The sequence below is a fragment of the Teredinibacter purpureus genome (assembly GCF_014217335.1).
GTDB classification, from domain to species: Bacteria; Pseudomonadota; Gammaproteobacteria; order Pseudomonadales; family Cellvibrionaceae; genus Teredinibacter; species Teredinibacter purpureus.
Window position 1 is genome coordinate 421,199 of the sequence record NZ_CP060092.1, and the last position, 115,343, is coordinate 536,541.

105 protein-coding genes and 1 other RNA gene (1 of these 106 cut by a window edge) are annotated in these 115,343 nt (G+C 46.7%); 50 read left to right on the plus strand and 56 right to left on the minus strand.

Annotated features, from left to right (window positions below; genetic code table 11):
- Window positions 1–567: 567 nt before the first annotated feature.
- The 4 genes from H5647_RS01640 to H5647_RS01655 are packed head-to-tail and all read left to right on the plus strand — an operon-like array spanning window position 568 to window position 4,368.
- Window positions 568–1,314, plus strand: a complete 747-nt coding sequence (locus tag H5647_RS01640) for an SDR family NAD(P)-dependent oxidoreductase (protein ID WP_045860970.1) — start codon at window positions 568–570, stop codon at window positions 1,312–1,314.
- A gap of 5 nt (window positions 1,315–1,319) precedes the next feature.
- Window positions 1,320–2,528 carry a hypothetical protein gene (locus tag H5647_RS01645; RefSeq protein ID WP_045855794.1) on the plus strand — a complete coding sequence of 403 codons (1,209 nt, stop codon included), beginning with the start codon at window positions 1,320–1,322 and terminating at the stop codon, window positions 2,526–2,528.
- A gap of 2 nt (window positions 2,529–2,530) precedes the next feature.
- The gene (locus tag H5647_RS01650; RefSeq protein ID WP_045855796.1) at window positions 2,531–3,739 is read left to right on the plus strand and encodes a hypothetical protein; all 1,209 of its coding nucleotides are present in this window, start codon (window positions 2,531–2,533) and stop codon (window positions 3,737–3,739) included.
- On the plus strand, window positions 3,736–4,368 hold the full coding sequence (locus H5647_RS01655; protein WP_045855798.1) for a 2OG-Fe(II) oxygenase: 633 nt from the start codon (window positions 3,736–3,738) through the stop codon (window positions 4,366–4,368). Before H5647_RS01650 ends, H5647_RS01655 begins: the two co-directional genes overlap by 4 nt.
- Before the next feature lie 157 nt (window positions 4,369–4,525).
- On the opposite strand, the gene H5647_RS01660 is transcribed toward H5647_RS01655, so the two are convergent.
- On the minus strand, window positions 4,526–5,734 hold the full coding sequence (locus H5647_RS01660; protein WP_045855801.1) for a pyridoxal-phosphate-dependent aminotransferase family protein: 1,209 nt from the start codon (window positions 5,732–5,734) through the stop codon (window positions 4,526–4,528).
- Window positions 5,735–6,020: 286 nt separating this feature from the next.
- Between H5647_RS01660 and H5647_RS01665 the strand changes: the two genes are divergently transcribed.
- Window positions 6,021–6,998: a beta-ketoacyl-[acyl-carrier-protein] synthase family protein gene (locus H5647_RS01665; RefSeq protein ID WP_045855803.1), complete on the plus strand. Its 978-nt coding sequence runs from the start codon at window positions 6,021–6,023 to the stop codon at window positions 6,996–6,998.
- Here the strand turns inward: H5647_RS01665 and H5647_RS01670 are convergent.
- The 9 genes from H5647_RS01670 to H5647_RS01710 form a co-directional block, all read right to left on the minus strand.
- Window positions 6,995–7,987: a CapA family protein gene (locus H5647_RS01670; protein ID WP_045855806.1), complete on the minus strand. Its 993-nt coding sequence runs from the start codon at window positions 7,985–7,987 to the stop codon at window positions 6,995–6,997. The genes H5647_RS01665 and H5647_RS01670 overlap by 4 nt on opposite strands.
- Window positions 7,987–9,078, minus strand: coding sequence for an MGDG synthase family glycosyltransferase (locus tag H5647_RS01675; protein WP_045855808.1), 1,092 nt, complete (start codon window positions 9,076–9,078; stop codon window positions 7,987–7,989). The genes H5647_RS01670 and H5647_RS01675 overlap by 1 nt, the downstream gene beginning before the upstream one ends.
- A gap of 23 nt (window positions 9,079–9,101) precedes the next feature.
- Window positions 9,102–10,217 carry a radical SAM protein gene (locus H5647_RS01680; RefSeq protein WP_045855810.1) on the minus strand — a complete coding sequence of 372 codons (1,116 nt, stop codon included), beginning with the start codon at window positions 10,215–10,217 and terminating at the stop codon, window positions 9,102–9,104.
- A 36-nt stretch (window positions 10,218–10,253) separates the two neighbouring features.
- Window positions 10,254–11,210, minus strand: a complete 957-nt coding sequence (locus H5647_RS01685) for an amidohydrolase family protein (RefSeq protein WP_052691811.1) — start codon at window positions 11,208–11,210, stop codon at window positions 10,254–10,256.
- Complete coding sequence (locus tag H5647_RS01690; protein ID WP_045855812.1) at window positions 11,207–11,794, minus strand: N-acyl amino acid synthase FeeM domain-containing protein; 588 nt, start codon at window positions 11,792–11,794, stop codon at window positions 11,207–11,209. Before H5647_RS01690 ends, H5647_RS01685 begins: the two co-directional genes overlap by 4 nt.
- A gap of 1 nt (window position 11,795) precedes the next feature.
- Complete coding sequence (locus tag H5647_RS01695) at window positions 11,796–12,083, minus strand: hypothetical protein (protein WP_045855814.1); 288 nt, start codon at window positions 12,081–12,083, stop codon at window positions 11,796–11,798.
- 63 nt (window positions 12,084–12,146) lie between these two features.
- Window positions 12,147–13,697, minus strand: a complete 1,551-nt coding sequence (locus tag H5647_RS01700; RefSeq protein WP_045855815.1) for an AMP-binding protein — start codon at window positions 13,695–13,697, stop codon at window positions 12,147–12,149.
- A gap of 70 nt (window positions 13,698–13,767) precedes the next feature.
- Window positions 13,768–14,793 carry a sulfite exporter TauE/SafE family protein gene (locus H5647_RS01705; RefSeq protein ID WP_052691812.1) on the minus strand — a complete coding sequence of 342 codons (1,026 nt, stop codon included), beginning with the start codon at window positions 14,791–14,793 and terminating at the stop codon, window positions 13,768–13,770.
- Between the two features lie 651 nt (window positions 14,794–15,444).
- Entirely contained in the window at window positions 15,445–15,891 is a 447-nt protein-coding gene (locus H5647_RS01710) for a MarR family winged helix-turn-helix transcriptional regulator (RefSeq protein WP_052691813.1), read from the minus strand.
- A 70-nt stretch (window positions 15,892–15,961) separates the two neighbouring features.
- Between H5647_RS01710 and H5647_RS01715 the strand changes: the two genes are divergently transcribed.
- Window positions 15,962–16,591 carry a hypothetical protein gene (locus tag H5647_RS01715; RefSeq protein ID WP_045855818.1) on the plus strand — a complete coding sequence of 210 codons (630 nt, stop codon included), beginning with the start codon at window positions 15,962–15,964 and terminating at the stop codon, window positions 16,589–16,591.
- Window positions 16,588–17,739: an endo-1,4-beta-xylanase gene (locus tag H5647_RS01720; protein ID WP_045855820.1), complete on the plus strand. Its 1,152-nt coding sequence runs from the start codon at window positions 16,588–16,590 to the stop codon at window positions 17,737–17,739. The genes H5647_RS01715 and H5647_RS01720 overlap by 4 nt, the downstream gene beginning before the upstream one ends.
- A gap of 149 nt (window positions 17,740–17,888) precedes the next feature.
- On the opposite strand, the gene H5647_RS01725 is transcribed toward H5647_RS01720, so the two are convergent.
- Window positions 17,889–18,194: an isoamylase early set domain-containing protein gene (locus tag H5647_RS01725; protein WP_045855822.1), complete on the minus strand. Its 306-nt coding sequence runs from the start codon at window positions 18,192–18,194 to the stop codon at window positions 17,889–17,891.
- Window positions 18,195–18,532: 338 nt separating this feature from the next.
- Here H5647_RS01725 and H5647_RS01730 point away from each other — a divergent pair, with 338 nt between their 5' ends.
- The 4 genes from H5647_RS01730 to H5647_RS01745 are packed head-to-tail and all read left to right on the plus strand — an operon-like array spanning window position 18,533 to window position 23,267.
- Entirely contained in the window at window positions 18,533–19,450 is a 918-nt protein-coding gene (locus tag H5647_RS01730) for an aldo/keto reductase (protein ID WP_045855824.1), read from the plus strand.
- The gene (gene recQ / locus H5647_RS01735) at window positions 19,450–21,255 is read left to right on the plus strand and encodes a DNA helicase RecQ (RefSeq protein WP_045855826.1); all 1,806 of its coding nucleotides are present in this window, start codon (window positions 19,450–19,452) and stop codon (window positions 21,253–21,255) included. Before H5647_RS01730 ends, recQ begins: the two co-directional genes overlap by 1 nt.
- 9 nt (window positions 21,256–21,264) lie before the next feature.
- Window positions 21,265–22,644, plus strand: a complete 1,380-nt coding sequence (locus tag H5647_RS01740) for an alpha/beta hydrolase family protein (RefSeq protein WP_082086926.1) — start codon at window positions 21,265–21,267, stop codon at window positions 22,642–22,644.
- Window positions 22,645–22,697: 53 nt separating this feature from the next.
- A complete protein-coding gene (locus H5647_RS01745; protein ID WP_045855828.1) occupies window positions 22,698–23,267 on the plus strand; it encodes a hypothetical protein in 570 nt (189 codons plus the stop codon).
- On the opposite strand, the gene H5647_RS01750 is transcribed toward H5647_RS01745, so the two are convergent.
- From H5647_RS01750 to cysK, 4 genes are all read right to left on the minus strand, one after another.
- Window positions 23,264–23,953, minus strand: coding sequence for a L,D-transpeptidase family protein (locus tag H5647_RS01750; protein ID WP_236249150.1), 690 nt, complete (start codon window positions 23,951–23,953; stop codon window positions 23,264–23,266). The two genes, H5647_RS01745 and H5647_RS01750, sit on opposite strands and share 4 nt — an antisense overlap.
- A 94-nt stretch (window positions 23,954–24,047) precedes the next feature.
- Complete coding sequence (locus H5647_RS01755; RefSeq protein WP_162926261.1) at window positions 24,048–25,130, minus strand: hypothetical protein; 1,083 nt, start codon at window positions 25,128–25,130, stop codon at window positions 24,048–24,050.
- A gap of 116 nt (window positions 25,131–25,246) precedes the next feature.
- On the minus strand, window positions 25,247–26,260 hold the full coding sequence (locus tag H5647_RS01760) for a hypothetical protein (RefSeq protein ID WP_045855835.1): 1,014 nt from the start codon (window positions 26,258–26,260) through the stop codon (window positions 25,247–25,249).
- A gap of 158 nt (window positions 26,261–26,418) precedes the next feature.
- Window positions 26,419–27,465, minus strand: coding sequence for a cysteine synthase A (gene cysK / locus H5647_RS01765; protein WP_045855837.1), 1,047 nt, complete (start codon window positions 27,463–27,465; stop codon window positions 26,419–26,421).
- A gap of 239 nt (window positions 27,466–27,704) precedes the next feature.
- On the opposite strand from cysK, the gene typA reads away from it, so the two are divergent.
- Window positions 27,705–29,522, plus strand: coding sequence for a translational GTPase TypA (gene typA, locus H5647_RS01770; protein ID WP_045855839.1), 1,818 nt, complete (start codon window positions 27,705–27,707; stop codon window positions 29,520–29,522).
- 83 nt (window positions 29,523–29,605) lie between these two features.
- Here typA and H5647_RS01775 read toward each other — a convergent pair whose 3' ends face one another.
- From H5647_RS01775 to H5647_RS01785, 3 genes are all read right to left on the minus strand, one after another.
- On the minus strand, window positions 29,606–30,118 hold the full coding sequence (locus H5647_RS01775) for a DUF1993 domain-containing protein (RefSeq protein ID WP_045855841.1): 513 nt from the start codon (window positions 30,116–30,118) through the stop codon (window positions 29,606–29,608).
- 4 nt (window positions 30,119–30,122) lie between these two features.
- On the minus strand, window positions 30,123–30,308 hold the full coding sequence (locus tag H5647_RS01780; RefSeq protein ID WP_045855843.1) for a hypothetical protein: 186 nt from the start codon (window positions 30,306–30,308) through the stop codon (window positions 30,123–30,125).
- A 105-nt stretch (window positions 30,309–30,413) separates the two neighbouring features.
- Complete coding sequence (locus H5647_RS01785) at window positions 30,414–30,947, minus strand: hypothetical protein (RefSeq protein ID WP_045855845.1); 534 nt, start codon at window positions 30,945–30,947, stop codon at window positions 30,414–30,416.
- A gap of 564 nt (window positions 30,948–31,511) precedes the next feature.
- Between H5647_RS01785 and H5647_RS01790 the strand changes: the two genes are divergently transcribed.
- Genes H5647_RS01790 through H5647_RS01800 form a run of 3 tightly spaced genes read left to right on the plus strand, consistent with a single transcriptional unit; the run spans window position 31,512 to window position 38,482 of the window.
- The gene (locus H5647_RS01790) at window positions 31,512–33,215 is read left to right on the plus strand and encodes a diguanylate cyclase domain-containing protein (RefSeq protein WP_052691814.1); all 1,704 of its coding nucleotides are present in this window, start codon (window positions 31,512–31,514) and stop codon (window positions 33,213–33,215) included.
- 6 nt (window positions 33,216–33,221) lie between these two features.
- Complete coding sequence (locus H5647_RS01795) at window positions 33,222–34,514, plus strand: GGDEF domain-containing protein (RefSeq protein WP_045855846.1); 1,293 nt, start codon at window positions 33,222–33,224, stop codon at window positions 34,512–34,514.
- On the plus strand, window positions 34,511–38,482 hold the full coding sequence (locus H5647_RS01800) for an EAL domain-containing protein (RefSeq protein WP_052691815.1): 3,972 nt from the start codon (window positions 34,511–34,513) through the stop codon (window positions 38,480–38,482). The genes H5647_RS01795 and H5647_RS01800 overlap by 4 nt, the downstream gene beginning before the upstream one ends.
- Before the next feature lie 2 nt (window positions 38,483–38,484).
- Here the strand turns inward: H5647_RS01800 and H5647_RS01805 are convergent, their stop codons facing one another.
- The 5 genes from H5647_RS01805 to H5647_RS01825 all read right to left on the minus strand — a co-directional run bounded on the left by H5647_RS01805 (window position 38,485) and on the right by H5647_RS01825 (window position 46,737).
- Window positions 38,485–41,607, minus strand: coding sequence for an efflux RND transporter permease subunit (locus H5647_RS01805; RefSeq protein WP_045855848.1), 3,123 nt, complete (start codon window positions 41,605–41,607; stop codon window positions 38,485–38,487).
- Window positions 41,608–41,663: 56 nt separating this feature from the next.
- Window positions 41,664–42,791 (minus strand): efflux RND transporter periplasmic adaptor subunit, encoded by a 1,128-nt coding sequence (locus H5647_RS01810; RefSeq protein WP_045855850.1) that lies wholly within the window; start codon window positions 42,789–42,791, stop codon window positions 41,664–41,666.
- Window positions 42,792–42,937: 146 nt separating this feature from the next.
- Window positions 42,938–44,314, minus strand: coding sequence for a glycoside hydrolase 5 family protein (locus H5647_RS01815; RefSeq protein WP_052691816.1), 1,377 nt, complete (start codon window positions 44,312–44,314; stop codon window positions 42,938–42,940).
- A gap of 40 nt (window positions 44,315–44,354) precedes the next feature.
- The gene (locus tag H5647_RS01820; RefSeq protein ID WP_045855852.1) at window positions 44,355–45,548 is read right to left on the minus strand and encodes an AGE family epimerase/isomerase; all 1,194 of its coding nucleotides are present in this window, start codon (window positions 45,546–45,548) and stop codon (window positions 44,355–44,357) included.
- A 7-nt stretch (window positions 45,549–45,555) separates the two neighbouring features.
- Complete coding sequence (locus H5647_RS01825) at window positions 45,556–46,737, minus strand: glycoside hydrolase family 130 protein (RefSeq protein WP_045855855.1); 1,182 nt, start codon at window positions 46,735–46,737, stop codon at window positions 45,556–45,558.
- A 585-nt stretch (window positions 46,738–47,322) separates the two neighbouring features.
- On the opposite strand from H5647_RS01825, the gene H5647_RS01830 reads away from it, so the two are divergent.
- A complete protein-coding gene (locus H5647_RS01830) occupies window positions 47,323–48,324 on the plus strand; it encodes a LacI family DNA-binding transcriptional regulator (protein WP_045855857.1) in 1,002 nt (333 codons plus the stop codon).
- Window positions 48,325–48,333: 9 nt separating this feature from the next.
- On the opposite strand, the gene H5647_RS01835 is transcribed toward H5647_RS01830, so the two are convergent.
- Window positions 48,334–49,497, minus strand: coding sequence for an AGE family epimerase/isomerase (locus H5647_RS01835; RefSeq protein ID WP_045855859.1), 1,164 nt, complete (start codon window positions 49,495–49,497; stop codon window positions 48,334–48,336).
- 142 nt (window positions 49,498–49,639) lie between these two features.
- Between H5647_RS01835 and H5647_RS01840 the strand changes: the two genes are divergently transcribed.
- The gene (locus H5647_RS01840) at window positions 49,640–50,182 is read left to right on the plus strand and encodes a porin family protein (protein ID WP_045855860.1); all 543 of its coding nucleotides are present in this window, start codon (window positions 49,640–49,642) and stop codon (window positions 50,180–50,182) included.
- 87 nt (window positions 50,183–50,269) lie between these two features.
- Here the strand turns inward: H5647_RS01840 and H5647_RS01845 are convergent, their stop codons facing one another.
- Both H5647_RS01845 and thiI read right to left on the minus strand, forming a co-directional pair.
- Window positions 50,270–50,725, minus strand: coding sequence for a hypothetical protein (locus tag H5647_RS01845; protein ID WP_045855862.1), 456 nt, complete (start codon window positions 50,723–50,725; stop codon window positions 50,270–50,272).
- 54 nt (window positions 50,726–50,779) lie between these two features.
- A complete protein-coding gene (thiI, locus tag H5647_RS01850) occupies window positions 50,780–52,249 on the minus strand; it encodes a tRNA uracil 4-sulfurtransferase ThiI (RefSeq protein ID WP_045855863.1) in 1,470 nt (489 codons plus the stop codon).
- Window positions 52,250–52,604: 355 nt separating this feature from the next.
- On the opposite strand from thiI, the gene glnA reads away from it, so the two are divergent.
- The 4 genes from glnA (at window position 52,605) to glnG (ending at window position 57,593) form a co-directional block, all read left to right on the plus strand.
- On the plus strand, window positions 52,605–54,011 hold the full coding sequence (gene glnA, locus H5647_RS01855; protein WP_045855864.1) for a glutamate--ammonia ligase: 1,407 nt from the start codon (window positions 52,605–52,607) through the stop codon (window positions 54,009–54,011).
- A 163-nt stretch (window positions 54,012–54,174) separates the two neighbouring features.
- The gene (locus H5647_RS01860) at window positions 54,175–54,768 is read left to right on the plus strand and encodes a DUF4124 domain-containing protein (protein ID WP_236074739.1); all 594 of its coding nucleotides are present in this window, start codon (window positions 54,175–54,177) and stop codon (window positions 54,766–54,768) included.
- Window positions 54,769–55,111: 343 nt separating this feature from the next.
- Complete coding sequence (gene glnL / locus H5647_RS01865) at window positions 55,112–56,185, plus strand: nitrogen regulation protein NR(II) (protein WP_121495344.1); 1,074 nt, start codon at window positions 55,112–55,114, stop codon at window positions 56,183–56,185.
- Entirely contained in the window at window positions 56,178–57,593 is a 1,416-nt protein-coding gene (glnG, locus tag H5647_RS01870; protein WP_045855871.1) for a nitrogen regulation protein NR(I), read from the plus strand. The genes glnL and glnG overlap by 8 nt, the downstream gene beginning before the upstream one ends.
- 47 nt (window positions 57,594–57,640) lie before the next feature.
- Here the strand turns inward: glnG and H5647_RS22285 are convergent, their stop codons facing one another.
- The 5 genes from H5647_RS22285 to gpmA form a co-directional block, all read right to left on the minus strand.
- Window positions 57,641–57,775, minus strand: a complete 135-nt coding sequence (locus H5647_RS22285) for a hypothetical protein (protein ID WP_268871335.1) — start codon at window positions 57,773–57,775, stop codon at window positions 57,641–57,643.
- A 77-nt stretch (window positions 57,776–57,852) separates the two neighbouring features.
- A complete protein-coding gene (locus tag H5647_RS01875) occupies window positions 57,853–59,208 on the minus strand; it encodes a sensor histidine kinase (RefSeq protein ID WP_045855873.1) in 1,356 nt (451 codons plus the stop codon).
- Window positions 59,209–59,369: 161 nt separating this feature from the next.
- Window positions 59,370–59,876 carry a protein-export chaperone SecB gene (gene secB, locus H5647_RS01880; protein WP_045855875.1) on the minus strand — a complete coding sequence of 169 codons (507 nt, stop codon included), beginning with the start codon at window positions 59,874–59,876 and terminating at the stop codon, window positions 59,370–59,372.
- 62 nt (window positions 59,877–59,938) lie between these two features.
- Window positions 59,939–60,340, minus strand: a complete 402-nt coding sequence (locus H5647_RS01885) for a rhodanese-like domain-containing protein (protein ID WP_045855877.1) — start codon at window positions 60,338–60,340, stop codon at window positions 59,939–59,941.
- A 142-nt stretch (window positions 60,341–60,482) separates the two neighbouring features.
- Window positions 60,483–61,229 carry a 2,3-diphosphoglycerate-dependent phosphoglycerate mutase gene (gpmA, locus tag H5647_RS01890; RefSeq protein WP_045860979.1) on the minus strand — a complete coding sequence of 249 codons (747 nt, stop codon included), beginning with the start codon at window positions 61,227–61,229 and terminating at the stop codon, window positions 60,483–60,485.
- 213 nt (window positions 61,230–61,442) lie between these two features.
- On the opposite strand from gpmA, the gene H5647_RS01895 reads away from it, so the two are divergent.
- From H5647_RS01895 to H5647_RS01910, 4 genes are all read left to right on the plus strand, one after another.
- Window positions 61,443–62,555, plus strand: coding sequence for a murein hydrolase activator EnvC family protein (locus tag H5647_RS01895; protein WP_121495345.1), 1,113 nt, complete (start codon window positions 61,443–61,445; stop codon window positions 62,553–62,555).
- A gap of 65 nt (window positions 62,556–62,620) precedes the next feature.
- Complete coding sequence (locus H5647_RS01900) at window positions 62,621–63,943, plus strand: S41 family peptidase (protein ID WP_045855881.1); 1,323 nt, start codon at window positions 62,621–62,623, stop codon at window positions 63,941–63,943.
- 12 nt (window positions 63,944–63,955) lie between these two features.
- The gene (locus H5647_RS01905) at window positions 63,956–64,849 is read left to right on the plus strand and encodes a divergent polysaccharide deacetylase family protein (RefSeq protein WP_052691817.1); all 894 of its coding nucleotides are present in this window, start codon (window positions 63,956–63,958) and stop codon (window positions 64,847–64,849) included.
- A 308-nt stretch (window positions 64,850–65,157) separates the two neighbouring features.
- On the plus strand, window positions 65,158–65,379 hold the full coding sequence (locus tag H5647_RS01910) for a DUF6316 family protein (RefSeq protein WP_045855883.1): 222 nt from the start codon (window positions 65,158–65,160) through the stop codon (window positions 65,377–65,379).
- Window positions 65,380–65,444: 65 nt separating this feature from the next.
- Here H5647_RS01910 and H5647_RS01915 read toward each other — a convergent pair whose 3' ends face one another.
- Complete coding sequence (locus H5647_RS01915; RefSeq protein ID WP_045855885.1) at window positions 65,445–65,894, minus strand: Spy/CpxP family protein refolding chaperone; 450 nt, start codon at window positions 65,892–65,894, stop codon at window positions 65,445–65,447.
- A gap of 122 nt (window positions 65,895–66,016) precedes the next feature.
- On the opposite strand from H5647_RS01915, the gene H5647_RS01920 reads away from it, so the two are divergent.
- Both H5647_RS01920 and H5647_RS01925 read left to right on the plus strand, forming a co-directional pair.
- The gene (locus tag H5647_RS01920) at window positions 66,017–66,715 is read left to right on the plus strand and encodes a response regulator transcription factor (RefSeq protein ID WP_045855888.1); all 699 of its coding nucleotides are present in this window, start codon (window positions 66,017–66,019) and stop codon (window positions 66,713–66,715) included.
- 6 nt (window positions 66,716–66,721) lie between these two features.
- Complete coding sequence (locus H5647_RS01925) at window positions 66,722–68,077, plus strand: sensor histidine kinase (RefSeq protein ID WP_052691818.1); 1,356 nt, start codon at window positions 66,722–66,724, stop codon at window positions 68,075–68,077.
- A 3-nt stretch (window positions 68,078–68,080) separates the two neighbouring features.
- On the opposite strand, the gene hisF is transcribed toward H5647_RS01925, so the two are convergent.
- From hisF to hisB, 4 genes are all read right to left on the minus strand, one after another.
- On the minus strand, window positions 68,081–68,854 hold the full coding sequence (gene hisF / locus H5647_RS01930) for an imidazole glycerol phosphate synthase subunit HisF (protein WP_045855890.1): 774 nt from the start codon (window positions 68,852–68,854) through the stop codon (window positions 68,081–68,083).
- Window positions 68,855–68,954: 100 nt separating this feature from the next.
- Window positions 68,955–69,683, minus strand: coding sequence for a 1-(5-phosphoribosyl)-5-[(5-phosphoribosylamino)methylideneamino]imidazole-4-carboxamide isomerase (hisA, locus tag H5647_RS01935; RefSeq protein ID WP_045855892.1), 729 nt, complete (start codon window positions 69,681–69,683; stop codon window positions 68,955–68,957).
- Window positions 69,677–70,354 carry an imidazole glycerol phosphate synthase subunit HisH gene (gene hisH, locus H5647_RS01940; RefSeq protein ID WP_045855894.1) on the minus strand — a complete coding sequence of 226 codons (678 nt, stop codon included), beginning with the start codon at window positions 70,352–70,354 and terminating at the stop codon, window positions 69,677–69,679. Before hisH ends, hisA begins: the two co-directional genes overlap by 7 nt.
- Window positions 70,355–70,433: 79 nt before the next feature.
- Window positions 70,434–71,027 (minus strand): imidazoleglycerol-phosphate dehydratase HisB, encoded by a 594-nt coding sequence (gene hisB, locus H5647_RS01945; RefSeq protein WP_045855896.1) that lies wholly within the window; start codon window positions 71,025–71,027, stop codon window positions 70,434–70,436.
- 208 nt (window positions 71,028–71,235) lie between these two features.
- Here hisB and H5647_RS22290 point away from each other — a divergent pair, with 208 nt between their 5' ends.
- The 5 genes from H5647_RS22290 to H5647_RS01965 all read left to right on the plus strand — a co-directional run bounded on the left by H5647_RS22290 (window position 71,236) and on the right by H5647_RS01965 (window position 75,114).
- Window positions 71,236–71,367: a hypothetical protein gene (locus tag H5647_RS22290; RefSeq protein WP_268871336.1), complete on the plus strand. Its 132-nt coding sequence runs from the start codon at window positions 71,236–71,238 to the stop codon at window positions 71,365–71,367.
- Between the two features lie 82 nt (window positions 71,368–71,449).
- Window positions 71,450–71,962 carry a thioredoxin family protein gene (locus H5647_RS01950; protein ID WP_082086927.1) on the plus strand — a complete coding sequence of 171 codons (513 nt, stop codon included), beginning with the start codon at window positions 71,450–71,452 and terminating at the stop codon, window positions 71,960–71,962.
- Window positions 71,963–72,080: 118 nt separating this feature from the next.
- Window positions 72,081–73,361: a glycosyltransferase family 4 protein gene (locus H5647_RS01955; RefSeq protein WP_045855898.1), complete on the plus strand. Its 1,281-nt coding sequence runs from the start codon at window positions 72,081–72,083 to the stop codon at window positions 73,359–73,361.
- Window positions 73,361–74,089, plus strand: a complete 729-nt coding sequence (locus H5647_RS01960) for a class I SAM-dependent methyltransferase (protein WP_045855900.1) — start codon at window positions 73,361–73,363, stop codon at window positions 74,087–74,089. The genes H5647_RS01955 and H5647_RS01960 overlap by 1 nt, the downstream gene beginning before the upstream one ends.
- A complete protein-coding gene (locus H5647_RS01965) occupies window positions 74,086–75,114 on the plus strand; it encodes a prenyltransferase/squalene oxidase repeat-containing protein (RefSeq protein ID WP_045855902.1) in 1,029 nt (342 codons plus the stop codon). The genes H5647_RS01960 and H5647_RS01965 overlap by 4 nt, the downstream gene beginning before the upstream one ends.
- A 26-nt stretch (window positions 75,115–75,140) precedes the next feature.
- Here H5647_RS01965 and H5647_RS01970 read toward each other — a convergent pair whose 3' ends face one another.
- On the minus strand, window positions 75,141–75,776 hold the full coding sequence (locus H5647_RS01970) for a class I SAM-dependent methyltransferase (protein ID WP_045860983.1): 636 nt from the start codon (window positions 75,774–75,776) through the stop codon (window positions 75,141–75,143).
- Between the two features lie 28 nt (window positions 75,777–75,804).
- On the opposite strand from H5647_RS01970, the gene H5647_RS01975 reads away from it, so the two are divergent.
- Complete coding sequence (locus H5647_RS01975) at window positions 75,805–76,527, plus strand: acyltransferase (protein ID WP_045855904.1); 723 nt, start codon at window positions 75,805–75,807, stop codon at window positions 76,525–76,527.
- Between the two features lie 3 nt (window positions 76,528–76,530).
- Here the strand turns inward: H5647_RS01975 and H5647_RS01980 are convergent, their stop codons facing one another.
- From H5647_RS01980 to H5647_RS02010, 7 genes are read right to left on the minus strand one after another with little or no spacing between them, the layout of a single operon-like run.
- Window positions 76,531–77,166: a PqiC family protein gene (locus H5647_RS01980; RefSeq protein WP_045855906.1), complete on the minus strand. Its 636-nt coding sequence runs from the start codon at window positions 77,164–77,166 to the stop codon at window positions 76,531–76,533.
- Window positions 77,159–78,748 (minus strand): PqiB family protein, encoded by a 1,590-nt coding sequence (locus H5647_RS01985; protein ID WP_045855907.1) that lies wholly within the window; start codon window positions 78,746–78,748, stop codon window positions 77,159–77,161. The genes H5647_RS01980 and H5647_RS01985 overlap by 8 nt, the downstream gene beginning before the upstream one ends.
- Window positions 78,749–78,766: 18 nt before the next feature.
- Window positions 78,767–80,053 (minus strand): paraquat-inducible protein A, encoded by a 1,287-nt coding sequence (locus H5647_RS01990; protein ID WP_045855909.1) that lies wholly within the window; start codon window positions 80,051–80,053, stop codon window positions 78,767–78,769.
- Window positions 80,054–80,069: 16 nt separating this feature from the next.
- A complete protein-coding gene (locus H5647_RS01995; RefSeq protein WP_045855911.1) occupies window positions 80,070–81,290 on the minus strand; it encodes a UbiH/UbiF/VisC/COQ6 family ubiquinone biosynthesis hydroxylase in 1,221 nt (406 codons plus the stop codon).
- Window positions 81,287–82,594, minus strand: a complete 1,308-nt coding sequence (gene ubiH / locus H5647_RS02000; RefSeq protein ID WP_045855913.1) for a 2-octaprenyl-6-methoxyphenyl hydroxylase — start codon at window positions 82,592–82,594, stop codon at window positions 81,287–81,289. The genes H5647_RS01995 and ubiH overlap by 4 nt, the downstream gene beginning before the upstream one ends.
- Before the next feature lie 22 nt (window positions 82,595–82,616).
- The gene (gene pepP / locus H5647_RS02005; protein ID WP_045855915.1) at window positions 82,617–83,930 is read right to left on the minus strand and encodes a Xaa-Pro aminopeptidase; all 1,314 of its coding nucleotides are present in this window, start codon (window positions 83,928–83,930) and stop codon (window positions 82,617–82,619) included.
- Between the two features lie 24 nt (window positions 83,931–83,954).
- Window positions 83,955–84,560 (minus strand): UPF0149 family protein, encoded by a 606-nt coding sequence (locus tag H5647_RS02010; protein ID WP_045855917.1) that lies wholly within the window; start codon window positions 84,558–84,560, stop codon window positions 83,955–83,957.
- A gap of 158 nt (window positions 84,561–84,718) precedes the next feature.
- Here H5647_RS02010 and H5647_RS02015 point away from each other — a divergent pair, with 158 nt between their 5' ends.
- The 4 genes from H5647_RS02015 to H5647_RS02030 all read left to right on the plus strand — a co-directional run bounded on the left by H5647_RS02015 (window position 84,719) and on the right by H5647_RS02030 (window position 86,199).
- A complete protein-coding gene (locus tag H5647_RS02015) occupies window positions 84,719–84,928 on the plus strand; it encodes a TIGR02449 family protein (RefSeq protein WP_045855919.1) in 210 nt (69 codons plus the stop codon).
- A gap of 26 nt (window positions 84,929–84,954) precedes the next feature.
- Window positions 84,955–85,242, plus strand: coding sequence for a cell division protein ZapA (locus H5647_RS02020; RefSeq protein WP_045860984.1), 288 nt, complete (start codon window positions 84,955–84,957; stop codon window positions 85,240–85,242).
- 72 nt (window positions 85,243–85,314) lie between these two features.
- Window positions 85,315–85,493: non-coding RNA, 6S RNA (gene ssrS / locus H5647_RS02025), on the plus strand.
- Window positions 85,494–85,560: 67 nt separating this feature from the next.
- Window positions 85,561–86,199, plus strand: coding sequence for a 5-formyltetrahydrofolate cyclo-ligase (locus H5647_RS02030; RefSeq protein ID WP_082086928.1), 639 nt, complete (start codon window positions 85,561–85,563; stop codon window positions 86,197–86,199).
- Window positions 86,200–86,352: 153 nt separating this feature from the next.
- On the opposite strand, the gene H5647_RS02035 is transcribed toward H5647_RS02030, so the two are convergent.
- Window positions 86,353–86,499 carry a hypothetical protein gene (locus H5647_RS02035; protein ID WP_162926262.1) on the minus strand — a complete coding sequence of 49 codons (147 nt, stop codon included), beginning with the start codon at window positions 86,497–86,499 and terminating at the stop codon, window positions 86,353–86,355.
- Window positions 86,500–86,913: 414 nt separating this feature from the next.
- Here H5647_RS02035 and H5647_RS02040 point away from each other — a divergent pair, with 414 nt between their 5' ends.
- On the plus strand, window positions 86,914–87,228 hold the full coding sequence (locus H5647_RS02040; RefSeq protein ID WP_236074740.1) for a FeoA family protein: 315 nt from the start codon (window positions 86,914–86,916) through the stop codon (window positions 87,226–87,228).
- A gap of 31 nt (window positions 87,229–87,259) precedes the next feature.
- Window positions 87,260–89,317, plus strand: coding sequence for a ferrous iron transport protein B (gene feoB, locus H5647_RS02045; protein WP_045855921.1), 2,058 nt, complete (start codon window positions 87,260–87,262; stop codon window positions 89,315–89,317).
- Between the two features lie 111 nt (window positions 89,318–89,428).
- Here the strand turns inward: feoB and serA are convergent, their stop codons facing one another.
- Window positions 89,429–90,664, minus strand: a complete 1,236-nt coding sequence (gene serA, locus H5647_RS02050) for a phosphoglycerate dehydrogenase (protein ID WP_045855923.1) — start codon at window positions 90,662–90,664, stop codon at window positions 89,429–89,431.
- 58 nt (window positions 90,665–90,722) lie between these two features.
- Entirely contained in the window at window positions 90,723–91,400 is a 678-nt protein-coding gene (gene rpiA / locus H5647_RS02055; protein WP_045855926.1) for a ribose-5-phosphate isomerase RpiA, read from the minus strand.
- Window positions 91,401–91,631: 231 nt separating this feature from the next.
- Here rpiA and ilvA point away from each other — a divergent pair, with 231 nt between their 5' ends.
- The gene (gene ilvA / locus H5647_RS02060; protein ID WP_045855927.1) at window positions 91,632–93,146 is read left to right on the plus strand and encodes a threonine ammonia-lyase, biosynthetic; all 1,515 of its coding nucleotides are present in this window, start codon (window positions 91,632–91,634) and stop codon (window positions 93,144–93,146) included.
- A gap of 142 nt (window positions 93,147–93,288) precedes the next feature.
- Here the strand turns inward: ilvA and H5647_RS02065 are convergent, their stop codons facing one another.
- From H5647_RS02065 to tkt, 4 genes are all read right to left on the minus strand, one after another.
- Window positions 93,289–93,624 (minus strand): hypothetical protein, encoded by a 336-nt coding sequence (locus tag H5647_RS02065; RefSeq protein ID WP_045855929.1) that lies wholly within the window; start codon window positions 93,622–93,624, stop codon window positions 93,289–93,291.
- A gap of 28 nt (window positions 93,625–93,652) precedes the next feature.
- On the minus strand, window positions 93,653–94,651 hold the full coding sequence (locus H5647_RS02070; RefSeq protein ID WP_045855930.1) for an alpha/beta fold hydrolase: 999 nt from the start codon (window positions 94,649–94,651) through the stop codon (window positions 93,653–93,655).
- Between the two features lie 105 nt (window positions 94,652–94,756).
- A complete protein-coding gene (locus H5647_RS02075; protein ID WP_045855933.1) occupies window positions 94,757–95,932 on the minus strand; it encodes a phosphoglycerate kinase in 1,176 nt (391 codons plus the stop codon).
- Between the two features lie 204 nt (window positions 95,933–96,136).
- Complete coding sequence (gene tkt / locus H5647_RS02080) at window positions 96,137–98,140, minus strand: transketolase (protein ID WP_045855935.1); 2,004 nt, start codon at window positions 98,138–98,140, stop codon at window positions 96,137–96,139.
- Window positions 98,141–98,434: 294 nt separating this feature from the next.
- On the opposite strand from tkt, the gene H5647_RS02085 reads away from it, so the two are divergent.
- The 6 genes from H5647_RS02085 to H5647_RS02110 all read left to right on the plus strand — a co-directional run bounded on the left by H5647_RS02085 (window position 98,435) and on the right by H5647_RS02110 (window position 105,228).
- Window positions 98,435–99,433, plus strand: coding sequence for an ArsR/SmtB family transcription factor (locus H5647_RS02085; RefSeq protein WP_045855936.1), 999 nt, complete (start codon window positions 98,435–98,437; stop codon window positions 99,431–99,433).
- Window positions 99,433–100,587, plus strand: a complete 1,155-nt coding sequence (gene metK, locus H5647_RS02090) for a methionine adenosyltransferase (protein WP_045855937.1) — start codon at window positions 99,433–99,435, stop codon at window positions 100,585–100,587. The genes H5647_RS02085 and metK overlap by 1 nt, the downstream gene beginning before the upstream one ends.
- A gap of 130 nt (window positions 100,588–100,717) precedes the next feature.
- The gene (ahcY, locus tag H5647_RS02095; RefSeq protein ID WP_045855940.1) at window positions 100,718–102,097 is read left to right on the plus strand and encodes an adenosylhomocysteinase; all 1,380 of its coding nucleotides are present in this window, start codon (window positions 100,718–100,720) and stop codon (window positions 102,095–102,097) included.
- A 93-nt stretch (window positions 102,098–102,190) separates the two neighbouring features.
- Entirely contained in the window at window positions 102,191–103,036 is an 846-nt protein-coding gene (gene metF / locus H5647_RS02100; RefSeq protein WP_045855941.1) for a methylenetetrahydrofolate reductase [NAD(P)H], read from the plus strand.
- Window positions 103,037–103,040: 4 nt separating this feature from the next.
- The gene (locus tag H5647_RS02105; protein ID WP_045855943.1) at window positions 103,041–103,766 is read left to right on the plus strand and encodes a 16S rRNA (uracil(1498)-N(3))-methyltransferase; all 726 of its coding nucleotides are present in this window, start codon (window positions 103,041–103,043) and stop codon (window positions 103,764–103,766) included.
- A 109-nt stretch (window positions 103,767–103,875) separates the two neighbouring features.
- A complete protein-coding gene (locus H5647_RS02110; protein ID WP_052691819.1) occupies window positions 103,876–105,228 on the plus strand; it encodes a hypothetical protein in 1,353 nt (450 codons plus the stop codon).
- A gap of 68 nt (window positions 105,229–105,296) precedes the next feature.
- On the opposite strand, the gene pflA is transcribed toward H5647_RS02110, so the two are convergent.
- The 4 genes from pflA to pflB all read right to left on the minus strand — a co-directional run bounded on the left by pflA (window position 105,297) and on the right by pflB (window position 109,923).
- A complete protein-coding gene (pflA, locus tag H5647_RS02115) occupies window positions 105,297–106,091 on the minus strand; it encodes a pyruvate formate-lyase-activating protein (protein WP_082086929.1) in 795 nt (264 codons plus the stop codon).
- A gap of 195 nt (window positions 106,092–106,286) precedes the next feature.
- A complete protein-coding gene (locus H5647_RS02120; RefSeq protein WP_045855945.1) occupies window positions 106,287–106,709 on the minus strand; it encodes a hypothetical protein in 423 nt (140 codons plus the stop codon).
- A 195-nt stretch (window positions 106,710–106,904) separates the two neighbouring features.
- Entirely contained in the window at window positions 106,905–107,147 is a 243-nt protein-coding gene (locus tag H5647_RS02125) for a hypothetical protein (RefSeq protein ID WP_045855946.1), read from the minus strand.
- 487 nt (window positions 107,148–107,634) lie between these two features.
- Window positions 107,635–109,923 (minus strand): formate C-acetyltransferase, encoded by a 2,289-nt coding sequence (gene pflB, locus H5647_RS02130; protein WP_045855948.1) that lies wholly within the window; start codon window positions 109,921–109,923, stop codon window positions 107,635–107,637.
- Window positions 109,924–110,479: 556 nt separating this feature from the next.
- On the opposite strand from pflB, the gene arsH reads away from it, so the two are divergent.
- The gene (arsH, locus tag H5647_RS02135) at window positions 110,480–111,163 is read left to right on the plus strand and encodes an arsenical resistance protein ArsH (RefSeq protein ID WP_045855951.1); all 684 of its coding nucleotides are present in this window, start codon (window positions 110,480–110,482) and stop codon (window positions 111,161–111,163) included.
- 30 nt (window positions 111,164–111,193) lie between these two features.
- Here the strand turns inward: arsH and H5647_RS02140 are convergent, their stop codons facing one another.
- Window positions 111,194–112,969, minus strand: coding sequence for a GspE/PulE family protein (locus H5647_RS02140; protein WP_045855952.1), 1,776 nt, complete (start codon window positions 112,967–112,969; stop codon window positions 111,194–111,196).
- Between the two features lie 98 nt (window positions 112,970–113,067).
- Here H5647_RS02140 and H5647_RS02145 point away from each other — a divergent pair, with 98 nt between their 5' ends.
- The 3 genes from H5647_RS02145 to argA form a co-directional block, all read left to right on the plus strand.
- A complete protein-coding gene (locus tag H5647_RS02145) occupies window positions 113,068–113,874 on the plus strand; it encodes a PhzF family phenazine biosynthesis protein (RefSeq protein WP_045855954.1) in 807 nt (268 codons plus the stop codon).
- Window positions 113,871–115,034: an acetylornithine deacetylase gene (argE, locus tag H5647_RS02150; protein ID WP_045855955.1), complete on the plus strand. Its 1,164-nt coding sequence runs from the start codon at window positions 113,871–113,873 to the stop codon at window positions 115,032–115,034. The genes H5647_RS02145 and argE overlap by 4 nt, the downstream gene beginning before the upstream one ends.
- A 97-nt stretch (window positions 115,035–115,131) precedes the next feature.
- On the plus strand, window positions 115,132–115,343 hold the beginning of the coding sequence (argA, locus tag H5647_RS02155) for an amino-acid N-acetyltransferase (RefSeq protein ID WP_045855957.1). Its footprint extends 1,114 nt past the window's final position; the window shows 212 of its 1,326 coding nt (coding positions 1–212); its start codon is at window positions 115,132–115,134; its stop codon lies off the right edge, out of view.

Consider the following 115,343-nt stretch of genomic DNA (forward strand, 5'->3'; position numbering starts at 1 on the left):
CTCCCCATAGATTAAGGATCTAGAAAAGCAGCCGTTTACTCTCTCTTAGTATTTCAATTGAGTGCTTGATCAGGCTAACTTTTAGCAATTTACTGCGGATATTCCATAAATCACATCTAGCCTTTTACGCGGCTAAATGCGTTTTTAAATATCGCCACACTAAACACGGCGGATCATATAGACCTAAACTTTAAATGTAAACACTGTATACACCACACATTTCGCCAATAAAACACTCACGATTTTAAATACCCAAAAGCTAATTCTTTTGTACTAAACAATTCTTTTTGCGAAAAATTTTTAGAAAAACAAAGTTCTAACCAATAAGCATTAATATACTTGCTAATTAACATTTTTTTACAGTTTTAAGCGTAATTAACGAAAAAATGTTTGCTCAAAAAGCCTACAAAGCAATATCATGCGGCCGCTTTTAATTCACAAGTGAAACACATCCCCTAAAATACTAGGTGGCAAATGTTAAGCGGGGTTTTTACCCGTAAAACATAGTGTGCTATGCAAGGTATTTGCTGCTTTGGGCTAACCAACACCAAGACACCGGAACTAGATATGCTGACCAATGAATGCGTTGTAGCGATCACGGGGGCCACTGCAGGAATTGGCCGAGCTTGCGTAGATTTATTAATGTCGCGGGGAATTAAAGTTATAGCGCTCGGTAGACGAACCGACCGACTAAACGCACTAACAGACCTGTATGGTAGCGATAAGTTGTTGGCCGTTACCTGCGATGTTCGAGATGAACAATCCATTCAAACGGCTATAGATAATATTCCGAGCGCGTTTAGACCCGTTAGCACGCTCATCAATAATGCCGGTTTAATACAGGGATCCGGCTCTCTTGACGAACTCGATAGCAAAGATATAGAAGCCATGCTTCTGACCAATATATTTGGTGTCGTCAATATGACGCGGCTTTTTTTACCCGACCTATACAAAGCTAAATCGGCACATGTTGTTAATGTCAGCTCAATAGGCGCGTTCTACCACTATAAAAACGGCCATATTTACGCCGCTTCTAAAGCGTTTGTTCAGCACTTTGGCCGCTGCCTTAGTGTTGATCTTGCAGAAAAAAACGTGCGCGTGACTAACATAGCGCCAGGGAAAACGGTTAGCGAGTTTTCGTTAGTACACAAAAAAGGGGACACCGAGCTAGCCGATAAAGTGTACGAAAACCTTACACCTCTTACTGCGGATGATGTTGCCAAATCCATTATTTGGGCAATGGATCAACCAAATCACGTGCAGATTTCGACGATCGAACTATCACCAGCAAATCAGGTGCTGTCATACCGGTGACCACCATGATCAACAAAGAGATTGAATACCTCTACGTACGAAACAAGCTGTCAAACAGTATGATCAGCTCTTATATTTTATCTCCCATTTCAGGTGGAGATGCGCCTCCCGAGGCGCTCGTACGCACACTGGGTATTGAGAGTGAAGTTTCAAAAATATTTCAAATATACGATCACTATGCATCAAAAATAGCCGACGCCAGCATCGATACTCGACCACGTTTTCTACCTTTCTATCAGTACATTCAAGAAAACTTTGCAGATTTCCGATGGCGAGAGGAACTTAAAGACGGGCAGGTAATTACGTTGATTGAAAAACCTTACATACACAATAAAAAACCGACACTACTTGAATTAATTATTGCTTGCTTACGCGGTCAGTCTGCGACAATGCCAAAGATAAAAGTGAAGTACCCCTGCTTAAATGAGCTACCTAATGAATTCTGCTCCGAGCTTGAGAATCTCATACAGCATTTCTCGATTTCGTCCATATCGACTCCGCATATGGAGAGCTTCGTTAAGGCCATCGAGGCTTCAAATACAGGCAAACCATTAGACATCATTTCCCCCGTTTGCCCTGACTATAGCTATATCACCATCGGCGATAAGTATCAGTATACGTTTAATAGCCTAGGTGATGGTATTGGCCTCGTTGCCAGTAGAATCGTTCGGGTATTACCTAGTTTTTCGGATGTTTTTAGCCGCTTCGATATTAATCATAGAACCGTCATTGCCGCCGGAGATTTTGAAGCACTTGATAAGACAACAATAGATAGTGTTGGCGAGAGTTATAGCAGTTTTGTAGAGAAGGTCGATATAAGCCAAGGCAAAATCGTTAACGCCATAGACCGTAGCACGTCGTCTCTTTCGATCACATCACTCGCTGGCGGGCCGAGTCATTGGCTTGCACTTGTCGAAGAAAGTGCTGCAATGCTTAAACTCGGTGATTTTGGGGGAATTGTACAAAGCCAGGTGGATTTCGAAGCAATTTTTCAATCCCGACTAGCGCTATACCGTGCATGGCACAAGGGTAAAGGCGATAGCGAGCTGCGAGACATTTTATACAATCAAGCCGCCGAGTATGCCGTAATGGGGAAACTTTTTATGGAGCACTATGACAACCCAATGGTTATAGGTGCTGACCACAATAAAATGATGCCGTTCTATTGGCTTCACGGACAGTTTCCCGTTATGTATTTAAAACGAGTATATTAAGTATGGATGATCTTAATAAATTCGATACGCTTTACGGGCGTCACGGCTTTCAATTCAACGTTAGAGAGACCTATGCGCACCTGCCCTTTCAGGCTTTCTGGACGTGGGTTACAGGGAAAGGTTTACCCCAACCTAAAAAGAAAGCGCTCAAATTACTGAAGCGCCCAGGACCTACGTTTTTATTTTTGCATCTTCTGTTTACGTGGTCTCTCCTTATAGCGTGCTTTGTAGTCGGCTATTTCGCCCTAAACGTTATCGAAAATCGCTTCGCCCAGGTTTCGCTCATAGCGCTTTGCTGGCTCATTACCGTTAATCGTTTCCGCAGTTTACAGGCGACTTTTCATTATCTCTCTCACCGGTCCATAGTAGAAAATATTAGCCTAGCCAAAATTGCGTCTTGCGTATTTATCACTACGCCGTTGCTTTATATTTCGTGGCACTCCTACTGCGAATCTCACGTCCGCATTCATCATAACCTTAAAGTACTTTGTGGCCCAGACGACCCCGATCAAAAATTTATTTTACGGCATCGTTTTCGGTTGGGAATGCCTGAATGGGAATTTTGGTTGAGAACGTGGCTAACACCTTTTCATCCACGCTACCTCTCTGACATGGTTCGCGATCTATTCAGCAATAATTTCGTCGGCCCGCAGCTAGGGGAAATAATTTATCGCACTCTATTTATAACAGGTGTTGTATCGTTAACCCTGTATTTTAACGTGCTCACCGAGTTTCTAATGTTGTTCGTTTTCCCTCGGTTAGTACTATTTGAACACTCTATGTGGTTACAAGTGCTCACCGAACACCTTTGGTTATACGAGCGGAATACCGCGCTTACCGATAAGCAAAACTATGGTCGAGTAACGTGGGGACGATTTCAAGGCCGCCCCCCTGAGTTTACGTCTTTTTCGCGCAGCCTATCTTGGCTGCTCAAGATAATACTGTATGACATACCCGTAAGACTTTACGTATACCCTCAAGATTTACCTAATCACGATTTTCATCATCGCCTCCCTCGCGCGCCTTATCGAGCAATTGGTGATACGCGCGCCTCGATGGAAGGAAAAGAAAGTCTTTATGGTCCTATGTACGAAGTGTGGGGATTCTATTCAACCCTACTGCTACTGAGAGATCACTTTTGTAACGGTGTGCGCGACAGTTTTATTAAAAAACTAACCCTATCCAAGCCTATTAAGGAGACCACTCAATGAGTATCGTGGAGAATCTCTGCAATTTTGCAGAAACGAGTTTAGCCAACGGCCCCTACGCCACATTTGCTGCCGAAAATCTATTTGATCAAGCCGACCTTTCGTATATGGAGACGTCGTGCAATGCTCTCCCGAAGGAGCGTATTGAAATTGGTGATGTAGGTGAACTGAATTATTTGGATGTTGGTCGCTTTATGGAAGATAAAAAGGGCGAGCTGCCGGTTTACCGTAACGATCCCATAGGCCAAAACGTAGTTAAGATACTCACAAGTGGAAAGTGTAAGGAATTATTCGAGCATTTAATGGGTGGCGAATATTTTATACGCCGTTGCCAGTCCAATATATTAATTGAAGGCTCACATATCGGCCGTCATATCGATACTTACAGTAATTTTAAGTATAAATACTCGGTAGTCATTCAGTTTGGCGAAGACTATGACGGTGGATCGTTTTTCGTAGAACACGAAGGAAAAGACCTGGAAATAAAAACCGGCTACCACGATATTCTTATCAATAAATGTGAAATTCCACATGGCGTTAATACCGTTACCGGTGGCCGCAGGTCTTCGCTCGTCTTTTTTGTAAGTCAGTCACCGTTAGATGAACGTAACTTAGAAAACAACCAGATATAACTATAAGTACCAGAGCAACACTTTAACCACTCCTTTAACCTATGCCGGTAAATAGACTAAAGGAGTGGGGTCTGTGATTGCTGTTAGCACCAACTCAGCGCTCATACAGGCTTTCGCCTAATAGAAATACGGCCCCTCAGCAACTCAAAAAATATCGTTAAAACGCCGTATGATTTGATAGTTCAGAAAAGCTACGCTCTAACTCTGCCATACCCATGGGTAAATCCACTTTCATGCCTTGAGCCGAAAAGGAGTTCCCTAGCGCGTGAAGTGTTCTAAATAAATTATGGCCTCGACACTGTTCGCCCATTTGCCCAATACGGACTATTGGCGCCCCAAAAGTGCCCGATATTTCAACCTTGTGCATGGTCGACATTTCATTGAGTAACATCTTACTATCTATGCCCTCCGGTACACGAATACCAACGACCGCGTTAAGACGGAATGCAGAAGGTACATACAATTCGACACCCATCGCCGCTATTCCGCTCTGCAATGAAAGTGAGCACACCCGGTGACGTTTATAGCGTAACTCTATCGTTTCTTCACACACCAGTTTAAGTGCTTCGTGCACCGCCAATATACCTGAGACAGGGGCCGTATAATGGTAGCCATCGTTATGCCAAAAATTATTGGCCAGTATCGCGTCGTAACACCATTGTGCTGGGCTCGCTTTGCGGGCAAGAATTTTTTCCCAGCTGCGCACAGAAAACGCAATTAAAGAAACACCGGGTATAGACGAAAGACCTTTTTGGCCACCGGTAATCAACACGTCGATATGCCATTCATCCATTGGCAACGGCATGGTACTCAGTGTACAAACACCGTCGACCACGGTAATAGTATTGCTCTCGTGAGCGAGCTTGCAGATAGCTTCTAGCTCGATATTACATACCGTAGAAGACGTTTCACCATGTACGATGGTTAACACATCGTAGTGTTTTTTTGCGAGCGCCTCTTTTACACGTTCAGCACTCACCGGTAACACGCCATCCTCCTCTAGAACAGTAACATCGCCACCGCAACGTCGGGCCATTTCGGCCATACGCTGGCTAAAGAAGCCGTTACATAAACATAGAACGCTGTCCCCCTTCTCGACAACATTACAAATGCCCATTTCCATTGTTGCAGAGCCTGGGCCCGACACACCAAAAACATGGGAAGAGCGGGTCTGAAAGACGTACTTGGACATCTCCTTAACCTGAGAAATAATTTTCGACATTGGCTCGCCAAGATGGTTTACCACTACGCTGTTCGCAGCAGCTACTCGGCTCGAGATGGGTACAGGGCCAGCCCCCATCATTAAGAGTGGTTCGCTCGGTAAAATGTCGCTAAGAGGGGTGGTAACGGGAGGAGGTATTGGCATTGTTCGATCCTAAATCGCCTATTAAATGGCTGTGTAATCCGGCGATTCTACCATATAATGCTAACGTTATAGCGAGCGCGAAAATCATCGAAAACTATTACGCTAGTTCGGCACAGCACAAAACAGACTACAATGCGTTCTCTAGAAGTCACACCCCTAGATTTTTCCCTCTGCGATGCTTTAAAAGGCTGTGCTTGGCCGCTATCCAGCACTCACCGCTCTTACCCTATCGCCTCGCAAACACACAATAATAAAAGCCCATTGTTCCAATATTCGAGACAGTAATATGACCACCCACCGCACACGATTTCTGGATATCGCCAAGCTCCCCTTCGATATCGATTTGGTTTCTCCGGCCTATAGCCTGGGGGAACGCAGCCTTAGTTTTAAGGATATTGAGAACTATCAAGCTACTGGCGATCAACTCAATATTGACTTCGATCGAGTCGCTCCAATTTTTGGCTGCTCTCAATTCTGGGCAACATCCCAAACCCCATTCGAGCTCGCTTTCGACAGCGCGAAGAAAACCCTATCCAGTGGTGACGTGGCTGCCGAAGAAATCGACATGGTAATGTTGTGTGGGAACGCATTCGTAGAGAAAGATGAAGAGCGTCTATTACGTAAAACTGGGCATTTCATCGCTTCTTTAGGCTGCGAAAAGGCAATGCCTGTAGGTGCGTCTTTACAAGCCTGTGCAACATTGATATCGGGCATAGAAACCGCAACGCTAATGCTAAACACCTACCCAGACGTTAACCATATTTTACTCGTGGGCGTTGATATCTCGGCCAGCGATCAAGAAAGATTAACCGGTTTTGGCTTGTTCAGTGATGCCGCATCCAGCTTTGTTTTATCCCGCACAACCAAAGGAATGGCCCAACGCCCACTAAAGGCAACAAACTTTATAGCCGCAGGTGAAGTAATGGCCGAACCAGACGCCGATAAAGCGGCGAAACAAGATGTAGTTACGCAACTACACACAACGCTATTTAATCAATTCAAACAAGATGCGAGCATTATTGAACGCGTATTTTCGGTCAATATTTTTAGGCCTTTTTTCGGGTTTTTAATGATGAAAACGGGCTTTAACAAACCGCAGTTTTATACCAAAAATTTAACCACAAAGGGACATAGCTGGAACTCTGACATCATCATCAACATGTGCGACTATTTTGACGATGACGTGCAGCCTAGAAAAGGCTATTTTCTACTTAGCTCGTTTACCTTTGGTCTAGGCGGGGCGGTAATTTTCGAAGTACGCTAGGGCATGGTGGAAAAGGGGAGATGGTCAACCACATCAATTAGAATTTCTCGTGATCCTATTTGTTTTGACTTTAAGCAGCCCAGCTCGGTCGAATAGAGCTTCATCTCTCCCACACTATTCGCACGTAGCTCAACGATAAGATAATGCCCATAGTGAAAAGTGGGCTTAATATCGCCACTCACCAAGTTACCTAAACTAAAGAAGCACGGCTTTTGTTCCCCTTGTACTTGAAAAATGGCATTTGCCTGAGGGTAATGGGAGTGGTGGCCGACAATCATATCAAACCGCTCACTGTATTGACGCGCACGGCGAATTGAATCCAGCCGTGGAAAAAGCTCCAGCTCATAGCCCCAATGCGGGTACATAATATTGAAGCCCTCTACTACCGCTTGGCTAGCAACATCATCACAGTTCGCTATAAAATCGCACGGCTGATTACTCCACTGAGTACCCGTTAGAATGTTAACCCCGTTATCAAGCTCAACACTAAAATTATCTTTTGTACCGAATATTCTAAAACCCAATTCCTGGTAGCGTGAACAGGCGTCTTTGAAAACAGCTTCGCCAAAATCTGCGGCATGATTATTAGCAACCGATAAATACGTTTTATTTAGCGGAAAACTTTTCGCAATAGCCTGTAACGTGTCGTACTCTATTCGCTGTTCACGCCCCAACCAAACACCCTTCGGCCTCGGCTCGTTGGTCGTCAATCCTTCAACATTAATGAAGTAAGCATCCGCATCACGTATAGCGGAGAGCAGCGAATCACCAAAACTTACCGCCTTATCAAAAGATGTCATACAGTCGCCAAGAAAAACCAACCGCTGGCACTTAATCAAAGACGTTAGAGAACGATCAAATAGTTTGCTACCAGAAAAATACCGCAAATTCCGGTCCGCAACCTTCGTTGATACGCCTCTTTCCGTTCTGAGTACCGTCGCAATTGTCTCCGACAATGAGTACGGCGTTGCAATTTTTCTGAATGCCACTATAGGCGCTCCTGTAGAAGCTCGAGAACCAGTGACGCAACACGGTAATTTGGCTGCGCGAGAGTGCGGAGCCGGTTGCGATTGCCTTGGTAATCGATATCTGTTCGTTGCACCGCACTCAAAAGTACGTGAATTTTATCGATCGATAGCCCTACGCCTTCTCTTTCTATATAGGTGACAATATCGCGTTCCTGCGGCATAACCTCGCGCGAGGTATCAACGAGCAGGGTCACATCCAAAGCCAAACACTCATACAGGGTCGCGGCCCCAACCTTGCCAAAGCTATACTGCGCTCGGCTATACAACGCTGCCATTTCTTTAGCCGATAACAACCCATAAACCTCAACGGAGCGATTGCCTGCATAACGTTGCTCTAGCGACTGATAGAGCGTGATGTTCCCACCACACACAATCCCGATTAAGCATTCCCTTGAAAGCGCATCAATCACACCCGTATCGGCGTAGCGAGCAACACCAGAAAAACCACAATTGATTACGAGTAACCGTTCTTTTACGCTGTTTTTCGAGCGCTGCGTGAACTCCCGCCGAATAGGATACTGAACGACACGCGTACTCGATTTTATTGCGCCTAATCGTAGAGATTCATCTACGTTATCCGAACTGGGACAAAGCTGGAGCGTAACATCGGGGTTTATCCAAGCATGCAAGAACTGTTTGAAAGGATCGGTATTGAAAACTAAAAAAGGCACGTTCTTAACCGTAAAAATATCATCGCATACTTGCTTTGGAATATGGTTAGTCATTGGGTAGACAGAGATAATAATATCTGGCGAGACACGCCGATAGAGTTCCGCTAGGTAGCCATATGTTTTCGTCTTAAACCCTTCAGCAATATGAGGCTTCGACCAATTGAGATAGCGTACATAGTACTTGTACGACCACGGACAGTATTTAACCATCGTATTGTAAAGCCAAACCATTGCTCGAGATAAACGATTCGATGCCACCACTGGGTCGTCCAAAGTAACCATAATATTCGCTTCAGCGCTAGCCAACAGCTCTTGCTCTATTGCGGCCGCGGCGGAGTAATGCCCACGGCCTGCAGAGGAGTATAAAATCAGAACGTTCATATAGAATAGAGAGGCCTTGGCATTTAAGCCGTTTCTAAATGTGGCTGGAACCGGCTAAATATTTCAAACAGCTCGCTCTCACGGTGCTCAGGCAGGGAGAATGGAATAGACGGCCCCAAGTATTCTGTTTCATGGGTACACGGAAAATGTTCGCATACTTCTACCGCCTTTCGCTCTGTATCCATGGCCTCTGAGTAGAATATTTTCTTAAAGTCATAGTCGTTGTCCCGCAGTTTTGCCACTTCTTTTCGCACTTCACACGAGTAGATACCGCCCATATTATCGAACAACACAGAAGCCTTACCTGCAACACAAGGCATATAGACTTCACCACTTTTCAATGTATCGTAGATTATGCGATACATTAATAGCTGTGACGACTTAAATAATGCGGATAGGTAATCTTTTGGCTTGGCCGTTTTGTATACCCAATCTTCAATGCGCTGTGTGTAGTGCCGATAGTTCTCAAGACTAATATCGCTCTTAATATCTTTGTCCCACTGCTCTTGCCGAACATACAGAACCCCTATATGCGAGGCCTCCATTGTATTCGTAAATAGGTCATACATATCATCGAGCTGTTCATGATTATATTTATTGACCACAGACGACAGCTCAACCGATAAATTTGGGTATTGGCTTTCTAGCTTCTTGGCCTTTTCCCACGTTACCATTAATTTATCGAAAGATTTACGTTTTTCGTGATCGCGAATAAAGTCATGCGTATCCTTAACGCCATCTACAGAAAATACCAAGGAGTAATTAATATCCGTTTCCGCAACTAGCTGCTCTACCTTAGGTATTGTTTGCCGCCATGCGTAGCCATTTGTCGATAGTCCAATTTTAGAAACGTTGTTATTCTTAATGAATAGCTTAACTATGTCTGTTAGATCTTTTTTTAGAAAGGGTTCGCCACCACACACCATCATCATGCCGATGCGGCCCATAGAGTCCGATATTTTCTTATACTCATCGAAGCTAAGATCTACATTTTCCTTAATATTGTTTGTACTATCGGCAGCAAAACAATGACGACAATTAAGGTTACAGGTATTCGTCACCAGAAGATGGATAAGCGGCGGATCAAAAAGCTCACCTTTCTTAAACTTTTCTTTCAGGCCAAGATAGTATTCAATCATTTTACGCTCCACTTTTTATATTTATATTTATATTTTTCATCTAAAGGAAACTAATCTTCTTATATTGCCAGACAAAATCATTTCTCTTTCGTTAAACGGAAGAGAGGAAAACGCACAGCCATGCGTCTGCAACGTGTTATAGAAACACCCCTGTGTTTTAGTAGCACTAAAAACGGGCCAATCTGTTCCATAGATTATTTTATGGTTAATCCCCATCATGAATATTTCCTGGTACGACGCTATAACCTGTTCGTTATATATCACAGATTGCATACCGCTAAGATCTAAGTAAACATTCGGTAGATTTCTGGCATACATCACACAATCACGAACATGATGAATTGCTCCGTGGGCCAATATAAAATTTACTGACGGAAATTTTATTGCAGCATTTGCGACTAAATCCGGCGTTGCAAAACAATGGCCAAGCGTAGGCGAGGTTGACCCAATATGAATCAATACAGGCAGGCCATTTGAATGACAACACTCGTAGAAGGGATTAAAACGTTCGTCGTCAGGCGCGACCCCACAAGGCGGGTAGATCTTTAACCCTTTACACATTTTATTTTCAACGGCATCTAAGAAAATGTCGAATGCATGTTTCCCGTGCCGAGGATCCACTCCCGCAAAATACTCAAATCGGGTATCCATAAGAACCAATTCATGATGGCGGTCAATCATACTCTCGATTGTCGTCGATGCATCATCAAGGCAATAGGTAAAATCTGGCAAAAGAATCAGTGCGTTTTTAATTCGCGAAGTAGACAAATACCGTTCTAGACGCACATATTCTGCATCATCAAAAGTTTTGCACAGCTGCTTACTTAACAGTTTTTTAGGTACCGTGTAGTTGTCTGCTTTTAGACGTTCCGAGACGTTTCGCCCAATACCGTCAACAAATGACTTAGGTGTAAACTCTAAAGATGACAAATGTAGGTGTCCATCAACCACCTCTATTTTCTTAGTGCCTTTACTATCAGGCTGGCTATTCATAACTGCATTATGCCCATTTTATGAACCAATCCGCCGAATGGGCCAGAATGATTTTCATAGACAAACTCATTCGTACCTACCTGAAACCCCATTTTCCTGAAATAGACTTGTTTACTATCAAGCGCATGAAAAAATATTACAATATATTGAATATTTTCTTTTTTTCCGTACTGTTTTGCATAGTTAAATAGCCTAGCCGTTACCGTAGGAGAAATATTACCTGTTTTTACAATGAGCTTTGAAACTTCGGCAATTCGATAATTATCCGTTAACAACGACAAGTCTATATAGGAAGACGCCTCTAATTGGACATTCGTCGAGAATCTCGCTCGCAAAGTACCAACAATATTGCCTTCTTTTCGTGCAATAAAGTGAACGGCTTTCTCGTCATATTCGTCAACAATTTTTCTGGTGGGAAATAGCGTACTCTTATCTTCGCAAGAATAGGTTTCATAACGAAACACCGATATCTCGTCAATAATATGTGCATCACCCTTGGAACATTCGAAAGTGTAGGTCGCGCCATCTTTTTGCCCACGACTATGCGTCGACACTCCCTCAACGGTACAGTCTTCAGCTATCACGTTAAGCGTTCTCCGCAGCTAGAATCTCTATTATTTCACTTAACTGACAGTCTGGGCTCAACTCATATATCTCATCAGGAAGATCGTCTTCGAACGTTGCCTCTAATCGAGATAACATTAAAATGACCATCAATGAATTTGCCTCTAGGTCAGATCCTAATCGCGACGCCACTGTTACGTCTCGGTCAATATTATACGAAGCCAAAATCGCAGAGACCTCGACCAAAACCAACTGGGTTAACTCATTTTTATTCATACGCACACTCATCATACGATCCATTAATTGCATTAATAGATTGCCTTACACTATGTTTTACCGATCAGCATTTTCTATAGACTCTTGAAGGGCGCTCTATTCACTTTTTACTGTATAGCGGTCTATGTCCGCTGATGAAAAATATCCTCTGTTGATCTTCATATTTCTCGTAAACATATCATCCGATATATCGGGCTCCCGCAGTACTGCGAATTGCCTAACCATAAATCCGTGCGACCTCTTTCTATTTTCACGCATGACGATTAAGTTTAATTCGCTATCACTTAACGCTTTATCGTATAAGCCGACGTAGAGCATTAATGAATCGTCTTTCATTTCAATGACGCACCACCGGCAACCAATCGCTTCAACAAATTCGGCTTCTATCACTTCAGGAGAAACTTTTCGGCCGTCAGGGGCAACAATTAAAAAATCTTTCCGCCCTATAAAATCAATGTTTCCAGAAGAGTTTCGCCTACCAAGATCACCGGTATGCAATACCCCTCCTTTATACACGGGGTATTCACTCATATCCGCGAGGTTGATATAGGCGACGGCTAAGGGATAGTCCTGCGTAATGAGTATTTCGCTAGTGTCATTATCTAGATATATTTCGCAAGATTTAGGTATTACGTGCCCAAGCGATAACGGATCCCTCGCTCCCCTCACGTTTGCCGTTATAGGCCCTGTTTCGATTAGACCGTACGCATTAATCAAGGGAAACCCCAGCGCTTGAAAAAACTGCACAGTTGATTCTTTTGTTGGCGCCATTCCCGTCCATAAATATGCGCAACACGGCTTGAATATCTTGTATAACTCGGAAAAAAATAGTTTTTTAACGAAGGGCAGTCGAATGAGGCCCGTATTTTTAGAAAAATTAAAGAGCTTTTTCGCCAAGGGCCTGGCCGATATACCTTGATTAAACAAGTTTTCAAAATTCTCCCACATCAATGGGGGCGCCATAAGACCCGTAAACGGGTATTCGCTCAGCGCTTTAAAAGTGTGCCGCTCGTCGACAACCAACATATTGATATTATTCACGAGGCAGTAGTACATCAAGATCTTCTGTTGGAAGAAGGAAAAATGCATGAAGAGTATCGTGCTATTATGGTTTCCCGAGGGAAATACAGATGACATGCATTTTATTATCTCTATTAATCCTTTAGCGCTAACTTTTATGCCTTTTAAACTTCCTGTACTGCCACTCGAAAATATGACAGAAAATACATCTTCGCTATCGATATTTTTCTCTACAGGAAAAACCTCACCGACAAACTCCAACGACGTTATATTGAGTATTGGCGCATTCTTACTCAATACTTTTTTGAATTCTGAACGACCACAAAGAACAACCGAGCATTTGAACTTATCGCATAGTTCAGCCACATTATTGTTGTAGTATTCACGCGGAAACCCTACCGTAATACACTGAAGCTGAGTAATTGCACATTCGGCCACAATACTCTCGATACCGTTTTTGCACATTACGCCAATTCGCGCTTTATCTTTCACCCCAAGGCTGAGCAACTTTAGCTTTAATCGATCAACTTTATTTTGTAACTCTTCTTTGCTGACTGATTTTATTTCGCCTTTTTGTACAAAGGAAAAAACACTTGATGAGTGCTGCAAGAAATTGTTTCTTTCCATTATCTATACAACCTATAACTGCCCACTTTGTGACATAGAACGTAACGGCCTATTGATACTGCCTTACTGCTCAAGAAATGATACTGTGTTTGCCAACGAGATATTTTTTATCTGAGAATAACGCGTAAAAAATCGATATATTTAATGCCAGTGCAATAAAGCCGATTATCACTAAATTTACAGTAAAAGGTATAATAAGCACTGTTGTCACAAATTCTATTGCTATTAGCGCCAGCAAAAACATCACTATTCGGTCTCGATCTAGTCGGCTACAAAGATAAGCACCAAGAGGCGCGCCTATCACAACAATTGGCACTGCCGATAACCAGTAGTTGTAGACGGTTTCACCAACACCATCCCCAAATAAATGTATAAAAACTACGCCAATAAGTGCGTTTATTGCCATCAAAATCACCGACGTGGGTGTGGCTATTTTTTCATCTAACTTTAAGTACAAAACAATAAAGGAGAAGGATATTATATCTATCCCATTGCCGACTAACCCGCTAACTATGCCGCCCAGAAAACCTACGAAGTAAAGCGACAACAGTGATTTTCGGTCAATAAAATTTACGGTCGAGTGCCTGCCATAGGGTTTTGAATTGAGAATATAAAGCGTTACAGCGAAACTAGTAACAAGCACTGTAAACAGGATTTTGATAACGACAGGAGAAAAAATATGAGCAACATAGAACAAGCCGAACGCAATACCAACTGCACCACCCACGCTAACTCTAACAATTATATTCCACTGAACTTTTGTTCCGAGTAGTACAATCAAAATGCTTGCCGCTGTCATCCCTACACTTTGAATGGCTAAGGAAAATAGTTTTGCATCGGAAGGCGATACATTCAGTATCTTGGTAAATACGGGAAACGCGATGGCTCCCCCACCCTCGCTAGTTGCTCCAGCGATAAATGATCCGAAAACCATGGTGAGTGACACTTGCCAATACTCCTGCACAATAGATAGTGCACGCTCCACACCCAACGAATGCATCCACAGAAACCAGACTACAATAATTAGTGCGCCTTGCACCCAATAGGCTCGTCGATTACCGCCCGCAACAACTTCCTTAAAGATTGAGAATGACATATCAACTCTTTTTATTATTATTCTATACAGAGAAAAAGTTAACACAGACATAAAACTATTTTCCGTTGAGATACTAGAGCCATGGAAAACCCTTGTAAATAGAGACTTATGTAAACCACTCGATTTTATCAGACAATTTACGCAGCACTTAATCAGATCTTATTACTACGCATCCGCCCAAAAAATACATTGCACCCATTAATGCCTACCCACCCGTATAGACATAAAACTGTTCTGTAAATTACAACCATAAAACGTTACAAGAATTAAAGGCGAAGGTACCCAGAGTTAAAATTAGCTGGACGCTATTATTAATAATTGCTCGACCCGATAATGCCGACACTAACGTCGACGATGCCGCATTCATCAATACGGCGTAAGCGGAAGTATTGTAGATAATTTATTTTATGAAGGGGTTAACACGGAGATATTGCGGGTAACGATCTATAGTTCACTGTCAGTATTGCGACTAAAGGTTTCGTTAAAGAAGTTGTGCTCATGACGCACATTATTCGCAGCAACAGCGTATGCATCGGCTAGATGCTATTCGTCATAGCGTTGCGCAAATACACGCTCGATAAAAATGCAGCTTAATGGACCCTTATGCTTTTCGTACGGCAGCGCTCTATTAGCATTGCCTTGACGGCACGATCACTCACTCGCCACCAGCGCCGCCACAGGTACTTCGAGCAGTGTATTTAATAGCGCTAGCTCCTCGGGTTCCAGCCCTTTAAATGCTTGATGCAATATCGGCAAGCAGCGAACCCGAGCTTCCATTAATCGCGCTAGGCCTTGCTCGGTTATATACAGGTGGGTCACACGCGCATCGCTCTCGTCTTTTTCTCGACGAAGCAGCGCCGCCATAACCATCGCTTTCACCGCTTTGGTTACCGCAGGCTGGTTCATTTTCATAGACTCGGCTAAATGGCTGATGGTTTCTGCTGTTTCAGGCTGCCATGAAAAATGCGTCAACAAGGACATTTGCGTCATGTTCAGGCCGAGTGGTTCAAGCACTCGGTTAAAACGGCCAGAGAGCTGCTGATAACAGATGGCTAACCGGTGGATAGTGCTGCCTAGAAGTTCATTATGGCTTTTCATGGCAACATCTTGACATACATTCCTAGGAATGCAAATATACATTCCACGGAATATAACTAAAGGAACTCTCATGACGTCGTTATTTACGCGCTATAAAGCTAGCCTACAAAACTTTGCGCTCCAGCGCTTTTCGATTACCGGCTGGTGGCTACTCGCTGCCCTCGCTTATGCCATTGCACGTCTACTGCAATTCTGGCTAGACGGCTCTTATGCGGCCAGTCGGTTTCCCGTGCCATTTTTTGTTGGTCAAACAACCTTTGATGCCATCGAGCTTAAGGGGTACTTTGCTGTACTTGTCCAGCAAGGAACACTCGGTATTTTTGCCCGTACACAGATAATCGATTACGCCTTTATGGCGGGAACCTTTGTATCGTTTTATTGCCTTGCCAGCGCGTTAATGCGCACAGTTAAAAGGGTGTTTAGCGGCCGGGTGATGCGCTCCATTGCACTGGTATTTGTTTGGCTCTCCCCACTGGCCGCCGTAATGGATGCTTTAGAAAATGCCGTTTCATTTGTAATGCTAGCCAATCCGCTGGGCTTCTATGACTGGCTGGTTTACCCTTACTCCAGTTTTGCAGTCATTAAATTTGCGTTATTCGCCCTCACTTATTGTTGGGCAATCGTGGCCTTGGCTAGCTGCCTGCTTGCGGGCTTTGCGTCTCTATTTTTTCGTTCTACCGAACAGGGTGTTGCTAAATGAATACGACCGCTATCACGATAAAGAAATGGGGCCTACGCGTCGTTGTAACGCTAACCGTGCTGGCGGTTCTCACCGCCATTACCTACGGAATACTAATGCGACCGCTGATGTTCGAGCGTCATTACCTTAGCCAAGCGTCAGAACTGCTCGATGTGCGGGCTCAGGCAGAGCGCAATAACATTTTTATAGGAGCGAGTACGGATGACCTTTCGAGCCTTACTAGCAGCCACTTTACGCACAGTTTTAATTCAACAACGCCTACCAACCTGCTGAAACTTGGCCACCTTTTGGACGATGCCGATACGCTACACTACGATTTCTCCGCCGCCGATACTTTCGTTAATCAGGCTATTAACGGCCATCACCGGGTACGCGGTCATACACTTGTGTGGGGAAGGCTTTCCGATACTTATCAATCGCCGAACCTGCAACGCTGGCTCGATCAGTTTTCGACCACTGAACAACAGAAAGAAAAACTACAGAACTTGTTGGACAATCATCTCGTGCAAGTTCTCACGCAATTTAAAGGCCGCATCCATCAGTGGGATGTGGTAAATGAGCCTTTAAAGTTATTAGGCAACGGAGAATTCGAGGACGACGTATTTTACCGTTATTTTGGCGAGCACTATATTGAATGGGCGTTTAACCGAGCCCATGAGTTAGACCCATCACTAAAACTGTTTATCAACGAGCAGTTACACAATTACACGAGTAAAAAAGCACAAGCGTTCTACACACTGGTGGCGCGGCTAGTAAAGCAAGGCGTTCCCATTCATGGCGTGGGGCTACAACATCACATGTTATTTTTTCTCGAATCACCCGAAGCAACCCGCGCCTATTTAGCGAAGTTCGCAACGCTTGGCATTAAGGTAGAAATAACAGAGCTGGATGCACGGCTACGATTATTTAAAAATGAAAACGACCCCTATAAAGCACAGGGTGAATACTATCGCGATATTGTCGGCGCGTGTCTCGACGTTAGCGCCTGTAGCGGCGTAACATTTTGGGGGGTTAACGATAAAGATAGCTGGCATGATGAGCTCGGCTACATGTTCGCCAAACCGAATGAACCCTATTTGTTTGATGAGAACAATATTGCTAAGCCCGGCGTAGCGTTACTTTATGATTTGCTCAACCAACAACTTTAGGTGTGTGTCGATCAAAATTCCTGCACTAAACTGCGCTAAAGCGCGTTACGCGGCTAGGGTTGCTTTTCTACCCTAGCCGTTTACCTTGACTCGTCCGCCCCGCAATAGAGGGGCGGAGCTCTCAAGCAAAGTGCAACACAAACTCTTTGCTACACCACCACAACAGAATTATCAGCGCCACAAACATTGGGCACGTATTTATCCGCGTCGTAATCGTTCTCCCAACGCTCACCATCCAGCACATACCGGTACTCATATTCCTGACCTGTCGCCAAATCGATAGTCGTGGCATAGGAACCGTCTTTTTGTTTTTTCAGCAGCGCACTCGAAAAATCCCAGCCATTAAATTCTCCGGCGAGATAAATCTTTTTAGCAGATTCCGTAAGAGGATCTGGCGCAATAAATTTTACTTTGCAAACAGGCTTGGATTTCAAATAACGTTTATCTAGGCTCATACCAAAACTCCATGGTCAAAAAAGAGGGCAACGCGAACAGTATTTCTATATCCAATACGATAATACAGAGTGTTAGACAGGTTTCCCCAAAAATCAAAATAGCGGCGCATAAAAGAGGGAAACTGTCACTTATAGCGCCCTCACAACGTACGAGCAATTTTTTTGCCAACTCTTGATTTTAAACCAATGTGCCACCTGTACATGCAACGCTGCCCGTAGTCACACGGCTACCATCGAACCTTCAGGTAGCCACACACAACTTACACGTATGATTTGCGTGCACCTCACGCGTTCACTGTTACAATAATGCCCCACTTTTAAACACCTAAGGCTTCCCCATGTCTGTATCTCGTATTGCTATGTGCCCTGAAGGGCCAGAAGTCTCTCGCTTTATCGCCGGTTTCTGGCGGCTAAACCACTGGAACATGAGTGACCAGGCGGTATTGACCTTTATTGAGCAATATCTTGAACGCGGGGTCACCACCGTCGATCACGCAATGGTCTACCGCAGTGAAGAACCCTTCGGCCGCGCCTTAAAACTACAACCCGCCCTCCGGCAATCGCTAGAGATTATTTCTAAATGCGGTATCCGGCCTTGCGGATTTGGCCCTCTCGGTGCGCAAGCGGTAAACCATTACGACAGCAGCAAGGCCCACATCATTGCATCAGCAGAGGCGTCCCTGCGAGATCTCGGCACAGACTACCTCGACGTCCTCCTCATTCATCGCCCCGATTATTTGATGAACGCCGATGAAGTAGCCGAGGCTTTTCTTGCGCTAAAAAAAGCCGGCAAAGTAAAGCACTTCGGTGTATCCAATTTCACCACTGCACAATTTGAACTGCTACAGCAATCAGTAAAAAGTTTTGCCCCCGAGGGCCTCGTAACCAATCAAATTGAATTTTCGCCCTATCATTTAGAGGCTCTCGACAGCGGCATATTTGAGCAATGCGGTCGCCACAAAATAGCGCCCATGCTTTGGTCTTGCTTGGCTGGCGGGCAATTACTGCAACCCGACACCGAAAAAGGTAAGCGCCTGATACAAGCACTTACAAACGTTGCGGGCGAACTCGGGCTCACACAGTTAGAACCCGTTATTTATGCCTGGGTATTAACACTCCCTTACAACTGCTTACCACTATTAGGTACCAGTAAAATCGAACGGGTCGACAGTGCACTGCAAGCCAACGAACTCACGCTTAATAGAGAGCAGTGGTATCGTATATGGGAAGCCTCAAAAGGACACGCCGTACCCTAATGTCTGATACCCCCTTACATATTCTGCAACATACCTTCGGTTACGATAATTTCCGGGCACCGCAAGACCGTATTATCGACTGCTTATGTGAGGGCGGTGATGCCCTCGTCATTATGCCGACCGGCGGTGGTAAATCGCTATGCTATCAAATTCCCGCACTAGCACGTGACGGTGTTGGTGTGGTTATTTCACCGCTAATCGCCTTAATGCAAGATCAAGTTAGCGCCCTACGCGAACTCGGCGTTAATGCAGGGTTTTTAAACTCTACGCAAGATTGGGAAACCGTTCGCGAAACCGAAAACGCGATACGGCGCGGGGAATTAGACTTGGTCTATATCGCGCCCGAAAGGTTGAAGCAAGACCGTACACTCGAACTACTACAACAATCCCCTATTGCTTTATTTGCTATCGACGAAGCCCACTGTGTCGCTCAATGGGGGCACGATTTTCGCTCCGATTATTTAAAGCTTAATATTTTGCACGAAATGTTCCCCACCGTGCCGCGTGTGGCACTCACCGCAACCGCCGACGAGCGCACCCGCGCCGAAATAATTGAACGACTAAATCTTCACACCGCTGAGCAATTTCTGAGCGGTTTCGACAGACCTAATATTCAGTATCGCATTCAGCAAAAAAACAAACCGCGCAATCAACTGTTACATTTTTTGCGGAACGAACAGCAAGGTAACGTTGGCGTTATTTATTGTCTCTCGCGTAAAAAAGTGGAAGATACTGCCGAATGGCTTGCCCAACAGGGGTTTAATGCCCTTCCCTATCATGCAGGCTTGAGCGCCAGCCTTCGCGAAAAAAATCAAACACGTTTTTTACGGGAAGATAATATTATTATCGTCGCCACGATTGCCTTCGGCATGGGGATTGATAAGCCCGACGTGCGCTTTGTGGTGCATTTAGACTTACCTAAAAGTATAGAAGCCTATTACCAAGAAACCGGCCGCGCGGGTCGCGATGGCGATGCGTCGACGGCATTACTACTCTACGGCCTAGAAGATATCGTAAAACTACGGCAGATGATGGAAGGCTCCGACGGTAACGAACAATTTAAACGTCACGAGCAACAACGCTTAAACGCCATGCTAGGCCTATGTGAAATAACCACCTGCCGCCGCCAGGTGCTGCTGCGCTATTTTGGCGACGACCTTCCTGAACCTTGCGGTAATTGCGACAACTGCATAGATGCGCCCGACACATGGAATGCCAGTGAGGCCGTGCAAATGGCATTAAGTGCCGTGTACCGAAGCGATCAACGTTTTGGCGCAGGACAAATTATTGATATTTTGCGCGGTGCGGATACCGAAAAAATCCGTCAGTTTAGTCACAATCAACTCTCTACATACGGCATTGGCAGCAAATTGTCCGTCAACGAATGGCGCTCTATTTTTAGGCAATTAATTGCCCGCGGCCTATTAGGGGTCGACCACGAAGGCTACGGCGCCCTCAAACTTACGGAAGCCTGCCGCCCTATCTTACGAGGTGAAGACACTATTCAATTGCGGCGCGATACCGCACCGCTCAAAACGGCCTCTATTCGCAAAAAAGTATTGGACGTTGCAGAAGAAGATATGGGCTTATGGAATGCACTACGACAATGCCGGAAAGAACTTGCAGAAGAACACGGCGTGCCTCCCTACGTTATCTTTCACGATGCAACGCTAAAAGAGATGGTAGAAAAGCGACCGCTCAATGATCACGAATTACTGTGCGTTTCAGGCATTGGCGATCGAAAACTCGAACAGTTTGGTGAGGCATTTATAGAGGTGATTCACGAATTCGAATATCAACAATAAAGAGCCACAATGCCTATAAATAGATGCATTACATTAACCCCGCTCCTCATCGTTTTGTGCACAGGTATTCTTATTAGCGCTAACGCAACCGCCGAAAATACCCTAACAGCCGAGCAAGATCACACCTACATGCTGGAACAACTAGGCATTAAACATCTTCGCCGGGGCGCCGACGGTGATCCACGTTCAGAACACGCTGCGAATTACGACGAAGCCAATGCTAACGGCAATATGGGGTCTTTACCCGAACTGCTTAAGTTACAAAACGGCACACCCGTTACAACCCCAGAGCACTGGTGGAGCACTCGTCGCCCAGAAATAATGGCGTTATTCGATCAAGAGATATACGGCTACACGCCCCATACGCTGCCAGCGGTTTCGTGGGAAATCAAAAACAAAATCGCCACGACCAAGGCCAATATTGCAGTGATAACCCACGAACTTATGGGTACTATTGACAACAGCACACACCCCGCTATTTCTGTCAGTATTCGGCTTAACCTCACCCTACCCGCCCAACAAAAACAGCCTGTACCTGTAGTACTGCAACACAGTTTTGATCCAGAAGTATTGGCCCGATTGCTTAGCCGCTTTAGCCCTGAACAAATAAAAAGTTTTAACGGCAATGCCATTCCTTGGGATGAACAAATTATTGCCAAAGGCTGGGGCTATGCCGAATTAATAAGCACCAGCGTGCAAGCCGACAGTGGTTCTGGCTTACGCGAAGGAATTATTGGCTTGGCCAATAAAGGCCAACCACGCTCACCCGAAGAATGGGGAACCCTTAAAGCGTGGAGCTGGGCGGCAAGTGAAGCCTTGAATTATTTTGAAAAAACGCCCTCAGTAGACGCCAGTAAAGTCGCCATCGCAGGTCACTCTCGTTTTGGTAAAACCGCATTAGTAACTATGGCCTACGACCAACGCTTTGCCGCCGCCTATATCAGTTCATCAGGCGAAGGTGGCGCGAAGTTATGGCGGCGCAATTTTGGCGAGCAAATAGGCAATATTGCCGGTAGTGGTGAATACCATTGGGTTGCGGGCAACTTTATTCGCTATGCGGGCCTTTTAACGGCAAATGATTTACCCGTAGATGCGCATCAATTAATTGCGCTATGCGCGCCGCGACCGGTTTTCATTAGCTCCGGTAATAATGGCGACCAATGGGTAGACCCAAAAGGCATGTTTTTAGCCGCCCTCCATGCTAGCCCCGCTTACGTTTTACTCGGAAAAAACCCTTTAAGCGGCGATGTTTTCCCCCCAGTAGGAACCGGCTTATTGGACGGCGATATAGCGTTTAAACAACACAGTGGCGGGCACACAGCGGGGCCTAATTGGGCTTTATTCTTAGCCTTTTTCGACAAGCACATTCAAACGCAGGCTAACCAATAAGATCCAATTCAAATACACTGCATATTCAATGCAACTCACCAAGGACAGGTAGAATGCACCCATTTCAACTATGCTGGGCATTGACGATTATTTTTCTATTGTTCAGCTGCGATAATAATTCAACGAACGAAAAAATTATCGACACTCGAACACTCGAAGAAAATCGACTGTACTATTACACATGGTTTGATAGTACATATGTGGTTTTTAAACCCAGCCCAGCCTTTCTATTAAATACCGATAACTCAATGGCTAAAAATGCAAATATTGTTGACCCACCCGAGACCATCGCTCGCGACCGTTACCCCGTGAAGATATTTTTACTGGAAAAGGTTGCAGGTCACGTTGTATTTCCTTATCAAAAATGGCATCGATACCAACTGCCTTGCGCTAACCTTTTACTTTTTCTAGAACCGTTTACCCATAAAGGCACCACCACTTCCGCTGGGTTTCGGTGTAACTTATCTGTAGACGAATTTTGGAACGACCATTTAGTATTTGATATGAATGGCCGTAGTCAATCCTCCCAAATGCCCGATTTGTATGTGCCGCTACACTACCAAACGGACAGTTCGCTTGTCATTGGCGTCAACCAGCCCGCGCATACTGTTCTGTCGCGCTAATCAAACACATAACGACTCGCCTCCACTGTGACATTTGGCGGCACTTTATGGCTTTCGAAAAAATCGTAACCCTCTTTCAGGTTTTTCCAAAACTCGTACCATTGATGGTGTTGATAAGGCTTTAGCTTTTCATCGGTTAAATGAAACGGAAAAATGTGGACACGCACAAAAGGCTGGCCACCACGTAAGGCCGCGGCTAACAATGTGTATATTTCATTAATGTAAGCATTTGTCATGGCATAACACCCTATGGAAACACAGCGACCATGAACCATCAAGGCGCTGCCCGTTCGCCCATGAGAGCGATCGTAAGCATTAGGGTAGCCAAGATTAAATGAAAGGTGATAGCGGCTCCAAGGATTAAGGCTTGCAGGTGGAACGAAGTAGAAGCCTTCTGGGCTCTGCAAATCGCCCTGTCGTGTTTTAGGGCCTAGCGCACCAGAGAAATAGCACGTGTTATAGCGTTTAAACAATTCAAATTTGCCCAAGGCATTTTCTTTCCACACCTCTAACACACCCGGCTGCTTGAAAATACGTATAAACAACGGTGTTTCTAAGGCTAGATTTTTTGATTGTAACTGCTCTCTGAGCGAGGGTGATACTCCCTCAAAAACCTGCCGAGAACGATCGCTTTCAGGGATCTCCGCGAAAGCGACTACGCTGTATAGCGGCACCCAAAAAAACAAAATAAACGCTATTTTTACCATTATCGTTGGGTGTCAAATACCTGCAACATAAAAAACACGCCATTACGATTTTATTTAACGTGCCTGGAATTGGTTACTCAAAAAAACCCGGTATTAATTTTTCAAAATCAGAATTCATTTTATACCTCACACCTTCACCGAGGAACCTATCAGAAAAGCCCGATATCCTTAAAAACAGTGTCTCCATTGCTTCATCCAAGGTGATGTCTACCGGCGTTTTCTCTACAATAGGAAATTCAACTGCACCCGGCCCAACCGGAAACGTTCTTCCAAGCATATATTTCCCACGAATATACTCGTCAACCAGCGCGTCGAATTCAGCGTATGTCATCTTAAATGCGTATTCAAATGCCGCATCGTAGGCATGTTCTTTATCGCGCAAGTGTAAATAGAGGTACATTTGCTTTCGTCGATCTACATCGGCATTCAAGTAATGTACAACCGCCACGGAGCGAGCGTAGAATTTATCAAGAAAATCATTATGTTTGCGACTGTTACCTGCGCCCACTTTTAAATCTGCTTGACGAACTTTAAACAAGGACGCCGTGTCGACACTTTCATAGCGTCGACCGTTACCTTCAATGAGGCCATAGAATCGATTACCTAAGATTGACATATCGCCCAACACCACAGAATCTTTAGTTTGTTTATAGGTGCTAAAATATTCTGCCACGCCCTCGTTAAACCACGGCGGTGTTGAAAGCTCAAAGATGGAGCCAGATATAAGCAAATGCACCAATTCATGCAAGACAATAGACCGCCCCCAATTACTACCTTTTGTAGCCGCTCTAAACTTATCAGCGCGCGCAAAAATTACGTCGCCATCTGATCTCTTAGAAAAAACACCTGCATACTCTTTCGCAATACCCATAGCCACAAAACTAGATTTGTTTTTCGCCAAAATAACCGGTATTTTCTTCTCAAGATTATTCTGTTTAAAGCCTAGTACGTCGGTCATGAAATAGTTGAAGTTTTCGAGTTCATCCAACATCTCGCCGGCTTTTTTAGGGCTAGCATTAGACATAACGGAAAAACGTTCGCTTTCCACGCCAATCCATTTTTGCTTCATTAATTTCTTAACCTGCACATCAGCCATTGCTGTTGGCGAAAAAGACCAAACCAGCAACATTACACACGCAAATACCATCCTGTACATAACATTCTTCCCCTATAACTCATTTAAAGTTTCACTTTTATTTTTTACGTTAGGTTAAACGCTAAAGCAACCACAACTTACGTTTTTACTCCAAACACTATCATTAGGGCTAACCGCTATAAATCGTCAGCCGCCAATTCGGAAAATAAACGTTCGAAGTTTGCATCCATTTTTTCTCTTACCCCAGCGCCCAAAAAAGTATCAGAGAACAACGATATTTTCGCATGTAATAACACCATGGTTTGCCACTGGCTCAATTCCACGACGGTTATAGTTTTTTCCTTTTTTGCCATTGCCTCTACGTCTAAGGGGAATGTTCGAACGCCCATTTTCCGTTTACGTACGTAATGGTTAACCCGCTGATCAAATGCCCTATACGTACCGCCAAAAGCTTGTTCAAACGCATTATCGATACTTACACCCTCATGAATGAGGCTCAAATAGCGGTGCATTGCTTTCCGCCGTTCGGGCGTAGCATCTAAGTAATGCACTACAGCGGCTGAACGCGCGTAAATGCCGTCGACAAACGCCGTATGGCTCGGGCTAACTTTCGCACCTATGGTAAGTTCTTGCTGTGTTAATTTAAACAGCGATTCGCTATCCACGCCTTTATAACGCTGACCACCACGCGGGGACTGGCTGTAAAACCCGTCTCTTAATGCTGCAATATCACCAATAATAACGGCACCATTTTTTTGCTGATAAGTACCGAGATACTCCGCTATTCCTTCGTTATACCATACTGGCGAAGGCTTGCTTTGTTGATTTAAGCGCATAAGCACGTGAACTAACTCATGAAACACAATAAGCCGACCTGAACTTCGCCCGTTATCGACAGAACGAAATTTATCAACGCGGGCAAATACCACACCACCCTCGCGCTCAATAAAGATACCCACATAATTTTTAGGCATGCCAAGCGCCCGAAACAGTTTATCGTCGGTCACTAGTACCAAGGTTATTTTTCGCTTGAGCCTAACAGGGGAAAGGTTAAGAGTGGTGATTACAAACTGACTAAAATAGTCTAGATCGTTAATGATCGTGGTCGTTTGAGCCAGATCAGCATTCGACAACACCGAGAATTTTTCACTCTCCAGCAACACCCAGTGTTCAGCCGCAAGCTTTTTCACGTTGACGCTCGCCGCCCAGCCTATTGGGGGCAGACAACATAGCAGGTATAAACTGCACATGAATAACACGATAACCGAAGCTTTCGGGCTAGACAATCCTCTCTCCTTTTCGGTGAACACTCAAAAAAATAGCCGCACTAGGCGGCTATTTTTACCTGTTAATCTAACTGAAAACCCGGTGTTGAGAGCGATATTGCTATTTCTTCTTCGCTCATCTCAACCCCTACATCTTCAAATAATGGCGTGGACAAATAACGTTCTCCTGTATCGGGCAACATACATAAAATATTACTCCCATCCGGCGCAGTTTTAGCCACCTCTATGGCTGCCGCAAAAGTACCCCCAGCAGAAATTCCAACGAAAATACCTTCTTCACGTGCCAACGCCTTAGAGGCGGCAATAGCTTGCGGGCCAGTAACAGCAATATTCTCATCAAAGTATTGCGCTACTATCGTGTCCTCCACCAATTGAGGAATAAAATTGGGGGTCCAACCTTGAATAGGATGCGGCGCAAAGGAGGGGTGAGCCGCTGCAGGCGAGCCATCGGCGTTACGTTCTTGCTTGATACCACTGCCAATTTCAGCGGCATTTGCGGGCTCAGTGACTACAATTTTGGTATTTGGGCTTTCCTCGCGTAGAACCCGCGCCACACCTTTTAGCGTGCCTCCAGTCCCTGTACCGGTTACCCAATAATCCAAAGCGATATCGTCAAAGGCTTCTATTATCTCGCGCGCAGTTGTGCGGGAGTGCATGTCTGGGTTCGCTTCATTTTCAAATTGTCGTGCCAAAAACCAGCCATTTTTTTCGGCTAGCTCTTTCGCCTTATCGACCATACCCGTGCCACTTTTAGGGGCCGGTGTTAAGACCACTTTGGCCCCCAGAAAGCGCATCAATTTACGTCGTTCAACGCTGAAGGACTCTGCCATCACAATGACCAAAGGGTAGCCTTTTTGCGCACACACCATGGCCAATCCTATACCGGTATTGCCACTTGTCGCTTCAACTACGGTTTGACCCGGCTTTAACTCACCTGACGTCTCCGCAGCTTCAATAATACCAAGTGCTAAGCGATCTTTAACGGAGCTCATGGGATTGAAACACTCAGCCTTTACATAAAGGTTAACATTGGCGGGTGCGAGTTTATTGATACGAATAACGGGTGTATTACCGATTGTCGATAAAATATTATTATGACGCTTAATCATTTTCTCTCTCTCCATTGATCGTTATACGTTGGAATCGGGCGAACACAGGGCCTCTACGGGCAGCAAGGCGTGCGTTAGCGGATCCGGCCAAGCATTGTATCCCAAGATTCATGGCTTTATCTTCTGCGAAGAATAGGAAAACGCTATCTAAGGGCACCGGCTACCGCTATAATGCGCGCCTTTTGTACAGCTAGGCTCATAAGGCCGCTGTAGACACCCCGATTTTAGAGGCCTCTCCTGTGATAGAAAATCTGCGCAATATCGCCATTATTGCCCACGTTGACCATGGTAAAACCACGCTCGTCGACAAACTCCTGCAGCAATCCGGTACCTTAGACCGCAAAGACGCAAGCGCCGAGCGCGTGATGGATTCCAACGATCAGGAGCGTGAGCGCGGCATCACCATTCTGGCCAAGAACACCGCTATAACGTGGAACGGCTACCGCATTAATATTGTGGACACGCCAGGACACGCCGACTTCGGTGGTGAGGTTGAGCGCGTATTGTCCATGGTCGATTCGGTATTACTACTCGTTGATGCTGTTGATGGCCCTATGCCTCAAACACGCTTCGTAACAAGCAAAGCCTTCGAAAAAGGCTTGAAACCTATTGTTGTTATTAACAAAATCGATCGACCAAGTGCCCGCCCGGATTGGGTAATGGACCAAGTATTCGATCTTTTCGATCGCCTTGGCGCCACAGAAGAGCAGCTCGACTTCCCCATTATTTATGCATCAGCCCTAAACGGCTATGCAGGCTTAGAAGAAGACAACCTTGCCGATGACATGACGCCGCTGCTACAAATGATCGTCGATAAAGTAGAGCCGCCTAAAGTCGAAATGGACAAGCCTTTCCAAATGCAAATTTCAGCATTGGATTACAACAGTTATGTAGGTGTTATTGGTATTGGCCGTATTTCACGCGGTAGCCTAAAGCCCAACCAACAGGTTGTGGTTATCAATAAAGATGGCGATACACGGAAAGCCAAAGTATTGCAGGTTATGGGCTACAAAGGCCTAGAGCGCGTGGATACCGCCGAATCGAATGCGGGCGACATTGTGTGTATTACCGGCGTCGATAAGCTCAGTATTTCCGATACGCTTTGTAGTGCAGAAGCCGTTGAAGCACTGCCACCGCTTAGTGTAGACGAACCAACCGTAAGCATGACCTTCCAGGTAAACGACTCACCTTTTGCGGGTAAAGAAGGTAAATACATTACCACGCGCAATATCAAAGAACGTCTCGATCAAGAGTTGATCCACAACGTAGCGCTGCGCGTTGCGCAAGGCGAAACGCCGGATAAGTTTATCGTTTCCGGTCGTGGTGAACTTCACCTTTCAGTGCTTATCGAAAATATGCGCCGAGAAGGTTTCGAGCTAGGCGTATCGCGCCCCGAGGTCATTCAAAGAGACGTTGACGGCGAAATACACGAGCCTTTCGAGCATGTGGTTATCGATGTTGAAGACGCTCACCAAGGTTCCATTATGGAAGAGCTTGGCTTGCGTAAAGGTGAACTCACCAATATGGAACCCGATGGCCAAGGTCGCGTCAAACTGGAATTCACCATTCCGTCACGCGGATTGATTGGTTTCCGTGGTTTGTTCCTTACACTGACCTCTGGCTCCGGCATTATGACCAGCATTTTTGATCACTATGGCCCCGTAAAAGCCGGTGAAGTTTCCAGCCGCCAGAATGGTGTATTGGTCAGCATGGTGAAAGGTAAGACTTTGGCCTACGGCTTGTTTAACTTACAAGACCGCGGTCGTTTGTTTTTAGGCCACGGCGCTGAAGTTTATGAAGGCCAGGTAGTAGGTATTCATTCCCGCGATAATGACCTAGTGGTTAACCCCACCAAAGCCAAGCAGTTGAATAACATTCGTGCGGCGGGTACAGACGAAGCGCTAACCTTAGTTCCACCGATTACTCACACGCTTGAGCAAGCACTGGAATTTATTGAAGACGACGAGCTGGTAGAAGTTACGCCAGAAAGTATTCGTATTCGTAAAAAATTGCTTACCGAAAACCTGCGTAAACGTTCAAAGAATGCGAGTAAATAAATAGCTTTCTCCGTTTAACGCTAACGCCCGCTTTCGCGGGCGTTTTTGTATCCGTAAATTTTAATTACGCTCTAAACCCACGTTTATTCAAATGAAAAACCTGGGTCGTAATGATGAAAACCATCAAAATCGCCTTTCGTTAAAGGCGCACCGTCCTTTCGTGCAATTGCATACACCATACTAAGGTGAAAGAAAAAATTGGGTAAACAATATTGATGGAGAAAGCTTTCGGCCGGCAAACGCACTGTCGCAAACCCAGCCTCTTCTTGAATGAACTTGCTTGCACTGTCACCAACATGCTCATCCGCTACGGTTTCGAGATAGGCAATCGTTTCAACGAGCTGACGACGCAAACCCTTTAGGCTCGCATCGTCATTGCTAAAAGAAACGATTTCTTTATTGTGCAACGGGCAACAGCCTCGCAACGAAAAACTAGCCGCCGCTCTCACCTGCTGAGCCAGCGGTAGCATATCGGCAATAAGACGGCTCTGCAGTAAGGTCTCTGGCGCCGGCGAGTGCTGCTCAATACGCTCCAACATACGCGCTAAGTTAGATAGGTAATAAATAAAGACGGTGTGAATTAAAGATGTGTTCATAGCGTTACACTAGAAAGCTTTTAACTTGTGAGAGAGTTATCTGGTGATATTTTTGATTTTTTTCATCTCCGCCAAGTATTTTCGACGGCACTGCTAAACCCGCTTTTACGCTGCGACCAAGCTTTAATGCGTCTAATACGAGAGAGGCTTTATGCCCGTTGGGCGTTCCAGCGGTTAACCATTCAATCATAATAATTGCTTTTCAATACTTTTAGACAACACGCTTAACCGCCACTTAAAATCACATAACATATTAATTTCTTCATAAATACATAAGCGGCAGGCCAAACCGTATCTAGTTCGCGACTATTGCGCCCACACTGCTTCCATGACAACTATTACACGAACCATTAGTGACCAAGCCCGGCATCGTACGAATGCCATCACGGCCTTCCACTTCAACATCAACGCCGGTGACTAAATCGCCGCCCGTAAACAAACCATCGACCGCCATTGACGTAAAAAAATTGCCATTGCCGTCCGTTTGCAGTTCAGCCGATAACGTATTGGTATTGTGTATGTATAACCGCACAACCGCATTTACCAAGGCAACACCACCCGATTGATAGACTGTGCCCGCCGCGCGAAACTCAGGCCCTGCGCTATTTGCGGCATGGCAACCACTTTGCATGCAATCTTGGCCGGCGTTATGGCTTCCCGCTAGCGCCGGTTCACTGGAGGAGCTTGAAGACGAACTCATTGTATTCTCGTTATCATTACCGCTCGGCGACCCGCCCCCACAGGCCGACAATACAACACTCAACGACAGGGTGCACACCCACCAAAAAAAATCCCTCGCTGTAAGCTGACCGCCCAATACCTTTAACATCTTTGTATCTCCTCTAATTCACGCGAAGTACGCGTCACAAATTAAACAATCGCATCACATTAAAGGATCCGTAGAGGAGGAAACGGAACGAAACAAATTTTTTACAGGTTTTTACATAACGAGAACCAAGAATCCCTTTCCATTAAGCGGATCACTGTCACTTAAGTGCACAGCATTACAACGACATTTTGGCGGTATATGTGACAAACCGCCGTCACATCGCCTTTCTCTTACAGACATTTTTTCCTCGGCGTCGTTTTCGAACATAATCGTTATATCAAAGGCTAAATCTATAATTTTATACGTAGACGCATACCTGCAAAAAAACGAAAAATACCGATATCAATCCACTGATTCCGTGAATTCTACCGATTTCATTCGGTTCGCAATAACACGCTCACCTTTCGAGTTGGACTTATTTCTCGTCACCTGTATTATCCAGTGAAGGGCGAATTAAGACGACCTCGCGGCAATAATTCCGTTCTATACTTTGTTGGTCCGTCGACGGTCAGCAATCACCTGTAGACGCATGGATAAAACACAGCCCACGGTATACAAAGGTCAATGAAATCAAATTTATTTATTCTCCTTCGATTTGCAATTGCAATTTTAACCATTGTTGTCATCGTCGGCTCACCGTATATCCCACCAAAAACATTGGCGATACACCCTCTGTCGTCCACAAGTACGTCAATCAACGGCTACTACGATCCAGAGTACGGCGCGTCTAGCCAATGGATAGACGAGTCACAACATTACTGGCGCTGCGATTACAAACCCGAGTTTGGCCGCAGCAATACCTGTGGTTTCTCGATTAGCTGGGGCTCCACCTTCGAAAACACGGCGAGTAACGCTAACAATATTCCTTCGTGTACCACCGCTGATTCTGATGATGATGGCGACGGCTGGGGATGGGAGAACAACCAAAGCTGTATTGTAGGCGAGCTTAGCAAGCTACCTAGACGCACACTATCCCCTCCCCCTTCAGTGGCTGCAGGAGAGCCCCCCATTTGCGACAGCCTGGACTCCGACGAGGATGGCGATGGCTGGGGCTGGGAGAACGAGCAAAGCTGTATCGTCGTCGATGGGCATCAACCAAAAGAAACGCCCTCTATTGCAGGTAAAACTCACAGTAAAGACGACGCGCCGCCTTGTGAAGACCCAAAAACCGATTTAGACGGCGACGGCTGGGGATGGGAGAACGAACACAGCTGTATTGTTAAGAACGATTCCGCTCGTCATCAAATCATCAGAAGCGCGGATTTCTCGGCATTTGATGCGCTGAACCTCAATATCCATTACGAAGGGCGAGCCAACAGCATTCGTGTGTACTTACGCAATTTCAACCCCGCCTATGCAACTGCAGGTGACTCCGACTCGGCTAAATTTATGGCGGTAACCTTGCGCACTGAAGATCTTCGTGGTGGGCCAATCTATATTCCCTTATCTGAATTTAAAGTCACTGAGTGGTGGGTAACCGAACGGGATGCTCCACGAGAGTGGGCCGGTCGCGAGCTTGATCGCATTATAGTACTGGGGCTCGATATCGCCGAATTTGGCGTTCATAAAGTGCGCGTAGACAACATCAGCTTAACTGGCGACTGGATTAGTCGTGAAAATTTATTATTGGCTATTATTGTTTTTTGGGTATTTTATCTATTACTCGAAGCCTTCGCCCGCTATGTAGTTTTACGTAATGAGTCGCGTTTAAGTGAAAAGAAAATTGATCAACTCACAGGCTTAACCCAACAACTCGAAGACGAGAAAGACACGCTTAAAGAACTATCATCGCTTGACACTCTCACGGGTATATATAATCGCATCGGCGCCACGCCCGAAATTGAGGCGTTATTTAACCATCATTCGGCGAGCCATCCCGCTTGCTTGCTTATCTTTGATATTGACCATTTCAAACGCATTAACGATATCTACGGCCACGATACCGGCGACAAAATTTTGGCCTGTTTTGCCGATACAATCAAAACACATATTTCCGACACATCCATTTTTGCTCGCTGGGGAGGAGAAGAGTTTCTGCTTATAGAAAAAGACAGCACGCCACAAGAAGCAAGGCATTTAGCTGAGAAATTAAGAGTCCTTATTGCAAAAACGAGCCTCGAACCAATACATAATATCGATGTCACCGTCAGTATCGGCATCACATCAATTACAAGTACCGATAAATTCGAGAGTGCTTTCAAACGAGCCGACATAGCGTTATACGAGGCTAAAAAAATTCGGAACACTGTTGAATTTAAGAGCTTGTAATTCAGCATGAAAATCAAAACATATGACTCACTAAAACTTATAGCCTTATTGCTCACAATTACAGTAATCGCAGGGCATTACTACCTGCCAGCCAAGCGCTCACTCATCCATCCAGCACCCCATACCGCTGAACGTCTCTACGGCTTTAATAGCCCTTTGTCCGGGCTCTCAGCCACTTGGATAGACAAACAATTACATTACTGGCGCTGTGACTATCTAGCCGACCATAATTTTGGTTGCGGCTACTCCATCTATTGGGATTCCAACTTTTTTAGTGGTATCGACATTTCAGCATACGACAGTATCGAATACGCTATTCGCTATGAGGGGCCGGGCACTAGAATTCGTTTCTATATGCGCAATGCCCACGCAGACTACGCTGAAAAAGGTGATGGTTCGACTACGAAATATATGGCCATGACGGTGCGTACGCAAGAGATACACAATGGGCCGGTAACCCTTAATCTATCAGAATTTAATGTTGCCGACTGGTGGTTAAAAGAGCGTGATTATCGACGCCAATGGGCCAATACTGAGTTCAGCAACATCACCGAAATAGGTGTAGACCAAACACAAAAAGGCACCCATAAAACGTATGTAGATAAAATCACATTAGTTGGAAAGTGGATTAATACCGAATGGTTATTATTGGGTACTGTCGGTTTTTGGCTGGTTATATTTGTGCTTGAAGGCTTGTGGCGCCTTTACAGAGTTTATCGAACAACCCTCCATATTAAATCCGTTGTGAACGAACTCATTGCCAATCAATTAAGCTTAGAGCACGAAAAAGACAACCTGCAAACGCTCTATGTTACAGACCCTTTAACCGGAATACACAATCGCGCGGGCATAACTGAGGTCATTCACTCTCATCACCTCAAGCATCCCGAAAAAACGCTTGGGCTTATGCTATTGGATCTCGACCATTTTAAAGACATCAATGATACTTATGGTCACGATATAGGTGATCAAGTACTAAAAACGTTTGCGACGGAAACAACAAAACGGTTACATAAAATCAGCACGGTCGCACGCTGGGGAGGGGAAGAGTTTATTATTGTAACCCCTATTAACAATCATAAACTCGCTAGAGAACGTTTAACCTTTTTTGCAGACAATATTCGAAGCGGGGTAGAGAAATATACGTTCGAACTTGATGTCACAATAAAATTGACCGTCAGCATGGGCCTTACTCTTTTAGATCCCGGAGAGAATTTTGAGGCCGCGCTAAAACGTACCGACAGAGCGCTCTATAATGCAAAATCTAATGGGCGAAACCGAGTGGAATACTTAGAGTGAGCATTAAGCTAGCGCTCATATTACTTCTCCAATCGGTACTATGTTTAAATGCCGAGGCCTCCGCACAAACAATCCACTCTAACGCCTCATTCTTATCCCCTTATAAAGTACACCCGCTTTACCTCGAAGATGATCCCGCCGCTGACTACACTTTTTCCACTATTCGCGACCAACAGGGGTTTCTATGGATTGCAACGGACAACGGCCTTAAACGATACGACGGTTATCAACTGAGAACCTTTTCAAATAGCCCAAACGATACAACCTCTATTGGCAGTAAAACCGTAACGTCCCTACACGTATTACGCAACGGCCAACTTTGGGCGGGCGGCACCAATTTAAATCGCTACAACGCATCTCTCGAAATATTTTCACGCTTTAACATAACCAACGACACCCTTATTCGCAGCCTTCATGAAACCGTTGACGGCATGCTTTGGCTGGGCGGCGACGGGTTCGGTTTAATTCAATTCGATCCAACACGAGAAATCGTTCTAAATACGTTTTTCGAAAACAGTATTCTAGGCGATATCCAACATATACTACCGCACAGCCTAGAGCATCAGCTATGGATCGCGTCGAGCGGCGGGCTGTTTATTTTCAATACTCAAACATACGCCATAACCAATCTCCCGTTGCCACTCACGTTTAACGCGGGCCAGAAAACCATTCGCGGTATGTCCGAAGATCAAAAAGGCAACGTCTGGATCGCCACTCAACAAGGCTTAATTCGCCTCGACAGTGACACCTACGCCGTTAAGCATTACACCGCAAACGCCACAGAAGCGGGCGGCCTTAAAACAAATAAGTTATCCAGTATTTTTCACGACTCTCGCGGCCGAATTTGGATAGGCACGGACAAACAGGGCGTGCATCGGTACAACCCCGAAAGTGATGATTTCTTGCACATTCCCGCGTCGATCTCGCCAAAATATACGTTTCCCAAAGCATCAATAGAGGCTATATACGAAGACAAAGATGGCTCACTTTGGTTTAGCGTTGGGCCTTATGGCGTTCATCGTATTAGTAAACAATTCGAAACTTTCTCGATTCTTCAGCACTCTCCCGGCGTTGCACACTCTCTTAGCTTTAATAATGTAACCGATTTACTTGAGGATCAACACGGCGACATCTGGATTGGCACCGCAGGACAAGGCTTAGATCGCTACAACCCCCTTACCCGAAAATTTCAGCACTACACTGTAGAACCACGCAATAATAATTCATTAAGCGATAACTCCATTTTGTCCCTCGCGGAAGATACCGCTGGCAACATTTGGATTGGCACGGAAAAAGGAGGGCTTAATCGCCTTACCCCGAGTACCGGCGAAATACTGCGCATTCAACGCAACCCGTCTACAGACAGTACCCAAACGTTAGCCAGTAATACTGTAGGTCACATTAGCGTTGTCGCCAACGATCAATTATTACTGGGTGTTTGGCCTCTTGGGCTACAAATTTACAATACGGCAACCGGCCGCTTTACCGATTTTTTAAAACAAAAAACAGCCACACCTGGGGATATTAATAATTACCTCATTCACGATATCGTCAATGATAACAATAAGCGCTACTGGATAGCGGGAACCCGTGGCCTTGAATTATTTGATACCACAACACAACAATTTTCTGCAATTGATTTAACGGGAACAGGTTCGCCTATCCAACCCAGCGTTTATGACTTGCACGAGGGGCAAGATAGCGTGCTGTGGCTCGCCTCACATTCAAACCTTATTCGCTATAGCACCTTTACTGAGCAAATTGAATTCTACAATACCGAAAATGGCCTAAGTGACGATTTGGTAATGTCGATAGAAGAGGATCATCGCGGCCACCTATGGCTTGGCACTCGATTCGGATTAAATCGCTTTCACCCTGGTTCATCCGAATTTCTCACATTCACAAAGACCGATGGTTTAGCGGGTTCTCAGTTTAATCTGTTTAGCCATTTAAGAGCTCAAGATGGATCACTCTATTTCGGTGGCACAGAGGGCATTAGTTTTTTCAACCCGGCTCAGCTTATCAGCAATGAGTTTGCCCCCAACATCCACATAACCGAATTTGAACTTTTTCAAAATACGATTGCCCCCCATAAAAATGAACTTTTACCCCAATCCATTATTGAAACGCAACAGCTCACGCTAAAGCATAACCAGAACGATCTTACGTTTGGTTTTTCTGCCTTAAATTTTATTTTCCCTGCAAATAATCACTATCAGTATCGGCTAAAAGGTTTAGAACAAAACTGGGTCGACGCGAATAGCCGACAACGACGGGTACGCTACACCAACCTTTCACCAGGAGATTACATTTTCCAAGTGCTAGGCTCTAATAATGACGGAATGTGGGCAGGGCGGGCGCGAGAGATATCGATTACTATTTTGCCTGCATGGTGGCAAACATGGTGGACAAAAGCGATCGCCGCTAGCGTCATTCTATTATGCATGTATTTATTCAGCTACTGGCGCTTGCGCTCTAACCGTATACGCGAACGTGAACTAACCTCGATTGTTAACGAGAAAACAGCCGAACTAAAACAAGCCAATCGCGCTGTATTACTCTCGAACGCCGAATTGGAACAGCGCGTAAAGCACCGCACACGAGAACTCTCTATCGAAATTGAAGAGCGAAAAGTCTCAGAAGCAAAATCTCGTCACATTGCCTATCACGACACTCTCACTGAATTGCCAAACCGCAGTTGGTTAATCAAGCATTTAAAAGCGTTAATTAAGAGCTCCCACAAAAACAATCACAAATTTGCTCTTTTATTTTTAGGCGGAGATCGATTCAAACAGATCAATGATAACTATGGTTATATGGTTGGCGATAAATTACTTGTGGAGTCGGCCTATAGAATTGGGAAACTATTATCCACCCGACACCATATCACGCGCGTTGGTAGCGATGAGTTCGCAATTGTTATTGACGCTATCGACGACGACGACACCTTGCTCACGCTCACCCACCATGTACTCAATGAGTTTGACAAGCCTTTTAAACTCGACGAAGTAAAACTTAATTTTTACGTGAGTATTGGTATTTTAGTCTGTTCGTCCGAGTATTCTCACCCCGATCAAATATTCCGAAACGCGAACATTGCGCTGCGAAAGGCTAAGGAGATTGGGCGCGGTACCTATCAAATGTTTGACTCAAAAATGCTGGAGCAAACATTAGAGATAGCCGAATTGGAATCGGATCTAAAAAGCGCCTTATATCGTGACCAGTTTCGTGTTGTGTTTCAGCCAATTATCACTATCGAGACGGGCGCCATCAGCTGTTTCGAAATATTATTGCGTTGGGAGCACCCCTCTCGCGGTTTAGTGCCACCCGTTAAGTTCATTCCTATCGCTGAAACACTCGGTACGATTTTTTCGATCGGACAGTGGGTCTTCGAACAGGCCTGCGAACAGATAAAAACGTGGGACACCCATCCTCTCATATCACAACAACCGATGCTTGCTGTTAATCTTTCGCCCATACAGCTAAGCGATCCCGAGTTTTTAAATCGGGTGGACACCGTACTGGGAAAAACCGGCATCGATCCCTCTCGAGTAAAGTTTGAAATAACAGAATCGGCCATCATGGAGAATACAAAAACAGTCGATAGCTTGTTAGAAGCGCTAAGAGCTAAAGGTATAGAGCTCGCCATTGACGATTTTGGGACAGGGTACTCTTCGCTAAGTTATCTCGATAAGTTACCGGTCCAGCAACTTAAAATAGACCGTTCATTTATCAACGCATTAACGGAAGAAAAGACCGAGCAAGACAGCGCACACGAAATTGTAAGGGCCACGATTTCGTTAGCCCACAACTTAAACATGAGTGTTGTCGCAGAAGGAATTGAAAATCAAGAGCAGCTGAAGGCGCTTGCATCCCACGGCTGCGATTATGGTCAGGGCTACTTAATCGCCAAGCCACTCTCAGCCGAGGGTGCAACAACCTATATGCTTCAAAAAGAAGCACAATAAACTTAGCCTGTAATCAAGACTGCGTCATCCACAGACGATTTTGCTAGCTTATCCAAAGTGCCCTTGTGGTCTTTGGCAAACAGCATATAAATCGAAGGAACTACAAATAACGTAAACAACGTACCAATAGCCATGCCCCCCACCAACACCAACCCAATGGAGTTTCTTGCCTCTGCTCCTGCACCAGTTACCAACACCAAGGGAAAGTGGCCGGCAACCGTAGCAACCGTTGTCATTAAAATAGGACGTAACCGCGTAGACGCTGACTCACGAACAGCTGCCAATTTGTGCAAACCCTGCTCTTGCATCTTGTTCGCGAATTCAACCAGCAATATCCCGTTTTTAGCCACAAGACCAATTAGCGTGACCAAGCCAACCTGTGAATATATGTTGAGTGATGTCGTAAAGCTATCCGTCCAGAAAAACATTCCTGGCACCGGAAATTTCAAGAAGGTAAATATAGACGCACCAAACATAGCCAAAGGTACCGAGCCAGCCAGAATAACAAACGGATCACGAAAGCTATTAAATTGGGCTGCAAGCACCAGGAAAATAAGTAGTAATGCTAAAAGAAAAGCGCCTACAAATTTGTTACCTTCTCGGCGCAACTGCCTCGACTCACCGGTGTAATCTACCATGTAGTCGCTGGGTAAGATCGCCGCAGCTTCCGTCTCTAAAAAGCTGAGCGCGGCATCAAGAGATTGGGTTGATACCCCACTAATCTTCACCGCGTTTAGCTGTTGAAAACGATTCAGAGAGCGGGGAACCGTATGCTGTTTAATTTCAGCTACTGTACTTAAAGGGATCAGCTTGCCTTCTGGGCCGGTGATAAAGATATTTTTAAGCTGCTCGGTGCTCAAACGCTCGCTGCGCTTTAACTGAGGTATCACGCGATAACTTCGACCACCGATGTTAAAGCGATTAACATAGCCGCCACCCAACATCACCCCAACGTCTGCACCCACTTGTTGTAGGCTTAAGCCTAAGTCGGCAACCTTATCCCTATCGATCACTAACTCAGCTTCCGGTACATCGACTTTAGTATCGATTTGAGGAGGAAAAGCGAAGATCCCACTTTGCGCAGCTTTTTGTTGCAGCTGTTCTGCGTACTTTAGAATATCTTCTGTCTCAGCTGTTGAGGCAATAACAAATTCGACGGGAAAGTTACCCCCTCCTGGCAGCGCAGGTGGTGTAAGGGCGAAGGTATTGATACCACCAATTTGCATTAAGCTTGCACTGACTTCAGGCATCACCTCGAACACACTGCGATCACGTTTCTCCCACGGGTCTAATATCAAGCCTCCCATGCCACCATCGGGAAAGGTCAATTGAAACGTAAACTCCCCTTCCGGTACAGCCAATAGCTTTTCGTTGACTTTGTTCGCGTAGATGCGCGACTGATCTATCGTGCTACTTGAGGCGCCCTCCGTCATCACAAATACAATGCCTTGATCTTCCGTGGGCGCCAGTTCCTTATTCGGTGACGCATAGAACATATAGAGCGCAAGCACGCTTAACACACCCCACACCATGTACACCGCACCACGAGCATTCAGCGTCACGTCGAGAAAACGCAAGTAACCCCGCTGTAGTTTATGGAACGCTTCGGCGGCAACATGTGCAAAGCCTTCGTCTTCAATCCCTTCTTTTAGAAGCTTTGAGGACATCATAGGCGAGAGTGTTAATGCCACTACACCCGAGATCATTACCGCACCTGCCAAGGTAAAGGCAAATTCACGGAACAGCGAGCCCGTTAACCCTCCTTGCAAGCCAATCGGTAAATATACCGCCACAAGTGTGATCGTCATGGCGATCACAGGCCCAACCAATTCTCGCGCGCCAAGAATCGCCGCCTGCATAGGCGACTGCCCCTCGCTAATATGACGCTCGACGTTTTCTACAATCACAATGGCATCGTCAACGACTAGCCCTACGGAAAGTACAATGGCCAATAGTGTGAGTAAATTTAGACTGAAACCGAAAAGCTGCATTAAGAAAATTGCGCCAATCAGTGAAATGGGTATTGCCAATACGGGGATAATTACGGAGCGGATAGAGCCTAAAAACAAAAAGATAATCACTACAACTATGAGCAGTGTCTCGCTTAACGTTTTTACCACTTCTGCAATTGAGCTTTCAATATATTCCGTTGCGTCGTAGCCTATCTCGGCACTAAGCCCTTTTGGCAGCCCTTCACGCAACGCCTCGAGCTCTGCACGCACCAACTTCATCACATCTAACGTGTTGGCATTGGGCATTGGCCACACACCCATAAAGGTTGTGGTTTGGCCTGAGTGACGCACTTCGTCATCGTAACTTTCCGACCCTAACGACACATCCGACACGTCGCTAAGGCGCACCAATGCGCCATTTTCTGCACGCAGGACGAGATCGCGAAATTCTTGCACCGTATTTAAATCGGTATTGGCCGAAAGGTTCACCTGCATATAGGAGCCTTTCGTACTGCCTAGGGCCGCAAGGTAATTATTTGCCGATAAAGCTTGCCGAATCTGTACGGGCGTTATGCCATAGGCGGCCATTCTATCTGGCTTCAACCAGATACGCATCGCGTAGGTACGCGCACCCAACACGTCCGCACGCTGCACACCCTCAAGTGCAGACAACCTTGGCTGCACCACCCTTACAAGGTAATCGGTAATTTGGTTGGGCTCGAGAATGTCTGAACGAAAACTCAAATAGGCAGCAGCAAAAACACTATCCGCCGATTGAACATTAATAATAGGGACTTCAGCTTCGGGCGGTAGATCACCACGCACCTGATTAACTTTTGACGTGATTTCAGACAGCGCCTTGATGGGGTCGTAATTCAACTCCAATTGCACACTTATCGTGGACATACTTTGCCCACTTTGCGACGTAATATAGTCGATGCCATCGGCACCGGAAATAGCGCGCTCGAGAGGTGTGGTAATAAACCCCCTCACCAGCTGGGCGTTAGCCCCTATATAGGCGGTATTTACGGTAATAACCGCATTGTCATTACGGGGGTACTGGCGAATGGTCAATGAACTTATTGCCTGTATTCCGGCAATAATAATAATCAAATTAACCACAAGCGCTAGTACGGGTCGTTTTACAAAGATATCAGTAAAAGCAGATTTCATAGTTCAGCCTGTATAAGAATTCGGTCGTAAGAAGTCTGTTATGAACGAAAATAGAATCACGAATCTTCTGGATTCGGATGCAGACTAAACGTTGGCTGCGCCTCATTATTCACAACAACTTCAGCGCCGTTACGTAATTTAAAGACGCCCGTGCTCACTACGTTATCGCCGAGCACAACACCCGCCTCTATCGCAACGTAATCGCCTCGCGTGTGGCCCAAGCGAACAAATTGTTGCCGTGCAACAAGCTTTTTATCAGCACCATCTTCGCTTTCTTCTTCTACAACGACAAAAACGGAATCGCCAAAGGTCGCAAACGAAACAGCGGTTACTGGTACGACCAACACAGGTTCGGCTTCCGGTAGCACGACCGTTACCTTCGCATACATTCCTGGCAATAACGTGTGGTCGGTATTAGCTAAACTCGCCTGTACTCGCACGCTTCGCGTTACAGGGTCGATTTCAGGGTTGATGGCCGATATTACGCCAGTAAAATCTTTCCCCGGTACAGCATCACTTTCGATTCGCACACTATAATCCAATGCCAACTTGGACAGCTCACGTTGCGGCAACGAGAAATTGACGTAAATAGGGTCGACCGCTTGCAGCGACACAATGGCGCCACCCCTACCCAAATCCGAGCCAACATTGATTAATCGGATACCTAAACGACCCGCAAATGGGGCTTTAACCGTTTTTTTGGCGATAGCGGTACGAATATTATCCGCCTGCGCCACGGCCTCTTTGTAGCGAGCGTCGGCGATATCAAACTCTGACTTTGAGGAGACTTTCTTCACCAACAACGCATGTGTTCGATCAAGCTGCGTTTTAGCCAAGGCAGCGCTCGCTTCAGCGGCTCTTAGCTGTGCCAGCTCAGAAGAAACATCTTGGCGTATTAATACATCACCGGCTTGCACTTCCGCGCCAGCCGTAAACAAAATTTCGGTAACTCGACCAGGGCTGTCGGCAGTGACGACAACACCTTGCTCTGCTTCTAGGGTGCCAACGGTATTCAATGTTTGCTCCCACTGCTGCTGTTGCACTGACATCGCAGAAATAACGGTGGGCGGCATGACCATACTCTCACTCATGCCAATTAAATTCATAATCTGTAGCGCTTTGATGGCAGCAATAACTAATACCACGCTCAACAATCCACCAATGGCGACCCAATACTTTTTCATAGACACAATTCCCAGTTATTTGTGTGCGAAGCTCGCAAGTATAAACGGTTGTTTGATCAATTAAAGTCAGCCTTCCGATCATTAGCAATAAAAAGAAAAAAGGCCGCATAAGCGGCCAATTTTCTTTTTATTAACACATGCAAACTCTAACGCGCCCGAATCTCTTCGTAATGCGCTTTGATAATGCCTAAGGTCGAAGCATCCGAAGCAAAAACTGAATTCAACCCTTGAGGCTCTTGCGGAGGATCGCCCACAAACGTTTTGTCGCCAGTGCGCCAAACAGCGTCATCATGCATTGCTTTACCAAAGCCACCCCACGCCCAGAAATTTGACCCTATAAAAGGACCGCCGGTATGAACGTTATGAGTAATTTTAGAAAATATAAATGCATAGAACTGATCACGGTAATGCGTTGTGGACTCAGGTGAAAACGCACCTAAATCTCGCTCCAAGCCGAACTCCTCTAACACCAACGGCATATTGAGTTGCTCAGCTAACTTAATATGATGATCGATATACTCGTTAGCATTTTTAAAAGCGCTGCCAAACGTAGATTCTGGATCTTGCACATCAAACCAGCCCCAGTTTTTTGGCCACATATGGAAGGTTGCGTAATCAACGTCGTTATCGCTATGGGCCGCCAAGAAACACTCATCCAATTCCAAACAGCCTCGAATACCTTCACTTCCAACGGAAACCAGCTGATTCGGCGCATGCTTTTTAATCAAAGACGCAGTGTTACGAATCCAGTCATAGTAATACGGTAAATTAGGAAGGCTAGCTTCGCCGTTTCCTGCGCGCGGCTCATTCGCCAACTGCCAAGACATAATGGTGGGATCATCTTTATAAAGCTCACCAGTGACAGTGTTGCGACGCTCAAGCAACAACGAAATATAATTGTGATACAGCTCAACAGCAGCTTCGTTTTTGTAGAATTCAGCAGAGAATAGAGCAAATGCTGGCCACGGGTGCTCTGGATCACCGAGATTAATAAACTCGCCACCATTCACCCAGCTCAGGTAAGTGACCATTCCACCAGACCATTCCCAAAAATTATTCAGGAAGATCACGGCCTTCATATTACGCTTAGCCATTTCTGCCAATGTAAAATCAAGCCCAACCAGGATATCTTCACGCTCAATTTCGCCCTTATACATAATGGCAGGGCTCACAGAATTATCGAGCGGTGAGCGCTCTGAAGCGCCTAAGATTCGAAGGTTAGTGATGCCACTATCGTTAAGGAAATCTAATTCATTCAATAATCGGCTTCGATCGCCTATATCGTCCTCTTCGGAGCCAATATAGGGCGCAAACCACATGTTGGTGCCAACATAACTGTAAGGCAGCCCATCAACATAAAACTGCTTACCCACTACGCTTACAAATGGACTATTCGGCACGGCAGCAGCCTCACCCTCGTCTGAAGCCTGTTCAGTTGATGGAGAACACGCCGAAAATAAAAACACAGCACATGTAACAGACAGCAGCCTAGCCGCATGCTTTATTAGGTGTATACGCTTCATTGAAACCCCTTAGTTATTCTTCTTTTAACGCTACGCAGCGCTAGCTTGCCATGCGCGCAAACAACTTACACACTTCCATCATCGCCCTACCGTTATGGTATGGGGCTTTCCAAAAACCAATTTTGCAATCGCCCACGTGCGGTGAATCCAGTGTAGATAGCCAATGCCATTCGCCATGTTCGTTATCTTTCTGATACGTTTTAACAAATGACCAAGCATTTTGAAAGGCGTCAAGGTAGGCGCTGTCATCAGTAAGATGGTAAGCATTCAAGAAACCAACCATGGCCTCTGCTTGCACCCACCATACGCGCTCGTCTAATAATACATCCGATTCAAAATTGTAAGCATCCAGAACTTCACCATGACGACCAACGCCGTGCTGCAAAATGGTATTGGCCATGTTCAAAATTAGCGGCTTAAAGTGAGCCAACAAATCTTCATCGCCCACCGCCTCAACGGCCTCCCATAATAACCAGCTCGCCTCGATATCATGCCCATACGATATAGACGTGGACATATCACTCCAGTCCATAGATTGGAACATACGTAAGTGATAACTTTGCTTGTTAATAATGCGCTCATCAAAATACATCAAGCATCGTTTAATGGCCTTGGCCACGACATCGGACGGCTGTGCAATATAGAGAGCCGTGTAGCCCTCTAGTATATGAAGATGGGTATTCATCGATTTAGGCGAATTAAGATCTTTGTCACTCAACCGCATGTCGTCCAGCGGCGACCAATCCCGCGCGAACGCTTCTAGGTAACCACCATTAACGTCATCGTGCGCTCGAGTTTCAATTAACTCAAATAACGTCATCGCCTGAGCGAGCACGTCTTTCGATTGCGTTAACTTGTAATAAGCGCTCAATCCGTAGATTGAAAACGCCTGTGCATATATTTGCTTCCGGTCATTTACACAGGTACCGGTTACATCTAACGCCCAGTAAACACCGCCTTGCTCTTGATCGAAAAAATGCTTGACCAAATAATCGTAGGCTCTATCAGCAGCCAATTTGTATTGTTCATTACCCGAAAATAAAGCAGCTTCACTAAAAAACCACAATATTCGGCTATTAAGAATAATACCTTTATCAGCCTCTAACTGAGGAATGTTATCGACGCTAATCTCGCCAACAAACCCGCCGTGCTTTTCATCTAACGTATTCTCCAACCACCAATTGGCGATGTGGTGAAGCTCGGCCCGAAATTCCGCAACTTGGTGTTCACTCATAACGACCTCAAAGATCCAATTTTTTCAAAATATCCAAATTTGCCGCAATTAACGTATTACGCGTTTGCACAGATGCAGCAGAACGTAACTTATCTTCTGGGGTATTCATGGCATAGTCAACAAGCTGATCGATAGACGATGTTGCAACATGCATACGGGTATCGGAGGAAGCATAATAAATAAAGACGTCATTATTTTCGTTAACTATCCAGCCATTCGCGAACACAACATTCGATACATCACCCACTCGCTCTTCTCCGCGAGGCGCAATAAAGTGGCCGCCAGGACGGTGACTAATAACCCAAGGACGCTCAAGCTCTGTCATAAAGACATACAATACATAACGTAAACCAGCAGCGGTATTACGCACACCGTGCGCTAAATGTAACCAACCCTTATCTGTTTTAAGGGGGGCTGGGCCTTGGCCGTTTTTCACTTCTTTGATGGTATGGTAATACTTACCATCAACAATAACTTCTTCTTTGATTTCTGCATTTTCCATGCTGTCGGAAAGGCCCCAGCCTATACCTCCACCACTACCGACACTGATAAAACCATCTTGTGGGCGAGTATAAAGGGCATACTTGCCATCAACAAATTCTGGATGCAATACAACATTACGTTGCTGGCCCGAATAAGTCACGAGATCCGGTAAACGCTCCCACGTCACTAAATCTTTTGTTCGTACAATACCGCACTGTGCTTCAGCGGCCGTTGTGTCATTCGGTTGCGTTTCATCTTTACGCTCGGTACAGAACAAACCGTATATATAGCCATCTTCATGGCGTACCAAACGCATGTCATAAACGTTGGTATCCGGACGATCTGTTTCAGGCAGCGTAATGGGGTAATCCCAAAAACGGAAGTTATCAATGCCATTGTCGCTTTCAGCGATGGAAAAGAACGATTTTCGATCATCGCCCTCTACACGGACGGCCAATATATACTTACCTTCGTGAAGAAGCGCACCGGAGTTGAATGCAGCATTCACCCCCAAACGCTCCAACAGCATTGGATTAGTTTTCTCGTTTAAGTCGTAACGCCAGTGGATAGGCGCGTGATCTGCGGTTAATACCGGATGCTGCCAGCGCTGATAAACACCATTTGAAACAGCGGGTTTATTCTCACGTGTCACTAGCGCTTCGTGCGCCCCAATCTTTTGTTTGAGAATGGATTTAAATTCACTCATTCGGTATAAACCTCAGTTATTGCTCGAAATTAATAGAGCCAGTCATTGGCGATATTGCGTCCATGAGATTAGGGAAAGGCCGTTCTGGATGCGACGCAACTAATCCAGCTACTTTTTTTGGGACACAGTATATACGAATCGAGCCCCTCACACGTAAATGTCGCGCAAGAGAGCTACCCTATTCTGAAATACTCATACCCCTAAACATTCACTCTTCCCATCACCGCTATAGTGCGGCAAAGCCCCTAACCACGGAACCTGAGAACCATTCGGCCACAAGCGCTCCAAAATAAAGGCGGTAAAATGTAATCGGTTACAAGGCAAACGTCAAGTGATGTTTTGAGCGCCAAGATTAAAGGGACGATTACCCTTCTAAAATCCGCCTTAAGCGGCACAATGAAACAAAATGTAACGCGTTACATTTTGTAATGTTCAATGAAAATCGCGAAAAATCTTCAAATAACGTGAAAAAAGCATGATATATATGCCAGAATGCTCGACACAAATGTAATAAGCTGTCAAAACCTCTGTAACACTTGCAGACGTTTCAAACGGCACTTACCGCACACCATTAGCTGAGTCATCATGTCAAACATCAGAGAAGTTGCGCGCATAGCAGGCGTTTCGGTCGCTACCGTCTCCCGAGCGCTGAGCCACCCCGAAAAGGTTTCCGAGTCTAGCAAGCTGCGAGTAAAGAACGCGATAGAGCAAGTTAACTACCGGCCTAATATGCTGGCCAGAAACTTTCGCTCTGCACGCTCCTACTCACTGGTAGTGTTAGTCCCCGACATATCCAACCCCTTTTTTGCGCAAGTTATCCGGAGTATTGAGTTACAAGCCCAGAAAAAAGGTTACTCGGTTTTACTTGGCGACACTCAAGACTCCAATGTTCGCGAACAAGAATACATTAGGCTTGTGGAAACACGCCTTTCTGACGGTATCATTCAGCTACGCCCCATGTCCGACCACTTTCACGAAACCAATACGTTTAACTTCCCCTATTTGCACCTTTGCGCGACAGAAAGCTCGCCGGGACCGTGCATTCGCGTCGATAATGTCGCGGGTTTCGAACACATGATCGACTACCTTATTTCCCTAGGACATAGGCGTATCGGCCTGATCACAGGGCTAAAAGGTAATCCTCATACCATTGACCGCTTCAAAGGCTACAAACAAGCGTTAGAAAAGGCTGGTATTGCGTTTGACGATAACCTCGTTGCAGAGGGAGAGTACGTTATCTGGTCTGGCGTTAATGCCGCCGCTGAATTGTGTAAACTACACAATCGCCCAACCGCCATTGCTTGTATGAACGACGAAATGGCCATTGGCGCTATTCAAGCGGTTAAAACACACGGGCTGCGCGTGCCGGAAGATATTTCTATCACCGGGTTCGATGATATTAGCTACGCGCGCTATTGCGACCCGCCCTTAACTACAATAGCCCAACCCTCAATGGATATGGGCACTATCGCAGTCGACATGCTATTACGCATGATCGACGGCGAATCGCTTAGCGACGACAAACACGTACTGCCTTACGACTTTATTGTGCGCAAGAGCACAACGACCGTCGAAGTCGAAGTCTAAGGCAATAGCCTATACCTCTTTGGCCTGTCGACGCACGTAGCCATCCAACTCGACTATCGCCATTAGCAGGTGATACAAAATGCTCGCCTGAGCCGTATCACCCACAACAACGCTATCGGCATCGAGCTGGTCAACATACAAACCCGCATGCTCATCACTAATATAGGCGTCCATTAGTGTATTTAAAGCCGCCAGAGCGGTAGCCTTCGCCCCCTCAATGCCAGCCTCAGCTTGCACTAAGCTCGCTTTAATTAATTCAGTCATAGCCCAGCTACGCTTATCACCATTGATAACGTCGCCCGTAGGGCTTACGGCGTCCACAAGAATGCCGTCATGTGCCATACCGTCTACCAAACCTTTTTCATACATAACATCGGTAAAGTACGACACATCGTGACCACTGACGCGCTCGTACCAGCGCAGCAACCAAACCCACTCCATCATATGGCCCGGCTCGATAATGTCAGCATCGTCATTATCTAACAGCGTCCAATCATGGTTAAAAAATTCGCGCAGCACACCAAATTTTGCATCGAAAAACTGTGTTTCGAACAAACCAAAAATCTCACCCGCACGCGCCAACCACTTAGCATCACCTGTTGCATCGTAAAGCGACAATAGCGCTTCAAACATATGCATATGAGGGTTTTGGCGTCGCCTATCGGTATCGTAGTCGCCTTCCAGCCATCCACCACCCACTTGACCCAACTCACTGTCTAGAAAGGCCATTATGTCATTCGCACTTTTTATAGCGGCCTCATCGCCAAACGCTTTGAAGCGTGCCGCGCAAGACAATAAAAAGAAGGCGTGATCGTAAAGGTCTCGTTTTCCATCTGCTACGGTGTAGTCTGCAGCCAAAACATGGACATAGCCTTGTCCACTAGGGTGCCGGCCATTGGTTTCGGAAAAAGCCGAAATACCGTCAACAATCGATTTGCTTAGCGCGCTATCCATCCAACCTTCAACGCTCGCAATCGAAAACACAAACATTTGCCGTGCCTGTACTCGCATGCGCGCATTGGCTTTTTCATCGATAACACCATTCACTAAAAAGCGCTCATAAGCCGCCCCATTCTTCGCGTTAATGCCGTCGCTCGCCCAACGTGGCAACGCTTGATCCTTCATCCAACCTACCCATCTAACCGCCGCATCACGTAAATCAGTGTCTGACATATCTAACCTCTTAATAATTTGGTATACCTGCCGGCGCGAATAGTGGAGGAAATCCCTTCAATCTTCAACATTTGCGCGACAAGCACTAACGCAGTGTGGTTCTATTCGCTAGAATAATAAAAAATCAATTGGAGACTCGACCATGAGGATGTTCATTTTAGCTGCCTTTTCACTTTTAACGCTGTCTGCCCATGCCGACAAGCTAGACGGTTTTTACGCCGGCGCAGCACTAGACTTTATTGATAGCAATGCCAAGGATGCCGAAGATAACCCCGTCGATTTCCGCGCAATAGAGTTTACCGGCGGCTACAAATATAACGGCTGGGTCGGCGGCGAACTTCGCGTTGGCTTAGGCTTTTCGGGTGAGTCTTTTGCGTCCGAAGGCGATGATACTATCAGTGAGATAAATGTGGAAATCGACCACTTCGAAAGCCTGTATTATCGCATCGAGGCAGCCAACGCTACCGCCAAACTCTACGGCCTTATAGGCTATAGCAATATACAAATGAGCAGCACACTAGGCGATATATCAGAAAGTGCCTCTGAGTCTGGCGCCTCATACGGCGCGGGCGTAAGCTTCGCAATCTATGAGAATGCCAACCTAAACTTTGAGTATCGCCAACTTATCAATACTGGCGACAGCGAATTTACCGTTATTAATCTGGGTTTCGACTACCGCTTCTAGCGTTCCCTATTAGCCTAGATCAAAAAGAAAAAGGTTGCTTAGAAGGCAACCTTTTTTCAACAATACCGACACCACCCCCACAAATCTTTATCGTGGCCAACCAAAAAGGTTGGTATCATTCCCCGTCACGGGGCTCACCTTTTGCTCTTTATCTTCATAAGACTCGTACTTCGATATTCGCCCACTACTCGACCGAACAAAACAGTTAACGTAATGCAACGACAAGCCGGGCAGCTGCTTTGCTGCTGGCGTCTCTACCTTTAAAAAAATTTTATACACGAATTCACGCTGATCGAATCGAGAAGAGTGGTCGTCAACCTCCAACGTACGAAGGTCATCACCAAAGGCCTTTACCGCATAGTCTCGACAGGTCAAAACCGCATCGGTAAAGGTAATATTTTGATAACCGCGCCCCTCTGAAGAACCCAGCAACCCTCCAAGCCGCCCACTCACTGCTAGCGTTAAGAATACAGACGCCAGAATAATAACAGCGGCAACTATTATGACAATTTTATTCTGTTTTTGTATCGAGGCGCGACTCATAAACGACAACCGGTAGTCGGCACTAGAACGATTACCGACGCGCCAAAGCGCAATTTAAAAAGGTTTTTGCAAAGGCCGGAAAACGCCTACATTTCGCACACCTTGGTCATACAAGTGTGCGGCATGCAAGTTACTCATCACCCCTTTCTCACAGTAAAGTAGATACCGGTGAGACGGCTCAAGTTTAGGGAACTCACTTCCTAAACGATAAAATGGAATGTGAAGGCACTGACCAACGGGCAGCATCAACGCTTTCATTTCAGACTCGCTCGGATGACGGATATCAATAACCACATCATTGCCGCCCAGCTCGGCAACCTCTTCCATCTGGAAGTCAGTTTCTTTCAAATCGTCTATTACGGCGTCTATCGGTTGCATGCGCGTATCCGCAATGGCTTTATCCAGTATAGCCATATCGAAATCATTTTCTTGCACAACAACGCTTGATCGCTTCACTTTCGCCGATGGCCGAACAGAAATAACGCCACAGTACTCAGGAATACTGGCTGAAAAATCTTCCGCGCCTATCGCGCGCGATAGCTTAATAATCTCCGGTTTATCCATCACTATCAATGGACGCAAAATCAACCGGTCACTCACTTCATCAATTACGGAGAGATTGGGTATCGTCTGGCTCGACACCTGCGCTATAGCTTCACCGGTCACCAGCGCCTGCACTTCGCCTCTTTCGGCAATTTTATCGGCAGCACGCAACATCATGCGTTTAAGTACAACCCCCATATTAGACGGGTCTATTTTGGTTAAAATCTCAGCCACAACATCTTCAAACGGAACGGTAAAAAAGCGTACGCGATGGCTAGAGGAATACCGGCTCCACAAGTAGTAGGCAATTTCTTTTACCCCCAGCTCATGCTGCTTGCCTCCTAGATTAAAGAAACAATAATGAGTGCGCATACCTCGTCGCATCATCATATAGCTGGCAACCGTCGAATCGAACCCGCCGGAAACCAAAGACAGCACCGCATCTTGCGTTCCCATTGGGAACCCACCTAATCCTGCATATTTACGTGCTATCAAATAACAAAGCTCGTCTTTAATTTCCAGGCTAACCGTAATATCAGGGTTCTTTAATTTCACCCCAAGAGCATCGGTATGCTGATTCAGCCCTCCGCCCACATAGCGCTCAGCCTCTATTGAGGAAAACTCATGGATACCCGTCCGCTTGACGCGCACACAGAAAGTTTTGCCCGCGAGCTCTTCTGCCCACGACGCTTGCGCTAATTCGTATATGTCGTGAAGCGTCTTGAAGGAGTGTGCACGCACCAGCGAAAAATTCGCGATGCCCGGCGTTCGGCCTAACAGATCAACAAATTGCGATTCCAAATGAGGCACATTTTCGGGTGCTCGGACCTCAATGCGATCCCAATCCTGCACCACTTTAGCCTCAGGGTGCAGACGCTTTGCGAGCAACCGCAAGTTATCGGTGAGTTGACGCGTCCAACGCTTACGCACTGGATGGCTCTTTATCGTAATCTCTGAAAATAAACGTACTGTAAAAATCATGGAACAAATGACCGACAAGCTACAAAAAATCGAGGTTGAGAGTATAATGAGCCGCTACTTCGCCGCAGCCCCGCACAGTTTGAGGCTGTTTTGGTGCAGTATCATAATAACGCACCATTATTGTGCTTAATTCCGCAACAATATTGCTCACCCTTACACCATAGCCCCATGTTATCGGAGCTTGGCGTGTGTGAACATTATGGCACACAAATTGCGATTCACGACCAACTCAATCTTTCGCTTGCGCGAGATTGTCCGCTGTATTGCGGTCGTGTCGAAGCGTTAGAAAAAAACAGTTTTTACACCTGTCCTTTCAATAACAAAGTGGCTTGGGCCATGACTCTGGAGGAATCACATGTCAGAGCAGACTCTGAATCTGATCAAAGAAAATGAAGTTCGCTGGGTTGACCTGCGTTTTACCGACACAAAAGGTAAAGAACAACACGTTACCATCCCTTCTTCTTATGTAGACGAAGAATTCTTCGAGACCGGGCAAATGTTCGACGGCTCCTCAATCGCCGGCTGGAAAGGAATTAACGAATCAGACATGATTCTTATGCCTGATGACAGCACATCCCTTCTTGACCCGTTCACTGATGAAGCGACCATCATCTTACGCTGTGACATCGTAGAGCCATCTACCGGAGAAGGTTACGAACGTGATCCACGCTCTGTTGCTAAGCGCGCTGAAGCCTACTTGGCCTCAACCGGTTTGGGCGATGCAGCCTACTTCGGCCCAGAGCCAGAATTCTTCGTATTTGACGAAGTTAAATTCGGTCAGGACATGAGCGGTAGCTTTGTCAAAATCAACTCTGAAGAAGCAGCATGGTCTTCAGGCTCTAAGTTTGATGAAGGTAACATGGGCCACCGCCCACGCGTTAAAGGCGGCTACTTCCCAGTACCACCGGTTGACTCACTGCACGACATTCGTGGCGCAATGTGTAACGCCATGCAGCAAATGGGCTTAGACGTTGAAGTCCATCACCACGAAGTTGCCACTGCTGGCCAGTGTGAAATCGGTGTTAGATTCAACACGCTAGTTAAGAAAGCTGATGAAACTCAGATTCTTAAGTACTGCGTTCATAACGTTGCTCACGCATACGGCAAAACGGCTACTTTTATGCCTAAGCCTGTTGTTGGCGATAACGGTTCTGGTATGCATTGCCATCAATCGTACTGGAAAGACGGCGTTAACCAATTCGCTGGAGACGGCTATGCCGGCCTTAGCGAAACCGCGCTATTCTATATTGGCGGTATTATCAAGCATGCTAAAGCGCTTAACGCTTTCACCAACCCAGGAACAAACTCTTATAAGCGTTTGATTCCAGGTTTTGAAGCACCCGTTATGCTCGCTTACTCTGCACGCAACCGTTCTGCATCTATCCGCATTCCGTATGTTGCCTCTCCTAAAGGTAAGCGTATTGAAGCACGCTTCCCAGACCCCATTGCCAACCCATACTTAGCGTTCGCCGCTATGCTAATGGCCGGCCTTGACGGCGTTAAAAACAAGATCCACCCCGGTGAAGCCGCCGATAAAGACTTGTACGACTTGCCGAAAGAAGAAGCCGATGCAATCCCACAAGTATGTGGCAGCTTGCGTGAAGCCTTGGAATGCCTTGCGGCTGACCATGAGTTCTTGACCGCTGGCGGCGTCTTTACTGACGACATGATCGAAGCTTACATCGACCTGAAAATGGAAGAAGTTCACCGCGTTGAGCACACCACTCACCCTGTTGAGTTCGACCTGTATTACTCTGTATAAGTTTTATTTTTTATAAAACACCAAAGGCCCGACCCACTAAGCTGGTCGGGCCTTTTCTTACGCATCCCGCACCCATTTTCCTTGCCCTTAATCGTCGTTGCTTTTCCATCGCCCAACAACGCGCTATGGTTGCGCAAACCATCCCATACCCTAGGCCTTTCCCATGTTCCTATTCGCGCCGTTAAAGCCATCAGCCAAACGCCTTATGTTCATACACTTGCTTTTACCTTTTGCGCTGACGCACGCCATAAAAAGCTGGGCCGATCAAATTTATAAACATGTTGACCAGTATGGCAATGTTACCTATTCCGACGAGCCTCCAACATCTTCCGCACAAGCGCTGGAACTAAAGCCCTTAAATACAACACCTGCGACCCGTGCTAAACCCACACCTTCTGCACAACCCTCTCTCGCTCCTGAACCTACACCAGAAACCGCAACGCACTACAATCTGCGCATGATGTCCCCAAAAAGCGATAGCCGATTCGGCCCAGCAGAAAAATCGCTGACCGTTATCTTGTTAACCAACCGCAAACTACAAGAGAACCACTTTTTTCAAGTTAGCATTGACGGCAAAGTGCATGGCGCTGCCACAAAATCCAATAGCGTCAACATTGAACTCACACGTAGCCTACAAGGACGGCGCGCCTTGTCAGCAGCTATTGTTGACGATAGCAACAGCGTTATTGAAAGCACCCCAACCAATACTGCCTATATTATTCGCCCGCCCATAAAACCCAAGCTTCCCCCACGCTAATCCAGCGCACCGCACAATATTAGTGCATAATAACCCGCAAACAGAACGGGCCTGCTCCAAGCAAGGTCGTTTTTTTTGGGGTGCCCCCTCAAGCACACCCATACTGGTGCTCCGCCTGCTTCATCACAATACAGCGTTCCTAGAAAACACTCGCTGATGAACATCTCTGAAACACCACAATTACACGCCAATCAGAGGGAAACGCTCTTTCTATAGTAACGGTGCGTGCTCTAAACCACCGCTAAGAATCTTAGAGAAAACGGTTTACAACGATTCTGGTTTGGTTATTGCATTGAGCTATTAAAAACGTCCGTCATCAGACGTAGCATTTTGGATAATTAATGTGACTCAGGATAAACAGCAGCAAATTCTCGACAGCTTGATGACAGCCGTAATAGTGTTGGATCAAGACCTGTGTATTGAATATATGAACGCCTCTGCCGAAATGACGCTAAGCGTAAGCTCAGGCAAAGTGCACGGCAACCCCATTCACTCCCTTTTCTCCGCAGCCGATGGCACACCGCAATCACTCGCTCAAGCACTTAAAGAAAACCGCAACTTCACCAAGCGAAAAGCGAACTGGAAGCTGCACAATCAGCAAACCCTCACTGTAGATTACTCTGTAACGCCAAGCGCTGAGTTTGGCGATGTGGTCATAGAGGTGCAACCACTGGATAGACTACTACGCATTAGTCGCGAAGAAGCAATGCTCTCATCACAAGAAACATCGCGTAATTTAGTGCGCAGCATGGCACACGAAATCAAAAACCCCCTCGGCGGTATTCGAGGAGCAGCTCAGCTACTTTCTCGGGAGCTTGTTGACGCCGGCTTAGAAGAGTACACACGGATTATTATTGAAGAAACGGACCGGCTAAGAGACCTTGTAGATCGCATGCTGGGCCCACACACATCCAGTCAAAAAGAATCCCTCAATATTCATGAGGTGCTTGAGCATGTCATGTCAATGATTAGAGCCGAAGTCGGTGGACGCATAACACTCAAGCGAGATTACGACCCAAGCATTCCAGAAATATTTGCTGACCGCTCCCAAATGATTCAAACGGTGCTGAATATTGCGCGCAATGCAATGCAATCACTCACCGAAAACAAAGATAAACTAACAGAACACGCCAAAATTACCTTTGCGACACGCATTCAACGCCGTTATACCATTGGGCGAGAATACCACCCGCTTGTTGCCAAAATTTCAATTATCGATAATGGCTTAGGTATAGCGCCAGAACTCATTGAAGACATCTTTTTCCCCATGATTACAGGCAGAGCCGAAGGCACTGGGCTTGGCCTTGCTATCGCACAAAACTTAGTCAGCCAACATAACGGCTTGGTGGAGTGTAACAGCGACAAAAACCAAACAGAATTCACCATCTACTTACCCCTGGATAATAACCATGCATAAACCAAATTTGGTTTGGATAATTGACGATGACCGCTCCATTCGCTGGGTACTTGAAAAAGCCCTGCAACAATCCGGTATTGCCACACAGAGCTTTGAAAACGGGGATAAAGCTCTCAGCCAAATTCAAAACACAAAGCCTGACGCCATCATTAGTGACGTGCGTATGCCGGGCACAGACGGCTTAACGTTGCTCTCCAACCTGCACAAAGAACACCCCGCTCTCCCCATCATTATAATGACCGCTCACTCAGATTTAGAAAGTGCAGTCTCGGCATACCAAGGTGGGGCGTTCGAATACTTGCCTAAACCTTTCGACGTTGACGAAGCGGTAGCCGTAACCCAGCGCGCGCTGGCCCACGCGATTGAACAGCAACAAGAAACCCAAGCGCTTGAACCTGAGCTCGATACCGAAATTATCGGCGAAGCACCGGCTATGCAGGAAGTGTTTCGTGCAATTGGCCGGCTCTCCCAGTCCAATATCACCGTACTCATTAACGGTGAGTCTGGTACGGGTAAAGAACTTGTGGCTAGAGCGTTACATCGCCACAGCCCTCGTAAAGAAGGTCAGTTTATTGCCCTAAACATGGCTGCTATTCCGCGCGACTTAATTGAATCCGAATTATTTGGTCACGAAAAAGGCGCCTTTACCGGTGCCGGAGCACAACGCCAAGGTCGCTTTCAGCAAGCCGACGGCGGTACTTTATTTTTAGATGAAATCGGCGATATGCCAGCGGAAACTCAAACGCGATTATTGCGTGTATTAGCCGATGGTGAGTTTTACCGTGTCGGTGGCCACACGGCCATTAAAGTCGATGTGCGTATTATCGCCGCCACTCATCAAAACCTAGAAACACTGGTTGAAGAGAATCGATTCCGCGAAGACTTATTTCATCGCCTGAACGTTATTCGAATTCATCTACCCAAAATGGCCAACCGCCGCGAAGACTTACCAAAACTCGCCCAACATTTTTTACGCCGAGCAGCAATCGAGCTCGATGTAGAGCCTAAAATTCTTACCTCTGAAACAGAAGCCTATCTCGCTACTTTAAGCTGGCCAGGCAATGTTCGACAGCTCGAAAATACCTGTCGCTGGATTACCGTAATGGCGTCGGGCCGCGAGGTTCATATACAGGATCTTCCACCCGAATTAATGGAAGTAAAACGGGCCGAAACACCGAGTGGTGATTGGGATAAAGCCTTGCGTCATTGGGCTGATCAAGCATTGGCTTGCGGACAAAAAGACATTCTTTCTGAAGCAGTGCCTACCTTTGAAAAAGCGCTTATTGAAACCGCGTTAAAACACACGGCGGGCCGAAAGCGTGATGCCGCTAATCTGTTAGGCTGGGGACGTAACACCTTAACACGCAAACTCAAAGAGCTCGGCATGTCCGGAAGTGATGAAGAGTAAGCCATTAGGCCTATACGCCGTAATGCCACTTAAAAGCGGGCTCCCTTTTACAGGATGCCCGTTAGGGTTTTTTCTGCGCAATGACAGGCTGCTGCGTTTTCCTTCTCAAGCAATTCCGCTTTAGCGCTTGCGGCAAATACAAGCACAATAGTAAACGCTATAAATACGCAGTAAATTTTCATACGACAGCGCCCTCGGCGTGAAAACGATGACACTAGGCTAACGTTTAGCCACTGAACCCAAAATGAACGACAACACGTTAAAGCGACGGATAATAATCCGATACAGAAGGTAGCAGCACGTGAACCTCCATTTCTTGGCCAGAAAGCGCCACTACGTTAATCGCGCCTTGATGAAGCTGGATCAAGCGTGCCGCTATAGCCAAGCTAACGCCACCTAAGGTGCCATCCACTTCGCCCGGCAAGTTAACAGAGCCCTCGGACTCCAACATACTACCAATGGACTCGGCTTTAACATCGGAATCAAACACATGGAAAATAACTGAGCCCCAAGCATCATTGTCGACACTGCAACCGCACTTTAGCAAAACCTTACTGGCACGAGTATGTCGAATAAAATAATCCAATATATTGTGAAATATTTGCGATATTTTTATAGGATCGCCAATCATCTGAAAAGGCTCTGCAGATACCAGAATAAATTCACGCTCATCAAATGCTTCCAACTCGCCGACACAGCTACTCAACTCAACTCGGACGGCATCAGAAAGCTCGCAAGGCTGCCAATTAAAGTTAAGATCTTTACTGTCTAACTGTGCCAATTCAATTAAACCATTCACAATTTTCAACAACGTTTTACCATTGCGGTAGATGCTATCCAACGCATTTTTATCGCGATCGCCCAATCCAATTTCACGGTGTAATAGTCGCCGAGAAAAGCCAATAATACTATTCAACGGGGTGCGCAACTGGTGACTAATATTGGCCAAAAAACGTGTTTTGGCCTGATTGGAATTATTGGCAACACTTTCCGCTCGCTGGCGGGTATCCACTTCTCGCTCAATTATCTCGATGTGGTGTGCAATTTCGGTTTCATAGTATTCAAATTGACGGGAGAACGCATGTAGCGTAAATGAGAGCATCGCAAACTGACCCATCACATGCGTATAATTTTGAACCCGGCGAAGAGGTTCAGGGGTTAGCACTTCATTCGCGAAACCCAAGATATTCAACACCAGCAAACCGACTAACACCGTAAATGCCGTAAGCGTCCAAATGACGAAAATTCGCTTCCCCCCAAGCAAAGCACTTAATCCAGGAATCAAAAGCAGCCAACCAATCACTACATTTTGCAAACCGCCAGACGTCGCCACCCCCACCACAACAGCAACCAAATAGCCGGCTAAAAAGCTATGGATAGCCCATTTAATATGGTGCTGGCGCAATAACAATATACTGATAGTAGTGAGGAGCAAGAGGAAGGAAAGGCTAGCAATACGGGGTAAAATCAACCATTCAATCGCACGAAGCAATAACAACACACCAAAAATAAGCGCAAAAATTTGCGCAAATTTCAACTGTCTTCTTACGTCACCTGAGCCCGTATCAAGTAAGCCCGGGCGCTCAGAATGGAGGTTTTTGTTTTCTAGCGACATTAAGGCGTTCCAAATTCCATTCGATAATATGCAACGGATTCCGTTTTAGTATGGTCGTGAAATTCATGATTGCACAGAAAACAGCCTCGATCGCTACAATAGCGCCCACAAAAAAGGGGCCAACTGGCCCCTTTTTTACGCTGTGTCATTACTCAACCAATTTACGCTTGGCCACTAGCTGACTCAGTTTCAGCCTTAGCCTTGGCTGCGGCTTGCGCAAACAACATATCAAAATTGATAGGAGGCAAATTCAACGGAGGGAAGCCGCCGCGATTTGCAAGGTTATCAATGGCTTCCCGTGCATACGGAAAAAGGATTTGCGGGCAAGCTGCCGTCATCAAATGCTGAAGATGCACGCCATCAACACCGCTTACTTCAAATATACCGGCTTGGTGAACTTCAGCCAAAAAGGCGATTTTTTCTTCATCCATTTTCACAGTAATGGTCAATTTAAGCACAACTTCGAAATGAGTGTCGTCCAGTCTATCAATTTGAGTATTCAAATCTTGACTGACTTTTGGCTGCCACTGAGTTGTGAAAACTTTTGCGCCCTGAGGAGACTCAAACGAGAGGTCTTTGACGTATACGCGATTGATTGCAAACTGCGGGGTACCGGCTTGCCCTTCGCTAGCAGCCGCTTGTTCTGAATTCTGGTTTTCTTCTGCCATGCTCGTGCCTTTTGTATGACTATGATTAATGCTTCACAAATGTGGGGCTAGATTGCCGTAATTCAACCCTTTACCACAGGGAGGTTTTGGGCTTGCCACTCACCAATACCACCTTGCAGTCGATTTACGGTAAAACCTTTATCTCTCAAGGTTTTGCCTGCAGCGCCAGCATGTTGTCCCATTTTATCAACGACAACGAGCGTTTTAGCACGATGCTTTTCTAGTTCGGAGGCTCTATCGGCCAATTTGGCAAAAGGAATATTAATGGCATCCACAATATGCCCCGCCTTAAATTCCTTCGCATCACGCACATCCACGATAATGCCGTTACCCGCATTAATCAAACGAGTCATTTCGTGATGAGATAATGACTGGCCACCTTTACGACCCTCTACAACTATCAATCCGGCTAGTAATACTGATAGAGCCGACACCAACACCCACTGTTCTGCTAGAAATACCATGAAATTCACAAATACCAACCCTTGCGCTACTGATCCAGTTTATAGGCCGCGAGTATACACGATAGATACAGACGAAACAGGCGCAGGTGGCTGTTCGCCCGCTGCGCCTGTAGTCGATCAAACCCGTTAAAACTTAAGGTTATTACTTAGATTGCCCTTGCTTAGCAACGGCATCCATAGCAGCGTTAATTGCATCAGCATCGCCCAAATAGGCTTTTTTAATAGGCTTCAAATTTTCATCTAGCTCATAAACCAAGGGAACACCCGTAGGAATATTCAATTCCAACACTTCCTCGTCCGTCATACCATCAAGGTATTTAACCAATGCTCGCAAGCTGTTGCCGTGCGCACCTATGATGACGCGCTTGCCACCCAGAATGGAAGGCCGAATAACATCGTGCCAATAAGGTAGCACTCGGTCGATGGTGAGCTTCAAGCTTTCAGCTTTAGGCAGAATACGAGTGTCTATACCGCGATAACGAGGATCGTGAGCAGGGAAGTGTTCACTATCTTCATCAACCTCTGGTGGCGGCACATCAAAGCTTCGACGCCAGATTTTCACTTGCTCATCGCCATGCTTGGCAGCAGTTTCGGCTTTATCCATACCCGTTAGCGCACCGTAGTGTCGCTCATTCAAGCGCCAGTGACGCTCAGTGGGTAGCCACATTTGCCCCATTTCTTCCAATACGAGAGAAAGCGTACGCATTGCGCGCGTAAGAACTGAAGAATACGCCAGGTCGAATTCGAAACCCGCGTCCTTCAGTAGACGACCGCCCGTTTTAGCTTGTTCAACACCTGCTTCAGTAAGATCAACATCGTGCCAACCGGTAAAACGGTTTTCTAGGTTCCACTGGCTTTCGCCGTGACGAATTAACACCAACTTGTACATAGTCCAGCCCTCAAAAAGATGAAATTTTTCGCGCGCAATCATCCTTGATTGCAGCCTTAAAATCCAGTTCGGGAGTAACGTTGCGTGCGATTAAGATCAAAAACAACCGTATCACGACAAATCAAGGCTCATCACCCGATAAATTGCGTTAAACTTGCCCCCATGAAAACCCTTCTCTCTTTCTTGCCCTTCAAGCCTCTCGGCTTCGTTTACATGCTTTTCTTCACAGGGCTAGCCACTGGTGTATACGCTGACGAAAATGCCGATAGGCAAAAGCTGGAGCAGGTTAAACGTTCCATCGCAGCACTCAAGGCAGAATTGGAAGCCACAAAAAGTAACCGAGACCAAATGCTGAAAACCTTGGAAGCGTCAGAATCGGCTATTGGCTCATTGAGCAAAAAGGCTGATGCATTAAAAGCTGAGCTACAAGAACAACAAAAAGGTTTAGATGAGCTACGCGATGAACGCACGCAGCTACTTAGAAAAAAAGCCTCGCAACAAGCCCATGTGGGGCAACATATCAATGCGGCCTATCGGCTAGGCCAACAGAGCAGCTTACGGCTTTTACTCAATCAACAAGATCCTGCCACCGTCGCGCGCAATTTGAAATACTACGATTACATGATTAACGCCCGCGCGAATCAAATACAGGACTTTAACAACACGATTGAACGTATTAACTTACTCGAACCCGAAATTGCCTTTAAAACCACAAAACTCGCCCAACATCATCGTCAACTAGAAACCCAGCAAGCGCATCTTGTATCGGCTCAAAAAAAAAGGCAGTCGACCCTCAACCGTTTGAACGCCTCTATTCATAGCAGCGATAGCGAACTTAAGCACATGCTTGCCGACCGTAGTCGACTCGAAGAAATCCTCAGTCAAGTGACCGCTTGGTTAGACGATATAAAAGTCCCCGCTACCGGCCAGTTTTCTAGTTTAAAAGGAACATTACCCTGGCCTACCGATGGCCAGGTTGTGAAACATTTTGGCGCTTCGCGCGTAACAAACAAAATTGCCTGGCAAGGTATGCTTATTCGCTCACACGAAGGTGCGCCGGTAGCAGCAATATCCCATGGCCGTATTATTTTTTCGGATTACCTTAGGGGGCACGGCCTATTGATCATTGTTGACCATGGCGACGGCTATATGAGCCTTTACGCACATAACCACGCACTGTTTAAAGAACTGGGCGAATGGGTTGACGCTGGCGATGTGATAGCCTCTGTTGGCAACAGCGGTGGCCAACAACAATCTGCCCTATACTTTGAATTACGTTATCGAGGCCAACCAACAAACCCTAAAAAATGGTTTCGTCCAGCCTAAAGCTTTACACTCTTTTAACATCACAACTAGTCAGATAGCCAAAGTACGTTTGCAGGAGATATTTAGTGCTACGCCAATGTCCATTTTTTGCCGCTGTGTTACTCAGCTTCATCACCTTGCCCATTTTCGCAGAACAAGCCACGCCCGACGAAACAGCGCCTATCGACGATACCATCAGTGTTTTACCGCTTGAAGATCTTCGCGTATTCACCAAAGCTTACGATCATATTCGTAATGCCTATATCGACGAAATTGATGATCGCACCCTTCTTGAGTACGCCATTCGCGGTATGCTTGAGCAACTAGACCCTCATTCAGCGTTCTTAGATGAGTCGTCCTTCGACGATTTACAAGTGCACACTAAAGGAGAGTTTGGCGGCCTTGGTATTGAAGTGGGCATGGAAAATGGCTTTGTTAAAGTTATCTCACCTATTGACGATACCCCTGCAGCCAACGGTGGCGTTGAAGCCGGCGACCTCATTATTAAACTAGACAACCTCACCGTAAAAGGCTTAACCCTCAATCAAGCCGTCGACAAAATGCGCGGCGAAAGAGGTAGTGAAATCATTCTAACCATCGTGCGAGAAGGTGTAGATCAACCATTCAATATCACCTTAGAGCGCGACATTATCAAAGTTCGCAGTGTCCGCTCAGAAATTATTGAAGACGATTTCGGCTATATCCGCATTGCTCAGTTTCAGGCCAATACTGCCCTCGACCTTGAGGACGAATATCAAAAGCTCATTGAAGAAAACAGTAACCTACGCGGCCTGGTGCTCGACTTACGAAACAACCCCGGTGGCGTTCTGCAAGCCTCAGTAGGTGTGGCAGATTTATTTCTCGATAGCGGAATGGTGGTGTATACAGAAGGCCGACTGCCAGATTCCAATACTGAATATAAAGCAACACCCGGTGACGCGACTAACGGTACACCCTTAATCGTGCTCATTAACGACGGCTCAGCCTCCGCCTCCGAAATTGTCGCAGGCGCTTTACAAGATCACCGTCGCGCGCTCGTGTTAGGTACTCGTAGCTTTGGCAAAGGATCAGTACAAACGGTTATCCCCATTACCGATGACCGCGGCGTTAAAATTACAACCGCCCGCTACTACACCCCAAATGGGCGCTCCATACAAGCGCAAGGCATAGACCCCGATATCAAAGTTGAGCGCGTAAGGGTAACGGCGGTAAAACCCCGCATTGCAATTAAAGAGGCTGACTTGAGCGGCCATTTAAAAAATACTGATGGCGATGAAGTCAGCTCACTAGATGATCAGGTGGAAACGGAACTGCATAACGAAGACAGCCAACTCTACGAAGCGCTGAATATACTCAAAGGTCTCGATCTCTTTCGACGAGCGTCTACACCGGCTGCTGAAGAACACTAGTCAACAGCCGTTATGTTCACCCTCTCAATCCTCGTAAAACGATGGAGTGCGCTATTAGGCGCACTCCTTCTATTCTGCTACCAGCCGGCCACGAGCCAAGCGCCGCCCGCAATAGTACAATGCGCAACGCCAAAGGCAGACCCAGATCTCTGGCTCAGCCCACCTCCACTCGCTAGTACGCCCTTATTAGCCATCATTATTGACGATCTAGGCTACCAGCAAGACACCGCACCCTCCCTTTTCTCACTACACCCAGAAATCACACTGGCGATTATTCCCTTTACCCCCTATGGCACAGAACTGGCGTCCCTCGCTTTTTCGCACAAGTTTGAAGTGATGGTTCACGCCCCCATGGAAACGATAGAAGACCGCCCGTGGGAAACGGCACTACGCACTACTATGAACGAAGCAGAGCTTACCGCCTTAGGCCTCGCCATGATTAAAGCGGTGCCCAACGCTAAGGGATTAAACAACCACGGCGGCAGCTTGCTGACACAATATCAAGCCCCTATGGACTGGCTAATGGGCATACTGGCCACACAACAGCTGTATTTTATTGATAGCCGTACCACCGCCAAGACTGTCGCCAGTACCCGAGCGAGAATTGCCGGCATTACCCACGGCTCTCGCGATATATTCCTCGATAATGTCCGATCAGCCAAAGCCATCTCTCACCAACTAGAAAAGGCCGTTGAACGAGCACATAATCAAGGGTACGCCATTGCCATTGGCCACCCCTACCCCAAAACCCTCCACGTATTGGAAAAACAACTCCCAACACTAAAACAACGCGGCGTTAAGCTCATCAGAGTTTCCACCTTACTTTCCCATCTACACCCTTCTTTCGCTCGTTTACCACCAACCACTCAACATCACCCGCATACCGTTTATCCAAATGCCAACTGACGCCTAGATCTACATCACGCTAATTGTGTGATAGACTTCACGTTTTTACGGAAACCGAGCTGCGAAAAGGGCCAATCTGCCTATAATTTCGCCTAGAGTGTTGCGTGAATGGTTCGCGCCAATAACCATCACGTTTAACTGAACAACCTCTTTGCAGTAGGTTACGCCGCTAAGTGAGTGACCTCGCTGAATCGTCCTACACGACGGCGTGGCGTAGTACCCTCGGGTAACAACAACTTGACTCGCACCTTGTGCTTGTCATATTGCATTGATTTCATGGATAGAGATTAGTCATAGGAGACACCCAAATGAACAGAACAGGCGACACTAACACCCCCCCTAATCGCTCAAAGCGCTTTTTTGAGAAAGGAGAATACTGGTATTACAGCACACGTGAAGGTGTTGATATTGGGCCTTTCGATACCTTGCATGAAGCAGAAACCGGCGCCAGTGATTTTATAGATTTTATATTGCACGCGGAGCCAGAGGTCCTGCAGACCCTCGAGCGCTACGCTAGTAAAGCAGCTTAAAAAAAGGGAGGTATTAACCTCCCTTTTTTGTGTCTCGATGTTAGTAAGCTCTCACTAGCCTACTGTCACCAAGGCTGACGCCCGCCCTTTTTCATCGCCATCCTATCATTGTGGAACGCTTGCAACTCGGAGCGTTGCTCTTGCGTCAAAACCTCTTGAACTTTAGCGTGAAGCGCTGCGCGCTGTAATACCCGTTCGCGCGCGCGCTCAGCCGCCGATGTCGCCAGAGCCTCCACTTGTAGCTGATAATCTGCAGAGTCTGCGTCTAACTGGAATATTGCGCCTCTAATTGCCCCCCTAGCAGCAGGCCTGCTCATGGGGGCCATCTCAGACATCAAAGCCTCTAATTCAACTCTTTGCTCTGACGTAAGATCTACGACCCTTTCCAACATGAGCAGTGGTATTCCTCGTTCACCGTCTCGCCCACATTTGCCACCAAAAGGGGCTGCTACTGCTACCGAAAATGCAAAAGTCGCAAGAAGCGCCATTATCATTACCGAACTTGATGTTTTCATCGTTATCCCTCCTTCGTTAAGTTGTATACAGTTTGCGCCAAACGCCTGCAAAGTTGGGTTAAGGCAGTGTAAAGTTAGGTAAAGATAAAAAGTTTTAATCTCACAACGATTACAGTTAACGTATGGAAAACACGATACCAACAATACTTCTCGTCGATGACGACATTGAGCTGTGCAATTTACTTGCAGAGTACCTTTCTGGTGAGGGGTTCGAAGCCGTTACCTCTCACACAGGACAAGATGCCATTACGTGCATACAATCCAATCCGACTATTTCTGCCGTGGTATTAGACATTATGATGCCTGGTATGTCTGGGCTAGAGGTATTACGACAAATACGCCCGCAAAGTGATATCCCCATTATTATGCTAACAGGGAGAGGCGACGACATAGATAGAATCCTCGGTCTCGAAATGGGCGCAGATGACTACCTTGGGAAACCCTGCAACCCACGTGAGCTTGTTGCGCGTCTTCGCGCTATTTTACGCCGCACACACAATCAAATTAGCAACTCACCCGACCAGCCGCTTCAACTACACGGTATAACACTGCGCATCAGCGCGCTTAGCGTTCACGTGAACGATAATCAATTAAACCTTACCAGCGCCGAATTTAATACCTTGCAACTTTTATTACAGAAAGCAGGACACACGCTATCCAAACAACTCCTGACAGAAGCCGTATTACACCGAAAACTTGAACCTTACGACCGTAGCATAGACGTACACATTAGCCGGCTACGACAAAAACTCTCCGCAGAAGGGGTTGGCGATGTCATAAAATCTGTGCGCGGTATTGGCTACCAGATGGTCACGGAATAACGCACTATGATGTTATTTAACAGGATTTACTGGCGTATATTTTTTTCGTTTTGGATCGCCATTATCACCATCACATTTGCCACCGTTTATGTCGTCATCAACACGCTGCAAACTGCCGATTTTCTGCAGCGCCACCAAGAAACCGTCGCCGCTCTCGCCAAGGACATCATTGAGCGTTATGAAGCAGCGGGTGAAGCCCTTCCCTCGCCACTAGAGCCTCTCAAGATAAGACGTTTTGACCCATCACATTCGCCACTACGTCCGCTCAGAAACATGCCCCCACAGGAACGAGAAAGATTTCACTCACCGGGTTTCAACATTACTGGCCAAGACGGCACCACCATTTTTCAACATCGCTTTAACTTTCAAAAAAACGGGCCAATACTGCAGTTCGAGCTTAATAGCAGCACCGGTCGAACGTACCGAGTACAGACATTTAAACCTCCGTTACCGGCCTTTTTTAAAACGGCTATTAAGCGTTTTTTCTCGGTGCATCTAATATTGATTCTTATCGTATCGACACTGGTTAGCGCTTCGCTAAGCTGGAGTTTAACTCGCCCCTTAAAACTACTGGGGCAGTTCAGCCGAAGGTATGCAGAAGAAAATGACAAAACACCCATTGCAAAAAATTTGCTTGCGCGCGGCGATGAGATTGGTGATCTCGCAATCGATATGCATTTTATGACAGGAAAAATTGAAGCATCGCTTACTGCACAGCAACAGCTGCTTTACGATGTATCTCACGAATTGCGCGCTCCTCTGGCACGTTTACAAGCCAGCGCAGCCTTAATAGAGCAGACGCTCTCCTCCACTCAGCATACTGACCGTATTCATAGTGAGTGTGATCGTATCAACAATTTAATCCAACAAATTCTCGATTATTCACGATTAAACCGCGACACTGAAGCCCTAGTTTCTATCGAAATAGTCGCCTTTCTAAAAAACCTCATCGACACAATACAATTTGAATACACAAACCGACATTTCATTTTCACGCCATCCGTTGACACACTCACGGTAACGGCTCTACCCCGTGCACTTGCCAGCGCACTGGACAATATTTTACGCAACGCGTGCAAATACTCACCGAAAGAACGCCCCGTTGAGATTGAGGTAATACAAAAGTCGGATACACTCAGTATTATTATTCGCGATCATGGCGCTGGCGTTAACGATTATGAATTAGAAAAACTGCTGATGCCGTTCTACCGTTCTGGCAATAGAATGCATACGGAAGGGTTTGGTTTGGGGCTAAGTATTGCCAAACAGGCCATGGATAAACACCACGGCCAGCTAATACTCTCAAACCACGCGGAAGGTGGTTTGAGAGTAGAATGTAAGCTGCCAATTAAAACTAAGTAACGCTTATAAGCGAACTTCAATTCCTTGTGCTTTCATAAAGGCTTTTGCTTCCGGCACCGAATATTCACCAAAATGAAAAATACTGGCGGCTAGAACAGCATCGGCACCGCCTTTGACTACGCCGTCGGCCAAATGCTGTAAATTTCCCACGCCGCCCGACGCAATGACAGGAACCGATACCGCATCGGCAATACTCCGGGTAACACCGATATCGAAACCGTCTTTAGTACCGTCTTTGTCCATGCTGGTTAACAATATTTCACCGGCACCGTATTCAGTCATACGTACCGCCCATTCGACCGCATCAATACCGGTTGGCTTCCTACCACCATGGGTAAATATTTCCCAGCGTGGCATTTCGCCTTCAGCATTAACCTGTTTCGCATCAATCGCAACAACGATGCATTGTGCACCAAACCGGTCGGCCGCCGCTTTCACAAACTCAGGGTTACTCACCGCAGCTGAATTAATCCCAACTTTATCGGCGCCAGCATTCAGCATATTGCGAATATCATTTAATTCACGAATACCGCCGCCAACGGTTAACGGAATAAAAACTTCCGCCGCAATTTTTTCAACAGTGTGAACGGTCGTATCACGCGCTTCGTGGCTAGCGGTTATATCAAGGAAGGTGATTTCATCGGCACCCTGCTGATTATATTTTTTTGCTACTTCTACAGGATCGCCTGCATCACGAATATCCACAAACTGCACGCCCTTTACTACGCGCCCTTTATCGACATCTAAGCAGGGAATAATACGTTTCGCCAATGCCATCTTTCATCTTCCTCAAAACACGCGGAATAAATTTAAAATGCGTCATTGCTCGCTAAATACAAACTGTATTTAGGGCTATGCGCTCACTTAACTCTTAGGTTTACTGATCACAATACGCTTGGGCTTCTGCTATATCTAATGAACCCTCATAAATTGCTCGGCCGGTAATTGCACCTGAGATACCTTTGCTCGACTCTGCGGCTAATGCGCGAATATCGTCCATATTAGTAATCCCGCCCGACGCAATCACAGGAATACTTGACGCCTGAGCCATCGCCACTGTCGCTTCAACATTGACGCCCTGCATCATGCCGTCGCGCGCAATATCGGTGTACACAATTTCGCTCACACCGTCATTAGCAAACTGTTTCGCCAAATCGGTCGCTTTCACTTCGCTCACTTCAGCCCAGCCGTCAGTCGCAACGTAACCATCTTTTGCATCTAGCCCTACAATTATATGGCCGGGAAACTTCTTGCACATTTCAGCAACGAACGCCGGCTCTTTTACCGCTTTAGTGCCGATAATAACGTAAGTAACACCCGCATCTAAATAATGTTGAATAGTCTCTGCATTGCGAATCCCACCCCCAATTTGAATCGGCAGGTCGGGAAAGGCTTTTGCTATTGCGGTAACCACTTCACCATTGACCGGCTCGCCCGCAAACGCACCATTGAGGTCCACTAGGTGTAAGCGGCGCGCGCCCTTTTCAACCCACTGACGGGCAAACGCTACGGGGTCGTCACCGAATACCGTAGAGTCATCCATTAAGCCCTGTCGTAAGCGTACGCATTGGCCGTCTTTTAAATCAATTGCGGGAATAATTACCATGAGCCGTTCCAATTTAAGAAATTCTGTAAGAGTTGCAAGCCATTTGTATGGCTCTTTTCTGGGTGAAACTGGGCAGCGAAAATATTTTTTCGCGCTAACGCAGCCGTAAATTCAATGCCGTAATGACACTGTCCTGCGACCAAGGAAGAATCGTCTGGCTCAACATAGTAACTGTGCACGAAATAAAAGCGCCCGCCGTCTTCAATGTTGTGCCACAGTGGGTGATCCATTTTCTGACTAACTTTATTCCAGCCCATATGCGGCACTTTTAAGCGTTCCCCCGAAGGAGAGCCCTCATCATGCGCAGAGCGAAAATCCGCATTGCCCGAAAAAAACTTTACCTTGCCGGGTAATACATCTAAACAATCAACGCCATTATTTTCTTCTGAAAAATTCATTAACGCTTGCATGCCCACGCAAATGGATAACAAAGGTTTGCCTGAAGCGATAACATTGCTAACCGCCACATCCACTTCTTGTCGACGAATTTCACCAATACAATCGCGAATGGCACCAACACCAGGAAATATGACATGGTCAGCGTTTCCAATGACGTTATTGTCGCTTGTCACTACAACATTAATGTCGGGGCTCACGTGTTTTAGCGCACTGGCAACAGAATGAAGATTACCCATTCCATAATCAATAACAGCCACTTGTTTGCAGTTCATAGTGTTTTATCTTTTGCGAGTAAAATTATCGTTCGAGGGTGTAAAAAGCCGCCTTTAACGCGGTTCAAAAACGCAAGAATTACAAGGTACCTTTCGTTGACGGCATCGCATTACCAAGGCGTGGATCGACCTCTAACGCATTACGCAAAGCACGACCAAACGCTTTAAAGACCGTTTCAATTTGATGGTGTGCATTGTGCCCGCGCAAACAATCAATGTGCAACGTAACCTGTGCATGGTTAACAAAGCCATGAAAAAACTCCGAGAACAGCTCTGTATCGAAAGTGCCTATACGCTTTTGTGTAAAGGGTACTTTCATAACCAAACCTGCCCGCCCAGAAAAATCGATAACGACACGTGACAACGCCTCGTCTAAGGGTACATAAGCATGTCCGTAACGACGAATACCGCGCTTATCACCCACCGCCTGTTTTACCGCTTGGCCAATGGTAATGCCGATATCTTCCACGGTGTGGTGGTCATCAATATGCGTATCACCTTTGCAATAAACATCGAGATCTATCAACCCGTGGCGAGCGATTTGATCCATCATGTGTTCTAAGAAAGGGACACCGGTATCAAATTTAGCTTTTCCCGTTCCGTCAAGATTTAGGCTAACGGCAATCTCGGTTTCCAGCGTATCGCGGCTAACCGCTGCGGTTCTATCACTCATGAAAAAATCCTAGGGGCTTGATTTTAGGCGGCGATTATATCGTTTGTGCTCTACAGAGAGCCAGCACCGAAGCCACTATTCTCCGCAATTACAACGCTTTAACGCGTGTTTAATGTGCAAACAGCCTTTGATTCAGATCAATAGGCTCCTTTTCAAATCCTTTTAAGCTGGGCAGCACAACCTATCGGAACCCGCAGGAGCAAGCATAATGAATTCAGCAGTAATGGTCAGTGGCCTTGCTATGTTTGGTAGCATGGGCTTAATCGTCGTTATCGCACTCGTTGCGAGTGGCTTATTGGCTTTTTTCGAGAACAAAATGGATCATAGTAACGATCATTAAGGATGAACCAATCATCGACAAGCCAGTCCAAGCCTGACTTTACAGCTACAATTGCTGCAATACCGTTTTCTTGGAGTTACGCATGTCCGACCAAAGCCCATCCGATCAGAATGAGCCCCCATCCTCTTTAAACACCCCCCAAAAGAAAAGATTCGACGGGTGGCGCTCATTGCTGTTTTATGGTGGCATATTGGCCGTTTTCTATTTCGGTCATGTACAAATTCAGACCTACTTAGGCGAGCAAGCACTAGAAAAGGTTACACTCGAACGCCTTACGCTTGACGAAGCCCTTGCTCGATCCGCGAGTACAGGCAAACCGGTACTCGCAGACATCTCCGCTATTTGGTGCCCAAGTTGTCGAAAGCTCGACAACCAAGTGCTCGCGGTGCCAAGTGTGCAGCAAGCCATTGAAGACCGCTTTATCTTTACGCGTATCGAATTTGAATCCGAAGAGGGTGAGCGTGTGCAAGCCCAATACAACGTTAAGGGGTTTCCTACCTTATTAATCCTTAATGCCAACGGCACAAAAATACGCGATCTTCCCCTCACCTTTGATCCAGAAGCCTTTAAATCTCTTCTCAGCCAAAAACTTTAGCGCCCACCAACACAAGCAGAACACACAACTGCAATTGCGCGTTTTTGCACTTGCCCCCGTGCGGGGCATTTGCCATCCTTCAACCCCCTGACGCCTTCACTCCTATTTTGAGCACGCCATGACCGCCGCCGAATATCAACAGGCTACCAATTTTCTATTGCCACTCGAACACTCAGCCCCCCCGTTAAAGATTGCATTACTGGGCTATCGGAGCGCACCGTTCGTTGGTGGACAAGGCATATACCTGAAATACCTTAGCAAGGCATTGGTTCAAATTGGCCACCACGTTACGATCTATTCGGGCCAACCGTACCCCGAGGTCCCCCAAGGTGTAACACTCGTTAAGGTGCCTAGCCTCGACTTATTTGCCGCCGAGAATCACGCCACCGCCTTGCGCTGGCATCACCTACGCTCACTGACAGACCTATCGGAATGGTGGACCATGCTAACCGGCGGTTTTGGCGAGCCCTATACCTTTAGCCGACGTATAGCCAAACTATTAGCCCACAGCGACTACGACATTATTCATGACAACCAAAGCCTAGGCTTTGGCTTGATAGAGCTTCAGCAGCGCGGTAAGTGCGTGGTCAGCACTATTCATCATCCCATTCATCGCGACAGAGAAACCGCTGTCGCTGCGGCCCCCAATTGGCAGCATCGCCTATTGGCGAAACGCTGGTACAGCTTTTTAACGATGCAAGAAAAGGTCGTGCGGCAACTCAAGCACATCACAACCGTATCGAAAACCTCTGCAATCGATATCAACCGTTACTTTAACTGCCGTGATAATGTGCACTTAATTCCAAACGGAATCGATACCACCCTATTCAAACCGTTGATGATATCGAAAAAAGCGTACCGATTAATCACTACAGCGTCGTCGGACCAACCCGTTAAAGGGCTAACCGTACTGCTTAGAGCGTTCGCGATAGTCGTAAAGCAATACCCGGATGCACACCTGCGCATAATTGGTACATTAAAAAAAGGGGGGGACGCCGAACAGCTGATAACAGCGTTACAGCTCAGCAATCATCTATCGTTTAGATCCAACCTTTCAACAGAGGCGTTAGCCCGAGAGTACAACAAGGCCTCTGTGGCGGTATGTCCATCGCTGTATGAAGGTTTCGGCTTACCCGCTGGCGAAGCCATGGCCTGCGGGCTCCCTGTTGTAAGTAGTAACGGAGGGGCCTTGCCAGAAGTTGTCGGCGAAGCCGGAATTATTGTAGAGGCAGGCAATAGCCAAGCACTTGCCGAAGGCATAGAACAACTCTTTTCGAACCCCGACCTCGCGCACTCTTTTAGCCGCGTTGCACGCCAGCGCGTACTAGAAAAATTTTGCTGGAATCGCGTCGCAGAACAAATGACACTCTACTACCATTCAATTTTGGCGAACCCTTAGTGCTAACACTAGACCCTAACAAACTCCCCCTTAAACAGGGCGACACCGTACTCGATCTTGGCTGCGGCGAAGGCCGACATACCTTGGGCCTCGCTTATCTGCATCAGCAAGAGGCCATTTCATTCGTTGGTTTAGACTTAAACTTTACCGACCTTCAAACCGCTAGCGGGCGCTTATGTGAACAACAACTAAACGATCCGCAGCATTTGCGCCGCGCGAATACAACTTTTATCACCGGCAACGGCTTAATTTTACCTTTCAGAGATAACAGTTTTGACCACGTCGTGTGTTCCGAGGTGCTCGAACATATTCCCGATTTTGAGGCAATGTTGCTGGAAATACACCGGGTACTAAAACCAGGCGGAAATCTATGTGTCAGCGTGCCCCGCGCATGGCCCGAAAAAATATGCTGGAGGCTAGAGCAGCGCTATCACCAAGTGGAAGGCGGCCACGTACGCATTTTTAATGGCCACACCCTTCAACACCTTATTGCTGCGAACGGCTATCAGCTTCATTCACGACATTGGGCTCACGCACTCCACGTTCCCTACTGGTGGCTTCGCTGTTTATTTTGGGATCGGGGCGAACACTTTTTCCCCGTAAAGTTTTACCACACGTTATTGGTATGGGATTTATTTAAGAAACCGTGGTTAACACAAACACTCGATAAGATACTGAATCCTTTTATGGGTAAAAGTCTCGTACTGTATTTCACAAAAAAAATATGATTTCTCTAAACACTCAACACACAGGCCTTAACCTTCCGCTTATCCATCGTTTCATCAAAAGCTGCCAACAAGATGATGGCGCTATTCGTTGGCACGGCGCCGACAAGTTAGACCCATGGGATCACACCGAGGCGGCTATGGCCTTAACCATTCTCGGTGACTACAGTAACGCTCGGCGAGCCTTCAACTGGCTAAGACACCACCAACGAGCCAATGGTAGCTGGCAAGCCGCCTACTTTAAGCAAGGCGATAACACTAAAATTGAAACCAATTTCGTTGCCTACCCCGCAACGGGAATATGGCACTATTTTTTAGTCACACAAGACCACGCGTTTCTGACGGACTATTTCGATATGGTGGAACAATCTATCGAGTATGTATTACGCCACCAATCGCACGAAGGCGATATTCAATGGGCGGTATCCGCACAAGAAGAGCTGCCAAAGGATGCTCTCATTACCGCTTGTGCATCGGTACTGCGTAGCCTCGAATGCGCGATACAAATAGCCGGCACACTTTCTATAGAGAAACCACAATGGCGCACAAGCTATCACGCACTGGCCAATGCGTTATTACATAAACCGTGGCGTTTTGACCGCACTTGGGAAAGCAAAGCACGCTACTCCATGGATTGGTTCTACCCCGTCCTTGCCGGCATTTACACGCAAGAAGAATCAAAACTGCGCTTAGAAAAACGTTGGTATGAATTTGTTGAAGAGAGTTTGGGTTGCCGCTGCGTAAGCGACGAACCCTGGGTAACAATCGCAGAGTCTTGCGAACTGGTGATGGCCACCGTTTACGCAGGGGAACGCACCAAAGCCTTAACGCTGTTTAATTGGCTCTCTCAATGGCAGGATACTGACGGGGGCTACTGGACCGGCTATAGCTTTAGAGACAAGGTCATTTGGCCGCAAGAAAAAACCAGCTGGACAGCCGCCGCCATTCTACTGGCCGCAGACGCACTCTATACCCTTACGCCCGCCTCAGCATTATTCACAACTCGTTCCAGCTTAATCCACGACTAACAATTACCTGCAATACGCGCGCAGTCTTACTGTGTGCGCTTTAATATAACAAGAGAATCCACACGATCTACGCGCTCAAACATACCCCCCTCAAGCACTGCGCACATCGCTAAATAGGGGCCTTGCCCTCCATCTTCTGGGCACTCAAAAATATCATGAATGGCCAGAAAGCCGCCCACGGCCACTTTCTCGCTCCACCACAAACAATCATTACGCGCCATTTCATGACTGTGCCCCCCATCAATAAACACCATACCCAACGGCGTAACCCAATGACGCACGGCAATGGCCGAGCTGGCTACAACTGGAACCACGGTATTGTCCAACGCGGCTAAACGAAGCGTACGACGGAATAGCGGAAAACTATCGAACAACTGCTGCTGAGAATCGTAGAGATCAGAGTCGTGATATTCTTCTCCCAGCTGATGCTCCTCAGAACCACGATGATGATCCACAGCGTACAGCGTATTATGGTGTTGTTGGCAAGCATGGCCCATGTAAACCGTAGATTTCCCACAATAACTACCTATCTCTAAACAAGGGCCTACGGAGGAAGCCAGCACAGAATAACGGTAAAGCGCTTCGCCTTCGTGCGCAGCTAAAAACCCTTTAATACTATTGTGAGAAAAAAAATGTTGGAAATAGGCCCGAGCCTCTTCCAAGTATTCCGTTAAACATGAGGTGTCATCTGTGCGCAAAAATCATACTCCGACATTGATTAAAAAAATTCTTCGCAAATGGAACCGCTGGTTTATTAACCGTTTTATTCGCCCTCAATTCGATCAGCTAGGCCATTCCACCGCCATACACCAACCCACCACTTTACAGATCACCGGTAATAATATTGCAGCCGGTAATTTTCTTCATATTATCAGTAACCGCCAACAACCGGTAACTCTCACAAGCTGGAGAAGCAAACAACAGCGCGGAGAAATCGTCATTGGCGACTACTGCCTTATATCACCCGGCGTCAACATCGCAGCGGCTCAGTCTATTAACATTGGAGACAATTGCATGCTTGCATCCGGCGTGTATATTTCTGACAGTGACTGGCACGGAACCTATAATCGCATACGACCTTTTCGTTGCACCCAACCAGTGACGCTCAACAATAATGTTTGGATTGGTTTACGCGCGATCATTGGTAAAGGTGTGACCATAGGCGAGAATAGTATTATTGGTGCTGGCGCAGTTGTCATAAATGATATTCCAGCCAATAGTATTGCGGCCGGCAACCCCGCAAAAATTGTAAAACGCTTAGATCCAAAGAAAAAAATGTTACGCCGGGAATTTCTTTTTTCGCAGGATGACGATTACTGGAATGCACAGGATGAGTTAGAAGATGCCTTCGGTAAGAACAACCATTTTTTTCACTGGATTAAAGTGTTAATCGCACCGTCACGGCACGATTAAACCTTAAGGTACGGCTTTCTCTGCGAGCGTAATGGAAAAGGCGGTAACCAGCTCATTTAACGCTTTAATATAATCATTTACACTCGCGCTAGCACTTGCTCGAACAATTACTTCACGGCCATGTTTTACGACTTCGCCCTTAGCGGTGTCAATTAGTAGCCAGCTCGCCGATATACGCACATCGCCACCACGAACCCCGCTAAACTCACCAAAAACAATTCGAACTTGATACTCAGGCCGAGTACGAGAATCCCACGGAAAAGCGACTACGCCATCATGCTGCCATAAGGCACTAAGGTTGGTGCTCATAGCGCGCCCAATTGACGATTTTAAATCTCCTCCCCAAGCGTGATACCCCGAAACCTTAATTTGCTGTGATGACGTAAGGCTAACAATGGCAGGGTTATCCATAAATTCTGGCAATCTCATGGGGCCAATACCGATACTAATATTTCGCGCCGGCGCCGATTCTGTGAGCGGCAATTCTTCCGCCTTCGCCGCAAACAACGAATAGTAAGAGGTTTGCGGAGTATTTGAAACACAGCCTACCAAGCAGGCAATAAAACCTAACATCAGCCCGCGTTTTATTACTGGCGCTCTCTTCGCCTGCTGCGCCCAACAGTGTGTAACGTTATTCATCTTTATCCTTTCCCAAAAGCAACGAATTGGGATGGCGATTTAATTCATTTAAGAATAGCTCAAGCGAACGCGCTGCATCACTTAATGATTTTGCCATTTCCGTCATTTCATATTTTAATTCTGAATCCGGTGCAACCGCGTGATCCAAACTCGTCATTGCAACGGTCATTTGCTGCAGCGCATTTTCAGCTGACGCAAGCGTAGAATCTAATTTGGCACCGGTATCCCGCTGTTCTAACCGAGTAAGCAGTACGTTAAGGCTTTCTAAACTGCCCGCCAATTCAAACCCAATAGTTTCGAATGGAATGTTATTGATTTTTGCTAATAAATCTGACGCCTGCTGGCCCACTTGGTCAATTTTATCCATAACCGTTGGAATTTCAGAATAGTTTTCGGCGCGAACAAAAGCCACGGGCAGAGGGTTATCCACAAACGTTAGATCAATATATTTCGACCCCGTAATTAAACTGGCCGTTTTCATTTGTGCCCTAAGCCCTTGCTCAACCATACTTTCCATTCGGTTATCCACTTCTTCTCGCGAGGGAGAATCATCCGGCTGCAAACGTTCGGGTTCCATGGCAATAAAAACGTGTAAGCTTTCTTCTACATTCTCGGCACTGGCCAGCTCTACATCAACCACTTCGCCCACTTTGATTCCGCGAAATTCAACCGGCGCACCAACGGTTAAGCCACGCACCGTACCGGTGAATTTTAATCGATAATAATATTTAATATTAAACCGACCTTCTAGTACCGATTCTCTATCGGAATACAAAAAGAAACGATGCCCCGATTCCGCTAACTGTACATTTTCAAAACCTGCGGTATTGTCAAAGGCAACACCACCGTTAATAAGCGAAGCCAGCGATTCCATTCGTGCTCTCATGCCATCGGCATTTATCGATACACCAAACCCACTCACATTCCAAAAACGGCTACGCGTTTGTACCATTTCGTCGTAGGGTGCTCGAATAAAAAAGTTAATATCGACATGATCCATGCTGCCCGCTAATTTATAACCCGTTACCTCGCCCACCCGAATTTGCCGAAAATAGATGGGTGAGCCAATATCAATCGACCCCAACTCTTCCGCCTGCAACAAGTATTGTGTTCCAGGCTCGTCCGACTCAAATACCGGCGGCTCGCTCAAACCTTCAAATTTAGTTTTATGGGCGCTCGCAGCACCGGGGTCCATCACAATGTACACGCCCGAAATTAGCGTACCCAAATTCGAAACACCGGCAGCACTAATTCGAGGGGTTACCATCCAGAATCGCGTATTTTTACTAAGATGCGGCGCTATATCACTATCGAGCTCTGCCGTTACACGCACGTGTTTCAAGTCTCGGCTTAGTTTGACAGTTTGAACAACGCCTACCTTCACCTCGTTGAGTTTAATTTGCGTTTGGCCGGCAATAATATCGGTCGCGTCATCAAATGTAATTTCAATGATGGTGCCTCGCTCCATACGAGCTTGCACCGCTAACCACAAAGCAATAAGGAGCGCCACCGCAGGAACAATCCAGACAGGAGATAGCGCGGTAACTTGTTGAGCAACAGCTTTATTAAGGTTTCGTTTCATTTCAATTGTTTATATCTTTTAGTCAAGTGAATCGCCCTTAGATTGAGCGTCCTCTTCAAGCGCATCCCAGATTAAACGCGGATCAAAGGTTTCTGCAGCAACCATGGTTAAGAGAACAACGGCGCCAAAAGCAATGATAGCGCCTTCCGGTTCAACCGTATAAATAAAACCAAATTGCACCAAGGACACTAACAAGGTAACCACAAACACATCAACCATCGACCAGCGCCCGATTGCCTCGGTTAAGCGAAACAGGACGGCCCGATGCTTTGCGCCTCTACGCATCTTAATTTTAACCGACCAAAGCAGGTAAGTAAGTATGACGAGCTTGGTGATAGGGACCAAAATACTGGCTACAAATACAACCAGTGCAATCCCCCATAAGCCTTCCATTAATAGCTCTACGACACCGGAAAATATAGTGTCGGTATACACCTCCCCCAACGTTGAATACGTCATGATTGGTAGTACATTAGCGGGGATATAAAGAATAATGGCCGCCAACACTAATGCCGTCGTTTTTTGTAAGCTATACGGAATTCGCTTATGAATTTCTGATTGGCAGCGAGGGCATTCATGTTTATTTTCGATAATACTCTCACCCACCATGGCTTTACACACACGACAATCGTATACAAATTCATTGTCGTAAGCGGTAAAATAATTATTGGTATTAAGCCAGCTCCATAGCTGGCGACGATTTAATTTTATATAAGCCAAAATTAAAACGCCCACCAATAAAAAGAACGCGTACGCTCCCGTTTCCAAATGAATTACCGCCATATCAGCCAATTTGACCGAGGCGACAACGGCACTTAGCATAAAGATTTCGAGCATGCTCCAGTTTTGCGCTAATACCAGCCAGCGTAAAACAGACACTTGCCCCGGCAAATGCCGATTGTAGCTATACGAAACCAATAAATATAAAAATGCAAAAATTTCGACTAACGGAAAGATAAAGATGGTGGTAATAACCATGCCACCCAGTATCCACTGTTTTCTCTCGAGCAACGCCCAAAAACCATCTAAAATAGTTGCCGTTTGGCTCTGAGAACCAATCTCTAATGTGATAAACGGTAAGGCATTACTCAAGATGAACAGTACTAACGCAGTAAGCGCTAAGGCCGAGGCAAACTCCAATCGACGAGCGCCCCCAGTATGAAGAATCGCTTCACAATTAAAACATACCATTTCGTTTTCTGAAGAAAACGACACCACTTTTTGAAGCTCGCCACAGTGATGGCATAAAAGCCAATCACGATGCTCTGCATGGGGGGAAATGGTTGATAAGGGAGGGTGATCCATCACGCTAAACCTTGCATTAAAACCCGCTGGCGACTTTTGCCAACTGCCGCTTCAGCAGTAGCTGATTATTCGCTAACGACATACCCACATTTCGAACCCAACGAACGGCGGGAATATCGGCCTCAAATAATCGTTTAAAGCCTTCCATAGAAGCCATTGCCGATAAGTTATGGCTTTTGCGTTGACGCTGAAAACGGCGCAATATTGAACTATCACTCAATGCTACGCCGCGCTCACACGCACGCTCAATTTCGGTTGCGAGTGCCTGTACATCGTACAGGCCTAAGTTTACACCTTGCCCCGCCAAAGGGTGAATAGTATGTGCCGCGTCACCCACCAACGCGATACCCTCACCAATGTAGTCAATAGCGTGACGTTGTCGTAAGGGAATGGCAAAACGCTTAGCCGTTTCGACTACCTCGCCCAAGCGGCTTTCGAATGCCACTGAAAGGCGCGCGCAAAATTCGGCATCGTCTAATGCCATAAGCGCATCCGCTAATTCAGTTTTAACCGACCATACCAACGAACAATATTGTTGCTGGCTTGCGGCTTGCAAAGGAAGAAAAGCGATAGGCCCGTGAGTAGTAAACCGTTGCCAACAGCATTGCTGATGCGGCTTCTCCGTTTTTACCGTGGTCACAATCGCAGTATGGCCGTAGTCCCATTCTCGTGTACTGATACCGGCAAAGGCTCTTAATTTAGAATGAGCGCCATCTGCTGCCACGACCAATGTGCAATCGAGTTTGCCTTTAGTGTGCATGGAGCGATTACTCACCTGTAACTGGTTATGCGGCCCAACGTGCTCGAAGCTTTCCACACGCATGCCATCGAGTACAGTAACCGACGGTAACGCTTGAACGCGCTGCCGTAAGGCTTTTACCACCACACTGTTTTCAACAATATGGCCTAAGTTATTCACATGGATATCGTCGGCATGAAATTGAATATTACCCGTGCCTTCGGCATCCCACACATCCATTGCGTGATACGCACAGGCTCGCATATTAACGATAGGCTGCCATGCATCAACAGACATCAGAAATGCCTCAGACTTTTTCGACAACGCAACCACTCGTGGATCAAACGCTTCACCCTCAAAGGCTCGAGGGGGCTCACCCGCTTCGATAACCGCCAGGGTTAGTGAGGCTGTTGCTGGGCAAGAAGCCAAGCGAGCGGCCAACGACAAGCCGACCATACCGCCGCCCACTATCACCACATCAAATACATGAGTATTCATGGGTTACTCACCTGCCGCATGTGCGCACGCGGCGCCATTCGGCCCATCATTTGGGCGAAAAATGTCTGCCGTGCACAAGTGAAATGTTCAAGACCAAGCAATGCCACATTACGCGATAACTGCACCGCTGGGTTGGTATGGCTGAACACCTGAATAAACGCATGGCCCAGCCCCGCCGTAAGCCTTTGGTCTTGTGCCTGTAACGATAAATAACGGTTCAATACTGACAAATGCCCTAACGCTTCACCTTGGGCACGCGCTTGTGTCAATACGGCAGATAACTGTGCACAATCACGAATAGCCAAATTAAAACCTTGCCCCGCAACGGGGTGCAGAAAATGTGCGGCGTTGCCCATAAGCACGACTGAAGAGCGCACCTGCTCTTTTGCCAGCACCATTTTAAGCGGATAGCAATGACGTTTGCCGACACGGCTACACTGCCCTAAACGATAACCAAACGCCTGCTGAAAATGCGCCATAAACGTCGTATCGTCCCATGCCATGGTCTGCTCGCTGAGGCTATTGGGACGGGTCCATACGAGTGCCGAACGCTGGCTATCCTCACCGGTAATCACGGCGGGTAGCGGCAGCACGGCCATAGGGCCTTCCGCCGTAAAACGTTCAAATGCCTGCCCTTTATGGGGCTGCTCAAACGCCAAGTTCGCGATAATTGCATGCTGCTCGTAATCATGGATATCGGCTTCAATCCCTAGCTGCTTACGCAATGCGGAATCGGCGCCATCCCCAACAATCACCAGCTCAACCCCTAACGCGTTGACGGTGGTATTATTCGGCGCTTGCTCACACTCATCAGGCTCAACGGTATAATGAATGGCGGCACCTGTTGCTAACGGGCGTATCCGTTGTACGTTCGCAGGCGCCACTAGCGCGATATTCGGTGCGGCCAATACAGCTTGGGCTAATTGCTCACCCAACCATCGGTTTTCTACCACATAGCCCAGCGCATCGGCATCAGTTTCATCTTCGCTGAAATCCGTTGCGCCTATATGCCCTTTGTCACTCACATGTACCCGGCGAATCGGTTCCGCCCGCTCAGCAATTGCAGGCCAGAGATTAATTAACTGCAATAATTCTGCGGTAGCCGCCGAAAGTGCTGACGATCGCTCATCAAAACTCGGTTGCGTAAGCCTCTTTGTTTTCGGCGTTATCGGCAGCGCATCGAATAACACTATGCGCGCATCCGGTAATTGATAGGACAACAACAAGGCTTGCGATAACCCCACCATGCCACCCCCGACGATGGCAATATCCGCTACACTATTTTCCGAAAGCTGAAGTGTCATTTAAACCTAATTCCTGCGCATGTTAACCGGCCATCACAGCTTCAATTTCATCCACTGTTTTAGGCGCGCCATCCGTTAGAACACGACAACCTTCTTTGGTAATCACCACATCGTCTTCAATACGAACACCAATACCCCGCCATTTACTCTCGACAGTGTTGTTATCCGTGGCAATATAGATACCCGGCTCTACCGTCATTACCATACCCGGCTCCAATACTCGCCACTCATCACCCACCTTATAATCACCTACATCATGTACATCCATACCCAACCAATGGCCAATGCGATGCATGTAAAACGCTTTATAGGCGTCTTTTTCGATAAGCGTCTCGGGGGTTCCTTTTAACAAACCCAATTCGATTAAACCTTCGACGATAACCCGCACCGAAGCATCGTGCGGCTCATTCCAATGATTACCGGGTACTACTTTTTCAATAGCGGCTTCTTGCGCCTTTAACACGAGGTTATAAATAGCTTTTTGTTCTCGTGAGAATTTTCCGTTTACAGGAAAAGTACGTGTTATATCAGAAGCATAAAATTCATATTCGCAGCCCGCATCGATAAGGACTAAATCGCCATTTTTCAGTTTCTGGTTATTTTCAACGTAGTGAAGAATACACGCGTTGGCGCCCCCGCCAACAATACTGTTGTAAGCCGCATGCCGCCCACCCTCAAGCGCGCAAGCATATTTAATCTCAGCTTCAAGCTCATATTCATAGCGGCCGGGTGCGCAGGTTTCCATCGCTTTTTGATGCGCGCGCGCAGAAATATCTGCCGCTGTTTCCATTAAGCGAATTTCTTCGGCACTTTTATACAGACGCATGTCATGAAGAAAGTGGTCAAGATCAAGAAATTCGCCCGGAGGTATAGCGCCAGCGCGGACTTTGGCTCGAATACGATTGACCCACTCCATAAGATGCCGATCGAAATCGGGGTCTTTACCCATGGCGTAATACACGCGCTCCCGACCTTCAATCAATCCCGGTAAAATCTCATCGATATCATCAATTGGAAACGCATCATCCGCCCCAAAATCTATGCATGCGCCTTCTGGCCCGGCTCTATAACCATCCCAAATTTCTTTTTCCTTATCTTTCTCTCGGCAAAACAGTACGTACTCGCCATGCTCACGCTCTGGCAACAGCACCAATACGGCATCAGGCTCGTCGAAACCTGTCAGATAATAGAAGTCATTATCTTGGCGAAAGGGGTATTCAATATCACGGCTACGGCTTTGTTCGGATGCCGAAGGCAATATTGCAATACTATTCGGCTCCATCATTGCCATTAAGGCCTTACGACGACGGGAAAATTCTTGCTTGCTAATGCTCATAATCGTTGACTTGTTAAGTGAAAGTTAGTGCATGTTATCAGGAGAGTTATCGCTAGGCATGACGGTAGCGGGTGTTTTGGCCGTGAGTTCAGCGTGAACCGTAAGCACGGCGATTTTGACATATTCAACGAGTTCAACCCAGTAAACTTCGTTTTCTTCGGCTTCTAATGCCGCATCGCCATCTACCACAACCTGCGATATATGCGCCATATCACGTAAAGCATCGCCGACATCTTTCGGCAGGTCATCACCTTGGCCAAGCCCTGCTTTGCCAATCGCTTGCCCAAGCCCGTGTAAAAAGCCTTCACACCAGCTGCCTAATTCTTGCGAACGGCGTTCCAAGCTTGCAGTATCTCCAGGCAATAACGGGTTAAATCCATAGCTATCGTCGCTGAGCAACTCTGCGGTACGCTCCAGTATAAGTTTGAATAACGCTTCTTGCTCTTCATTTGGTGTGATGTAGTCCAAATCCAGAAACTCCAAAGCCACCGCCTGCCAATCGGAAGGTGACAGCTGCTCTCCTGTACACAACCGACCACACAAAACGCCCTGTAGCTCCGCTGCAGAATTCACACTACCCATATTCATTAATTGATCATTTACAAAATAAAACTCAAACAAACCACTCATAAAAACCTCTTACGGTTCAAAAAGTATCGATTCTTCGGCCTAACTGCACCAAGGCAGAACAAGAAAGCACTATACTTTTCTAAAATTGCTATTAACATGCACATAGTTGACACTGGATATTGCTGGCCCATTATAGAAACGACAGCACCTTAACGCATATGACTAATCGATTGCTAAACGACGTTGAAGCTAGGCTGGACGAACTCATTAGCCTATGTACTCGACTCGAGAAAGAAAACACCTCGCTGCGAACCAAAGAAACAGATTGGCAGCAGGAGCGCGCGCGCCTAATAGAAAAAAATGAGCTGGCACGTACGCGCATTGAAGCGATGATTGCGCGACTTAAAAACTTAGAGGCGGAATCTTGAGTACTGTAGAAGAACCGGATGCGAGCATGAGCGACCAGACTCCCGTACACGTGAATATCCTAGACAAAGATTACCAGATTGCCTGCCCTCCTAGCGAGCGCGACGCTCTTCATCGCGCTGCTGAAGAGCTAGACGAACGCATGCGCACTGTTCGCAGTAGCGGCAATGTTATCGGATTGGAACGCGTTGCAGTAATGACGGCCCTAAACTTGTGCTACGAACTCCAGCAAGCAATAACGGTACCCACTAGCAATGAAGATGAGACCACTCTAGAACGCATGGCCGCGAAATTAAGCAAAGCGCTGGGCGATTAACCAAGCGTGTGATTAAGTTTTCAATTAGATGAATGTCAAGACTGTTCAGCCAAAATCTCAATGCTATACTGAGTGCTCCTGGGGTGTTTGCCAGTTGGCTAAATCCCTGAGCCGATAAAGTTTTGTTAGGAGGCTACTCGTTTGTGCTGTGTGCATGTCCGCTCGACGGAAAGCCTGACGCATTGCAGTTCCCTCCCCCTTGAATCGTCGGGTTCAAGGTAATGGTTAACAGCGGCATTCCCGGGACTTTACAACCTCAACCCCTCCACACCCAGCTCCCAGCGCTTCTCTCGTACGCAGTCAAAGCACTTTTCCACCATGAATAGGTCTGTCCAACGCCACCAATTGAGGCGTCTACGCAAGACATTAACGCCTTCTGAGCAACGCTCTGCGGCTTATGCCCTGTGTAGAAATATAGCCCGCTTGCCAGACTATCAGCGCGCAACTCGTATCGCCCTTTATTTTGCTAACGATGGCGAGATATCGCCTCACTTTATTGCCGCCATGGCGCTACGACAGCACAAGCACGTTTACTACCCTGTACTCACGCGACAGAAAATGATTTTTCGGCCCTACCGTCAAGGCGCCAAATTAACCCCCAACCGTTTTGGTATTCCTGAGCCGCTACCGCTAAATAAGCCTATAGCGACACGCCAGTTGGATCTGGTGCTGTTACCGTTAGTGGGTTTCGATAATAGGGGGAATCGCATGGGCATGGGCGGCGGCTTCTACGATAGAACCTTTGCCTATAAGCGGCGGCATCCGTTCTTGCCACCCGTATTAATCGGGCTCGCGCATCGGTGTCAAGAGCGCCCACAACTGGAGATAGAGCATTGGGATATACCAATGGATTTTATCGTAACGGACCAATGTATTATTCGGTCTCGTACGCACAATAAAGGTGCAAACAACAGCTCTCAAGCCCAACGGACCGGGTTGAAGCGAGAAACAAAATAAGGTGAGTAAACGAAAAACACCAACCCACTGCTCAATACGGATTAGCGTCTAATACATGTGCAGGGCGCACGTTAAATAAAGTTGGCGAACGTTAGTAATACACACCCCTAACGCACTATTTCACTTCTAATGGTCAGCCTTTATAACCTTACACTACCGCTTTACCACTACCCCTTGGTGTAATTCAGCGGCGGGCGCATCCAATGCGGCACTATCAGTATTATCTGTAGCGCTTAGTCCGGTCGCCAATAATCCAACAACAAAAATTATGGCGGCTAGAGTCAATACATCAGTTTTCACGATTTAATCCTCTACGCTCTTATCTTATTTTTTAATTAGCCTTCGATTAGTGAACTAATTCGATTCCGATAAGCTAGGAGCACGATGTGTACCAATTTAGGTAAAAGCACCTCAAACCCAAGTCTAATGTGCTTCTTAAATTACAGTTTACCGCGAGTTCACTAACCTTCCAGCAACAACTACGCCCAATGCTTAATGGCTCACAGAACAAGTGAACACTCACACCAAAGCGTGACTCAATTCCTCATAACGTGGTGATTATCAAACTTTATTGTTACTAAAGCACGCTATATCACGAAGAATTTTCATGTTATTGGCCTATTGCTGCGGCACTAATATAGGCTTCGCTGTCCTCAAAATCAACAATGTGTAGAATTTTTAGTCATAAAGAATAATGAGAACGCAAAAGGGTTGATGAATATCAATAACGATTCCCAAATAAGAATTATTATTACTTACAGTCAACAACCCGCTCTTGAGTCACATCAGCCTATGTCAATCACGCTAAACGAACTCGCCATTGGCACCAAGGCAACCATCCACTCGCTGTTAGGGCATAACCCATCCCTACATCGCCAATGTGGTGCGCTGGGACTAAAACCTGGCGTTCTTGTTCAGGTGCTACACCGGCATCAAAGAACTGGCCCCATGCAAATTAAATGTCGCGGCACGCTTTTCTCTATTCGCTCGGACGAGGCAGCATTCATTTCCGTATCGATTCAGTCTTAGTTGTCGGCGCCCAAGAACAGAGAACCATTAAGTGAAAGAAATCGCCCTTATCGGCACCCCTAATTGCGGTAAAACCACACTATTTAACCGATTGACGGGTACACGCCAACGCACCGGAAATTGGCCCGGCGTAACCGTTGAACGAAAAGATGGAAAGCTTCTTCTTGGCTCGAATACCGCACTCCTCGTTGACCTGCCCGGCGTTTATACACTGCACGATGAGAGCCACGGACTAGAAGCTAGAGTCGCGCTTGACTATGTTCTCAGCGGCCAACCCGACCTTATATTGCTAGTCATGGACGCCACACGCCTCCCACAACAGTTGGAGCTGCTACCCGAATTACTCGCAACCGGAACCCCTGTGATACTCGTCGTCAATATGCTCGATTCGGCGGCGATCGAAAATATTCATATCGACCTAAACGCACTAGCACACTCTGCGGGCTTATCTGTTGCAGGCGTCATTAGCTCGAGCGGTCGGGGCATTCCGTCGCTAAAAGCGCAAATTACGCAAGCCCTTACAACGCCGTTAGTAGCACCGCGAAACAGCAGCCCTATCGATATTACTGACGCCGCGCAAAAAAGTTATCGCGCATCGAACAACATCAGTCGCACCGAAAAAATTGACCGCTGGCTATTACACCCAAAATTAGCACTGCCTTTTTTTCTACTGATTATGTACTTATTATTTACCATCGCCGTAAACCTCGGTGCGGTGTTTATTGATTTCTTCGATATTGTATTGGGCAGTTTGTTTGTTGACGGTACTCGCTGGCTTCTCGCCAGTGCAGGCTCACCAGAGTGGTTGCAAGCGGTGTTATCTGATGGACTCGGCGGCGGCATCCAGCTGGTAGGCACCTTTATTCCCGTGATCGGCTTTTTATATTTATGTATGTCGGTACTTGAAGATTCTGGCTATCTATCGCGTGCCGCATTTGTTATAGACCGATTAATGGCAAAGATCGGGCTGCCCGGACAGGCTTTTATTCCACTGATTATTGGGTTCGGCTGCAACGTGCCGTCGGTTATGGCCGCTCGCTCACTTGGCCAAGCCAGCGCCCGGCTCACCACTATATTCATTGCGCCTTTTATGAGTTGCGGTGCGCGCCTTTCTGTCTATGTTTTCGTAGGAACTGCATTTTTCCCAAGTCAGGCTCAAAATGCCATTTTCACATTATATTTGTTGGGGATTGCGGTTGCTGTTTTATCCGCATGGCTATTAAGACGTAAACTGTTTTCACATGCTGTAGGTGCGAACATCACTGAAATGCCCGCGTATCATCGCCCGCTTTTACGCAATGTGCTAACACAAACATGGCATCGACTATATTCCTTTAGTTGGCGAGCAGGAAAGCGCATTGTTGCGGTAGTGCTCGTACTATCAGTCTTTTCATCGTTCAGCCCCGATGGAAGTTGGGGCAATCAAGATACTGAAAATTCTGCGCTATCGGTAACCGGCAAATGGTTAACCCCCCTTTTTACGCCCATGGGTATCGGTGAAAACAATTGGCCCGCAACCGTAGGGTTGTTTACAGGCCTTTTTGCCAAAGAGGTTGTCGTCGGTACTCTTGATACACTTTACAGCCCCAAAAATTCGGACGATAGATCTTCAGAGCCTCCCGAGTTATTACAGAATTTTACTCGCGCACTCACCAGTATTATCGATAACGCCAAGGGGCTTACCGCAGCACTAACAGACCCTCTCGGCATTCGCTCCGCCCAAGAAGCAACCACCACTGCACAACCCCACAGTTACGCAGCAATGCAAACACTATTCCCTTCTTCATGGGGCGCCTTTTGTTATCTAGTATTTATTTTATTGTATGCACCGTGCGTGGCAACCATTGGTGTAATGCAGAGGGAAGCAGGGCATGTATGGTTAGGGTTTTCAGTGGTCTGGAGTTTATTATTATCATACTGGCTTGCCAGTGTGTTATGGCATTTAAGCCTGCTTTCTCGCACGCCTGTTTATGCCATCGGTTGGATAATTGCCTCATCAATGGCGCTTTATGGTAGTTATAAGTTTATTATCCACTACATGAAAAAAGAAGTGCAAGAACAGATACCGGTCGTAAATTTACCCAGCTGAAAAAATGTGCCCAACGACTAAACGCACATACGCACAATATCTCACACTAAAAAGGGCGCGAAAAACGCGCCCTTTATTCATTATTCTACACTATTTTTTTGATCGATTATTTTAAAACAATACTCGGCAGCGAATAGTGCCATCGATAGCTTTCAGCTGCGTAAGTGCCGTTTCGTTGTAAGGTGAATTCACATCAACCACTACGTAACCCACACTTTCATTGGTCTGTAAATATTGGCTGGCAATATTAATATTATTGTCCGAAAACACTTGGTTAATAGACGTTAATATACCGGGAACATTTTTGTGTACATGTAATAACCGATGAACATTTTGATGGCTTGGCAACGCAACCTCCGGGAAATTCACCGAAGAAATAGTAGTGCCGTTATCAGAATATTTAATGAGTTTTTCCGCTACCTCGAAACCAATATTTTCCTGTGCTTCCATTGTTGACCCCCCTATATGTGGAGTCAAAATGGCGTTATCAAAGGCTCGCAGCGGGCTAACAAACTCTTCTGCATTACCTTTAGGCTCCACAGGAAATACATCAATTGCCGTACCCGAAAGATGTTTGGTTTCCAACGCCTTTGCGAGCGCGTCAATATCAATGACCGTGCCACGTGAAGCGTTTATCAATATAGCGCCTTTTTGCATGGCAGAAATTTCAGTAGCACCAATGAGATTTTGCGTGGAAACTGTTTCAGGTACATGCAATGAAACAATATCGGATTTGGCGAGCAGCTGAGTTAATGATTTACATTGGGTAGCATTACCCAATGGCAATTTATTAATGACATCAAAGAAAAGTACATTCATACCCAATGATTCTGCAAGTACGCTCACTTGGCTGCCAATGGAGCCATAGCCAATAAGCCCCAGAGTTTTACCGCGAATTTCAAAAGAACCAATAGCCGATTTTTGCCACTCACCACGATGACAACCCGCATTCTTTGCAGGAATATCGCGCAGCAACAAAATTGCTTCGGCAATCACTAATTCTGCCACACTGCGAGTGTTGGAGTAGGGTGCATTGAATACCGCTACACCATGCTCTTGCGCCGCAGCTAAATCTACTTGGTTAGTGCCAATACAAAAACACCCTACCGCCACCAACTTGGGCGCGTTTTCAAATACTTTTCGAGTTAGCTGTGTACGCGAACGTAGCCCCACAAAATGAGCATCCTTCACCCTTTCAATGAGTTCGTCTTCTGCCAAGGCTGTTTTTAAATAATCAACATTGGTGTAACCCGCATGTTTAAGACTCTCGACAGCGGATATACTCACGCCTTCAAACAATACGAATTTAATTTTATCTTTATCTAAAGAATTAAGGGGAGCCGACATGAAATTTCCTAGCTAACTAACTATGAGAGTTTAAACAAACAATTATACGCAAATGCGCTTAACTGGCCGCTTTAAAAGTTTTAACACCGTTTTCTGTACCTAAAAGCAATACATCCGCTGGACGCTGAGCAAACAATCCATTTGCGATAACACCAACAATTTGATTGATAGCATTTTCCATCGCCACAGGATCTGTAATCGCTAGCCCATACACATCAAGAATTTCGCCGCCGTTATCGGTGATACAACCCGCTCTATGAACAGGGTCTCCACCCAATTTAACCAGCTCACGCGCTACATGCGCTCGCGCCATAGGTATCACTTCAACAGGTAAAGGAAAGGTACCGAGTGTCTTCACCCATTTACTGCCATCAGCAATACAAATAAATTCATCTGCACAGGCAGTGACGATTTTTTCACGTGTCAGTGCCGCACCGCCGCCCTTGATCAAATGAAGGGATTCGTTGCTTTCGTCTGCACCATCCACATATACCGCCATGCCGCTCACACTATTAAGATCGTAAACGGGAATACCCAGCTTTTTCAGCCGCTCAGCAGACGCCTCAGAACTGGCCACTGCACCATCAAATAAGCCCTTATGAGCGCCTAGCATATCGATAAAAAAATTAGCCGTTGAGCCTGTTCCAACGCCGACTATTGTATCTTTTTCTAGCGAAGGGAGAATGTAGTCAATGGCGGCTTGTGCAACGGCTTTCTTTAGGTCGTCCTGATTCATAGGGCGTTGAAAAATCCAATAGAGGTGGGTGAGAAGAAGTGACGCAGCATTTTACAAAAAATCACTCTAAACCGCATGTTAATTCGGTGCAGAATAACGAATACCTTCACTCTAGGTCGCCTGCTAGGCCAAAAGTCATGACTTAAGTTGATTCATCCTTTACCATTGCCGGCCCTAACCAGCGATACTATCGCTACAGCTAAGCCTCTCGCTATAAACGGAACGTACAGCATGCCCCAGTCTTACATCAAACGCATTCTCAATGCGCGCATATACGACCTCGCCGTGGAAACACCCCTGGACGAAGCGCCTTTGATTTCGACTCGCATGAAAAACAAAGTGCTATTCAAACGCGAAGACTTGCAACCCGTATTCTCGTTTAAAATTCGCGGTGCCTACAACAAACTGCTTCAACTAACTGACGAACAACGCGCCAAAGGCGTCGTGGCAGCATCTGCAGGTAACCATGCACAGGGCCTGGCCTTAGCCTCTCAACATTTGGGTGTGAGCGCTACTATTGTCATGCCACAAACCACACCTGCCATTAAAATTGACGCCGCTAAACGTCGTGGCTCTAAAGTCGTTCTGATGGGCGACACGTTCGACGAAGCCTCTGCACATGCACAGAAATTAGTTGTAGAAAAAGGCATGACTTACGTTCCCCCCTACGACGATGCCGATGTCATTGCCGGGCAAGGGACTGTGGCAATGGAGCTGTTGCGCCAATATTCCGGCCCCATAGATGCCGTTTTTATTCCTGTTGGCGGTGGTGGTCTTTGTGCAGGCATGTCCGCTTACATTAAATATGTACGCCCAGAAACAAAAGTTTTTGCCGTAGAGCCCGTCGATGCCGCATGCCTTAAAGCGGCTCTCGACGCAAATCGACGCGTTACCTTGCCTCATGTAGGTATATTTGCCGACGGCGTAGCCGTTGCTCAAATAGGCAAAGAACCTTACCGCGTAATTAAAGCGAGTATCGATGGCGTGATCACCGCCACCGCCGACGAGATGTGTGCAGCCATTAAAGACGTTTTTGAAGATACGCGCTCTATAACCGAACCTGCTGGCGCACTGTCTCTCGCAGGGCTGAAAAAATACGTTGCTGAAACCGGCTGCGAAGGAAAGACGTTCGTCGCTATTTCTAGTGGTGCCAATACCAATTTTGATCGTCTACGGTTTATTTCGGAAAGTACCGAAATCGGCGAAAAGCGCGAAGCCATATTCGCGGTAACTATTCCCGAAAAGCCCGGCAGCTACGCGAAATTCTGCAAGCTTTTAGGTAAGCGTTCTATTACGGAATTTAATTATCGCTACGCCGATAATCGCGATGCCCATATATTCGTTGGTTTACAAGTATCGCCAAGCAATAATGATCGGGAAGTTATTGCCAACACGCTAGCATCAAAAGGCTATAAAGTTTGCGATATGACCGAAAACGAAACGGCTAAACTCCATATTCGCCATATGGTTGGCGGACATGCGCCTCAAGCCGGTGATGAAAAAATTTATCGTTTTGAATTTCCTGAACGTCCAGGTGCTCTACTTAAGTTTCTAACGAAACTTGCTGGCCGCTGGAATATTTCAATGTTTCACTACCGTAATCACGGTGCAGCCTTTGGCCGCGTATTAGTCGGCTTTCAAGTGCCCAAAAAAGAACACAAACAGCTCGAAACACTGCTTAAGGATTTGGGCTATCCGTACTCCGACGAAACTAATAACGAAGCGTACCAATATTTTTTAGGGTAGCGTCCAGCCATAATTGCACCTATAGAAAAGGCGACCGAGAAAGTCGCCTTTTCTATAGGTGCAATTTATTGATATAGCCCTGATTAATGCAGGTAACAACGAAAACCATAAAGCATTCGGTGTACAATCTAGCAACTTTTCGTTAGTCGCATACACCTTCTACCCATTCAAATCGATAATCACAACTTTCAATATTGCACCGTTCAAATACAGTATACCCTTCTACGCATTCAGTTGTCGGCCAGTAAAACACAAAGAATTCGGACTCATAAAAGCCATTGCCAAGCGGCTTTTTAGCGGGAGGATCTGTTTGCTCAACAACACCAAACTGGTCCGTCAGTAACGTATGACCTTTGTACTCTCGAAACGCCTTTGCAATATTTTGCTGTGAGGTTCCCTCGGGAGAATTCGGCAGGGTAATAGACGGTTGCTCTGCACACCCCGCAAGCATCAACATAGCCACTAGACACCCAGCCATACACGCTTGCCTTCGCGCTCGAAACCCTCTATTCAAGAAAGGCAAGCAATGCCGAATAGATGCACGTACGCAATACATCGCTTTCGTTAACCAAATGATGTCGCGCTCCTGCAATAGAGGTAACTTTGCAGTTGGCAAATACACTTTGAATAACCGGTACATTAAATCGCCAATCAACCGTTTCATCTTCTTCTCCCTGAATTATTAGCGTTGGCACAGTCAATGGCCTATCGATATCGGCCAGAATATTGCGGCGTTTTACTCCAAACCATTCTACCCATTCAAGCATTGCTCGCAGCCATGAATGACGAATAATGCGTGTCTGCAAACGATCCTTTTGCGCCAGAAAACGACAAAAAGCCTCATCGTTACTGTTCATGCTGAAATGACGCTTAATAGGCACTCGCAATAACTGCACTAAGGGAAAGCTTAGCTTAATAAAACCAAAACGTCGGGGCTTTATAAGCGGTGCTAACAACACGACCTTCTCGATTGGGCAGGCATAAGCCTGATCAAGTAAATAGCGTAAAATCGCTGCCGCACCCGTACTTTGACCTATCAATGAAATACAGCCAAACCTCTTTTTATGCTGCTGTACTAACACCACGCAATCGCTCACCACATTCGCATATTCAACAAAACTATTAATGGCCGCAGGCTCGCCCTCACTTAAACCGTGCCCCGGTAAATCCGCCATCAATACCGTAAAGTTCGACTCAAGCAGCCTACTAACCAGCTGAAGGTAAAGACCCGAATGGTCGAATAAACCGTGGCTAAGAATGACAGTGCGCTGCGGCAAAGGTGCAAGCGAATTCTTTTGCTGCCAACAATGAACAACACATTCAAACCCACCCAAGCGAACGGTACCAGCGAAATGCTCACAACCTTTCTTTTTCGATAAGGAATCAAAACCATACAGGCAGAAGAAATTGTGTAGCTCCGCGGAGCAAGCCTCTAGCGAGAAAGGTGCAACGAATTGCAAAGGTTTTAGTTGTTGACGAAGAAGGCGTCGTTCCGATTCATCCATTGCACAATATTAATCCTAATTCATACCAAAAAGCCAAAAAAAAGCCCACCGTCTGTTCGAAGGTGGGCTTTTCAGATAGAGCGTAAGCGTTTCCGCCTATACGCTTTACTCGGCTCCGCGTGTCTCTAACATTGCAACAGCGGGAAGCTCTTTGCCTTCAACATACTCAAGAAAAGCACCGCCGCCCGTTGAAATATAAGAAATTTTATCGGCCAATCCAAATTTGTCGATAGCCGCAAGTGTATCGCCGCCACCCGCTAGAGAGAATGCTTCACTCTCTGCAATTGCACGCGCAATAGTCTCGGTACCATTAGCAAAAGCATCGTATTCAAATACACCACAAGGGCCATTCCACATGATGGTTTTAGCGTCTTTCAATATTTGAGCAACGCGCGCGGCCGTTTCTGGGCCGTAATCAATAATTTCTTCGTCTGCCTGTACATTTTCTGCAGGCTTTGCCTCTACAACAGAGTTATGAGACCAGTCGCTAAAACCTTCCTTTGTGGTACGCACGTCGGTTGCATAAATCACTTCGGATTCTTTACATAAACGCTGAGCTTCTGGGATTAAATCTTTTTCATACAAAGAGTTACCTACTTCATTACCTGCCGCAGCCACGAAGGTATTCGAAATACCGCCGCCCACAACCAAAATGTCACATATTTTAGATAATGCATCTAAAACGGTTAACTTGGTCGATACTTTTGAACCGCCAACCATCGCCACCATTGGGCGCGCGGGGTTAGCTAGTGCTTTTGACAATGCATCGAGTTCGCCCGAGAGCAAAGGTCCAGCACATGCTACGGCCGCATACTTTGCAACTCCGTGTGTAGACGCCTGTGCGCGGTGAGCCGTACCAAAGGCATCCATCACAAACACATCACATAACGCTGCGTAAGCTTTTGACAAGGCCTCTTCGTCTTTCTTTTCGCCTTTATTGAAGCGAACGTTCTCTAGCAACACAACGTCACCGTCGTTTAGATCAATACCGGCTTGCCAATCTTTAATAACTGCAACGTCTTGGCCCAATAGCTCGCTCAAACGCGTGGCTACAGGCTTAAGTGAAAACTGCTCTTCGTACTCACCTTCGGTTGGGCGACCCAAGTGGGACATCAGCATAACTTTAGCACCAGACTTGAGTGCGGCTTTGATGGTAGGTAAGGAGGCACGAATGCGAACGTCCGACGTGATTTCGCCGTCTTGAATCGGTACGTTAAGGTCCTGACGGATTAAGACCCGCTTACCGTTAAGATCCAAATCTTTCATAAGTTTTACTGACATGCTTTTCTCCAGTAGAGGTAGTAGAAAGTCTTTGCAATAACGCAGAAGCGTTATTCAATAGGTTGATAAATAGATAGTAGGAAGGGGCTGTTAGGGTGCAATAAAGCAACCGAAATAACCCGAACGGCTGCACAGCAACCGCTCGATTATAATAGATATTGCCGCACCAATTATGACGGTACGACAATTCACATTACTGTGTGATTAATCTTCTATGAGATCTTTTGCAGTATTGACAACATTGTCTACGGTGAAACCAAAATGCTCGTACAAAACGCCGCCAGGTGCAGATTCACCAAAGGTGGTCATACCCACAACACGGCCATCAAGGCCTACGTATTTGTACCAGTAATCCGCGGCTGCAGCTTCAATTGCAACACGAGCACTCACCTCTAAAGGCAGTACCGACTGTTTGTATTCGGCGTCCTGCTGGTCAAACGTAGAGGTTGAAGGCATAGAGACAACACGCGCTTTCTTACCTTCTGCCGTCAATGCTTCAGCAGCTTTAACCGCCAATTCAACTTCAGAGCCTGTGGCGATAAAGATAATGTCGGGGGTGCCGTCGGTATCAACCAATACATAACCACCTTTAGCCACATTCTCCACCTGCGCACTTGTACGCGGCATAGAGGCCAAACCTTGACGACTAAACACTAATGAAGAAGGGCCATCTTTGCGCTCAACGGCTGACTTCCAGGCAACGGCTGATTCAGTTGCATCACAAGGGCGCCACGTGTCCATATTAGGCGTTAAACGCAACGTACCCAATACTTCAATAGGCTGGTGCGTTGGGCCGTCTTCGCCCTGACCGATAGAGTCGTGCGTATAAACAAATACATTGCGCAAGCCCATAAGTGCCGACATACGTACAGCGTTAGCCGCGTACTGCTGGAACATCAAGAAAGTTGCACCATAGTTAATGAATCCGCCGTGTGCCGACAAGCCGTTCATAATAGAGCTCATGCCAAATTCACGCACACCGTAGTAAATATAGTTACCACTGGCGTCTTCTGCGGTTAAACCTTTCGAGCCTGACCATAACGTCAAATTGGAACCGGCCAGGTCGGCAGAACCACCAAGCAATTCCGGCAATAATGCGCCAAAGGCTTCGATAGTATTTTGCGAGGCTTTACGACTCGCTATATTTTCACCGCCCGCTTGAACGCTTGCAATAAAGGCATTCGCTTTTGCTTCAAAATCTGCAGGCAAATCACCTTTGATAACACGACGCTCGTATTCTGCTGCTAACGCAGGGTGAGCCGCTTGATAGGCGCTAAATTTATCCGCCCATGCATTCTCGGCAGCTTTACCTTTTACCTTTGCATCCCAACCCGCGTAGACATCAGCGGGAATTTCGAATGGCGCGTGTGGCCAGTTCAAAAATTCACGTGCTGCGGCAATTTCGCCATCGCCCAACGGTGCACCGTGACAGTTGTGCGTGCCTTGCTTGTTTGGCGAACCAAAACCAATGGTTGTTTTACAACAAATTAAAGTCGGCTTATTAGGCTCTGCTTTTGCGGCTTCAATAGCGGCTTTGATCGCGTCGGCATTGTGCCCATCAACTGCTGGAATAACGTGCCAGCCATAAGATTCAAAACGCTTAGGCGTGTCATCGGTAAACCAACCCTCAACTTCACCATCAATTGAGATACCGTTGTCATCCCAGAAGGCCACTAACTTGCCCAAGCCCAACGTACCGGCCAATGAGCACGTCTCATGGGAGACGCCTTCCATCAAACAACCATCGCCTAAGAAGCAGTATGTGTAGTGATCCACAATGGCGTGATCGTCGCGGTTAAACTGCGCTGCCAAGGTTTTTTCGGCAATAGCCATACCAACAGCATTTGAAATGCCCTGCCCAAGCGGGCCCGTTGTCGTTTCAACACCCGGCGTGTAGCCATATTCAGGGTGACCCGGTGTTTTCGAATGCAGCTGACGGAAATTGGCCAACTCTTCGATAGGGAGTTCGTAACCACTAAGGTGCAGCAACGAGTAGATCAGCATTGAGCCATGACCGTTAGACAGTACAAAGCGATCACGATCGCTCCACTGTGGATTCTGCGGGTTGTGCTGCAGAAAGTCATTCCACAAGACTTCGGCAATGTCGGCCATACCCATTGGGGCGCCGGGGTGTCCACTGTTAGCTTTTTGTACGCCGTCCATACTCAAGGCACGAATTGCATTAGCAAGATTTTTGCGTGAAGACATGTGTTAATGACTCCTGAAGTAGATAAATAGAAAGGCTCCCGGCCCCGCTTTTTTAAAAAGCGACTACACCTGAGATTTGTTACTTCTCAGCCGGGGAAGGTCGAAAAATTGGAGCGCGTATTCTCCCTTACTTGGCATCTCAGGTAAACCGGATTCTTATAGTCAAACTGACATTTAGATGAAAAAAGGGGTGTTTTTGCCTTTTTGGCGCCATTTTGGGGCAAGATTATAAGAAACGACCCACCTATATCAAAATATTTTGATATAGGTTTTTGGTGCTGCTAGACTGCCCCCATGAACACGCAAACACAATCTCTTCAAAACACGACTAGCGCCCTTAATGCCTTGTCGATCTCACCGCTGCTTAAGGCCGCGGCTGACCCGTTGCGATTGGATATTCTGCGCGCACTTGCTACCGACTCCTATGGCGTGACCGAGTTATGCCATCTATTTCAGATCAAGCAATCCAGTATGAGCCACCACTTAAAAGTGTTGGCAACGGCAGGTTTGGTCGCGACCCGACGCGAAGGCAATTCCATCTTTTATTTGCGGAACCATGCCGACCAACAAGATCAGCTTGCACCACTACAAACGACACTGCACGAGACTATCGATAAAATCCCATTGCAGGCAGATTTAAATGTCCGCATTACCGATGTTCACCAACAACGTGCGCACGCGTCGCAACACTTTTTCGCTGAGCATATCGGTGAATTTAAGGAAAAGCAGGATTTAATTGCCGCTTATGACGTGTATGCCGATCAAGTAGTTGAGCTGCTTCGCTCAAGCCCCATTCCAGCGTACGAGAACGCACTTGAAATTGGGCCTGGCGAAGGTATTTTTTTACGGGAACTCGCTACACGCTTTCAGCAGGTTGCCGCACTGGACAATTCTGAGGCTATGCTGAGGGCAGCCCAGCAGTTTGCCGACAGCAAGAACTTACAAAACATTCACTTTCACCATAACGACTCACGTTTCTGTACAAGCACGGGGCCTATTTTCGATTGCGCCGTGATTAATATGGTACTGCATCACACGCCGTCACCGGCCCAGATGTTTGCCGACGTGAGCACCGCACTCAAACCTAACGCGGTATTACTGGTATGCGATCTTTGTCATCACGACCAAGATTGGGCTCGCGACGCCTGCGGCGATATCTGGCTGGGTTTCGACCCGCAAGATCTCGGCCGCTGGGCAACCGACAGTGGTTTTCTCGAAGGCCAAAGCGTTTATTTTGCGTTACGCAATGGCTTTCAAATTCAAATAAGACAATTCATTAAGGAGCAACATTAATGGCTCAGTATTCTCTGTTTACGTCAGAATCTGTTTCTGAAGGGCACCCAGATAAAATGGCAGATCAGATTTCTGATGCCGTTCTGGATGCAATATTAAAAGACGACAAACACGCACGTGTTGCCGTCGAAACCATGGTAAAAACCGGCATGGCTATTGTCGCCGGTGAAGTGCGCACCTCGACCTACGTCGACCTCGAAGACCTTATTCGTAATGTGATTAACGGTATTGGTTACAACTCTAGTGACGTAGGCTTCGATGGCGATTCTTGCGCTGTTATTAACGCCATTGGTAAGCAGTCTTCTGATATTGCTATGGGCGTAGATGAAGCCATAGATAAAGACATGGGTGCTGGCGACCAAGGTTTGATGTTTGGTTATGCCACGAACGAAACCAGCGTGTTAATGCCTGCTCCCATTTACTACTCGCACCGCCTCGTTGAAAAACAAGCTGAACTGCGCAAAAACGGCACGCACGCGTGGTCTCGTCCCGATGCAAAAAGCCAAGTTACATTGCGCTACAAAGATGGCGTACCTGTAGCTGTCGATGCCGTCGTTTTATCGACCCAACATAACCCAGACGTCACGCAAGCCCAAATTCGTGAGGCCGTTATGGAAGAAATTATCAAGCCGGTGTTACCCGCGGAATGGCTACACGCCGACACTCAATATCATATCAACCCAACAGGGCAATTTATTATTGGTGGCCCTGTGGGTGATTGCGGCCTTACTGGTCGTAAAATTATTGTGGACACCTACGGTGGCATGGCACGCCACGGTGGCGGTGCTTTCTCGGGCAAAGACCCCTCTAAAGTTGACCGCTCAGCCGCATACGCTGGTCGTTACGTAGCGAAAAACATTGTTGCCGCAGGCTTAGCCGATCGTTGTGAAATTCAAGTGAGTTATGCCATTGGCGTAGCTGAGCCTACCTCGATTTCGATCGATACATTTGGTACTGGCAAAATTTCAGACAGCGCGATCGAAACACTGGTTAAAGAGCACTTCGATTTACGCCCACGCGGCCTAATTGAAATGCTAGATCTATTGCGTCCCATTTATCAGCAAACTGCCGCTTACGGTCACTTTGGTCGTGAACTGCCTGATTTTACATGGGAAAAAACCGATAAAGCTGAAGCGTTAAAGTCGGCACTGTAAATCACGCAGCCGAACGTCCTCGTAACCGACGGCGTTCGGCTGACGTTTGAGTGGCGCCAGCGAGATACACCACCAAATTAATTACACCTATTGAAGAACGCCGACACCCTCGGCAATACCGGAGAACATCATGAGCACAACAGAATTTACCGACTATAAAGTCGCCGACATCTCCCTCGCCGAATGGGGCCGCAAGGAAATCGATATTGCCGAAGGCGAAATGCCCGCACTTATGGCTTTGCGCGAGCGATACCGTAACGAACAGCCATTGGCAAATGCCAAGATTATGGGCTGTATTCACATGACTATTCAAACCGCTGTTCTCATCGAAACCCTTATTGAATTGGGTGCAGAGGTTCGTTGGAGTTCTTGTAATATCTTCTCTACACAAGACCATGCCGCCGCTGCAATCGCCGCTGTGGGTATTCCCGTGTTCGCATGGAAAGGCGAAACCGAAGAAGAATTCTGGTGGTGTATTGAACAAACTATATTGCAAGGTGATGCACCGTGGAACGCAAACATCATTCTGGATGATGGGGGCGATTTAACCCAAATAGTGCACGAAAAATATCCGGCCATGTTAGACACCATTCACGGTATCTCTGAAGAAACCACAACAGGCGTACATCGCTTGTTAGAGATGCTTGAAGAAGGCTCTCTTAAAGTACCCGCCATTAACGTTAATGACGCGGTCACCAAATCTAAGAACGACAACAAATACGGTTGTCGTCACAGCTTGAACGATGCCATTAAGCGCGGCACCGATCACTTGTTATCCGGCAAGAAAGCACTCGTTGTAGGCTATGGTGATGTGGGCAAAGGTTCCGCAGCCTCTTTACGTCAAGAAGGTATGATTGTAAAAGTCTCTGAAATCGACCCTATTTGTGCCATGCAAGCCTGTATGGATGGGTTTGAAGTGGTATCTCCATACAACGACGGCATTAACACCGGCAAAGCTGAAGACATTAACATCGAAGTGCTTGGCAAAACCGATTTAATCGTAACCACTACCGGCAATACCAACGTATGTGATGCCGCTATGCTGCAAACTATTAAAAACGGTGCTGTTGTCTGCAACATTGGTCACTTCGACAATGAAATCGATACCGCTTACATGCGCGCCAACTGGGAATGGGACGAGGTTAAACCGCAGGTACACAAAATTTACCGCGATAAAGCCACTAACAACCATCTTATTCTGTTATCTGAAGGCCGCCTCGTAAACTTGGGTAACGCCACGGGCCACCCATCGCGTATTATGGACGGTTCATTTGCCAACCAAGTGTTAGCTCAAATTTATTTGTACGAAAAGAAATTTGCCGACCTACCTTCTAACGATAAGGCAGAGCAACTGTACGTTAAAGTATTGCCGAAAAAGTTAGATGAAGAAGTTGCAAAAGCCATGGTTGAAGGTTTTGGCGGTGTTGTTACTCGCCTTACCGATACACAGGCCAAATACATCAACGTTGATGCAGACGGCCCGTACAAGCCCGAATCTTACAAGTACTAAGCTAGTCACGTCTTGTAGTATCTAGCCTCGCCCCTTGCTCATCCGTGACAAGGGGCCTTTAGAACAAGCGGCCTAGTAAATGTGGAAACCGTTATGAACGACGAAAACGATTTACGTCTTAGCTTTGAGTTTTTTCCCCCAAAAACTGATGTTGGTGTGGAAAAACTGAAAACCGTACGCACAGAATTAAATAAGCTAAACCCAGACTTTTTTTCTGTTACCTACGGCGCTGGTGGCTCCACCCGTGATAACACCAAAGATGTCATCACCGCCATGCGCGATGAAGGTATAGCCGTTGCCCCCCATTTATCGTTTGGCGGCGACAACGAAGACATCATGTGCAACATGATCAACGACTATAAAAACCTTGGTGTTGATCGAATTGTCGCACTACGTGGCGATATGCCATCCGGTATGGGCGCCGCCATGCAGTTGGTTTACGCCAACGAACTGGTTGCCTTTATTCGCAAGCACTTCGGTGATCACTTTCAGCTCGAAGTCGCGGCTTACCCCGAAATTCATCCAGAAGCCAAAAGCTATTTGGAAGATGTACGCTATTTAAAAGGTAAATTCGATGCAGGCGCAAACAGCGCTATCACGCAGTACTTTTTTAATCCCGACGCGTACCTGTATTTTATTGAAGCGTGCAAAAAAGAAGGTATTGTCGCGCCGATTTACCCCGGTATTATGCCCATTACGAACTTCCGTAACCTATCGCGCTTTAGCGATGCCTGTGGTGCAGAAATTCCACGCTGGATACGTAAACGCTTGGAAGACTTTCAAGATGACCAAGAAAGTATTACCGCATTTGGTATCGACCTCATCACAGAGTTATGTGAAACACTGATTGAAAATGGCGCGCCCGGTTTACATTTTTACACCATGAACCAAATCGAACCTACGCGTACTATTGTTAATAATTTGGGTTTAGCCGACTAAATTAATGCGCATCCCTCGTATCTATACTGCACAGGGTATTACCCCTTTTTCTAGCGTTACGCTCGAAGAAGGGGCCTCTCACCACCTAATAAAAGTGTTGCGTATGCAGCCTGGCCGTGAGCTGCTCTTATTTAACAATAGTGGTAGCGAGTTTCCAGCAACCATCGAGCACGCCACCAAAAAAGTAGCCACTCTCGCGATAGGTGAAGAAAGAGCCATCGACCGTGAATCGCCCTTAATAACCGAACTCGCCATTAGCATTTCTCGCGGGGATCGCTTCGATTGGGTGTTGCAAAAGGCAACAGAACTGGGTGTCACACGCATAATCCCGTTGTTTAGTGAACGTACGGAAGTAAAACTAAACGCTGAACGTTTAGAAAAACGCCGACAACAATGGCAAAAAATAATCATAGGTGCCTGCGAGCAATGCCAACGCAACCGGTTACCCGAGTTCGGGCCGGCCACCTCACTCGACGCTTATGTAAAAAGCTGTGATAGCCAGTACCGCTTTGTACTGCACCATCGCGCTAGCACCACACTCAGCTCTCTCGCAGCCCCTGCGTCCATAAGCCTATTAATTGGGCCAGAGGGCGGGCTAAGCGACGCTGAAATACAGCACGCCGAAACACAGGGCTTTACGCCCTTAACATTAGGGCCAAGAGTTTTTCGCACCGAAACGGCCCCCATTGCAGCGCTCTCTATTTTTCAATCGCTATGGGGCGACCTTTAAACCGCGTCACCAAAATACATCAAAGAAATACAAATTTCTCACACCTCTTGCCCCTAAACATTGTCATAATGCCGCACTTGGAATGATCTGTTTTTCAAGGAGACTCAAAATGAAATTACCCCTCATAATTCGTACCTGTGCTATTGCCGGGTTAGCCTTACTTACCGCATGCGGTGGTGGTGGCAGCGGCGGAAGTAGCAACGGCGGAATAAGCTCCCGCATAGGGCTTGTTGACGATAACAACACTGACAACTCCAACACCGATGCTCCCTCAGACACCCTCGATGATGTCGCTGCCTGGCGTTCAGATGCACCTTACGCGAACGTCTTATACCGCTGTGCACTGGCCCAAGTAGAAAACACTAACGCCGCATGTGATCTAGACACTCTCCCCCTTCTCGGTATGGAAGTTGACTCACCCACCGTCGACGACATAATGGGTCGCGTGCTGGTCTCTCACGACTGGATGGCAGAACGCTTTGAACAAGCACTCAACGCCTACCCCGACGAAATGCTCACGTTGTTCCGCGGGTTAACGGCTATTGTTATTGATGATGATATACGCCCTGCATTTTATTCCAGCAATACAGGCGCTATTTACCTAGATCCCTTTTACCTGTGGACCACCAACGCCGAAAAAACCACCATTAATACAAAAGAAGATTACCGAGCAGGTTTCTCAGACCCTTTGTCCTTTCGAGCATGGTCACGCTACACACGGTTCGGAACTTATGCCTTTACCTACGGCAGCCTCGATGATCAAGAGTCTCGCAGTATCAGCAGCGTCATCCTCATCAGTGCCCGTTTGTTGCTGCACGAACTTGCCCACGTGAACGATTTTTTACCCTACGACAGCTACGGCTCTATCAACCTCAACAATACCGTCGATGAAGCAATCGCAAACCTTGCTAACGGTCGCTTGTCTGATCGCCTATCCAACACAGACCCCTTAACCTCTGACATCCTTCACGGCCTCGGCCGTGTCATGTACCGTGGCACCACGCCCTCATCAACGCAACGGCAATACAGTGCCGAATTTGTGGGCGAGGAATACGAAAACGATGCCGCCGCCGACGCCTACGCGTATAGCTCACAATTCGAAGATGTCGCAATGCTGTTTGAAGTCGCCATGATGAAATACTTTTGGGACATTGATTATCAAGTCGCGTTTGTCACCCCTGTCGAAACAGAAACCTATTGCGATGAATACCTGATTGGCTGGTCTGCTTTAAACTGGATAGGCAACACCGATGTTAAAAGCCGAGCAATGCTTGTCACCAACGAATTATTGCCCACTATCGATATGACCCTGTTTTATCAAGAGCTTGAAGCGCCTATCGTAACCAACGAAGGTAACTGGTGCTTCAATTCAACAGCGTCATCAGGCTTAGCAAAACTCAATGATGTGATTAGAACCCCCATCAATCCCGCTGACTTTGAACGCTACGAGCACCGCCACTAACAAAAAAAGGTGGCCTAACAATGGCCACCTTTTTTTGCAGTATTTACACCTGCACGCACACCGTTTTATTAGGGTGCAAAAACAGTCAGACCGTAATCTGTTTTAAACATGTCCACAATCTCCAGCACCTTCTCGTGCAGAGGCGGTTCTACCGCCGCCAACGGGTAGTCAAAGCCCATGTCCTCCCACTTTGTTATACCCATGCGGTGATAAGGTAAAATTTCAATTTTTTTTACATTGAGCATGGGCTGAAGAAATACGGCCAATGCGCGCAAATCTTTTTCGTCGTCGGTGTAACCCGGCACCAACACATGTCGTACCCAAATAGGGAAGTTGCAATCCGCCAAATAGCGTGCGAAATTTCGAGGCCTATCATTACTCACGCCTGTGAGTGCCTCATGCTTACGTCGATTCAACTGTTTCAAATCTAATAAAACCAAATCAGTATAAGACAACAGTTCATCAAGCTTAGGCCCGTATAAATGGTCCGAGACATAACCATTCGTGTCCAAGCACGTATGGAAACCCAGCTTTTTTAATTGCTTGAACAATAGTGTCACGAACTCTGGCTGCAATAAGGCCTCCCCGCCCGAAACGGTAACACCACCATTAGACGCCTGCATAAATAAACGATAAGGCAAAATACGCTCTATTACTTCGGCCACGCTATACAATTCGCCTGCGTGCAAATCCCAGCTATCGCGGTTGTGGCAATATTTACAACGGAACTGGCAGCCTTGCATAAACACTACCACGCGAATCCCCGGGCCATCGAGCGCACTGCTATTTTCGAACGAATGGATACGGCCCAGCATATGCTCCTGATCAACGTCGATAATATCGATATCTTGAAATCTATTCATACTTACAATCAATCACTAACAACCGGAAGGAAAGAACCGCATTAAAGCGGCATTATTCAAGAGCGTAAGAAGGCTCTCAAGTCTATTGTAGTGGTTATTCGGTGACGATAGATGCGCTAGATCAAGCGATACAATTGGCGCGATAGCGCATTTATGGGGGGCTTAACCTACCCATAAATCTGCTGAGGATTAATACTAGCCATGTAATGGGATCGGTTGTAAATCTGGTGGAACATAAGCTACACGAGCATGCTCTTGCTTAATTAGCTCATAACTATAGTGTGTGTACATGACGCTTTTATCGAGCACGACGGTATTTTGGGCTATAAAATCATCTGCCGATACTGACCTGTCGGTAAGGTACATAAAATGTCGCACAGCTTGCACCCACGCGAAGGTGAGTGTGTCATGGTATTGCTGTCGGTCGATGCCATTGTGATCCAGCAACCGCAATAAGCCCGAACGAATTTTTCGATAGGCCGTGTGTACGTCATTTAATGTTAATTCAATATACGCTAAGCGCACGTGCTCTCGGTGATGAAACGCTTTAATATCAAGAGTAGCGTTTTCAAAAGCATCGAGAAAGCACTTATCTAAATCTGAGATGTGTAATGACATGGGAGCTCCTCCACAATTAAGCGTAACCGCTAGCCGTGTAAAAAACGTCGAAGTACATCAAACCGACACCGATTTAATTCGGTTGGTCTGCCGAAAAAAGGTCGTTAAGATTAAGAGCGATTCACCACGGGAATTCAAAAAAATACGGTAGAAGAGATCTAAATCTGGCCGGAACACGGCCAGATTACGAGGAGGTTAAGGCACGCAATTTGGGTTCATAGCACTAATATCAATAATGCCGTATGGGCCTTGCACATAACAGGGAACCGGTTCAGGGTTTGGATCTGGCGTAGGTACGGGTGTGGGAGTAGGCGTTGCCGTTCCACAAGAAGGAACTGTAATAGGGCCGTAAGGCCCCTGAACAACACAGTCGGCGATGGCTGCACTGGCAATAAATGTCGCACAAAAAACTACTGCAAATTTATATTTATTCAACATATCTAAACTCCTGGTTTAATAGTTTTTAAACAGTGGAGAAAACCTAGAGGCTCTCACTCGTTATTCTTACCTCAAGACAGGCAACCAGTGCCTCCTCCTGTCTCATGTAAAACTATCCAGTAGTCTTTTTTGAGTCAACCAAAACGCGTCCCACTCTCAACAATCGTCTAGCGCTTCACATAATAACTCATACATTAAAATCAATTGTTCATACCAATAGGTGTGACTGACGCGTTACATTATATTTAGGCATAAAAATTCCACAACGCTGAATAACGCATTTGACACGTAGATAATAGGTATTCACTACAACATTTGTGTCAACCACACCCGCCTCTGCTATTTTTGCCCTACGCACGCAAATCACCAAAACAAAAAAAAGGAACTCTAGCGAGTTCCTATCGAGGCGAGATTATTGCAATCTCATTATTAAATTGTATGGCGTAAAAAACGGCCGCCGGAGCGGCCAACAGGTCATGAAACTCTTTTACATACAGCCATGGAACGTGCGGCTGATAACATCTTGCTGCTGCTCTTTGGTAAGCTTTGTAAAGTTCACCGCATAGCCCGAAACCCTTACCGTAAGCTGAGGATAATCGGCGGGATTTTCCATCGCATCCATCAATAGCTCTCTATTCAATACGTTTACATTAATATGATGGCCTGTCGCGCCAAAATACCCGTCTAACAAACCAACCATATTACGCGTTTTGTCGACGGCTTCATTACCCAGCGCATTCGGCACCATACTCATGGTGTACGAAATACCATCTTCAGAGTCTTCATAGGGTAGTTTGGCAACGCTCAGTAACGAGGCTAGTGCTCCGCTAGTATCGCGGCCGTGCATGGGGTTTGCTCCAGGCGCAAAAGGTTCGCCTGCGCGCCTACCATCGGGTGTATTACCCGTTTTCTTGCCGTATACAACGTTAGAGGTAATTGTTAACACCGATTGCGTAGGCTCTGCATCACGGTAGGTTTTATTGGTTCGCACATGATTCATAAAACGGCTGACGATGTCGCTCGCAATACTGTCGACGCGATCATCATTATTGCCATACATGGGAAAATCACCTTCTACTTCATAGTCGTCTATCCAGCCGTTCGCACCCATAATAGGTTTTACTTTTGCGAACTTAATAGCGCTAAGCGAATCCGCCACTATCGATAAACCTGCAATACCACACGCTAAAGTACGTTTGACATCACGATCATGAAGTGCCATTAAAGGCGTTTCGTACGCATACTTATCGTGCATGAAGTGAATAATATTCAACGCCGAAACATAGGTTTTTGCAAGCCACGCCATGTAGAGATCAAAACGCTCCATCACTTTATCGTAGTCCAACACTTCATCCGACATTACTTCAGCTTTTGGCCCTACTTGCATACCGCTCTTTTCATCAATACCGCCATTTATGGCGTATAACAATGTTTTACCCAAGTTGGCGCGAGCACCAAAAAACTGCATCTGTTTGCCGATGGGCATCGCGGATACACAACAGGCTATGCCGTAATCATCGCCAAACTTGCCGCGCATCAAATCATCGTTTTCATATTGAATCGATGACGTATCGATTGATACTTTCGCGCAGAACTCTTTAAAGCCTCGAGGTAAGTCTTGGGACCACAATACGGTAAGGTTAGGCTCAGGTGCCGGCCCTAAGTTGTAAAGCGATTGCAACACGCGGAAAGAATTTTTTGTCACTAATGGTCTTCCGTCTTCACCCACACCACCAATGGATTCGGTTACCCACGCAGGGTCGCCTGAGAATAATTCATCGTACTCGGGCGTTCGAAGAAAGCGCACTAAGCGTAGCTTAATAACAAGGTCGTCCATAAGCTCTTGTGCATCGGCCTCTGTCATTCGGCCAGCTTCGATATCACGTTGCATGTAAATGTCGAGGAAGGTACTGGTGCGGCCGAAACTCATGGCAGCGCCATTTTGTGATTTAACCGCCGCGAGGTAACCAAAGTAGGTCCACTGTACAGCTTCTTTTGCGCTAGACGCCGGACGTGAAATATCGCAACCGTAAGTTGCTGCCATAACTTTTATATCGTCTAAAGCGCGGATTTGCTCAGACAACTCTTCACGCAAACGAATAGTATCTTCTGTAATACTCCACTCTTCTGTTTCAACTTTTTCGGCTTTCTTTATTTTCACTAAAAAATCTGTGCCGTAAAGCGCTATACGGCGGTAATCACCAATAATTCGACCACGGCCATAGGCATCAGGCAAGCCGGTAATAACACCTACTTTACGACAACGTAAAATCTCAGGCGTGTAGGCATCGAATACACCCGCATTATGGGTTTTTCGGTATTTACTAAAGGTTTCCAGTACTTCGGGATTTAGGGGCTTTCCGTAGGTATCACAAGACGTTTGAACCATACGAATACCGCCGTAAGGCACAATCGCACGCTTTAAAGGTGCATCTGTCTGCAGCCCTACAATAGTTTCCAACGCAATATTGATATAACCGGGCTTATGTGACGTAACACTCGCGGGAGTTTCTGCATCAAAATCGAGTGGGCCTCCTTTTTTTTGCTCGGCCTTTAATAACGTTAACGTTTCTTCCCATAACTGTTTGGTACGGTACGTTGGGCCAGCTAAAAAATTTGCATCGCCTTCATAGGGATCGTAATTTTTTTGGATAAAATCACGTATGTCGACGTTTTCTTGCCAAGCACCTAGAGAAAAACCATCCCAAGGGTTGGCGAATGGCATTTCGATGGTATCGGTAACGCCCTGTGTGTGTATATCCGCTTTAATATTCATGGAAGCCTCGTTAGATCTCACCGCCTTTTGAGCCGTTATTGATCGTCAGTATTGATACCTGATTATTGTGGTACTTATTTCAGGTGTTTAAATAGTTGGATCTTGTAACCGATAATACTCGAAGAGTTTTCTTGTGGTCTCGTTTATTTGCACAGGGTTCGGCGTTATCAGTATAGGAGTTGAAAACTCACGAACAGCACATCCGGCACAACATCCAAAGAGTTCAGTTCTTGTACGGGTTATTGTACGCAGCTAAACCTCTCAAAATTTGATTCAACGCAAGTATCCGAGTGTTTGGAGTATTGTAATAGAACAGGCGAATGCCGCAGGGCACGGGCATTTATACCGTGAATATACCGTTAGACTCTTTCATGTTACTGGGCGGTGTTTTTGACGAAAACATCACTGTATTTCAATGATAGCGAGATATTTTTCGAGGTAACGGTCGCGTTACGACGCTATCTTTAGCGCTGTTAGTTAACGTTCGTTTTTTGCGAATAAAAAAATCTGTATACTTAACAAAAAGTTATAACTCTCACATAGATAATGGTAATACATGAGCGACTTACCCAATATTAAAAAGCAGCATTTTCAAACCATAGATCACAACAAGCTGCACGCAAAAGAAGGCCATGCACACAAACCAAGGATACTGCTTTTGTACGGCAGTTTACGGGAGCGTTCGTTTAGTCGGCTATTGGTGGAAGAGGCCGAGCGCATCCTCATTGCTCTCGGCGCAGAATGCAAGGTATTCAACCCTTCGGGATTACCCCTTCCTAATGATGCGCCGGAATCACACCCAAAAGTGCAAGAATTACGGGGTTTAATGCAATGGTCTGAAGGGCAGGTATGGTGTTCTCCAGAGCGGCATGGAGCCATGACGGGCATTATGAAAGCTCAAATTGACTGGGTGCCGTTATCGGTAGGCTCTATTCGCCCGACACAAGGAAAGACGTTGGCGGTGATGCAAGTAAACGGCGGCTCTCAATCATTTAACGTTATCAATCAGCTCCGAGTTTTAGGGCGATGGATGAGAATGGTGACGATTCCGAATCAGTCTTCTGTACCGAAAGCCTACGAAGAATTTGATGATAACAACCGAATGAAACCGTCAAACTACTATAATCGTGTTGTTGATGTTATGGAGGAATTAATGAAGTTTACGTTGCTGACTAGGGGCCGTTCAGACTATTTAGTCGATCGATACTCTGAGCGAGTAGAAGCCGACAAAACCCCTTAACATCTCATACACAAATAGCGCTGTTCAAGCTTATTTCTCTGGCGGAGGTGCTACACGTAAAACCTCTGCCAGCGTTGTTTTTCCTTGTGCAATTTTTTGCGCACCAGAAAGCCTTAACGTTCGCATACCCTCACGCATCGCCTGCTGGCGCATTGAAACCAAATCTAAGGTTTCGGTTATGTGCTCTTGTACGGTTTCACTCAGCGACAAAATTTCATAAACCCCCTGGCGCCCAAGGTAGCCGGTATTGCGGCATTCTAAGCAACCTTCCGGTTCGAAAATAGTTGCAGGCTTAACCACCTTCCAGGGTTTAATCAATGCATCCCAATCGCTGTCGCTAATAGTAGCTTCACGTTTACAATGTGGGCAAAGGGTACGTACTAAACGTTGCGCCATAACACCCAATACGGTGGATTTTAGAAGGTAGCTAGGAACGCCTAAATCTAGTAACCGTGTAATCGCCGCCGCCGCATCATTGGTGTGCAAAGTGGATAACACCAAATGCCCTGTTAGCGCTGCTTGTACGGCCATTTGTGCAGTTTCTTTATCGCGAATTTCGCCGACCATAATAATATCGGGGTCTTGCCGCATAAGCGTGCGTATACCCGAAGCAAAATCAAAGTCTATATTGTGTTGAACTTGTGTTTGGTTAAACGCCTCTTCGACCATTTCGATAGGGTCTTCGATAGTGGATACGTTTACCTGCTCGGTCGCCAATTGACGCAGAGTGGAGTAAAGCGTTGTTGTTTTACCCGAGCCCGTTGGGCCTGTCACCAATAAAATGCCGTGAGGCTGTTCGGTCATGCTATGCCAGCGTTTGTAATCTTCGCCCATTAACCCCAGCTCTTCGAACGTTCGAAACAGCACGTCGGGATCGAATATGCGCATTACCAGTTTTTCACCAAAGGCTGTCGGCATAGTGGAAAGACGCAGCTCCGCTTCCATGCCATTGGGACGCTTTGTTTTTAATCGGCCATCTTGAGGTTTACGCTTTTCCGCTACATTCATTCGGCCTAGAATTTTTAAGCGGCTTACGATGGCCGTGGCCACGTTAGCAGGAAATTCATAAATATTGTGCAGCACGCCGTCAATACGAAAACGCATACGCGATATTTCTCGGCGTGGCTCTATATGAATATCACTAGCGCGTTGATCAAATGCGTACTGAAGCAGCCAATCAACAATGTTTACAACATGCTGATCGTTAGCTTCAGGGTCTTTTAATTTCCCTAACTCTAATAGTTGTTCGAAATTTGCGGCCCCGGAAGGTCGATTACCGCCACCATCTTCAGCACCGGAAACAGAACGTGCTAACGAATAAAACTCTACGCGATACCGTTCTATATCAGACGGTAGCGCTAATACTCTTTTTATTTGCTGGCTAACCGTTTGCGCTAGCTGAGATTCCCAATCTGTTAAATAGGGTTCGGTAACGGCAATAATCACGGCATCGGCATTAATACCTACACACAAAAGGCCATGCCGTTTCGCAAACTGATAGGACATAATCTCTGCGGCAAGGGCAACGGGGGTTTTCATTGGGTCTATATGAAAAACACTCAACCCACTTTTTTGCGCCAACCACTCGACTAGATGCGGTTCGTCTAGTTTTTTCCCTTCACGTCGCATGTCATCTAATGCTTGAGACGCGATATAAGAAAGCGGGTGCATAAGTGTTTGCTCACGCGTACGATGAGCACCCATTAATAGGTTAGCGTCTTCTTTTTGAAGAATACTTTCGTCGACAAGTTCAAGCAGCAGCGTGCGCAAGTCTAGGGATCGTTCTGTAATAAAGGGTGATTTCATAACGCTATTTTACGCAGTACTCATCTAGTATTTGCAATGATTGTATCCGTTTTTGAGAATGAAAGAACCTTTGTATCATCACCACAGGACATTCCCCAATGGAACTTACTTTTTATCAAGCTGACGCATTCACCAATAAAAGCTTTAGCGGTAACCCCGCCGCCGTAATGGTATTAGACGAATGGCTTAGCGACAGTCAAATGCTGGCTATCGCTAACGAAATGAACTTATCTGAAACAGCCTTTTTAGTACCAAATAGTAAAGACACATTCGATTTCGATATTCGTTGGTTTACCCCTTTATCTGAAATCGATCTCTGCGGGCACGCTACCGTTGCCTCCGCACATGTACTTTTCCGTCATATGAACTTCTCGGGCGACATCATCCACTTTAGCTCACTCAGCGGCCATCTGAGTTGCGCTCTACGACCCGATAAAAAGCTTGAACTGGATTTCCCCATTCGACCACTCTCTGACGATACCGTTAGTCAGGCACTTGTAGATGCTTTGGGCGCTACGCCTACACGGGTCCAAACAAACGCCACACGCATACAAGCTGTGTTTGACACCAGCGAACAGATTGCGGCACTAAACCCCGACATGGCGCTGCTAAAAAAATTACCTCAATACGGCGTATGCTGTACGGCTATAGGGGATGGAGAACACGACGACGTGGATTTCGTGTGCCGCTTTTTTGCACCAGCCAAAGGAATCAATGAAGACCCCGCAACAGGTTCTGCCTATACTTCGCTTGTGCCCTATTTTGCGCAATCACATAATAAAACAGCGTTTACAGCCCGACAGCTCTCCCAGCGAGGTGGTGAAATAAGCCTTGAGCTGTGCGGTGATCGCGTCAAAATAGCGGGTGACGCCGTTACCGTAATCAAGGGTCAATTTTATTTATGATCGATACACACCTATTCACTGAACGCCTACGCCAGTTGGTAGCCTTACCTTCCGTAAGCTGTACCTCGCCCCAATTGGATATGGGTAATCGCGCAGTTGTAGAGCGATTAGCGGAATGGTTAAGCCCTATGGGCTTCGATACAGAATTGATGGAGGTTGGCGACGGCAAAGCTAATTTAATTGCCACACTGGGCAGCGGCCCTGGCGGGCTAGTATTGTCGGGTCATACGGATACCGTACCCTGTAACCCCGATCGCTGGCAGCAAGACCCCTTCGCTTTGCGCGATGCCAATCATCGGTTCTATGGGCTTGGCGCAACTGATATGAAGGGATTCTTTCCGGTTGTACTCGCCGCACTCGATGCCCTGAAAGACCAGCTCCACTCTTTGCAGCAACCCATTATCATTCTAGCGACCGCTGACGAAGAGTCTTCTATGAGCGGCGCACGCGCGCTTGCCGCCGCTGGACGCCCCAAGGCGCGCTATGCGGTAATTGGGGAGCCGACTGAAATGCGCCCTATACGTATGCATAAGGGGATTATGATGGAGTCTGTGCGCATTCAAGGGCTCGCAGGCCATTCGTCCAACCCCGAGCTAGGCCATAATGCCCTCGACACCATGCATGCGGTTATGGACGAATTAATGTCTTTTCGTCAGCAACTGCAAAAAAACCATCGTCACGCGGGTTTCGCTGTCAACGTTCCTACCCTAAATCTCGGCCATATCCACGGCGGCGATAACCCCAACCGTATTTGTGGGCATTGTGAATTACATTTTGATCTAAGGCCGCTACCAGGCATGGATATTAGCGAACTCCATCAACAGCTGGCGAAACGCCTGCTACCCATCGGGGAAGCGCATCACACGCCCATTGCACTGGAGCATTTAATTGGCGGCATCGAACCCTACGAACAGCCAGCGGATAGCACCCTTGTCGCGGTGGCGGAACGTTTGACCGGCTACACGGCCGAATCGGTAGCCTTTGCCACCGAAGCCCCTTTTTTACAGAAACTCGGCATGCAGACATTAGTAATGGGGCCAGGCTCTATTGATCAAGCGCATCAACCCAACGAATACATAGAACAGAACCAGATCGAGCCCGCCGTCTCCGTCATTCGCGCTCTTATCGAAGAATTGTGTGTTCACGCACAACCTGAGTAACGCAACTAAACTCGCGAATACTTTATACTCGGTACTTTAAAACAGTTGCCCCTTTAATCATTGCGCAATTTTGCGCCTCAACGCAGACGATACGCACGTGACAGATAAAGCAGACCAATACATACACTGGTTCCGCCAGGCATCCCCCTACATCAATAGCCATCGCGGCAAGACATTTGTTGTCATGCTACCCGGGGACTGCATCGAACAAGAGAACTTCGATAATATAATCAATGATCTATCGCTACTGAATAGCTTGGGCGTTAAGCTGGTTGTTGTACATGGCGCACGCCCCCAGATAGAGCGACA

Coding starts and splice junctions, on each gene's coding strand:
- H5647_RS01640 (WP_045860970.1), top strand. CDS start 568: ATGCTGACCAATGAATGCGTTGTAGCGATCACGGGGGCCACTGCAGGA.
- H5647_RS01645 (WP_045855794.1), top strand. CDS start 1,320: ATGATCAACAAAGAGATTGAATACCTCTACGTACGAAACAAGCTGTCA.
- H5647_RS01650 (WP_045855796.1), top strand. CDS start 2,531: ATGGATGATCTTAATAAATTCGATACGCTTTACGGGCGTCACGGCTTT.
- H5647_RS01655 (WP_045855798.1), top strand. CDS start 3,736: ATGAGTATCGTGGAGAATCTCTGCAATTTTGCAGAAACGAGTTTAGCC.
- H5647_RS01660 (WP_045855801.1), bottom strand. CDS start 5,734: ATGCCAATACCTCCTCCCGTTACCACCCCTCTTAGCGACATTTTACCG.
- H5647_RS01665 (WP_045855803.1), top strand. CDS start 6,021: ATGACCACCCACCGCACACGATTTCTGGATATCGCCAAGCTCCCCTTC.
- H5647_RS01675 (WP_045855808.1), bottom strand. CDS start 9,078: ATGAACGTTCTGATTTTATACTCCTCTGCAGGCCGTGGGCATTACTCC.
- H5647_RS01680 (WP_045855810.1), bottom strand. CDS start 10,217: ATGATTGAATACTATCTTGGCCTGAAAGAAAAGTTTAAGAAAGGTGAG.
- H5647_RS01685 (WP_052691811.1), bottom strand. CDS start 11,210: ATGAATAGCCAGCCTGATAGTAAAGGCACTAAGAAAATAGAGGTGGTT.
- H5647_RS01695 (WP_045855814.1), bottom strand. CDS start 12,083: ATGCAATTAATGGATCGTATGATGAGTGTGCGTATGAATAAAAATGAG.
- H5647_RS01700 (WP_045855815.1), bottom strand. CDS start 13,697: ATGGAAAGAAACAATTTCTTGCAGCACTCATCAAGTGTTTTTTCCTTT.
- H5647_RS01705 (WP_052691812.1), bottom strand. CDS start 14,793: ATGTCATTCTCAATCTTTAAGGAAGTTGTTGCGGGCGGTAATCGACGA.
- H5647_RS01710 (WP_052691813.1), bottom strand. CDS start 15,891: ATGAAAAGCCATAATGAACTTCTAGGCAGCACTATCCACCGGTTAGCC.
- H5647_RS01715 (WP_045855818.1), top strand. CDS start 15,962: ATGACGTCGTTATTTACGCGCTATAAAGCTAGCCTACAAAACTTTGCG.
- H5647_RS01720 (WP_045855820.1), top strand. CDS start 16,588: ATGAATACGACCGCTATCACGATAAAGAAATGGGGCCTACGCGTCGTT.
- H5647_RS01725 (WP_045855822.1), bottom strand. CDS start 18,194: ATGAGCCTAGATAAACGTTATTTGAAATCCAAGCCTGTTTGCAAAGTA.
- H5647_RS01730 (WP_045855824.1), top strand. CDS start 18,533: ATGTCTGTATCTCGTATTGCTATGTGCCCTGAAGGGCCAGAAGTCTCT.
- recQ (WP_045855826.1), top strand. CDS start 19,450: ATGTCTGATACCCCCTTACATATTCTGCAACATACCTTCGGTTACGAT.
- H5647_RS01740 (WP_082086926.1), top strand. CDS start 21,265: ATGCCTATAAATAGATGCATTACATTAACCCCGCTCCTCATCGTTTTG.
- H5647_RS01745 (WP_045855828.1), top strand. CDS start 22,698: ATGCACCCATTTCAACTATGCTGGGCATTGACGATTATTTTTCTATTG.
- H5647_RS01755 (WP_162926261.1), bottom strand. CDS start 25,130: ATGTACAGGATGGTATTTGCGTGTGTAATGTTGCTGGTTTGGTCTTTT.
- cysK (WP_045855837.1), bottom strand. CDS start 27,465: ATGATTAAGCGTCATAATAATATTTTATCGACAATCGGTAATACACCC.
- H5647_RS01775 (WP_045855841.1), bottom strand. CDS start 30,118: ATGAACACATCTTTAATTCACACCGTCTTTATTTATTACCTATCTAAC.
- H5647_RS01780 (WP_045855843.1), bottom strand. CDS start 30,308: ATGATTGAATGGTTAACCGCTGGAACGCCCAACGGGCATAAAGCCTCT.
- H5647_RS01785 (WP_045855845.1), bottom strand. CDS start 30,947: ATGTTAAAGGTATTGGGCGGTCAGCTTACAGCGAGGGATTTTTTTTGG.
- H5647_RS01790 (WP_052691814.1), top strand. CDS start 31,512: ATGAAATCAAATTTATTTATTCTCCTTCGATTTGCAATTGCAATTTTA.
- H5647_RS01795 (WP_045855846.1), top strand. CDS start 33,222: ATGAAAATCAAAACATATGACTCACTAAAACTTATAGCCTTATTGCTC.
- H5647_RS01805 (WP_045855848.1), bottom strand. CDS start 41,607: ATGAAATCTGCTTTTACTGATATCTTTGTAAAACGACCCGTACTAGCG.
- H5647_RS01810 (WP_045855850.1), bottom strand. CDS start 42,791: ATGAAAAAGTATTGGGTCGCCATTGGTGGATTGTTGAGCGTGGTATTA.
- H5647_RS01815 (WP_052691816.1), bottom strand. CDS start 44,314: ATGAAGCGTATACACCTAATAAAGCATGCGGCTAGGCTGCTGTCTGTT.
- H5647_RS01820 (WP_045855852.1), bottom strand. CDS start 45,548: ATGAGTGAACACCAAGTTGCGGAATTTCGGGCCGAGCTTCACCACATC.
- H5647_RS01825 (WP_045855855.1), bottom strand. CDS start 46,737: ATGAGTGAATTTAAATCCATTCTCAAACAAAAGATTGGGGCGCACGAA.
- H5647_RS01830 (WP_045855857.1), top strand. CDS start 47,323: ATGTCAAACATCAGAGAAGTTGCGCGCATAGCAGGCGTTTCGGTCGCT.
- H5647_RS01835 (WP_045855859.1), bottom strand. CDS start 49,497: ATGTCAGACACTGATTTACGTGATGCGGCGGTTAGATGGGTAGGTTGG.
- H5647_RS01840 (WP_045855860.1), top strand. CDS start 49,640: ATGAGGATGTTCATTTTAGCTGCCTTTTCACTTTTAACGCTGTCTGCC.
- H5647_RS01845 (WP_045855862.1), bottom strand. CDS start 50,725: ATGAGTCGCGCCTCGATACAAAAACAGAATAAAATTGTCATAATAGTT.
- thiI (WP_045855863.1), bottom strand. CDS start 52,249: ATGATTTTTACAGTACGTTTATTTTCAGAGATTACGATAAAGAGCCAT.
- glnA (WP_045855864.1), top strand. CDS start 52,605: ATGTCAGAGCAGACTCTGAATCTGATCAAAGAAAATGAAGTTCGCTGG.
- H5647_RS01860 (WP_236074739.1), top strand. CDS start 54,175: ATGTTCCTATTCGCGCCGTTAAAGCCATCAGCCAAACGCCTTATGTTC.
- glnG (WP_045855871.1), top strand. CDS start 56,178: ATGCATAAACCAAATTTGGTTTGGATAATTGACGATGACCGCTCCATT.
- H5647_RS22285 (WP_268871335.1), bottom strand. CDS start 57,775: ATGAAAATTTACTGCGTATTTATAGCGTTTACTATTGTGCTTGTATTT.
- H5647_RS01875 (WP_045855873.1), bottom strand. CDS start 59,208: ATGTCGCTAGAAAACAAAAACCTCCATTCTGAGCGCCCGGGCTTACTT.
- secB (WP_045855875.1), bottom strand. CDS start 59,876: ATGGCAGAAGAAAACCAGAATTCAGAACAAGCGGCTGCTAGCGAAGGG.
- H5647_RS01885 (WP_045855877.1), bottom strand. CDS start 60,340: ATGGTATTTCTAGCAGAACAGTGGGTGTTGGTGTCGGCTCTATCAGTA.
- gpmA (WP_045860979.1), bottom strand. CDS start 61,229: ATGTACAAGTTGGTGTTAATTCGTCACGGCGAAAGCCAGTGGAACCTA.
- H5647_RS01895 (WP_121495345.1), top strand. CDS start 61,443: ATGCTTTTCTTCACAGGGCTAGCCACTGGTGTATACGCTGACGAAAAT.
- H5647_RS01905 (WP_052691817.1), top strand. CDS start 63,956: ATGTTCACCCTCTCAATCCTCGTAAAACGATGGAGTGCGCTATTAGGC.
- H5647_RS01910 (WP_045855883.1), top strand. CDS start 65,158: ATGAACAGAACAGGCGACACTAACACCCCCCCTAATCGCTCAAAGCGC.
- H5647_RS01915 (WP_045855885.1), bottom strand. CDS start 65,894: ATGAAAACATCAAGTTCGGTAATGATAATGGCGCTTCTTGCGACTTTT.
- H5647_RS01920 (WP_045855888.1), top strand. CDS start 66,017: ATGGAAAACACGATACCAACAATACTTCTCGTCGATGACGACATTGAG.
- H5647_RS01925 (WP_052691818.1), top strand. CDS start 66,722: ATGATGTTATTTAACAGGATTTACTGGCGTATATTTTTTTCGTTTTGG.
- hisF (WP_045855890.1), bottom strand. CDS start 68,854: ATGGCATTGGCGAAACGTATTATTCCCTGCTTAGATGTCGATAAAGGG.
- hisA (WP_045855892.1), bottom strand. CDS start 69,683: ATGGTAATTATTCCCGCAATTGATTTAAAAGACGGCCAATGCGTACGC.
- hisH (WP_045855894.1), bottom strand. CDS start 70,354: ATGAACTGCAAACAAGTGGCTGTTATTGATTATGGAATGGGTAATCTT.
- hisB (WP_045855896.1), bottom strand. CDS start 71,027: ATGAGTGATAGAACCGCAGCGGTTAGCCGCGATACGCTGGAAACCGAG.
- H5647_RS22290 (WP_268871336.1), top strand. CDS start 71,236: ATGAATTCAGCAGTAATGGTCAGTGGCCTTGCTATGTTTGGTAGCATG.
- H5647_RS01950 (WP_082086927.1), top strand. CDS start 71,450: ATGTCCGACCAAAGCCCATCCGATCAGAATGAGCCCCCATCCTCTTTA.
- H5647_RS01955 (WP_045855898.1), top strand. CDS start 72,081: ATGACCGCCGCCGAATATCAACAGGCTACCAATTTTCTATTGCCACTC.
- H5647_RS01965 (WP_045855902.1), top strand. CDS start 74,086: ATGATTTCTCTAAACACTCAACACACAGGCCTTAACCTTCCGCTTATC.
- H5647_RS01980 (WP_045855906.1), bottom strand. CDS start 77,166: ATGAATAACGTTACACACTGTTGGGCGCAGCAGGCGAAGAGAGCGCCA.
- H5647_RS01985 (WP_045855907.1), bottom strand. CDS start 78,748: ATGAAACGAAACCTTAATAAAGCTGTTGCTCAACAAGTTACCGCGCTA.
- H5647_RS01990 (WP_045855909.1), bottom strand. CDS start 80,053: ATGGATCACCCTCCCTTATCAACCATTTCCCCCCATGCAGAGCATCGT.
- H5647_RS01995 (WP_045855911.1), bottom strand. CDS start 81,290: ATGAATACTCATGTATTTGATGTGGTGATAGTGGGCGGCGGTATGGTC.
- ubiH (WP_045855913.1), bottom strand. CDS start 82,594: ATGACACTTCAGCTTTCGGAAAATAGTGTAGCGGATATTGCCATCGTC.
- pepP (WP_045855915.1), bottom strand. CDS start 83,930: ATGAGCATTAGCAAGCAAGAATTTTCCCGTCGTCGTAAGGCCTTAATG.
- H5647_RS02010 (WP_045855917.1), bottom strand. CDS start 84,560: ATGAGTGGTTTGTTTGAGTTTTATTTTGTAAATGATCAATTAATGAAT.
- H5647_RS02015 (WP_045855919.1), top strand. CDS start 84,719: ATGACTAATCGATTGCTAAACGACGTTGAAGCTAGGCTGGACGAACTC.
- H5647_RS02020 (WP_045860984.1), top strand. CDS start 84,955: ATGAGCGACCAGACTCCCGTACACGTGAATATCCTAGACAAAGATTAC.
- H5647_RS02030 (WP_082086928.1), top strand. CDS start 85,561: ATGAATAGGTCTGTCCAACGCCACCAATTGAGGCGTCTACGCAAGACA.
- H5647_RS02040 (WP_236074740.1), top strand. CDS start 86,914: ATGAATATCAATAACGATTCCCAAATAAGAATTATTATTACTTACAGT.
- serA (WP_045855923.1), bottom strand. CDS start 90,664: ATGTCGGCTCCCCTTAATTCTTTAGATAAAGATAAAATTAAATTCGTA.
- rpiA (WP_045855926.1), bottom strand. CDS start 91,400: ATGAATCAGGACGACCTAAAGAAAGCCGTTGCACAAGCCGCCATTGAC.
- ilvA (WP_045855927.1), top strand. CDS start 91,632: ATGCCCCAGTCTTACATCAAACGCATTCTCAATGCGCGCATATACGAC.
- H5647_RS02065 (WP_045855929.1), bottom strand. CDS start 93,624: ATGGCTGGGTGTCTAGTGGCTATGTTGATGCTTGCGGGGTGTGCAGAG.
- H5647_RS02070 (WP_045855930.1), bottom strand. CDS start 94,651: ATGGATGAATCGGAACGACGCCTTCTTCGTCAACAACTAAAACCTTTG.
- H5647_RS02075 (WP_045855933.1), bottom strand. CDS start 95,932: ATGTCAGTAAAACTTATGAAAGATTTGGATCTTAACGGTAAGCGGGTC.
- tkt (WP_045855935.1), bottom strand. CDS start 98,140: ATGTCTTCACGCAAAAATCTTGCTAATGCAATTCGTGCCTTGAGTATG.
- H5647_RS02085 (WP_045855936.1), top strand. CDS start 98,435: ATGAACACGCAAACACAATCTCTTCAAAACACGACTAGCGCCCTTAAT.
- metK (WP_045855937.1), top strand. CDS start 99,433: ATGGCTCAGTATTCTCTGTTTACGTCAGAATCTGTTTCTGAAGGGCAC.
- ahcY (WP_045855940.1), top strand. CDS start 100,718: ATGAGCACAACAGAATTTACCGACTATAAAGTCGCCGACATCTCCCTC.
- metF (WP_045855941.1), top strand. CDS start 102,191: ATGAACGACGAAAACGATTTACGTCTTAGCTTTGAGTTTTTTCCCCCA.
- H5647_RS02105 (WP_045855943.1), top strand. CDS start 103,041: ATGCGCATCCCTCGTATCTATACTGCACAGGGTATTACCCCTTTTTCT.
- H5647_RS02110 (WP_052691819.1), top strand. CDS start 103,876: ATGAAATTACCCCTCATAATTCGTACCTGTGCTATTGCCGGGTTAGCC.
- pflA (WP_082086929.1), bottom strand. CDS start 106,091: ATGAATAGATTTCAAGATATCGATATTATCGACGTTGATCAGGAGCAT.
- H5647_RS02120 (WP_045855945.1), bottom strand. CDS start 106,709: ATGTCATTACACATCTCAGATTTAGATAAGTGCTTTCTCGATGCTTTT.
- H5647_RS02125 (WP_045855946.1), bottom strand. CDS start 107,147: ATGTTGAATAAATATAAATTTGCAGTAGTTTTTTGTGCGACATTTATT.
- pflB (WP_045855948.1), bottom strand. CDS start 109,923: ATGAATATTAAAGCGGATATACACACACAGGGCGTTACCGATACCATC.
- arsH (WP_045855951.1), top strand. CDS start 110,480: ATGAGCGACTTACCCAATATTAAAAAGCAGCATTTTCAAACCATAGAT.
- H5647_RS02140 (WP_045855952.1), bottom strand. CDS start 112,969: ATGAAATCACCCTTTATTACAGAACGATCCCTAGACTTGCGCACGCTG.
- H5647_RS02145 (WP_045855954.1), top strand. CDS start 113,068: ATGGAACTTACTTTTTATCAAGCTGACGCATTCACCAATAAAAGCTTT.
- argE (WP_045855955.1), top strand. CDS start 113,871: ATGATCGATACACACCTATTCACTGAACGCCTACGCCAGTTGGTAGCC.